The 115,343-nt window shown below is 70.1% G+C and carries 98 protein-coding genes, 1 other RNA gene, 1 pseudogene and 1 riboswitch (2 of these 101 cut by a window edge); of the genes and pseudogenes, 67 read left to right on the forward strand and 33 right to left on the reverse strand.

The window, feature by feature from the left end:
• Positions 1 to 475, forward strand: partial view of a hypothetical protein gene (locus G3I56_RS06380; protein WP_164407892.1) — the 3' portion only. Its footprint begins 146 nt before the window's first position; only the last 475 of its 621 coding nucleotides appear in the window; its start codon lies off the left edge, out of view; its stop codon occupies positions 473 to 475.
• 129 nt (positions 476 to 604) lie between these two features.
• Here G3I56_RS06380 and G3I56_RS06385 read toward each other — a convergent pair whose 3' ends face one another.
• Positions 605 to 796: a hypothetical protein gene (locus G3I56_RS06385; protein ID WP_164407893.1), complete on the reverse strand. Its 192-nt coding sequence runs from the start codon at positions 794 to 796 to the stop codon at positions 605 to 607.
• 283 nt (positions 797 to 1,079) lie between these two features.
• Here G3I56_RS06385 and ftsE point away from each other — a divergent pair, with 283 nt between their 5' ends.
• From ftsE to ssrA, 5 genes are all read left to right on the forward strand, one after another.
• Positions 1,080 to 1,769: a cell division ATP-binding protein FtsE gene (gene ftsE / locus G3I56_RS06390; RefSeq protein ID WP_164321062.1), complete on the forward strand. Its 690-nt coding sequence runs from the start codon at positions 1,080 to 1,082 to the stop codon at positions 1,767 to 1,769.
• A gap of 84 nt (positions 1,770 to 1,853) precedes the next feature.
• Positions 1,854 to 2,774 carry a permease-like cell division protein FtsX gene (gene ftsX, locus G3I56_RS06395; protein ID WP_164407894.1) on the forward strand — a complete coding sequence of 307 codons (921 nt, stop codon included), beginning with the start codon at positions 1,854 to 1,856 and terminating at the stop codon, positions 2,772 to 2,774.
• A 67-nt stretch (positions 2,775 to 2,841) separates the two neighbouring features.
• On the forward strand, positions 2,842 to 4,020 hold the full coding sequence (locus G3I56_RS06400; protein ID WP_164407895.1) for a S41 family peptidase: 1,179 nt from the start codon (positions 2,842 to 2,844) through the stop codon (positions 4,018 to 4,020).
• A 101-nt stretch (positions 4,021 to 4,121) separates the two neighbouring features.
• Entirely contained in the window at positions 4,122 to 4,604 is a 483-nt protein-coding gene (gene smpB / locus G3I56_RS06405) for an SsrA-binding protein SmpB (RefSeq protein ID WP_164407896.1), read from the forward strand.
• 158 nt (positions 4,605 to 4,762) lie between these two features.
• Positions 4,763 to 5,165: a transfer-messenger RNA gene (ssrA, locus tag G3I56_RS06410) on the forward strand.
• 69 nt (positions 5,166 to 5,234) lie between these two features.
• Here ssrA and G3I56_RS06415 read toward each other — a convergent pair.
• Positions 5,235 to 5,438: a DUF397 domain-containing protein gene (locus tag G3I56_RS06415; RefSeq protein WP_164407897.1), complete on the reverse strand. Its 204-nt coding sequence runs from the start codon at positions 5,436 to 5,438 to the stop codon at positions 5,235 to 5,237.
• A gap of 8 nt (positions 5,439 to 5,446) precedes the next feature.
• Positions 5,447 to 6,283 (reverse strand): helix-turn-helix transcriptional regulator, encoded by an 837-nt coding sequence (locus G3I56_RS06420; RefSeq protein ID WP_164407898.1) that lies wholly within the window; start codon positions 6,281 to 6,283, stop codon positions 5,447 to 5,449.
• A 223-nt stretch (positions 6,284 to 6,506) separates the two neighbouring features.
• On the opposite strand from G3I56_RS06420, the gene G3I56_RS06425 reads away from it, so the two are divergent.
• From G3I56_RS06425 to tsaE, 8 genes are all read left to right on the forward strand, one after another.
• On the forward strand, positions 6,507 to 6,947 hold the full coding sequence (locus G3I56_RS06425) for an ATP-binding protein (RefSeq protein WP_164407899.1): 441 nt from the start codon (positions 6,507 to 6,509) through the stop codon (positions 6,945 to 6,947).
• A complete protein-coding gene (locus G3I56_RS43630) occupies positions 6,923 to 7,387 on the forward strand; it encodes a hypothetical protein (protein ID WP_239134751.1) in 465 nt (154 codons plus the stop codon). Before G3I56_RS06425 ends, G3I56_RS43630 begins: the two co-directional genes overlap by 25 nt.
• A 19-nt stretch (positions 7,388 to 7,406) precedes the next feature.
• Positions 7,407 to 7,778 (forward strand): holo-ACP synthase, encoded by a 372-nt coding sequence (locus G3I56_RS06435; RefSeq protein WP_164407900.1) that lies wholly within the window; start codon positions 7,407 to 7,409, stop codon positions 7,776 to 7,778.
• Between the two features lie 57 nt (positions 7,779 to 7,835).
• Complete coding sequence (locus tag G3I56_RS06440; protein ID WP_164407901.1) at positions 7,836 to 9,281, forward strand: NAD(P)H-hydrate dehydratase; 1,446 nt, start codon at positions 7,836 to 7,838, stop codon at positions 9,279 to 9,281.
• A 209-nt stretch (positions 9,282 to 9,490) separates the two neighbouring features.
• Complete coding sequence (locus G3I56_RS06445) at positions 9,491 to 10,339, forward strand: L,D-transpeptidase (protein WP_164407902.1); 849 nt, start codon at positions 9,491 to 9,493, stop codon at positions 10,337 to 10,339.
• 43 nt (positions 10,340 to 10,382) lie between these two features.
• On the forward strand, positions 10,383 to 11,576 hold the full coding sequence (alr, locus tag G3I56_RS06450) for an alanine racemase (protein WP_164407903.1): 1,194 nt from the start codon (positions 10,383 to 10,385) through the stop codon (positions 11,574 to 11,576).
• A gap of 133 nt (positions 11,577 to 11,709) precedes the next feature.
• Positions 11,710 to 12,969, forward strand: a complete 1,260-nt coding sequence (locus tag G3I56_RS06455; RefSeq protein WP_164407904.1) for an alpha/beta hydrolase — start codon at positions 11,710 to 11,712, stop codon at positions 12,967 to 12,969.
• Entirely contained in the window at positions 12,932 to 13,504 is a 573-nt protein-coding gene (gene tsaE / locus G3I56_RS06460; RefSeq protein ID WP_164407905.1) for a tRNA (adenosine(37)-N6)-threonylcarbamoyltransferase complex ATPase subunit type 1 TsaE, read from the forward strand. The genes G3I56_RS06455 and tsaE overlap by 38 nt, the downstream gene beginning before the upstream one ends.
• Before the next feature lie 333 nt (positions 13,505 to 13,837).
• Here the strand turns inward: tsaE and G3I56_RS06465 are convergent, their stop codons facing one another.
• A complete protein-coding gene (locus G3I56_RS06465) occupies positions 13,838 to 14,392 on the reverse strand; it encodes a hypothetical protein (RefSeq protein ID WP_164407906.1) in 555 nt (184 codons plus the stop codon).
• A 110-nt stretch (positions 14,393 to 14,502) separates the two neighbouring features.
• On the opposite strand from G3I56_RS06465, the gene tsaB reads away from it, so the two are divergent.
• The 17 genes from tsaB to G3I56_RS06550 all read left to right on the forward strand — a co-directional run bounded on the left by tsaB (position 14,503) and on the right by G3I56_RS06550 (position 31,986).
• Positions 14,503 to 15,159, forward strand: coding sequence for a tRNA (adenosine(37)-N6)-threonylcarbamoyltransferase complex dimerization subunit type 1 TsaB (gene tsaB, locus G3I56_RS06470; RefSeq protein WP_164407907.1), 657 nt, complete (start codon positions 14,503 to 14,505; stop codon positions 15,157 to 15,159).
• Positions 15,156 to 15,749, forward strand: coding sequence for a GNAT family N-acetyltransferase (locus tag G3I56_RS06475; protein ID WP_164407908.1), 594 nt, complete (start codon positions 15,156 to 15,158; stop codon positions 15,747 to 15,749). The genes tsaB and G3I56_RS06475 overlap by 4 nt, the downstream gene beginning before the upstream one ends.
• Complete coding sequence (gene tsaD / locus G3I56_RS06480) at positions 15,742 to 16,842, forward strand: tRNA (adenosine(37)-N6)-threonylcarbamoyltransferase complex transferase subunit TsaD (protein WP_164407909.1); 1,101 nt, start codon at positions 15,742 to 15,744, stop codon at positions 16,840 to 16,842. The genes G3I56_RS06475 and tsaD overlap by 8 nt, the downstream gene beginning before the upstream one ends.
• On the forward strand, positions 16,839 to 17,093 hold the full coding sequence (locus G3I56_RS06485; protein WP_164407910.1) for a hypothetical protein: 255 nt from the start codon (positions 16,839 to 16,841) through the stop codon (positions 17,091 to 17,093). Before tsaD ends, G3I56_RS06485 begins: the two co-directional genes overlap by 4 nt.
• A gap of 201 nt (positions 17,094 to 17,294) precedes the next feature.
• Positions 17,295 to 17,582: a hypothetical protein gene (locus tag G3I56_RS06490; RefSeq protein WP_164407911.1), complete on the forward strand. Its 288-nt coding sequence runs from the start codon at positions 17,295 to 17,297 to the stop codon at positions 17,580 to 17,582.
• Positions 17,561 to 17,848, forward strand: a complete 288-nt coding sequence (locus G3I56_RS06495; protein WP_164407912.1) for a hypothetical protein — start codon at positions 17,561 to 17,563, stop codon at positions 17,846 to 17,848. The genes G3I56_RS06490 and G3I56_RS06495 overlap by 22 nt, the downstream gene beginning before the upstream one ends.
• Positions 17,849 to 17,883: 35 nt before the next feature.
• Entirely contained in the window at positions 17,884 to 18,081 is a 198-nt protein-coding gene (locus tag G3I56_RS06500) for a hypothetical protein (RefSeq protein ID WP_164407913.1), read from the forward strand.
• A gap of 197 nt (positions 18,082 to 18,278) precedes the next feature.
• Positions 18,279 to 19,298, forward strand: coding sequence for a phosphate ABC transporter permease subunit PstC (gene pstC / locus G3I56_RS06505; RefSeq protein ID WP_164407914.1), 1,020 nt, complete (start codon positions 18,279 to 18,281; stop codon positions 19,296 to 19,298).
• A 34-nt stretch (positions 19,299 to 19,332) separates the two neighbouring features.
• Positions 19,333 to 20,742 (forward strand): phosphate ABC transporter permease PstA, encoded by a 1,410-nt coding sequence (gene pstA, locus G3I56_RS06510; RefSeq protein WP_203689348.1) that lies wholly within the window; start codon positions 19,333 to 19,335, stop codon positions 20,740 to 20,742.
• Entirely contained in the window at positions 20,742 to 22,532 is a 1,791-nt protein-coding gene (locus tag G3I56_RS06515) for a substrate-binding domain-containing protein (protein WP_164407916.1), read from the forward strand. Before pstA ends, G3I56_RS06515 begins: the two co-directional genes overlap by 1 nt.
• An 8-nt stretch (positions 22,533 to 22,540) precedes the next feature.
• Positions 22,541 to 25,216 (forward strand): hypothetical protein, encoded by a 2,676-nt coding sequence (locus tag G3I56_RS06520; protein ID WP_164407917.1) that lies wholly within the window; start codon positions 22,541 to 22,543, stop codon positions 25,214 to 25,216.
• A gap of 161 nt (positions 25,217 to 25,377) precedes the next feature.
• Positions 25,378 to 27,360 carry an Ig-like domain repeat protein gene (locus G3I56_RS06525; protein ID WP_164407918.1) on the forward strand — a complete coding sequence of 661 codons (1,983 nt, stop codon included), beginning with the start codon at positions 25,378 to 25,380 and terminating at the stop codon, positions 27,358 to 27,360.
• A 122-nt stretch (positions 27,361 to 27,482) separates the two neighbouring features.
• Positions 27,483 to 28,409: a sortase gene (locus tag G3I56_RS06530; RefSeq protein WP_164407919.1), complete on the forward strand. Its 927-nt coding sequence runs from the start codon at positions 27,483 to 27,485 to the stop codon at positions 28,407 to 28,409.
• Between the two features lie 161 nt (positions 28,410 to 28,570).
• Positions 28,571 to 29,347, forward strand: a complete 777-nt coding sequence (pstB, locus tag G3I56_RS06535) for a phosphate ABC transporter ATP-binding protein PstB (RefSeq protein ID WP_164321173.1) — start codon at positions 28,571 to 28,573, stop codon at positions 29,345 to 29,347.
• 209 nt (positions 29,348 to 29,556) lie between these two features.
• Positions 29,557 to 30,060 (forward strand): SigE family RNA polymerase sigma factor, encoded by a 504-nt coding sequence (locus tag G3I56_RS06540; RefSeq protein ID WP_164407920.1) that lies wholly within the window; start codon positions 29,557 to 29,559, stop codon positions 30,058 to 30,060.
• A gap of 34 nt (positions 30,061 to 30,094) precedes the next feature.
• Complete coding sequence (locus tag G3I56_RS06545) at positions 30,095 to 31,075, forward strand: hypothetical protein (protein ID WP_164407921.1); 981 nt, start codon at positions 30,095 to 30,097, stop codon at positions 31,073 to 31,075.
• Positions 31,072 to 31,986: a DUF3152 domain-containing protein gene (locus G3I56_RS06550; RefSeq protein WP_164407922.1), complete on the forward strand. Its 915-nt coding sequence runs from the start codon at positions 31,072 to 31,074 to the stop codon at positions 31,984 to 31,986. The genes G3I56_RS06545 and G3I56_RS06550 overlap by 4 nt, the downstream gene beginning before the upstream one ends.
• Positions 31,987 to 32,029: 43 nt before the next feature.
• On the opposite strand, the gene G3I56_RS06555 is transcribed toward G3I56_RS06550, so the two are convergent.
• From G3I56_RS06555 to G3I56_RS06570, 4 genes are read right to left on the reverse strand one after another with little or no spacing between them, the layout of a single operon-like run.
• Positions 32,030 to 34,360, reverse strand: a complete 2,331-nt coding sequence (locus G3I56_RS06555) for a glycoside hydrolase family 3 N-terminal domain-containing protein (RefSeq protein ID WP_164407923.1) — start codon at positions 34,358 to 34,360, stop codon at positions 32,030 to 32,032.
• A gap of 59 nt (positions 34,361 to 34,419) precedes the next feature.
• A complete protein-coding gene (locus G3I56_RS06560) occupies positions 34,420 to 35,325 on the reverse strand; it encodes a carbohydrate ABC transporter permease (protein ID WP_164407924.1) in 906 nt (301 codons plus the stop codon).
• 4 nt (positions 35,326 to 35,329) lie between these two features.
• Positions 35,330 to 36,226 carry a sugar ABC transporter permease gene (locus tag G3I56_RS06565; protein ID WP_164407925.1) on the reverse strand — a complete coding sequence of 299 codons (897 nt, stop codon included), beginning with the start codon at positions 36,224 to 36,226 and terminating at the stop codon, positions 35,330 to 35,332.
• Positions 36,223 to 37,566, reverse strand: coding sequence for an extracellular solute-binding protein (locus G3I56_RS06570; RefSeq protein WP_164407926.1), 1,344 nt, complete (start codon positions 37,564 to 37,566; stop codon positions 36,223 to 36,225). Before G3I56_RS06570 ends, G3I56_RS06565 begins: the two co-directional genes overlap by 4 nt.
• A gap of 141 nt (positions 37,567 to 37,707) precedes the next feature.
• Between G3I56_RS06570 and G3I56_RS06575 the strand changes: the two genes are divergently transcribed.
• The 5 genes from G3I56_RS06575 to G3I56_RS06595 all read left to right on the forward strand — a co-directional run bounded on the left by G3I56_RS06575 (position 37,708) and on the right by G3I56_RS06595 (position 43,548).
• A complete protein-coding gene (locus tag G3I56_RS06575) occupies positions 37,708 to 38,760 on the forward strand; it encodes a LacI family DNA-binding transcriptional regulator (protein WP_164407927.1) in 1,053 nt (350 codons plus the stop codon).
• Between the two features lie 348 nt (positions 38,761 to 39,108).
• Positions 39,109 to 40,470 carry an endo-1,4-beta-xylanase gene (locus tag G3I56_RS06580; RefSeq protein WP_203689350.1) on the forward strand — a complete coding sequence of 454 codons (1,362 nt, stop codon included), beginning with the start codon at positions 39,109 to 39,111 and terminating at the stop codon, positions 40,468 to 40,470.
• A 116-nt stretch (positions 40,471 to 40,586) separates the two neighbouring features.
• Positions 40,587 to 41,672 carry an LCP family protein gene (locus G3I56_RS06585; protein ID WP_164407928.1) on the forward strand — a complete coding sequence of 362 codons (1,086 nt, stop codon included), beginning with the start codon at positions 40,587 to 40,589 and terminating at the stop codon, positions 41,670 to 41,672.
• Positions 41,673 to 41,829: 157 nt separating this feature from the next.
• Positions 41,830 to 42,186, forward strand: a complete 357-nt coding sequence (locus tag G3I56_RS06590) for a YciI family protein (protein WP_164407929.1) — start codon at positions 41,830 to 41,832, stop codon at positions 42,184 to 42,186.
• 72 nt (positions 42,187 to 42,258) lie between these two features.
• Positions 42,259 to 43,548, forward strand: a complete 1,290-nt coding sequence (locus G3I56_RS06595) for an RNA polymerase sigma factor (protein WP_164407930.1) — start codon at positions 42,259 to 42,261, stop codon at positions 43,546 to 43,548.
• A 76-nt stretch (positions 43,549 to 43,624) separates the two neighbouring features.
• On the opposite strand, the gene G3I56_RS06600 is transcribed toward G3I56_RS06595, so the two are convergent.
• Positions 43,625 to 44,830 carry a methyltransferase domain-containing protein gene (locus tag G3I56_RS06600; protein WP_164407931.1) on the reverse strand — a complete coding sequence of 402 codons (1,206 nt, stop codon included), beginning with the start codon at positions 44,828 to 44,830 and terminating at the stop codon, positions 43,625 to 43,627.
• Between the two features lie 126 nt (positions 44,831 to 44,956).
• On the opposite strand from G3I56_RS06600, the gene G3I56_RS06605 reads away from it, so the two are divergent.
• Positions 44,957 to 45,883 (forward strand): polysaccharide deacetylase family protein, encoded by a 927-nt coding sequence (locus G3I56_RS06605; RefSeq protein ID WP_164407932.1) that lies wholly within the window; start codon positions 44,957 to 44,959, stop codon positions 45,881 to 45,883.
• On the forward strand, positions 45,880 to 46,680 hold the full coding sequence (locus tag G3I56_RS06610; protein ID WP_164407933.1) for a polysaccharide deacetylase family protein: 801 nt from the start codon (positions 45,880 to 45,882) through the stop codon (positions 46,678 to 46,680). Before G3I56_RS06605 ends, G3I56_RS06610 begins: the two co-directional genes overlap by 4 nt.
• Positions 46,681 to 46,722: 42 nt before the next feature.
• Here G3I56_RS06610 and G3I56_RS06615 read toward each other — a convergent pair whose 3' ends face one another.
• Positions 46,723 to 47,391: a hypothetical protein gene (locus G3I56_RS06615; protein WP_164407934.1), complete on the reverse strand. Its 669-nt coding sequence runs from the start codon at positions 47,389 to 47,391 to the stop codon at positions 46,723 to 46,725.
• A gap of 255 nt (positions 47,392 to 47,646) precedes the next feature.
• Between G3I56_RS06615 and groES the strand changes: the two genes are divergently transcribed.
• Together groES and groL are read left to right on the forward strand one after the other, a co-directional pair.
• Entirely contained in the window at positions 47,647 to 47,955 is a 309-nt protein-coding gene (groES, locus tag G3I56_RS06620) for a co-chaperone GroES (protein WP_006377800.1), read from the forward strand.
• 121 nt (positions 47,956 to 48,076) lie between these two features.
• On the forward strand, positions 48,077 to 49,702 hold the full coding sequence (groL, locus tag G3I56_RS06625) for a chaperonin GroEL (RefSeq protein ID WP_164407935.1): 1,626 nt from the start codon (positions 48,077 to 48,079) through the stop codon (positions 49,700 to 49,702).
• Between the two features lie 126 nt (positions 49,703 to 49,828).
• On the opposite strand, the gene G3I56_RS06630 is transcribed toward groL, so the two are convergent.
• From G3I56_RS06630 to G3I56_RS06640, 3 genes are all read right to left on the reverse strand, one after another.
• Positions 49,829 to 50,536: an ester cyclase gene (locus G3I56_RS06630; protein WP_164407936.1), complete on the reverse strand. Its 708-nt coding sequence runs from the start codon at positions 50,534 to 50,536 to the stop codon at positions 49,829 to 49,831.
• Positions 50,537 to 50,629: 93 nt separating this feature from the next.
• Positions 50,630 to 51,403: an SDR family oxidoreductase gene (locus tag G3I56_RS06635; RefSeq protein ID WP_164407937.1), complete on the reverse strand. Its 774-nt coding sequence runs from the start codon at positions 51,401 to 51,403 to the stop codon at positions 50,630 to 50,632.
• 122 nt (positions 51,404 to 51,525) lie between these two features.
• The gene (locus G3I56_RS06640; protein ID WP_164408192.1) at positions 51,526 to 52,188 is read right to left on the reverse strand and encodes an MOSC domain-containing protein; all 663 of its coding nucleotides are present in this window, start codon (positions 52,186 to 52,188) and stop codon (positions 51,526 to 51,528) included.
• Between the two features lie 136 nt (positions 52,189 to 52,324).
• Between G3I56_RS06640 and G3I56_RS06645 the strand changes: the two genes are divergently transcribed.
• A complete protein-coding gene (locus G3I56_RS06645) occupies positions 52,325 to 53,224 on the forward strand; it encodes a LysR family transcriptional regulator (RefSeq protein WP_164407938.1) in 900 nt (299 codons plus the stop codon).
• Between the two features lie 30 nt (positions 53,225 to 53,254).
• Here the strand turns inward: G3I56_RS06645 and G3I56_RS06650 are convergent, their stop codons facing one another.
• A complete protein-coding gene (locus G3I56_RS06650; RefSeq protein WP_105972818.1) occupies positions 53,255 to 53,584 on the reverse strand; it encodes a WhiB family transcriptional regulator in 330 nt (109 codons plus the stop codon).
• 402 nt (positions 53,585 to 53,986) lie between these two features.
• Here G3I56_RS06650 and G3I56_RS06655 point away from each other — a divergent pair, with 402 nt between their 5' ends.
• The 4 genes from G3I56_RS06655 (at position 53,987) to G3I56_RS06670 (ending at position 58,351) form a co-directional block, all read left to right on the forward strand.
• A complete protein-coding gene (locus G3I56_RS06655; protein WP_003948568.1) occupies positions 53,987 to 54,598 on the forward strand; it encodes a response regulator transcription factor in 612 nt (203 codons plus the stop codon).
• A 256-nt stretch (positions 54,599 to 54,854) separates the two neighbouring features.
• On the forward strand, positions 54,855 to 55,442 hold the full coding sequence (locus G3I56_RS06660) for a sigma-70 family RNA polymerase sigma factor (protein WP_105972817.1): 588 nt from the start codon (positions 54,855 to 54,857) through the stop codon (positions 55,440 to 55,442).
• A 165-nt stretch (positions 55,443 to 55,607) separates the two neighbouring features.
• Entirely contained in the window at positions 55,608 to 57,110 is a 1,503-nt protein-coding gene (gene guaB / locus G3I56_RS06665; RefSeq protein ID WP_164407939.1) for an IMP dehydrogenase, read from the forward strand.
• Between the two features lie 116 nt (positions 57,111 to 57,226).
• Positions 57,227 to 58,351 (forward strand): GuaB3 family IMP dehydrogenase-related protein, encoded by a 1,125-nt coding sequence (locus G3I56_RS06670; RefSeq protein ID WP_164407940.1) that lies wholly within the window; start codon positions 57,227 to 57,229, stop codon positions 58,349 to 58,351.
• A 559-nt stretch (positions 58,352 to 58,910) separates the two neighbouring features.
• On the opposite strand, the gene G3I56_RS06675 is transcribed toward G3I56_RS06670, so the two are convergent.
• A complete protein-coding gene (locus G3I56_RS06675) occupies positions 58,911 to 60,119 on the reverse strand; it encodes a nucleotide sugar dehydrogenase (RefSeq protein ID WP_164407941.1) in 1,209 nt (402 codons plus the stop codon).
• Positions 60,120 to 60,414: 295 nt separating this feature from the next.
• On the opposite strand from G3I56_RS06675, the gene G3I56_RS06680 reads away from it, so the two are divergent.
• The 5 genes from G3I56_RS06680 to G3I56_RS06700 all read left to right on the forward strand — a co-directional run bounded on the left by G3I56_RS06680 (position 60,415) and on the right by G3I56_RS06700 (position 71,387).
• The gene (locus G3I56_RS06680) at positions 60,415 to 62,121 is read left to right on the forward strand and encodes a glycerol-3-phosphate dehydrogenase/oxidase (RefSeq protein WP_164322935.1); all 1,707 of its coding nucleotides are present in this window, start codon (positions 60,415 to 60,417) and stop codon (positions 62,119 to 62,121) included.
• A 379-nt stretch (positions 62,122 to 62,500) separates the two neighbouring features.
• Positions 62,501 to 64,687, forward strand: coding sequence for a serine/threonine-protein kinase (locus tag G3I56_RS06685; RefSeq protein ID WP_164408193.1), 2,187 nt, complete (start codon positions 62,501 to 62,503; stop codon positions 64,685 to 64,687).
• A 152-nt stretch (positions 64,688 to 64,839) separates the two neighbouring features.
• Positions 64,840 to 67,737, forward strand: coding sequence for a protein kinase (locus tag G3I56_RS06690; protein WP_164407942.1), 2,898 nt, complete (start codon positions 64,840 to 64,842; stop codon positions 67,735 to 67,737).
• A gap of 129 nt (positions 67,738 to 67,866) precedes the next feature.
• On the forward strand, positions 67,867 to 69,525 hold the full coding sequence (locus G3I56_RS06695; protein WP_164408194.1) for a serine/threonine-protein kinase: 1,659 nt from the start codon (positions 67,867 to 67,869) through the stop codon (positions 69,523 to 69,525).
• A 98-nt stretch (positions 69,526 to 69,623) separates the two neighbouring features.
• Positions 69,624 to 71,387: a serine/threonine-protein kinase gene (locus G3I56_RS06700; RefSeq protein ID WP_164407943.1), complete on the forward strand. Its 1,764-nt coding sequence runs from the start codon at positions 69,624 to 69,626 to the stop codon at positions 71,385 to 71,387.
• A gap of 43 nt (positions 71,388 to 71,430) precedes the next feature.
• Here the strand turns inward: G3I56_RS06700 and G3I56_RS06705 are convergent, their stop codons facing one another.
• Positions 71,431 to 72,396: a hypothetical protein gene (locus G3I56_RS06705; protein ID WP_164407944.1), complete on the reverse strand. Its 966-nt coding sequence runs from the start codon at positions 72,394 to 72,396 to the stop codon at positions 71,431 to 71,433.
• 219 nt (positions 72,397 to 72,615) lie between these two features.
• Between G3I56_RS06705 and G3I56_RS06710 the strand changes: the two genes are divergently transcribed.
• The 4 genes from G3I56_RS06710 to G3I56_RS06725 all read left to right on the forward strand — a co-directional run bounded on the left by G3I56_RS06710 (position 72,616) and on the right by G3I56_RS06725 (position 79,616).
• On the forward strand, positions 72,616 to 74,109 hold the full coding sequence (locus tag G3I56_RS06710) for a diacylglycerol kinase family protein (protein ID WP_164407945.1): 1,494 nt from the start codon (positions 72,616 to 72,618) through the stop codon (positions 74,107 to 74,109).
• Entirely contained in the window at positions 74,106 to 75,890 is a 1,785-nt protein-coding gene (locus tag G3I56_RS06715; protein ID WP_164407946.1) for a serine/threonine-protein kinase, read from the forward strand. The genes G3I56_RS06710 and G3I56_RS06715 overlap by 4 nt, the downstream gene beginning before the upstream one ends.
• Before the next feature lie 213 nt (positions 75,891 to 76,103).
• Positions 76,104 to 77,735 carry a succinic semialdehyde dehydrogenase gene (locus G3I56_RS06720; protein WP_164407947.1) on the forward strand — a complete coding sequence of 544 codons (1,632 nt, stop codon included), beginning with the start codon at positions 76,104 to 76,106 and terminating at the stop codon, positions 77,733 to 77,735.
• Positions 77,736 to 77,780: 45 nt separating this feature from the next.
• On the forward strand, positions 77,781 to 79,616 hold the full coding sequence (locus G3I56_RS06725) for a GMC family oxidoreductase (RefSeq protein WP_164407948.1): 1,836 nt from the start codon (positions 77,781 to 77,783) through the stop codon (positions 79,614 to 79,616).
• Between the two features lie 75 nt (positions 79,617 to 79,691).
• On the opposite strand, the gene G3I56_RS06730 is transcribed toward G3I56_RS06725, so the two are convergent.
• Entirely contained in the window at positions 79,692 to 80,723 is a 1,032-nt protein-coding gene (locus G3I56_RS06730) for an LAETG motif-containing sortase-dependent surface protein (protein WP_239134752.1), read from the reverse strand.
• Positions 80,724 to 80,889: 166 nt separating this feature from the next.
• Between G3I56_RS06730 and G3I56_RS06735 the strand changes: the two genes are divergently transcribed.
• Positions 80,890 to 82,089, forward strand: coding sequence for a hypothetical protein (locus G3I56_RS06735; protein WP_164407950.1), 1,200 nt, complete (start codon positions 80,890 to 80,892; stop codon positions 82,087 to 82,089).
• 567 nt (positions 82,090 to 82,656) lie between these two features.
• Here G3I56_RS06735 and G3I56_RS06740 read toward each other — a convergent pair.
• A pseudogene (locus tag G3I56_RS06740) lies at positions 82,657 to 82,929 on the reverse strand (chorismate mutase); the annotation flags it as partial.
• A gap of 399 nt (positions 82,930 to 83,328) precedes the next feature.
• Here G3I56_RS06740 and guaA point away from each other — a divergent pair.
• Positions 83,329 to 84,900: a glutamine-hydrolyzing GMP synthase gene (gene guaA, locus G3I56_RS06745; protein ID WP_164407952.1), complete on the forward strand. Its 1,572-nt coding sequence runs from the start codon at positions 83,329 to 83,331 to the stop codon at positions 84,898 to 84,900.
• Positions 84,901 to 84,921: 21 nt separating this feature from the next.
• Here guaA and G3I56_RS06750 read toward each other — a convergent pair whose 3' ends face one another.
• Positions 84,922 to 85,389: a pyridoxamine 5'-phosphate oxidase family protein gene (locus G3I56_RS06750; protein ID WP_164407953.1), complete on the reverse strand. Its 468-nt coding sequence runs from the start codon at positions 85,387 to 85,389 to the stop codon at positions 84,922 to 84,924.
• A gap of 197 nt (positions 85,390 to 85,586) precedes the next feature.
• On the opposite strand from G3I56_RS06750, the gene G3I56_RS06755 reads away from it, so the two are divergent.
• Complete coding sequence (locus G3I56_RS06755) at positions 85,587 to 86,381, forward strand: class II aldolase/adducin family protein (protein WP_164407954.1); 795 nt, start codon at positions 85,587 to 85,589, stop codon at positions 86,379 to 86,381.
• A 50-nt stretch (positions 86,382 to 86,431) separates the two neighbouring features.
• Here the strand turns inward: G3I56_RS06755 and G3I56_RS06760 are convergent, their stop codons facing one another.
• Positions 86,432 to 87,313, reverse strand: coding sequence for a DUF4429 domain-containing protein (locus tag G3I56_RS06760; protein WP_164407955.1), 882 nt, complete (start codon positions 87,311 to 87,313; stop codon positions 86,432 to 86,434).
• Between the two features lie 278 nt (positions 87,314 to 87,591).
• On the opposite strand from G3I56_RS06760, the gene G3I56_RS06765 reads away from it, so the two are divergent.
• Both G3I56_RS06765 and G3I56_RS06770 read left to right on the forward strand, forming a co-directional pair.
• Positions 87,592 to 88,869, forward strand: coding sequence for a hypothetical protein (locus G3I56_RS06765; protein ID WP_164407956.1), 1,278 nt, complete (start codon positions 87,592 to 87,594; stop codon positions 88,867 to 88,869).
• A gap of 378 nt (positions 88,870 to 89,247) precedes the next feature.
• Complete coding sequence (locus G3I56_RS06770; protein WP_164407957.1) at positions 89,248 to 89,784, forward strand: DoxX family membrane protein; 537 nt, start codon at positions 89,248 to 89,250, stop codon at positions 89,782 to 89,784.
• Between the two features lies 1 nt (position 89,785).
• Here G3I56_RS06770 and G3I56_RS06775 read toward each other — a convergent pair whose 3' ends face one another.
• From G3I56_RS06775 to G3I56_RS06795, 5 genes are all read right to left on the reverse strand, one after another.
• The gene (locus G3I56_RS06775; protein ID WP_164407958.1) at positions 89,786 to 90,376 is read right to left on the reverse strand and encodes a recombinase family protein; all 591 of its coding nucleotides are present in this window, start codon (positions 90,374 to 90,376) and stop codon (positions 89,786 to 89,788) included.
• A gap of 689 nt (positions 90,377 to 91,065) precedes the next feature.
• Positions 91,066 to 91,896: a helix-turn-helix transcriptional regulator gene (locus G3I56_RS06780; RefSeq protein ID WP_164407959.1), complete on the reverse strand. Its 831-nt coding sequence runs from the start codon at positions 91,894 to 91,896 to the stop codon at positions 91,066 to 91,068.
• A gap of 3 nt (positions 91,897 to 91,899) precedes the next feature.
• Positions 91,900 to 92,421, reverse strand: a complete 522-nt coding sequence (locus G3I56_RS06785) for a DUF6879 family protein (protein ID WP_164407960.1) — start codon at positions 92,419 to 92,421, stop codon at positions 91,900 to 91,902.
• Positions 92,405 to 92,614, reverse strand: coding sequence for a hypothetical protein (locus tag G3I56_RS06790; protein WP_164407961.1), 210 nt, complete (start codon positions 92,612 to 92,614; stop codon positions 92,405 to 92,407). The genes G3I56_RS06785 and G3I56_RS06790 overlap by 17 nt, the downstream gene beginning before the upstream one ends.
• A 331-nt stretch (positions 92,615 to 92,945) precedes the next feature.
• Entirely contained in the window at positions 92,946 to 94,493 is a 1,548-nt protein-coding gene (locus G3I56_RS06795) for a recombinase family protein (RefSeq protein ID WP_164407962.1), read from the reverse strand.
• Positions 94,494 to 94,495: 2 nt separating this feature from the next.
• On the opposite strand from G3I56_RS06795, the gene G3I56_RS06800 reads away from it, so the two are divergent.
• Entirely contained in the window at positions 94,496 to 94,639 is a 144-nt protein-coding gene (locus tag G3I56_RS06800) for a hypothetical protein (protein ID WP_164407859.1), read from the forward strand.
• Between the two features lie 73 nt (positions 94,640 to 94,712).
• Here the strand turns inward: G3I56_RS06800 and G3I56_RS06805 are convergent, their stop codons facing one another.
• Positions 94,713 to 94,985 carry a hypothetical protein gene (locus G3I56_RS06805; protein WP_164407963.1) on the reverse strand — a complete coding sequence of 91 codons (273 nt, stop codon included), beginning with the start codon at positions 94,983 to 94,985 and terminating at the stop codon, positions 94,713 to 94,715.
• Positions 94,972 to 96,501, reverse strand: coding sequence for a PspC domain-containing protein (locus G3I56_RS06810; RefSeq protein WP_164407964.1), 1,530 nt, complete (start codon positions 96,499 to 96,501; stop codon positions 94,972 to 94,974). The genes G3I56_RS06805 and G3I56_RS06810 overlap by 14 nt, the downstream gene beginning before the upstream one ends.
• Positions 96,502 to 96,680: 179 nt before the next feature.
• Between G3I56_RS06810 and G3I56_RS06815 the strand changes: the two genes are divergently transcribed.
• Both G3I56_RS06815 and G3I56_RS06820 read left to right on the forward strand, forming a co-directional pair.
• Complete coding sequence (locus G3I56_RS06815) at positions 96,681 to 97,973, forward strand: ATP-binding protein (protein ID WP_239134753.1); 1,293 nt, start codon at positions 96,681 to 96,683, stop codon at positions 97,971 to 97,973.
• Positions 97,970 to 98,782 (forward strand): response regulator transcription factor, encoded by an 813-nt coding sequence (locus G3I56_RS06820; protein ID WP_203689354.1) that lies wholly within the window; start codon positions 97,970 to 97,972, stop codon positions 98,780 to 98,782. Before G3I56_RS06815 ends, G3I56_RS06820 begins: the two co-directional genes overlap by 4 nt.
• 19 nt (positions 98,783 to 98,801) lie before the next feature.
• Here the strand turns inward: G3I56_RS06820 and G3I56_RS06825 are convergent, their stop codons facing one another.
• Positions 98,802 to 99,938, reverse strand: a complete 1,137-nt coding sequence (locus tag G3I56_RS06825) for a C40 family peptidase (protein ID WP_164407966.1) — start codon at positions 99,936 to 99,938, stop codon at positions 98,802 to 98,804.
• A gap of 476 nt (positions 99,939 to 100,414) precedes the next feature.
• On the opposite strand from G3I56_RS06825, the gene G3I56_RS06830 reads away from it, so the two are divergent.
• Positions 100,415 to 100,768, forward strand: a complete 354-nt coding sequence (locus tag G3I56_RS06830; protein WP_164407967.1) for a hypothetical protein — start codon at positions 100,415 to 100,417, stop codon at positions 100,766 to 100,768.
• Between the two features lie 43 nt (positions 100,769 to 100,811).
• Here G3I56_RS06830 and G3I56_RS06835 read toward each other — a convergent pair whose 3' ends face one another.
• Complete coding sequence (locus tag G3I56_RS06835; protein ID WP_164407968.1) at positions 100,812 to 101,996, reverse strand: C40 family peptidase; 1,185 nt, start codon at positions 101,994 to 101,996, stop codon at positions 100,812 to 100,814.
• 7 nt (positions 101,997 to 102,003) lie between these two features.
• Positions 102,004 to 102,177: riboswitch (cyclic di-AMP (ydaO/yuaA leader) on the reverse strand.
• Between the two features lie 294 nt (positions 102,178 to 102,471).
• Between G3I56_RS06835 and pcrA the strand changes: the two genes are divergently transcribed.
• Entirely contained in the window at positions 102,472 to 105,021 is a 2,550-nt protein-coding gene (gene pcrA, locus G3I56_RS06840) for a DNA helicase PcrA (protein ID WP_164407969.1), read from the forward strand.
• Positions 105,022 to 105,099: 78 nt separating this feature from the next.
• Here the strand turns inward: pcrA and G3I56_RS06845 are convergent, their stop codons facing one another.
• Both G3I56_RS06845 and G3I56_RS06850 read right to left on the reverse strand, forming a co-directional pair.
• A complete protein-coding gene (locus G3I56_RS06845) occupies positions 105,100 to 106,656 on the reverse strand; it encodes a M23 family metallopeptidase (RefSeq protein WP_343239882.1) in 1,557 nt (518 codons plus the stop codon).
• A gap of 231 nt (positions 106,657 to 106,887) precedes the next feature.
• Positions 106,888 to 107,790: an alpha/beta fold hydrolase gene (locus tag G3I56_RS06850; protein ID WP_164407971.1), complete on the reverse strand. Its 903-nt coding sequence runs from the start codon at positions 107,788 to 107,790 to the stop codon at positions 106,888 to 106,890.
• A gap of 401 nt (positions 107,791 to 108,191) precedes the next feature.
• On the opposite strand from G3I56_RS06850, the gene G3I56_RS06855 reads away from it, so the two are divergent.
• On the forward strand, positions 108,192 to 108,554 hold the full coding sequence (locus G3I56_RS06855; protein ID WP_164407972.1) for a cobalamin-dependent protein: 363 nt from the start codon (positions 108,192 to 108,194) through the stop codon (positions 108,552 to 108,554).
• A gap of 62 nt (positions 108,555 to 108,616) precedes the next feature.
• Here the strand turns inward: G3I56_RS06855 and G3I56_RS06860 are convergent, their stop codons facing one another.
• Complete coding sequence (locus G3I56_RS06860) at positions 108,617 to 110,254, reverse strand: DUF5691 domain-containing protein (RefSeq protein WP_164408196.1); 1,638 nt, start codon at positions 110,252 to 110,254, stop codon at positions 108,617 to 108,619.
• Positions 110,255 to 110,354: 100 nt separating this feature from the next.
• Positions 110,355 to 111,713 (reverse strand): SWIM zinc finger family protein, encoded by a 1,359-nt coding sequence (locus G3I56_RS06865; protein WP_164407973.1) that lies wholly within the window; start codon positions 111,711 to 111,713, stop codon positions 110,355 to 110,357.
• Between the two features lie 167 nt (positions 111,714 to 111,880).
• Here G3I56_RS06865 and G3I56_RS06870 point away from each other — a divergent pair, with 167 nt between their 5' ends.
• Positions 111,881 to 113,026: an AAA family ATPase gene (locus G3I56_RS06870; protein ID WP_164407974.1), complete on the forward strand. Its 1,146-nt coding sequence runs from the start codon at positions 111,881 to 111,883 to the stop codon at positions 113,024 to 113,026.
• A 141-nt stretch (positions 113,027 to 113,167) separates the two neighbouring features.
• Positions 113,168 to 115,343, forward strand: the 5' portion of a protein-coding gene (locus tag G3I56_RS06875) for a DUF5682 family protein (RefSeq protein WP_164407975.1). 434 nt of this gene lie beyond the right edge of the window; the window shows 2,176 of its 2,610 coding nt (coding positions 1-2,176); it begins with the start codon at positions 113,168 to 113,170; its stop codon lies off the right edge, out of view.

The following is a 115,343-nucleotide window of genomic DNA, read 5'->3' on the forward strand; positions in this document are numbered from 1 at the left end:
GGACGAGCCGACGGATCCCGTGACCGAGATCCCGACCGACCCGGCGCCCACCACGGCCGACCCCGAGACCTCGCAGCCCGAGGAGCCGGAGCCCACCGAGTCCGCCCCGGACACCTCGGAGCCCGAGGAGCCCTCCACCGAGCCGAGTGAGCCCACCGAGGAGGACCCGACCGCGACCCCGTCCGACGACTCGACGGGCGACGAAACGGGCACCGGCGGCGACGGCTCCGACGGCGGCAACAGCAACACCGACCCCGACGGCGGCTCCAACACCTCCGTCCAGGAAGAGGGCTCCTCGGCCCTCACCGACACGGGCTCGGACACCTCGGCCCAGGGTTCGGGCGACGAGCTCGCCGAGACCGGTGCCGCGGAGACGGGCTTCCTGATCATCGGCGCCGCCACCATGATCGCCGGTGGAATCGCCTTCCGCGTCCTCCCGCGCCTCGTGGGCGGCCGTGGCGGCGCAGCAGCCTGAGCAGTACCCGTAGTGCGCACTGCTACCCGTACTGCGAGCACTACGGGTAGCAGTGCGCACGCGTAAGGGCCCGGAGCTTCGTGCTCCGGGCCCTTACGCGTGTCGTGTGTTGCCAGGGCTGTGCTCGGGCTATGCGGTCTGGTGCGCCACCAGCGCCAGTGCCGCGATCAGCACCGCCAGCAGTGCGATCAGGGCCATCGGGTTGAGTCCGCCGAACTGACCGTCTTCCTGCAACCGCTGACGGCTGGCCCGGCAGACGCGACAGCGTCCCTCACTCACGGGCGCCGCGCAGTTCGCGCACACCAGTCGGTCGTACGTCATGCGCTTGCCCTCCTCGCGCCGCTTCTACGTTCACAACGCTTCCGGGGACGCAACCGTTCCCCACTCCACGCTCCACTGTGCCAGGTTCCGCGGATTTCGGCGCGGCTCGCCCTATTCTGCCCAGCGCTTCCCCGGGTCAGTCGAGGTCGGCCGAGTGTGTGAGACCGCTCACGGCCGGCATAAAAGGGCACAAGCCTTGTGCAAAGCACTCCCGTGACTGCGCTCCCGTGCTCGGTTCGCGTATGGTCACGGTCACCTGCCCCCGATGGTCCGTGGTGTATCCGTGATCCGATTCGACAGCGTCTCCAAGCTCTACCCCAAGCAGAGCCACCCCGCCCTCAGGGATGTCACCCTGGAGGTCGAGAAGGGTGAGTTCATCTTCCTCGTCGGGTCCTCCGGCTCCGGAAAGTCCACCTTCCTGCGACTGATCCTCCGCGAGGAGCGCGCCAGTCACGGCCAGGTGCACGTCCTGGGCAAGGACCTCGCGCGCCTCTCCAACTGGAAGGTGCCGCAGATGCGGCGCCAGCTGGGGACGGTGTTCCAGGACTTCCGGCTGCTGCCGAACAAGACGGTCGCCGAGAACGTCGCCTTCGCGCAGGAGGTCATCGGCAAGTCGAAGGGCGAGATCCGCAAGTCCGTGCCCCAGGTGCTCGACCTCGTCGGTCTGGGTGGCAAGGAGGAGCGGATGCCGGGTGAGCTGTCCGGTGGTGAGCAGCAGCGAGTCGCCATCGCGCGGGCCTTCGTTAACCGGCCCAAGCTGCTGATCGCCGACGAGCCGACCGGCAACCTCGACCCGCAGACCTCCGTCGGCATCATGAAGCTGCTCGACCGGATCAACCGGACGGGCACGACCGTGGTGATGGCGACGCACGACCAGAACATCGTCGACCAGATGCGCAAGCGCGTCATCGAGCTGGAGAAGGGTCGTCTCGTCCGCGACCAGGCGCGTGGCGTCTACGGCTACCAGCACTGACGGTCACGGTCACGGTCACTGTCGATCACTGGTGGTCAGTGACACAGACGGTCCTCGGAGTTCCCGGAAAGGCTTGAGCTCGCCATGCGCGCCCAGTTCGTACTGTCGGAGATCGGTGTCGGTCTCCGACGCAATCTGACGATGACGTTCGCCGTCATCATTTCCGTAGCCCTGTCGCTCGCCCTGTTCGGCGCGTCGCTCCTGATGGGCGACCAGGTCAGCTCGATGAAGGGCTACTGGTACGACAAGGTCAACGTCTCGGTGTTCCTCTGCAACAAGAGCGACGCCGAGTCCGACCCGAACTGTGCCAAGGGCGCGGTGACCACCGACCAGAAGAAGCAGATCCTCGCCGATCTGAAGAAGATGGACTCGGTCGTGCAGGCGGTCACGTACGAGTCCGCGGACGAGGCCTACAAGCACTACAAGGAGCAGTTCGGCGACTCCCCGCTGGCCAGTTCGCTCACCCCGGACCAGATGCAGGAGTCGTACCGGATCAAGCTCAAGGACCCGGAGAAGTACCAGGTCATCGCGACCGCGTTCGACGGGCGCGACGGGGTGCAGTCCGTGCAGGACCAGAAAGGCATCCTTGACAACCTCTTCGAGCTGCTGAACCTGATGAACCAGGCGGCGCTCTGGGTGATGGCGCTCATGCTGATCATCGCTCTTCTGCTGATCGTCAACACGGTGCGTGTCTCGGCGTTCAGCCGTCGGCGTGAGACGGGGATCATGCGGCTGGTCGGCGCGTCCGGCTTCTACATCCAGGCGCCGTTCATCATGGAGGCCGCCGTCGCCGGCGTGATCGGCGGTGGGCTGGCCTGCGTCTTCCTGGTCCTGGGCCGGTACTTCACCATCGACCACGGCATGGCCCTGTCCTCGAAACTCAACCTGATCACCTTCCTGGGCTGGGACGCCGTACTGACGAAGCTGCCGCTGATCCTCGCCACGAGCATGCTGATGCCCGCGTTGGCCGCGTTCTTCGCGTTGCGCAAGTACCTGAAGGTGTGACGCATGCCAAGGGGGCCGTTCGGACATCCGACCGTACGGCCCTTCGCCTTGTCCTAGACTCACCGGCATGTCGGGCCGCGACCTGTTCACACAGCCCCGCCGCGCAGGCCGCGGGGCGGCTCTGACGTTGCTCTTCGCCAGTGTCCTGGTCGCCGGCGCGGCCACCGGCTCACTCCCCGAGCCCACCGAACGGAAGTCCCCTCTCCCGGACACGGCCCGCTCCGCCGTCCCCGCCGGGCGCCATCAGGAGGTCGCCGCCGCTGCCGCCGAGGCCATGGCCGACGGAAAGTCCCCCATGGAAGCCGCCGAGCGCGCCGTCAGCCGCAGCGGGGACCGCTGGGGAGCGGTGTACTCCCCGGGGGACTACGAGGAGCTCGAGGAGGCCCTCGACGGTCGGTACACGGGCGTCGGGCTGTGGGCCCGGCGTGAGCGGGACGGCCGTATCGAGGTCACCAGGGTGCGCTCCGGGTCGCCCGCGGCCGTCGCCGGGATCCGCAGCGGAGACCGGTTGCGCAGTGTGGACGGCGAGGCGGTCGACGGACGGCCGGTCACCGAGGTCGTCTCCTTACTCCGCGGTGACGCGCAGGACGCCGCAGCCGGTACGACCGTCCGGCTCGGGCTGGAACGCGGCACGCGCGCGTGGAGCGAGACCGTACGCCGGGCTCAGCTCTCCACGGACTCCGCGACCGTCCGGCAGGTTGCCGCGAGCAAGGTCACCGTCATCCGGGTCGCCGCCTTCACCAAGGGGGTCGGCGACGTGGTGCGCGGCGCGGTACGGGCGGCCCCGGCCGGCGCCGGGATCATCCTCGACCTGCGCGGCAACTCCGGCGGGCTGGTCACCGAGGCCGTCACCGCCGCCTCCGCCTTCCTCGACGGCGGCCTCGTCGCCACGTACGACGTCAACGGCGAGCAGCGTGCCCTGCACGCCGATCCGGGCGGCGACACCACCAGGCCGCTGGTCGCGCTGGTCGACGGCGGCACGATGAGCGCGGCCGAGCTGCTCACCGGCGCCCTCCAGGACCGCGGCCGGGCGGTCGTCGTGGGCTCCAGGACCTTCGGCAAGGGCTCGGTGCAGATGCCGAGCCGGCTGCCCGACGGCTCCGTCGCCGAGCTGACCGTCGGCCACTACCGCACCCCGGCGGGGCGCAGCGTCGACGGCGTGGGCCTCACGCCCGACCTCGACGCCGACCAGGGAGCACTGGAGCAGGCGGAGACCGTGCTGAGCGGTCTGGGCGATCCTTCGTAGCTTGCTTATAGTCCGCTCGTGGTCCGCTGGTGGTCCCTGCCCGGTCCCCTTGGTAATCGACTTTCCCTCCAGCGCCCTCCTAGTGCGAAAATGGCGGGACTATGGCTAAGGAAACAGGGCGCAAGCTGGTCGCCCAGAACAAGAAGGCACGCCACGACTACGCCATCATCGACACCTACGAGGCCGGTCTGGTCCTCACCGGTACCGAGGTGAAGTCGCTGCGTCAGGGGCGTGCCTCGCTCGTCGACGGCTTCGTTCAGCTCGACGGGAACGAGGCGTGGCTGCACAACGTGCACGTGCCGGAGTACAGCCAGGGCACCTGGACCAACCACAGCGCCCGGCGCAAGCGGAAGCTGCTGCTGCACCGCGCGGAGATCGAGAAACTGGAGTTGAAGTCGCAGGAGTCGGGTCATGCGATCGTGCCCCTCGCCCTGTACTTCAAGGACGGCCGGGCGAAGGTCGAGATCGCGCTGGCCCGAGGCAAGAAGGAGTACGACAAGCGGCAGACGCTGCGGGAGAAGCAGGACCGTCGCGAGACGGACCGGGCGGTCTCGGCGGTGAAGCGCAAGCAGCAACACGCGTAGCCGCACCGCGCGGCGCCCCGGCCGGCGGCTCGACAGGCGGGCGGAATATTGGTGGCACGCGTGCGCGTTGGTCACGTACGATGGCAACTGCACCTCACCGAGGGTGCGCCACCCTCCCCGGAGGGACTCCTCTTCGGAGGGGATTGAAAAAACAACATGGGGATGATCGGTTTCGACAGCGGCTGTCGAAGCAGGTGAAGCGTGTCGAGGAAGCGGCCATGATCTCGTAAACCACAGGCCGAAAAAAATAATCGCCAATTCTAACAGCGATTCTTCCGCGCAGCAGTTCTCTCTCGCCGCCTGATTTCAGGTAGCGACGAGCCTGCTCCGCACTAATGGGAGTGTCAGCCCGGGAGTGTTCCCGACCCGGATCCTGGCATCAGCTAGGGGACTAAACCTTGATCCCGGTCACGGGGTGAAGAGGGAAATCTAACAGTGACTGGGCCCGTCGGCGACTTGTTCGCGTGATTGCCGGGGCCGAGAAAAGCACAGCGAACTGCACACGGAGAAGCCCTGATTCCGCACCGTTGGACGCGGGTTCGATTCCCGCCATCTCCACAATTCCCATGTTATGCAGTACCAGAGGCCCCGTCGCTTTCGAGCGGCGGGGCTTTTGGCGTGCCTGGGCGCCTACTGCGACCTGGGCGCGCTGCCGCGTGTCGGCGACTTGAGGGAGTCGATGAAAGGGGTGTAGGCGGAGGCCGGGAAGGTGAGGCTGCGGGTGGCTGGGGCCTTGGAGTCGCGGATGGCTGTGTGGGTGGGGGAGTTGGCTATTTCCACGCAGTTGTTGCCATCGTCGGGGCCTGAATAGGACGACTTCCGCCAGTTGTCCATGGGGTACCTCACAGCTCTTTCGTCAACCGGTTCATGAAGTCACGCGACCGTGAGGGGTCGAGCGATACGGCTTCCACCTTACGGAAGCGCGTTCGAAAGACGCTGAGCTGTCCTTCAGAGTCGATGAAGGCTGAGCCATGGGGTACGTCACGCACCACCGTGTCCAGTTTGGGTACGGAGCCACCCACGTACGTCATGGTGCTGGCGGCTCTGGCGAAGCCGTCCAGATCGAAGGGGATGACGCGTACGGTGACGTGGTCCGCTTCGGAGCGCTCCAGGAGTCTGGCGAGTTGAGCACGGGTAGCGGCACGGTCGCTGACCCTGATGCGTAGGGCCGACTCGTGGATCACCAGCTCGTACGGAATGGAGAGCTGCTGACGTCTCATTCGGTGGCTGACGCGCAACTCAAGTTCATCGTGCGTTAGTTCGGGAACGCGGCCGGAGAAAACGGCGCGAGCGTAGTCCTCGGTCTGCAACAGGCCGGGTACGTAGAGGACGGCTACCTCGTGCTGGAAAACGGCGTGGTGATCCAGCTCCGACAAGTCAAGGAAGGACGTGGGCAGCAGCCCCCGGTACTCCTCCCACCAACCGCGCGTTCGGTCGGTGGCCATCGCGACCAAGGCGTCGATGAACTCCTCGTCCATGCAGGCGTAGTGGGATGCGAGGCGGCGGAGTCGTTGCTCGCTCACGCCCGCGAGTCCGTTTTCGATGTGGCTCATCTGGACGCGATTCGCCCCCAGCAGTGCTGCCGCTTCGATGGCGGTGAGTCCTGCCCCCTCGCGGAGTCTGCGCAACTCGATTCCCAGGCGCAGTTGACGCGCGGTGGGTTCGCGCCTGAGGACCATCCATAGCTCCTTGCTCAACCTGCCTGCCGGTGCCGCTCATTCGGGGTCAGATTACGCGATCGGCTTGCTCGGGATTACAGGTTAGACGTACCGTCGGTGACGCGACGCACACCCTGCGGAACGCCGGGATCCCCGGAAGCGCACCACTCCGTCCTGCCACGACGGCTGCGGCATGCCACCACCCGCCCGACCGCAACCCCCACCACCGAACGGGAGTTGACGCATGCCCGAAATCGATGCCGAACCCGAGTTCACGTCCGACCCCGAGTCCTGGGAGTACTCCCTCTACATCCCCAACGACCCCCGAGCGGTCACCGTCAGCCGCCGCACCCTCCGCCTGATCCTGACCATGCACGGACTGATCGGCCTCGTCGACGTCGCCGAACTCCTCGCCGCCGAGCTCGTTTCGAACGCCGTACGGCATACCAAGGGGCCCGCAGCCCTACGTGTTCGCTGGTCGGCCGGCGTCCTGAGGATCGGGGCCTGGGACGCCGATCCTCGACCGCCGGAGCCGCCACAGGAGCTGAGCCAGCTCACCGACTCGGAGGACGGGCGCGGGCTCGGAATGGTGCGGGCTTGTTCCGATCTCTGGGGGTGGCAGCCGCTGTCCCGGTTCGGGAATCGCGGCAAATTCGTGTGGTGCGAGCTGCGGGCCGCCGCGTGATGCGCCCGGAACTGGATGAGGAAGTCTCCGGCATCGCCACGGGGCTTGTGGCGGCCATGGCTCTGGTGGGCCTCTCGCCCGAGAGGGCCATGGCTGAACTCCACCGCAGAATTGAGGAGATCCTCAAGCGGGACGGGTTGTCGCCCGGAGAGATCGCGTATCTGCGGGGAAAGATCGAGAACTGGCCGCCGGGATACGCCGAGCAGTGGGCCATCGGCTACGCGAACGGCCTGGCGAAGGGGAAGGCCAAGACGATTCTGACCGTGCTGGAAGTAAGGCGGCTCCCCGTCTCCGACGACATCCGCGACCGCGTCACCACCTGCGCCGACCTTGCTCGCCTCGACGACTGGCTCGACCGCGTCGGCACTGTGGAGCGCGCGGAGGACCTGTTCGCGGCGGACCCGGAGGTTGTGCCGGGTAGTGCTCCTGAACAGGGCTGACGGATCGTAGAGTGCCCGCATGAGCATCATCGGAGTCGGGATCGACGTCGCCGAGATCGAGCGGTTTCGGGCCTCGCTGGAGCGGACGCCCGCGTTGGCCCAACGGCTTTTCCTGGAGAGCGAGTTGCTGCTGCCCAGCGGTGAGCGGCGGGGTGTCGCGTCCCTCGCCGCCCGGTTCGCCGCGAAGGAGGCGATCGCCAAGGCGCTGGGTGCTCCGGCCGGGCTGCTCTGGACGGACGCCGAAGTCTGCGTCGAGGACAGTGGGCGGCCCTGGCTGCGCGTGACGGGGACCGTGGCCGCGCGTGCGGCGGAACTCGGGGTGCGGTCATGGCATGTGTCGCTCAGCCATGACGCGGGGGTGGCTTCGGCTGTGGTGATCGCGGAGGGGTAGGGCCCCAGCGGGTGGGCTTGGCGGGCCCGTCGGCCCGTCGTGCGGGAGACTCGGGGTATGCGAACTGCGTACGGCGTGGAGACGGTACGGGCGGCCGAGCGTGAGCTGATGGCGCGGGTGCCGGAGGGTGCGCTAATGCAGCGCGCGGCGGCCGGACTGGCCGTCGCCTGCGGTCAGTTGATGGGGCGGGTGTACGGCAGCCGGGTTGTTCTACTCATCGGCAGTGGGGACAACGGCGGCGACGCCCTGTACGCCGGGGCCCGGCTCGCCCGGCGCGGAGCCGGTGTCACGGCGGTGCTTCTCGCTCCGGAGCGCACGCATGCCGGAGGGCTCGCGGCCCTGCGGGGAGCCGGCGGGACAGTGATGGACGCCCGGGGTGACGGCGTCGAGAGGGCGATCAGGCGCGCCGACCTCGTCGTCGACGGCATCGTCGGGATCGGGGGGCGGGGTGGGCTGCGGGACGATGCCGTGGCGTTGGTCGAGGTGGTGCGGGAGGCGCGGGTCGCCGTGGTCGCCGTCGATCTGCCCAGCGGGGTCGACGCCGACAGCGGTGAGGTGCGGGGGGTGGCGGTGCGGGCCGATCTGACCGTGACCTTCGGGACCCACAAGCCGGGGCTGCTCATCGATCCCGCGCGGGAGTACGCCGGGACGGTGCGGCTCGTCGACATCGGGCTCGGGGAGGTGCTTCCCGAGCCGGCCGAGCTGGAGGCCTTGCAACACGCGGACGTCGCCCGGCTGTTGCCGGTGCCCGGCGTCGAGAGTGACAAGTACCGGAGAGGAGTCGTCGGGATCGCGGCCGGTTCGGCGCGGTATCCGGGGGCCGCTGTGCTGGCTGTCGCGGGGGCGCTGCGGGGTGGCGCCGGTGCCGTGCGGTACGTGGGGCCGGCGGCCGACGCGGTGATCGCCCGTTTTCCCGAGGTGCTCGTGTCCGACCAGGGGCCGCACAAGGCGGGGCGCGTGCAGGCGTGGGTCGTGGGGCCCGGGGCCGGGGACGACGCCGCGACGGTCGCCGAGGTGCTGGAGGCGGACGTACCCGTGCTGATCGACGCGGACGGGCTGCGGCTGGCGGACCGGGAGGCGGTGCGGGGGCGTACCGCGCCGACGCTGATGACTCCGCACGCCGGGGAGGCCGCCGCGCTGCTCGGCGTGGGGCGGGGAGAGGTGGAGGGGGCTCGGTTGTCGGCCGTGCGGGAACTCGCCGCCCGTTACGGGGCGACCGTGCTCCTCAAGGGCTCGACCACGCTGGTCGCCGACCCGGCAGGGGGTGCCGTACGGGTCAACGCGACCGGCACGGGGTGGCTTGCCACCGCCGGTAGCGGTGATGTGCTGTCGGGGCTGAGCGGGTCGTTGCTGGCGGCGGGGCTTTCGGCGCTGGACGCGGGGAGTGTGGGGGCGTATCTGCACGGACTGGCGGGGCGGCTGGCGTCGGAAGGAGCCCCGGTGGGGGCGCACGACGTGGCGGAGGGGGTGGGGCGGGCCTGGCGGGATGTTCGGGGTGGGTGAACCAGGGGTTGTTTCGCCCCCGCCGCCCTTACCCGTCCCATCCCTCCCCCAGTGGGGGGACCCCCACTGGGGGCTGCGCCCCCAGACCCCCGCTGTCGGCCTGAACGGCCTCGTCCTCAAACGCCGGACGGGCTGGATGGTGCGCACGGTCGGGTGACCCCGCCGCGCGGCTGAGCCCGGTGTCGTCAATCGCACGTTCTCCTGATCGCATGATCAGTCGACCGTTCGTGCTCCGAGGGCTCACCGTGCTGCTTGTCGCGGTGGCCGTGCTGCCGCCCGGTGGCCCTGCCTTCGCGGCCCCAGCGCCGCCCGCCCCCTCCCAGCCCTGGACCTTCGACACCCCGGACCAGGTGCTCGCGCCACGGGTGTACACGCCGACGAGGCAGGAGGACGCCGTCGCGCCTGCGGAGGCCGCGCAGGGGACGTACGACCTCATCGAGTACGTGCCCCTGCGTGACGCCGCTCGGAAAGTGGCCTGCTCCAAGCTGACCGGGCCCTATCAGCGGCAGGTCGAGTCCTGGCTGAGGCTGAAGGTGGACGGGAAGCAGTCCGCCACCGACTGCCGGGCCATCCGCGACTTTCAGCGCAAGTACAGGATCAAGCCGGACAGCGGATTCGCGGGGCCCGTCACCTGGTCCCGTATGCAGCTGCTTTCCGCCAGGAAGAATCCGAACGCCGCCGGTAAGTGTCCCGTGCGGACCTACCGCGTCGCCTGTGTCGATCTCGGGCGGCAGCTGACCTGGGTGCAGAAGGGGAAGAAGGTCGTCTACGGGCCCGTGCCCGTGCGGAGTGGACGGACGGCCTATCCGACGCGCGGCGGATGGCACAAGGTGTACTGGAAGCACAAGAACCACCACTCGACCCTCTACGACACCCCGATGCCCTACGCCCAGTTCTTCAGCGGTGGCCAGGCCTTCCACGCCGTCTACGGCAGCATTTACACCACCGTCGGCTCCATGGGCTGCGTCAATATGCGGCTCGCCGACGCCCGTACCCTCTGGGGCGTTCTGAGGACGGGCGACCGGGTGTACGTGTGGGGACGGCGGGCCGCGGGGTAGCCGCGGGTGGGCTACACGGTCCCTCTGAGACACTGGGGGCGCCATGAGTGAGACAGCAGCCCTGCCGGCCGCCGCTTTGCGAGCCCGCGCCGAGATCGACCTGGCCGCCCTGCGGGCCAACGTACGGACCCTGCGCGCCCGCGCGCGGGGCGCCGCCCTGATGGCTGTCGTCAAGTCGGACGCGTACGGCCACGGGGCGATCCGGTGTGCCCGGGCAGCCGTCGAGGCGGGCGCCGAGTGGCTCGGCACCGCCACCCCCGAGGAGGCGCTCGCCCTGCGGCGGCCGGGCTCGGGGATTCCCGCCCACGTACGGGTCATGTGCTGGCTCTGGACGCCCGGCGGGCCCTGGCAGGAGGCGATCGAGGCCGACATCGACGTGTCGGTGGGCGGGATGTGGGCCCTGCGGGAGGTCGTCGAGGCCGCCCGTGCCGCTCGGCGGCCCGCGCGCGTCCAGCTCAAGGCCGACACCGGGCTCGGGCGCGGTGGCTGTCAGCCGGGGGACGACTGGTGCGCGCTCGTCGCCGCCGCGCTGCGCGCCGAGCGCGACGGGCTGATCCGGGTGACCGGGCTGTGGTCCCATCTCGCCTGCGCCGACGAACCCGAACACTCCTCCGTCGACGCCCAACTCACGCGATTCCACGAGATGATCGCGTACGCCGAGCGGCACGGACTGCGGCCCGATGTGCGCCACCTCGCCAACTCGCCTGCCGTCCTCAGCCGTCCGGACACGCACTTCGACCTCGTACGGACGGGGGTGGCTGTATATGGGATCTCGCCGAGTCCTGAGATCGGCACCTCCGCCGACCTCGGCCTTCGGCCTGTGATGACGCTGGCCGCCTCGCTCGCGCTGGTCAAGCACGTACCGGGCGGGCACGGCGTCAGCTACGGGCACCACTACGTCACCCCCGGCGCCACCACCCTCGGCCTCGTCCCCGTCGGCTACGCGGACGGCATCCCGCGCCACGCCTCCGGCACCGGTCCCGTCCTGATCGGCGGGAAGTGGCGGACCGTGGCCGGGCGGGTCGCCATGGACCAGTTCGTCGTCGACCTTGGGGGCGACGAGCCCGAAGCGGGCGCGGAGGTCCTGCTCTTCGGGCCCGGTGACCGCGGCGAGCCCACCGCCGAGGACTGGGCACAGGCGGCCGGGACGATCGCGTACGAAATCGTCACCCGCATCGGAACCCGGGTGCCCCGCGTATACGTGAATGTGAATGAGGAAGAGGAACGAGAGGGGTAGCCGCCCGAAGGTTTCTTCGGTCGGGCGGCACGAGTAACCCCGGCGACTCCGGTAACCCTTCCGAGGTCGGCGAGCCCACCAACTTTTCAGCAGAACCGGCAACTTCAGCGGTAATTCCAGCAAGGAGCGGTACGTGAGCGAGAGCAGTGCGGAGGTCGTCGCGAGCGCCGCCACGGCGGTCGTGGCCTCCGCCGCGGGGGCGACGGGCGGAGGGTGGCGCCGGGCGACCGGTATCGCGGGTGTCGCCATAGGGGTGGTGGCCGCCGGTGCCGCCGCGGGGGTCGCCGTCGAGCGGCTCACCGTGGGGCGCGGTATCCGGGAGAGGGCGCGGATGGCGCTCGACTCGACGGGCCCGTACGGCGCGCTGCGCGGCACCCCGGGCAAGGCGTACGCCGACGACGGCACCGAGCTGTACTACGAGGTCGACGACGTCGACCCGACGGCCGCGCCGTCCCTCACCCCGCGCCGGCGGCGGCTCTTCGGGCGCAAGGCCCCGGCGCCCGTCACCGTCGTCTTTAGCCACGGCTACTGCCTCAGCCAGGACTCCTGGCACTTCCAGCGGGCCGCCCTGCGCGGTGTCGTCCGCAGCGTGTACTGGGACCAGCGCAGCCACGGTCGGTCCGGGCGCGGAGTCGCCCAGCACGAGGGTGTGGCCCTCTCCATCGACCAGCTCGGGCGGGACCTGAAAGCCGTCCTCGACGCCGCCGTGCCCGAGGGGCCGATCGTGCTCGTCGGGCACTCGATGGGCGGGATGACCGTCATGGCCTTCGCCGACCAGTTCCCGGACGTGGTCCGGGAGCGGGTCGTTGCGGTCGCCTTTGTCGGTACGTCGTCCGGGCGGCTCGGCGAGGTCAACTTCGGGCTGCCCGTCGCGGGCGTGAACGCGGTCCGGCGGGTGCTGCCCGGCGTACTGAAGGCGCTGGGGCAGCAGGCCGAGTGGGTGGAGCGGGGGCGGCGGGCCACCACCGATCTCTTCGCCGGCATCATCAAGCGGTACTCGTTCTCGTCGCGGGACGTCGATCCCGCGGTCGCCCGGTTCGCCGAGCGGATGATCGAGAGCACGCCCATCGATGTCGTCGCCGAGTTCTACCCGGCCTTCACCGAGCACGACAAGACCGAGGCCCTCGGCCACTTCAAGGATCTGCCCGTGCTGGTGCTGGCCGGGGTCGGCGACCTCGTCACGCCCAGCGAGCACAGCGAGGCCATCGCCGACCTGCTGCCTGACGCCGAACTGGTCCTCGTGCCGGACGCCGGGCACCTGGTGATGCTGGAGCACCCGGAGGCGGTCACCGACCGGCTCGCCGACCTGCTCACCCGCGCGGGTGCCGTGCCGGCAGGGGCTACCGTTTCCGGTTATGGAAGCACCAGCGACAGCGCACGACGACCCGGCTGAGTCCCCCGCGCGCCCCACGCCCTCCTCGTCCGCCGAGCTCACCGTCAACTCGCCCGAGGAGATGAGGGAGTTGGGCCGTCGGCTCGCCGAGCACCTGCGGGCCGGCGACCTCGTGATGCTCACCGGTGAGCTGGGCGCGGGCAAGACGACGCTGACGCGCGGGCTCGGTGAGGGACTCGGGGTCCGGGGCGCGGTCACCTCGCCCACCTTCGTGATCGCCCGCGTCCACCCCTCCCTCGGTGACGGCCCGCCGCTCGTCCACGTGGACGCGTACCGGCTGGGCGGCGGTCTCGACGACATGGAGGACCTCGACCTCGACGTCTCGCTGCCCGAGTCCGTCATCGTCGTGGAGTGGGGCGAGGGCAAGGTCGAGGAGCTGACCGACGACCGGCTCCATCTCCTCATCCACCGGGCCGTCGGTACTGTGCCTTCCCGGGGGACGACCCCCGGACCCCCGGACACGGACGAGGTGCGACACGTCACCCTCACGGGGGTGGGGGAGCGGTGGGCGACGGTTGACCTGAGTGTCGTGTGAACGTCGGCGTGAACGTCTGCGTGAATGTTCCGACAATCTGTCGGCAAGATGTTGCGTCGGGCGTCTCGCGCGTGGTCACATGGTACCCAGTCCGTGGTTAGGGTTACCTAACTACGCCGCCCCCGAGCTTCAGGAGGCGTCCATGTCGGCTACGGAGTGCACGAGCGCGAGTACAAGTACGAGTAGCAGCGCACCCATGCCGAAGCCGTACGCGGTCCCCGGGGTGTCCATGCGTGATCTGCTGGCGTCCTGTGCTGCCGCCCGCGCGGTCTCGACGCCTCCGCGCCCGTCCGAGGTGCCTGTCCGGCGGCAGCCGAAAGCCGCGTAGCGCGTTCAGCGGATCACGACGACCTTCTCGCCGATCGTCGCGAACTCCCACATCGCGTCCCCGTCCGGCCGGGTCTCCCGGATACCGCCCGTGCGTGCCTCCGGGTCCTGCTGCGGAGCCGAGCCGTCCACCGCCGCACTGAAGCCGATGCCCACGCCGTCCACGCCCGTGAACCGCACGACGTGCTCGATCGGGGTGCCGTCGGTTCCCGTGATCGAGTTCGAGCGGGACGTGACCAGATAGCTGCCCGGCGCCGGATCGACCGTCCCCGGTGCCACGGGGAACGAGCGGCGCACCCTGCCGTTGTCGCCGACCAGCCACACCCGGTCGTCGTCCAGGGAGTACACGACCCGCCTGCCCGCCCCGGACCCCGCCGGCAGAGCGCCAGGGTGCCGGGTGTCCCTGGGGACCTTCGAGGCCGTCACCGGCGCCGAGGGTGACACGGGCTCGGCGCCCGGGCGCAGCGGGGCGTTCGCCGAGGCCTGGTAGGCGAGGAAGCCGACCGTGACGAGGGCCGCCGCGGTGAGCCCGGCCACGAATCCCGAGCTGCTCCTGGTCACCAGTGCCCACCTCTTCGTCTCGTACGTCCCGTTTTGTGGCGACGGTAGCAGCAGCCGTACCGCCGACCGGAGCGGCCGTGCGCGGGGCGCGGGCGCCGTAGGCTGTTCGCGTGCTCTTGCTCGCTCTGGATACCGCCACCCCGGCCGTCACGGTCGCCCTGCACGACGGGACGGCCGTCGTCGCCGCGTCGAGCCAGGTCGACGCGCGACGGCACGGGGAACTGCTGCTGCCCGCCGTCGACCGCGTCCTCGCCGAGGCGGGCACGGGCCTCGACGCCGTCACCGGCGTCGTCGTCGGCATTGGTCCCGGCCCCTACACGGGGCTGCGCGTCGGCCTGATGACCGCCGACACCTTCGGATTCGCACTCGGTGTCCCCGTACACGGCGTCTGCACGCTGGACGGCCTCGCGTACGCCGCCGACCTCGAGGACGGCCCCTTCGTCGTGGCGACCGACGCCCGCCGCAAGGAGGTCTACTGGGCGCGCTACAGCGACTCCCGTACGAGGGTGACGGAGCCGTCCGTCGACCGGCCGGCGGACATCGCCGACCAGGTCGCGGGCCTGCCGGCCGTCGGCGCGGGAGCCCTGCTCTACCCGGACACCTTCCCGAGCGCGCACGCGCCCGAGCACGTCTCCGCGGCGGCCCTCGCCTCCCTGGCCGCCGAACGGCTGGCGGCGGGCGTCGAACTCCCGGCCGCCCGGCCCCTCTACCTGCGCCGACCCGACGCCCAGGTCCCCAAGAACTACAAGGTGGTCACCCCCAAGTGACGACTGCCGTGCTGCGCGAGATGCGCTGGTGGGACATCGAGCCCGTGCTGGAGCTGGAGAAGGACCTCTTCCCCGAGGACGCCTGGTCCCGGGGCATGTTCTGGTCGGACCTGGCCCACGCGCGGGGACCGCACGCGACCCGGCGTTACTTCGTCGCCGAGGACGAGCGTCCGGAGGGGGGCGGCAGACGGATCATCGGGTACGGGGGGCTCGCCGCCGCCGGTACCGAATCCGACAGCGACTCCGCCACGGGGGCCGACGTACAGACGATCGCCGTCGCCCGCGAGCACTGGGGCACCGGCCTCGGCGCCGTGCTGCTGACCGAGCTGCTGCGGGCGGCGACCGCGTTCGAGTGCACCGAGGTCATGCTGGAGTGCCGGGTGGACAACGTGCGCGCGCAGAAGCTGTACGAGAGGTTCGGCTTCGAGCCCATCGGTTTCCGGCGCGGCTACTACCAGCCGGGGAACGTCGACGCGCTGGTGATGCGGCTGCGCGACCCGTCGGCGTCGGTGCCTTCGACTTCCTCGACTTCCTCGGCCCCTTCAGTCCCTTCAACCCCTTCAGCGCAAGGAACCGAGAGCAATGGCTGACTCCAAGGACGTGCCGCTCGTCCTCGGCATCGAGACCTCCTGCGACGAGACCGGCGTCGGTGTCGTCCGGGGGACCACGCTCCTCGCGGACGCCATCGCGTCCAGCGTCGACGAGCACGCCCGGTTCGGGGGTGTCGTGCCCGAGGTGGCCTCGCGCGCGCACCTGGAGGCGATGGTGCCGACCATCGAGCGGGCGCTGAAGGAAGCGGGGGTGAGCCCGAAGGACCTCGACGGCATCGCCGTCACCGCCGGTCCCGGGCTCGCGGGCGCGCTGCTGGTCGGGGTCTCGGCGGCGAAGGCGTACGCGTATGCGCTGGGCAAGCCCCTGTACGGAGTGAACCATCTCGCCTCCCACATCTGTGTCGACCAGCTGGAGCACGGCCCGCTGCCCGAGCCGACGATGGCCCTGCTGGTCAGCGGCGGTCACTCCTCGCTCCTCCTCTCCTCGGACATCACCTCCGACGTACGGCCCCTGGGTGCGACCATCGACGACGCGGCCGGTGAGGCCTTCGACAAGATCGCGCGGGTGCTGAACCTGGGCTTCCCCGGCGGCCCGGTCATCGACCGGTACGCGCGCGAGGGCGATCCGAAGGCCATCGCGTTCCCGCGCGGGCTGACCGGGCCGCGCGACGCCGCGTACGACTTCTCCTTCTCCGGGCTCAAGACGGCCGTGGCCCGCTGGATCGAGGCGAAGCGGGCGGCTGGGGAGGAGGTGCCGGTGCGTGACGTGTCGGCCTCCTTCCAGGAGGCGGTGGTGGACGTGCTGACCCGCAAGGCGGTACGGGCCTGCAAGGACGAGGGCGTCGACCACCTGATGATCGGCGGGGGTGTCGCCGCCAACTCGCGGCTGCGGGCACTCGCCCAGGAGCGCTGCGAGGCGGCCGGTATCCAACTCCGGGTGCCCCGGCCCAAGTTGTGCACGGACAACGGTGCGATGGTGGCCGCCCTGGGCGCCGAGATGGTCGCCCGCAACCGGGCGCCCTCCGACTGGGACCTGTCGGCGGACTCCTCGCTGCCGGTGACCGACCCGCATGTGCCCGGCCACGCGCACGATCATTCGCATGCGGTGAGCGAGGGGAACCTGTACGCGTGACGGTCGCGTTGATGTGGGAGGCGCGGGCCGTCGAGGGGCGCGGGGGTGAACTCCTCGCCTGGGCACGGGCGCAGGAGCTGCCGACAGAACCCCTGCGCCGGGAGACACTCCGGGCTCCGCAGGACCGGGTCCTCGTCATCACTTGGTGGGACGCGGAGTTCGACGCTGACTTGCCCGAACTTCCGGAACCGGGGGCGGGGTTGGTGGTCAGGGCTGTGCACAGGTGGCGGTTCGAGGCGGTTGGCGAGTGATGTCCCCATCTCCCGTCAAGGATTAGGCAACTCCGGCTTTGCCCGAATCAGGGCCGACCTCCGGGATGGCAGGGACAAACAGGGCGTGCCGGTGGGCTGGTTGCCCCTGTCCGGTCATCCCCTTTGAGTTCGCTTTGGGTTCTCCAGGGACGCTGTTGAGGTGATCCTCGCCCGGGTCTGCCTCGACCCGGATGATCAAGCGTGACCATCGCGCCGGACTCCGTGCGCGGGCGCCTCGTCCACGCCCGTCGGACCAACCCCTGGGCGCTCCTCTGGGGGCGGCTCGTCCTCTGGGCTGCCTTGTCGGTCCTGGCCGGACTCACCCCGGTCGCCGTTCCTGGCGCACCCGTCTGGATCTGGCCGTTCACCCTGGTCGCCTGTCTCCTCATGGCCGGACGGACGATCGGCGTCATGCGGAGGAAGAAGCGCGACGGCAGTGGGAGTGAGAAGGGGAGGAGGGGAGATTTGTGGAAGTCGTCTCGCACGTGATCGGGTTCGCCCTCGCCGCGGTTCTCGTCGGGGGAGGCGTCCTTCAACTCCTGGGCCGTCGAATGCAGGCAGGCCTGCCGGAGAGCCGGCGCAGGAGGGGTGCGTGGTCGAACATTTTGTTCGGTGTCGCGATCGCCCTTTTCACCGCGGCGCGCATCCCTCGCAGCCACCGACTCCTGTGGGACGACCTGCTCCTCGGCCCGGCGTTCGTCTGTGTCCTGGTCGCGGCCCTGGTGTACGGGGGGCCCTGGCGGACCGACCGGTGACCGGCCCGGTGTTCCGCGGAGGCAGAGGTGTCTCCGTGCGTGGTGACCGAGTCGCCCTGATCGCCACTCTGATCGTCTTCGGCGCGCTCTCGGCCTGGCTGTTGCCCGACGGCTGGAGACTGGCCTCGCTGCCCCTCGCCCTGGTCTGCGCGACGACCGCCCAGCGGTACGTGGCCGGGCGCACGGCACCGCGAGGCACCGGGGGCGACGAAAAGGGGAGCGACCAACAGTGACATCCGCCCATGCCTTGAACGAGCCGTCCTGGTATGGCGGGCCGGTCTCCACAGCTGCCCCACCAGGTTGACATGGCTCGTTCACGCAACGTCCACATGTGACGCGTTCAGCCGTCAGGATCCGGCCATTGACTCTCCTCGCACGGTGCCTTCGGTGCCGTGTGGGGAGAGTCGTTTTCGTTTCCTGAGGGGCGTACGTGGTGTCCACGCAGGTGGGTTCCGGCAGACCGGAGTCCGACAGACCCGTGCCTCGGCGGTTGTCCGCCGCCAGGGGGTTCGGTGACCGGGTCTTCCGGATCCAGTTGACGGCCACGGGAGTTGTCGTCCTCGCCATCATGGCGGCCGTCGGGCTGTTCCTGTTGCTCAGGGCGGGGCAGGCACTGCACGCCCGGGGCCCGGCGTTTCTCACAACTGCCGCCTGGCAGCCGGACGTTCACAACTTCGGCATCGCCGCCGTACTCACCGGCACCCTGCTGATCGCCCTCGTCGCGGTGGCCATCTCCGTACCGCTGGCCGTCGGGACGGCGCTCTTCATCTCCGACGTGGCCCCGCGCGGGCTGCGCCGAACGCTGGTGAGCATGGTCGACCTGATGGCCGCCGTACCGTCGGTGGTGTACGGACTGTGGGGGCTGTTCTTCCTCCAGCAGCATGTGATCGGACTGTCGCGCTGGCTGTCCGACTGGCTCGGCTGGATACCGCTGTTCACGGTGGACGGCGTCCAGCCGGGCGATCCGCTCGCCTCCGACAGCGTGTACACCGCGTCCACCTTCGTCGCCGGGATCGTCGTCGCGCTCATGGTCGCGCCGATCCAGTGCTCGGTGATGCGCGAGGTCTTCTCCCAGGCCCCGGCGGGCGAGCGGGAGGGCGCCTACGCGCTCGGCGCCACCCGGTGGGGGATGATCCGCTCGGTCGTCCTGCCGTACGGCAAGGGCGGCATCATCGGCGGGACGATGCTGGGGCTCGGCCGGGCGCTCGGCGAGACCATCGCGGTCTACCTGATCATCTCGCCGGTCTTCACCATCCAGCCGCACATCCTGCAGACCGGCTCGAACTCGGTCTCCTCCCTGATCGCCCTGCACTACGGAGACTCCTCCGAGTTCGGGATGTCGGCGCTGATGGCGGCGGGCCTGGCGCTGTTCCTGCTCACCCTGGCGGTCAACTTCACCGCCTCCTCCGTCGCGGCCCGTTCCCGCTCCGGCGCCCAGAGCGAGGCCTGAGATGACCGTCGTAGCCGTACCTGTGGACGTACCCGTGACTGGGGCTGTGGCCGTGGAAGAGGCCCCCGTCGGGGGCGATGCCCTCACCGGAGGCGGTGCCCCGGTGGCCGTGCTGTCGCCCGAACAGCCCCGTCGTATCGGTGGTGTCAGTCGTTCCGCCGTGCTGTCGCTGGGCGGTGCCGCCGCCTCCGCGCTGTGCGTCACGATCCTGCTGTTCGGTGAACTCGCCCCGTTCTCCGGCACGTTGGGCTTCACCGTCACCGCCTATCTGGTCTTCCTCGGCGTCTACGCGGTGTTGACCGGGTTCGAGGAGGACGGACAGGCCGTACGCGACCGGGTGATGACGGTCGTGCTGTGGACGGCGGCCTCGCTGCTGTTCACCGCCCTCGCCCTCGTCGTCGGGTTCACCGCCTGGCGCGGCAAGGACGCCCTGCCGCACGGCAACTTCTTCACCCAGGACATGCAGGCGGCGGGCCCGCTCGACCCCCTGACCAACGGCGGTATCGCCCACGCGATGGTCGGCACGCTGATCATGATCGGCATCGCGCTGACGATCACCGTGCCGCTCGGACTGGCCTGTGCCGTCTACCTCAACCAGATCCCGGGGCGCTTCTCCCGCTTCGTCCGCACCATCGTCGAGGCGATGACCGCGCTGCCGTCGATCGTGGCCGGCCTGATGGTGTACGCGGTCTGGATCCTCGGCCTCGGCATGCAGAAGTCGGGCCTCGCGGCCGGGTTCGCGATCAGCGTGATGATGCTGCCGATCGTGATCCGGGCCTCGGACGTGGTGCTGCGGCTCGTACCGGGCACCCTCACCGAGGCCGCGGAGGCGCTCGGCGCGCCGCGCTGGCGCACGGTGTGGCACGTCGTCCTGCCCACCGCACGCTCCGGGCTCGCCACCGCAGTCATCCTCGGCACCGCGCGCGGTATCGGCGAGACCTCGCCCGTGCTGCTGACCGCCGGTTTCACGGCGGCGCTCAACGCCGACCCGACCGCCGGGCCGATGGTGTCCCTGCCGCTGGCCGTCTTCAACTTCGTCAAGTCGCCGCAGCCGGAGATGATCGCCCGCGGCTTCGGCGCGGCGGCCGTGCTCATGACCATGGTCCTGGTGCTGTTCGTGATCGCCCGGGTGATCGGCGGACGCGGCCCCGGCCACCAGACCCGCCGCCAGGCCCGCCGCACCGCCCGCGCCTCCCGCCGCGACGTCGCCCGCTTCGCTGAACTCCACACGCCTCAGCTGTCGCTGTTCGACACCTCCGCGGCCGAACCCGCGTCAGCCGCCGACGGCGAGGATGTCACACAGGGGCCACCCGCACCCGACCACGAGAGCAGTACGGGTGATGCGGGTGGGATCGACGGCCGGGCCGACGGCCGGGCGCCCACCCCTCGACCCGCACCCACTCCCGCACCCACCGCCGCACCGGCCCCCGGAGAGACCGACTGATGCCCAGCCACCTCACCACCGCTCTCCGGCGCCTGCACGCGCCGGCGACTCTCGCCGCCCTGCTCGGCGTGGTCGCCGTGCTGCTCGCCGGGCCGGCAGCCGCGCCCGCCGCGGCCGAGAGCTACACCCCGGTCGCCGGGGCCGGTTCGACCTGGGCGGAGAACGCCATCGAACAGTGGCGCAAGGCCGTCAACCAGTACGGCATGCGGATCAGTTACGCCGGCGGCGGCTCCTCCGACGGCCGCCGCCAGTTCCTCAGCGGCACGGTGGACTTCGCGGTCTCGGACATCCCGTTCCAGACCCGCCCGACCGACGGCTCGGCCGCCGAGCGCCCGTCCTCCGGCAGTTACGCCTACATGCCGATCGTGGCCGGCGGCACCTCCTTCATGTACCACCTGACGGTCAACGGCAGGAAGGTCACCAACCTCCGCCTCTCCGGGGACGTGGTCACCAAGATCTTCACCGGCGTCGTGAAGTACTGGGACGACCCGGTCGTCAAGGCCGACAATCCGGGGCTGCAGTTGCCGCACCGAGCCGTCGTGCCCGTCGTCCGCTCCGACGGTTCGGGCTCCACCGCCCAGTTCACCATGTGGATGGCCAACCAGCACGCGTCGCTGTGGAAGGCCTACTGCGCCCGCGTCGGCCGCTCCGGCGCCTGCGGGCAGACCTCGTACTACCCGACCGTCTCCGGCATGATCGCCCAGTCCGGCGACCCGGGCGTGGCGGGGTACGTCGCCCAGAACTACGGCGAGGGCGCGATCGGGTACGTCAACTACTCGTACGCCATCAACGAGGGCTATCCGGTCGCCAAGGTCCTCAACCACGCGGGCTACTACACCGAGCCGACCCCGAAGAACGTCGCCGTCTCGCTGCTCAAGGCGAAGATCAACACCAACAAGAACTCCGCCGACTACCTCACCCAGAAGCTCGAAGGCGTCTACAACGACGCCGACAAGCGCAACTACCCGCTGTCCAGCTACTCGTACATGATCCTGCCGCTGAAGGTGCAGGGCACCTTCACCAAGGACAAGGGCAAGACGCTCGGCGCGTTCTCCTACTACTTCATGTGCCAGGGCCAGCAACAGGCGCCCAAGCTCGGCTACTCGCCGCTGCCGATCAACCTGGTGCGGGCGGGCTTCGACCAGATCCGCCGGATCCCCGGTGTGAAGACGCAGAACATCAACATCAAGGGCTGCAACAACCCCACCTTCAGCGCCGACGGCCGCAACAGGCTTGCTGAGACGGCCCCTTACCCGGCCGCCTGCGACAAGAAGGGCGCCGCGCCCTGCACCACGGGCAGCGGCGGCGCCAAACCGGCCTCGGGGAGCGGTGGTTCGGGCGGTTCCGGAGGCTCCGGCGGTACGACGTCCGGGGGCACGACCGGCGGTACGGCGACCGGGGGCACCGCGTCCGGGGGGACCACCGGCGGCTCGGCGAGCGGCGGAGGCGCGGCGGCGAGCGGGGGCGCGGGCGGCGACGGGAAGTCGGCCGTCGACCCGGACACCGGGCAGGTGCTGTCCGCGAACTCCGGTGGTGGTACCGCCACCGGCACAGCCGGCGGAACCGCCGTCGACGGGACGATCGCCCTGGCCCAGCCGGTCGCGGTGGCCGGACGCGGCGGCTGGACCGGCACCCAGACCCTGATGCTCCTCGCGGCGCTGCTCATCCTCGGGCTCGTCCTGCTGCCGTCCGTCGTCGCACGGGCGCTCGGCGCTCGCGGCGGCAACGGCACCGGCACTGGTACCGGCACTGGCACCGGCGGCGACAGCACGGACGGGAACTCACGATGAAGACGGCCATGAGCACGAGCCGGATACGCCGGCTGCTGGTGCGCCTCACAGCAGGGGCTGCCGTCGGGGCCCTCGCCGGGCTCGCCGTCGCGCAGACCGCGCCGCCCGCGACAGCCGACGCGGGCAGCGACTCGGCCGTCACCGTCTCCGGGCGCGGCGAGTTCAAGGACATGCGGTTCACCGTCAGCCAGACCGAGCACCTCACCAGCCAGGCGGTCACCGTCTCCTGGACCGGCGGCACTCCGACCGCCCTCGCGGGCACCCTGTTCAACACCGACTTCGTGCAGATCATGCAGTGCTGGGGCGACGACGACGGCACGGTCGCCGCCAACCCGGGCCCGTCGCGCACCCAGTGCCAGTACGGCGCCTCCCCGACCACCGACCGGGGCAGCTGGCCCGGCAACGAGTACGACGACACCCGCAAGGTCTTCTACAGCGCCGACCCCACCAACTACGGCCAGGACGACCGCTACGGCGCCGGAAACGTGTCCGGCCTCGGCGAGGTGCCCTTCAAGTCCGTCGACGGCACGCTGATCACCTCCGGCACCCAGAACAACGCCCTGTTCAACCGCAACACCACCAACGAGGTCGACTTCGCCCGCACAGGCGCCGACGGCACCGGCCGGGAGTACGTCGAGGTGCAGACCGCCAACGAGGCCCCGCACCTGGGCTGCGGCACCCCCGTACGGCAGAACGGGACCGTGAAGCCCCGCTCCTGCTGGCTGGTCATCGTCCCGCAGGGCCATCTCGACCTGGACGGCAAGCCGTACGCCGACACCAGCCAGGTGAACGCCGGTTCGCCGGTCTCCGCGACCAACTGGAAGAACCGCGTGGCCGTCCGGCTCGGCTTCAACACGGTCGGCGCCAACTGCGCGCTGGGCTCCGACGAGCGCGCCACCTCGGGCAGCGAACTCGCCGCCGACGCCATGAGCAGCTGGCAGACCGCCCTCTGCCCGAGCGGCAAGGTGTACGGCTACACGGAACTCGGCGAGCCGGACACCCGCTCCGACCTCATCGCCGACGGCTCCTCGGGCCTGGCGTTCACCACCCGGGCCCTCGGCGCGGACGCGGGCACGACCGCACCGGCGGACCCCACCGTCTACGCGCCGACCACGCTCTCGGGCACCGTCATCGGCTTCACCGTCGAACGCAGACCCAAGGCAGGAGCCTCCGAGGCGGTCCGTAAGCTCGCCGGCACCAAGGTCGAGTCGCTCGACCTGACCCCCCGTCTGGTCGCCAAGCTGCTCACCGAGTCCTACCGCAACTCCCCCTGGGGAGCGGTCGTCGGCACCACCGCCGCGAAGGGCTACGGCTGGGCGACGAACAACCCGGCCGGACTGGCCAGCGACCCCGAGTTCATCGCGCTCAACCCGGAGTTCGCCGAACTGTCCGTCCCCGAGACCCCGGCCACCGACACCGACCTGCTCACCGCGCTGGGCCACAGCGACTCGGCACGCGCGGTCTGGCAGTGGATCGTCTCCGACAAGGAGGCGCGCAACTTCCTCGCGGGCGTCTCCGACGACTGGGGAATGAAGGTCAACCCGTCGTTCAGCACCAACGTGGACCTGAACCCGACCGGTTTCGCCTTCGACCCGGCCGACACCGACACCTACCCCAAGAGCGACCGCTGGTGCACGATCCCGCCGGGCACCGGCGCCACCGCACCCCAGTGCATGATCGACTTTCATCCGTACGTGACGGACATGCACGCCGGCGCTCTGCACACCCGGCGCGCCGACAGCCTCTGGAAGGCGATCTGGGACCCGCTGGCGAGCCCGCCCGCGTACAAGAACCCCGGCCCGCAGACGGTCGGTTCCCGGTTCGTGATCACGGTGACCGACGCGGCCTCCGCCGCCCGCTACGGGCTCCAGACCGCGCGGCTGCGCAATGCCGCCGGCACGTTCACGGCGCCGACCCCCGCGGCCCTCACCGCCGCCGCGGCGAGTGCGTCCGGCGCGAAGGCCCCGGAGATCGTCCCGGCCAAGGCGACCGCGAAGGGCGCGTACCCGCTCGCACAGCTCGTCTACGCGGCAGTGCGCCCGGCGAAGCTCGACCCCGCCGCCCGCAAGGACTACGCGACCCTGCTGACGTACGCGGCCGGCAAGGGCCAGATCAGCGGCGCAGACCCGGGCCGCCTCCCGGTCGGCTACGCCCCGCTGCCGAAGGCCCTGCGGGACAGGACGGTCAAGGCCGCCACCGCTCTCGCCCACTACACCGGCCCGTCCGCCGACCCCGGCGGTTCCTCTTCCTCCGGCGGCACGTCCGGCGGATCCAGCGGCGGGGGCACGTCCGGCGGCGGCTCCGGCACCTCCGGCGGCCTGGGCGGTTCGGGCGGCACACAGTCCGGGGCCGGGACCGGCGGTGACTCGACCGGCGGTGCCGCGTCCGGCGGCGGCGGTGCGAGCGCGTCGCCCAGCGACCGGCCCTCGTACGGCGGCGGCGAGGCCGTCGAGACCACCGCCCTCGGCACCACACCCGCCGACCCGGCGAACGCGCTGCGCTACGCCGTCCCGGTGGGCGCCGCGCTCGGCGCCGCGGCCGGAATCGGGGCGCCCTTCGCGGGCGGCGGCCGACTGCGGTTGCCGCTCCGGGTCCCGCTTCCCGGCGGTCGCACCGTGACTGTCATCCCCGAACTCACCCTGCCGGAGCGGCTGCGCAGGCTGCTGCCACCCGGCCGGGGCTGAGCCCCGGAGCCTCCGGCCCACCGGCCGGGGCTCCCCACAGACGGCCGCCCGCCCCGAATCGCAGTCGGGGCGGACAGCCCGTACCACCCTGCCATACCCGCAAGATCTGCAAGATCTGCCCGATCCATCGGTTCCACACGACGCACAACAGGAGAACCTCGATGCGCAGAACGCGCCTCACGGCGGCCATGGTCGCCGCCGCCGTGGTGTCCGGCACGCTGGCTCTCGCGAGCCCGGCGTCCGCCGACCCCACCCCCGCCGGAACGTTCCGCCAGCTCGTGGGCGTGGGTTCCGACACCACCCAGGACGTCCTGAACGCCCTCGCCGGTGACACCGTCAACGAGAACAGCTACGCCGGTACGGCCGTGAAGTCGGCGGCCGGCGCGGGCCTCGCCTCCTACGACGCGATCGGCTCCGCGACCATCCAGACCCGATCGGGCGGTCAGGTGTTCAGCCGGCCCAACGGCTCCGGCGCCGGCCGGACCGCGCTCAGTATGTCGCTGACGGGCGACCTGTACCCCAACGGGCAGGGCGTCGCCATCAAGGGCCAGGTCGACTTCGCCCGTTCCTCGGGCGGCCCGAGCGTCTCCGGCAACGCGCTCACCTACATCCCGTTCGCCCGGGACGCGGTCGGCGTCGCGGTCCGCGGCACCGGCCTCGACAGCCTGACGGTCGACCAACTGCACGACGTCTACGCGGCCGGCAGCGACCACAAGGTCAACGGCCAGACCGTGACGCCGGTCCTCCCGCAGAAGAACTCCGGCACCCGCAAGTTCTTCCTCGGGGTGATCGGCCTCGACGAGAACACGGTCGACCCGCACCTCACCACCGTCCAGGAGAACCAGGCCGACTCCGCGCTCACCGCGGACGGCACGCTCGTCCCGTTCTCCGTGGGCAGCTGGATCGCCCAGAACAACGGCATCGCCCCCAACCACGGCGAGACCGCGGTCGCCGCCGGCGCGCACCTGGCGAGCGTCACGCTGCCCGGCGACACCGGCGCCACCAGCCCGGTCACCACGGTCAACGGCAAGCTCTCCCCGGTCGGCGGCTACTACGAGAACGCCACCTTCGGCCGCGACGTCTACAACGTCGTCCCGACCCGGACGATCGACCCGAGCAGCATCTTCTTCGACAAGGACGTCTACGACGTCTTCGTCAGCAGCGGCACCCACGAGGCGGCCCTCGCCTCCGACGACGCCAAGGGTGTCATCGCCAAGTTCGGCTTCCTGAACGAGTCGTACAACGGCTCGGTCAACCTCGCCAAGCACGCCAAGGTCGGCGGCCTGGAGATCGGCGGCCTGGCAGTCGGTACGCCGGCCGCGCCCGCGCTGAAGACCACCCTCGGCGACGCGAGCGTCAAGCTGGCCTGGACCCCCGCGTTCCCCGCCCCGGCCCAGCCCGTCACCGACTACCGCGTGACGCTGAAGGGTGCCGACGGCGCGCTCGTGGCCACCAAGGACGTCCCGGCCACCACCACGTCGTTCACCTTCTCGGGCCTCGCCACCGGCACGTACACCGCCTCGGTCGCCGCCGCCAACGTGATCGGCACCGGCGGCGAGGCCTCCTGGACCGGCGCCGTCAAGTACGCCAGCACCACGAAGGCGACCACCGCCACGGCCGCGTACGGCGTCGCCCCGAAGGTCGCCGTCACCGTGACCGGCACCCACGGCGTGGTCCCCGCCGGCAAGGTCACCGTCAAGGAGGGCGCCACCACCCTCGGCACCGGCACCCTCAGCAGCGCAGGCAAGGTCACCGTCAGCCTGTCGAACCACCTCAAGGTGGCCACGCACACCCTGACCGTCTCCTACGCGGGCAGCGCCAAGCTCAACTCCTCCTCGGCGACCGTCTCCCTGAAGGTCACCAAGGCGACCCCGGCCGTCACCGCCACCGCCCCGGCCTCGGTCAGCCACACCGCCCGCGCCAAGGTCACCGTGAAGGTCACCGCGACCGGCACCACGCCCACCGGCACGGTCCGCGTATACGAGGGCTCCCGCATCATCGCCACCGGCACGCTGAGCGCCGGCAAGGTGACCGTCACCCTGCCGAAGCTGAGCAAGGGCAAGCACACGCTGCACGCCTTCTACGCCGGTTCGACGACGGTGAACTCGAAGAACGGCGCGAACTTCGTCGTCAAGTCCACCTGATCCCTGCCCCAACCTGCCCCACCGCGTCGGGGGGACCGCCGCCATGGTCCCCCCGACGCGTCCCTGAACCCCTGAGTCCCTGAACCCCCGATACCCCTGAACCGCGAAGGAGGCGGGCCGCCGTGACGGTCGCCGTACAGACCACGCTCGCACCGGCGACGGCACCGGCGGCGTCCGCGTCCCGGACACGCGTCGCGAGCGTCACCGTCGTGCGCCACCTCGCCCGGGGTGGCCTGCTCAGCCTCGCCGCCCTGCTGCTCGGCGTCACCGCACAGCTGCTGTTGCTCAGCGGCATCCAGCAACACAGCGCCCAGCAGGCCGCGTTCGACGCCCTGCGCGACCAACTCGCCCAGGGCACCGCCCCGGTGGCGCAGGTCGACCAGGAGGGCAGGCTGCTCGCACCGGGCACACCGGTCGCGCTGATCGACGTACCCGCCCTGCATCTGTCCCAGGTCGTCCTGGAGGGCACCGACTCCGCCGTGCTGACCGACGGCCCCGGTCACCGCCGGGACACCCCGATGCCCGGTCAGGCCGGCACCAGCGTGCTGATGGGCCGGGCCGCGGCCTACGGCGGCCCCTTCGGGCAGTTGGCCGACCTCGCCGCAGGAGACACCTTCACCGTCGTCACCGGCCAGGGCAAGGCGAAGTACCAGGTCACCGGCGTACGACGGGCCGGTGATCCGGCGCCCGCCGCCCTCGCCGCCGGGAAGGGGCGCCTGGTGCTGGTCACCGCGACCGGCCCGCGCTTCATGCCGGAGGGTGTCCTGCGCGTCGACGCCGACCTGGTGTCCGCGCCCGCCGAGACCCCGGCGGCAGTCATCCGCTCCGGCACCCTGCCGCAGGCCGAGGAGCCCCTCGCCCGGCCCTCCGGAGTGCCCTGGCCGCTGGTGATGTGGCTCCAGGCCCTGCTGCTCGCGGCGGTCGCCGCGGTGTGGACCTGGCACCGGTGGGGCCGGCACCAGACGTGGATCGTCTTCGCCCCGGTCGTCGCCGTCCTGGGCCTCCAGGTCGCCACCCGCGCCACCGAGCTGCTGCCGAACCTGCTGTGAGCCCCGACGCGACGCCTTCCGCGCCCCGACTTCTCCGACACGAGGTACCCGACGTGACCGACGCCCTGACCGAATCCCCGAGCGAATCCGTGACCGACACGATCGTCCTGCCCGCCGTGCCGACTCCGACTTCGGCTCCTGCGCCGACCGGTGCGGCCACCGTGCCCGCGACGCTCGAAGCCCGCGCCGTGGCGGCCTGGTTCGGCAGCCACCAGGTGCTCAGCCGGGTCTCCCTCACCATGCCCGCCGGTCAGGTCACCGCGCTCATCGGTCCCTCCGGCTGCGGCAAGTCGACGTTCCTGCGCACCCTCAACCGTATGCACGAGATGATCCCGTCGGCGGCGCTGGCGGGCGAGGTGCTCCTCGACGGCGAGGACATCTACGACCCGTCCTGGCGGCTGACCGACGCGCGGCGCCGGATCGGCATGGTCTTCCAGAAGCCGAACCCGTTCCCCGCCATGTCGATCTACGACAATGTGGTGGCGGGCCTGCGGCTGACCGGAACGCGCACCGGCCGCCGCGAGAAGGACGAGATCGTGGAGGAGTCGCTGACCCGGGCGGGCCTCTGGAAGGAGGTGCGCGACCGGCTCCGCCAGCCCGGCGGCGCGCTCTCCGGCGGTCAGCAGCAGCGTCTGTGCATCGCCCGCGCGCTGGCCGTACGCCCCCGCGTCCTCCTCATGGACGAACCCTGCTCGGCGCTCGACCCCACCTCCACCCGCCGCGTCGAGGAGACGATCCACGAACTCGCGGGCCAGGTGACCGTCGTGATCGTCACCCACAACATGCAGCAGGCAGCCCGCGTCTCCCAGCGGTGCGCGTTCTTCCTCGCCGAGCAGGGCACGCCCGGCGGCATCGTCGAACACGGCTCCACCGACGACGTGTTCGGCACGCCGCAGGACCAGCGCACGGCGGACTACGTGGCGGGCCGCTTCGGCTGAGCCCACGAGTGGGCCGACCACTTGGTCGATTTCCGGGCCCACGAGAAAATTTTCCGAACCCCTTTCAACCTTTCCGCCCCGAGCGCGCTCAAGAACAGGTGAGACACACACCTGTGAGACGTGTGAGGGGCGTGATGCGTATCAGGCAGGTGTGCCTCTACGGCATATGAGCTCAACAGCCATACGCGGGACGGGAAAAGGGAGAGTGGATGTCGGCGACGGTCCGGCAGCGGGACTTCGAGGAGTACGCGCGGGCAGGCCGGCAACGGCTGTACCGGACGGCGTATCTGCTCTGCGGCGACCGCGAACACGCCCGCGACCTGGTCCAGTCCACGCTGGCCCGGCTCTTCCAGCACTGGCACCGGGCGAGCCGGGCCGAGCACCTCGACGCCTACGCCCGAACCGTCCTGACCCGGCTGTTCCTGCACGAGCGCCGGCGCCGGCTGCGCGACCTGCTCGCCCACGCCCGCCCCGACCCCGCGCCCGCCGAGCCCAGACCCGAGCTGCGCGTCACCCTCATGGCCGCGCTCGGTCAACTCCCGCCCCGGGCAAGGACGATGGTCGTCCTGCGCTACTGGGAGGACCTGAGCGTGTCGGAGGTGGCCGCGCAGCTGCGGTGCAGCGAGTCCACCGTCAAGAGCCAGTGCTCCCGCTCCCTGACCCGGCTGCGCGCGGTGCTGGGCGAAGCCCATGTGTACACCGCCGAGTACTGACCCCCGTACGCCTCCAGCGCTGAGAGGAACATCCGTGTACGACACGCCACCCGGCCGCCCGGACCGGCCCGCGCCGGACGCCGGGCCCGACGACGAACTCGTCGGGGAGCTGCGGGAACTGATGGGGCGCGCCGCCGCCGGTCTCGCGCCGCTGCCCGATCTGACGGAGGAGGCGGTACGCCTCGGCAGGCGCCGCCGGGTCCGGGCACGGGCCGCCGTGGCAGGCGCGGTGACCGGGGTCCTCGTGATCGGGGGTATCGGCTCGGCCCTTCTCAGCGGTGCGCTGAGCGTGGGCGGAGGCCTGAGCGACCCCGCCTCCCCGTCCGCCGGTCCGGCGGTCGCACCGTCTGCCGCCGCTTCCTCGACGCCGTCGGCATGGGCCTCCCCGGTGCCCGAGGCGACGTCGGACGCCGCCCGCCGGGCGCGAACGGCCAAGGCGCTGACCCAGGTGCTGGGCAGCCTGATCGGGACCGTCTCCCCGGCAGAAGCAGGTCTCTTCGCCGGCCGGATCGACGGGCACACCTTCCCCGTGACGTTCCAGGTCAGGCCCGGGGTGGACGCCCTCGTCGAGTGCCCGGACCCGCCGGAGACGGCTGTGGTCTGCCGTACGGCGTGGCTGCCCGGCCGGATCGAGGCGCAGGTCGTCGTGGCGGGCGGCGATCTGTGGGGCGGCCGGTCCGTCAGCGTCAGCTACCTCTACGCGAGCCACACCGTGGTGCTGACCGTCGGCCCGGACACCGACGCCAAGGTCTCCCCACCCGTCAGCGCCGACCAGTTGCTGGCAGCGGCGGGCACTTCGGCTCTGCTGTCCCAGGCGAAGTACGAGATCCAGGCGGCGGAGTACGAAGCGGAGGACGCGGCAGGAGACGGGACGGACCCCACGGGCGAGCCCTCCCTCACCCCGCCCACCGCGCCCGATCCCGCCCCGACCGGGCTCTCCAGCGCCGAGCCCTCCTCGGTGACCGATTCGAGCAGTACCGACAGTACGAGCGAGACAGGCGGTTCCCCCCGATGAGTGAGCAACGACGTGCAGTGAACGGGTCGCGCCGACTGAGCGCGTTACGGCGGCGGCAAAGGCGCCGGAACCGTATCGGGGCGATCGGCGCCACGGTCTGTCTCGCCGCGCTCGGTACGGCGGCGGTGCCGGTACTCCTGCCCCGGCTGCTGCCGGACACCGCACCGCAGGCCCGTGCCCCGGAGGCGGTCCTGACACCGGCCGCACCCACCCCGGCCGCCGGGACGGACGGCACGAGCCCGCCCGCCGACGACTCCACCGCCGGGGGATCCCCCGAGGGCTCCGAATCACCCAAGTCCCCGGCCGGCGGCCGAACTTCCGGGTCCGGGAAGGGCTCCTCCGGGCAGCCCACGATCCCCGCGTCCGGCCCCGGAACCTTCAGGACGGCCCCGCTCACCGGCACCGGGCCGGCCTCCGGTACCCCCTTCCGCGTCCAGGTCGAGGACGGCGCAGGCGTCGACCCGGCGGACGCCGCCCGTCAGATCGCCGCCATCCTCGAAGACCAGCGGGGCTGGCGTCGGGCGGGCGCCAGCTTCCGCCAAGTCACCGGTGCGGAAGCGGAGTTGACGTTCCGTGTCGCCACCGCGAAGACCACGGACAAGCTGTGCAACGTTCGGCAGGCGGACCACATCGGGGAGGTCAACTGCCGTACGGGCGCCGACGTGGTGATCAACCTCAAGCGCTGGCAGCTGGGTTCCCCCGAGTTCGACGGGCCGCCGGTCGAGTACCGCGCCCTGATCGTCAACCACGAGGTCGGCCACTGGCTGGGCCGCGGGCATCTGACCTGCCCGGGGCCGGGACGCCCCGCGCCCGCGATGATGCAGCAGATCGACGGACTCAAGGGCTGCGTGTCGAACGCCTGGCCGTACGACACACAGGGCCGATACCTGAACGGCCCCGCCGTGCCCTGAGTCGGCGGGGCCGAGTCCGCGCTGGACGTACGGACTTACGGACCTATGGGCCTACGGAACCGACCTCCGTCTCGCACCGCAGCCGCCGATCCGCTCCCAACTCCCGGACCGCGCCCACCAGTCGCAGCCGCGCCGTATGGCGTACGTCCGCACTCGACGCCCCCAACCGCAGCTCCAGCACCCCCGGTTCGACGATCCGGCGCCCCGAGCGGTCGGTGAACGCCGACAGGTCCGCGTGGAAGCGGAACGTCACCCGGCTCGCGGCCCCCGGCGCCAACTCCAGCCGCTCGTAACCGATCAGGCGGACGTCCGGCCGGGTCACCGAGGCCACCGGGTCGTGCAGATACAGCTGCACGACCTCCGCCCCGGCCCGCGCACCCGTGTTGCGAACGGTCACCGACACCTCGTACGAACCGTCCGTCCCGATCTCCGCCGGGTCTCCCTCCGCCGGGCCCCCCTCCGCGAAGTCCTCCCAGGCGAAAGAGGTGTAGGAGAGCCCGTGCCCGAACGGGTACAGCGGTGTCGGGTCCAGGCTGCTCACCCCGCCCGCCAGCCCCAGCGGCGGCTGGAGATACGTCCACGGCTGGCCCCCCCGCTCCCTCGGCACACTCACCGGCAGCCGGCCCGACGGGGTGACGCGGCCCGACAGAACTCCCGCGACCGCCGGGCCGCCCTCCTCCCCGGGGAAGAACGCCTGCACGGTGGCCGCCAGCCGCCCGTGCCAACGCCCCAGCGCGTACGGGCGGCCGGTGAGCAGCACGAGCACCACCGGAACTCCCGTCGACACCAGCGCGTCCAGCAACTCGGCCTGTACCCCGGGCAGTTGCAGCTCCGACACATCGCAGCCCTCGCCCGACGTGCCCCTGCCGAACAGGCCCGCCCGGTCGCCCAGCACCGCCACGCACACATCCGCCTCGGCGGCCTTGGCCACGGCCTCCTCGAAGCCCGCGGTGTCCGGCTCCGAGGTGGCACAGCCCTCCGCGAACGTCACCTTGGCGTCCGGGAGTTCGACACGCAGGGAGTCCAGGAGCGTGGGGATGTCCACGCCCACCGGCGTCTGAGGATGGCTCGGCAGGACGTGCGACGGGAACGAGTAGCAGCCCAGCATCGCCAGCGCGTCCGCCGCCCTCGGTCCGACGACCGCGATCCGGGTGTCCGGGGCCAGCGGGAGCAGCCCGTCCGGGTTGTCCAGCAGCACCACCGACTCCTCCGCCAACCGGCGGGCCAGCGCGCGGTTTCCGGCCGAGTCCAGGTCGATCGGCCCGCCGTCCGGCTCCGGCCGCCAGTCCTCGTCCAGGAGACCCAGCTCGCACTTCTGCGTCAGGACGCGGCGCGCCGCCCGGTCCACCAGCGACTCCGGTACGTCTCCCGCCCGCACCGCCGTCACCAGCGCGTCGCCGTAACTCCCGATCGACGGCAGCTCGACATCGATGCCGGCCGCCAGGGCCAGATGGGCCGCCTCGGCCGGTGTCCCGGCGACCCGGTGCAGGGACTCCAGGAAGGCGATGCCGAAGTAGTCGGAGACCACCGTTCCGGTGAACCCCCATTCCTCGCGCAGGAGTTGGGTGAGGAGATGCGGGTCGGCGGAGGCCGGGACGCCGTCCGTCTCGTTGTAGGCCGCCATCACCGAACGCGCCCCGCCCTCACGCAGCGCCATCTCGAACGGGGGGAGTGTCACGTCCGCGAACTCCCGCACCCCCGCCCGTACCGGCGCCAGATTTCGGGCGCCGGCCGAGGACGCGTACCCCGCGAAGTGCTTCAGCGTGGCGATGATCCCCGCCGACTCCAGGCCCCGCACATACGCCGACCCGATCGTCCCCACCAGGTAGGGGTCCTCGCCGATCGTCTCCTCCACCCGGCCCCAGCGCGTATCCCGTACGACGTCCAGGACCGGGGCGAGGCCCTGGTGCACGCCGACGGAGGCGAGGTCCCGGCCGATACGGGCCGCCATCTCCTCCACCAGCTCGGGGTGGAAGGTGGCGCCCCAGGCCAGCGGAACCGGGTACGCCGTCGCGCGCCAGGCCGTGAAACCGGCCAGGCACTCCTCGTGGGCCAGTGCCGGGATGCCGAACCGGCCCGCCTCGGCGATCCGACGCTGGGCGCGGGCCAGTGCCTGCGCGCCCAGCGTCGGGTCCACGGGGGCCGTACCGAAGGGGCGCGTGAGCTGACCGAGGCCCAGGGTGATCAGCTCGTCCCACTGGTAGTCCGCGGTCAGGTCGTGCTGGTGCGGGGCGACCCCGTGACCGTCTGTCGAGGCGCCCACCCACAGGCCGTACAGCTGGGCGGTCTTCTCCTCCAGGGTCATCCGGGAGAGCAGGTCGTCGACGCGGGCGTCGGCGGCCAGGGCGCGGTCACGCCAGGGAGCCGTGGTCATGAAACTCCTGTCAGGGAAGGTGAGTTCACCGGCGTCTGATTCCGTCGGTTCCCGTCGGTTCACTTGCCGCCCACGCCCATCAGGCCGCCGATCAGAGCGCGCCGGGCCACCAGGTAGACGGCGAAGATCGGGATGCCGGAGAGGACGACGGACGCGAGCAGGGCGGGGATGTTCACGCCGAACTGGCTCACGAAGTTGAAGAGGCCGAGGGTCAGGACCCGGGGTTCGTCGGACTGGGTGAAGATCAGCGGGAAGAGGAAGCCGTTCCATGCCTGCAGGGAGGAGAAGATGACAACCGTGCTGATACCGCCCTTGGCCAGCGGGACGGCGAGCTGGAACAGCATCCGCTGCGGGGAGGCACCGTCCAGGGCCATCGCCTCGTACAGATCCTCCGAGACGTCCCGCAGGGTGCCCACGAGGACGAGTACCGAGACCGGCATGGCGAAGGCGGCCGTCGGCAGGATGACCGCCAACAGACTGTCGTACAGGTCGAGTTTGGCGATGAGCAGGTAGAGGGGCACGACCACGGCCTGGGCGGGGATCGCCACGCCCAGCAGGAAGAGGCGGAAGGCCAGGCCCGACCAGCGGTCGCGGGTGCGGACAGCGACGTACGCGAGGGGGACGCAGAGGCCGAGGACGATGGCCACGACCGCGACGGCCACGATCACGGTGTTGCTCAGCAGATGCCAGAAGCCCGAGTGGAGGACGGTGCTGTAGTTGTCGAGGGTCGGATCGGTCGGCGGCTTCAGGGGGTTGCCCGTGAGTGCCTTGTCGGCGCTGGTTAGCGAGGCCGACAGCATGGCGTAGATGGGGACGAGGACGATCACCAGCCAGACGAACGAGCCCAGGCCCGCCAGCGGGTTGGCACGCCTCGTCCAGTGCCTTCGACGGCGACGGCCGTCCGGCCGCGGTCGTTCCGGACGCTTGTCCGTCGTCGGGGGACGAGGAAGCGTGTCGTGTGACACTCAGTCACATCCCTTCGCGGGTACTGCGCATGCGGCCGAAGCCGGTCAGTCGCACAAGGAGCAGGGACAGTCCCGTGGCGGCCACGACCAGGGAGGACGCGATGGTGCTCGCGTAGCCGAAGTCGTAGCTCTTGAAGCCTGCCTCGTACATCAGGTAGGGCAGGATCGCCGTGTCGGTGCCCGGGCCGCCCTTGGTGAGGATCAGCACGGTCTCGAAGTACGTCAGCAGGCCGACGACCATCAGGACGGTGGACGTCGTGATGGTGTGCCGCAGCTGCGGGAGTGTGATCGAGAAGAACTGGCGGTAGCGGCCCGCGCCGTCAATCGCCGCCGCCTGGTAGAGCACCTCTGGTATCTGGCGGGCCCCGCCCTGGTAGATCAGTGTGTGGAAGGGGATGAACTGCCAGGCGCCGACGAAGACGATCGCGAAGAACGCGCCGCTTGAGGAGCCGAGGATGTTCGCCCGGATGACACCGAAGTTCGGGTCGAGCAGGGCGTAGAAGAGCAGTGCGATCGCCGTCGAGGAGAGCAGGAACGGGACGAAGAAGATCGCGGAGAGGATCGCCCGGTTGCGCTGACGGCCCGCCGCCCAGACGCCGAGCAGCAGCGAGACCACCGTCTGGAAGACCCAGCTCGCCGCCATAAGGAGCAGGGTGAGCGTGAGTGACTGCGTAAGCCGCGGATCGTCCAGCAGCTTCTGCCAGTTGGCGAGGCCCACGGGCTTGGGGTCGCCGAGGCCGTCCCACTTGGTGAAGGAGAGATAGAAGGCCAGGGCCATCGGGACGACCGCGAAGAAGGTGAAGAAGAGCACCGCGGGCAGCGCCCAGACGGCACCCGGCCGCCCGGCCCGCACCTTGCCCCGCGGAGCCTTCTCGCCCCCGGAAGTGACCGTTGAACTCACTTCAGCCCCTTGCAGGCCGACACGAACTCACCGGGCGCCGACTTGCCCGTGAACAGCTTGCCGATCTCCGTGTGCATCTTCGTGCCCAGCTCGTCGCCGAGCGCCTGGTCCCAGGAGAGCGTGAACGCGGGTGCCTGCTGGACCAGGTCGTACTGGAACTTGGCGTACTCGGGGTTGGGCGCGGAGGACAGCAGCGCCGCCGCGTTCGAGGTGGTCGGTACGTCGCCGAGGGCGACCAGGTCCTTCGCGTACGCCTCGGACGCGCAGTCCTTGAGGAACGCGATCGCCGCGTCCTTGTTCTGCGTACGGGGGTTGATGGACCAGTAGTTGGTGGGGTTGCCGACGACGTTGCGGACGTCGCCGGTGCCGTCCTCGATCTTCGGGAAGGCCGCCCAGCCCAGGTTCGACTTGGCGAAGTCGGGGAACTTGCCGAGCTGCGTCGAGTACTCCCACGAGCCCATCAGATGCATCGCCGCCTTGCCCTTGGCGAAGACGGCCGGGGCACCGCCGTTGACGTACGACACCGAGGTGAACTTGGAGCCGAAGGCGCCGTCGTCGACGAGTCCCTTCACCATCTCGGCGGCCTTCAGGACCGCCGGGTCGCCCCAGCCCTCCGCGTCGCCGTCCTGGATACGCCGGAAGACCTCGGGGCCGCCGATACGGTCCACCAGGTACTCCAGCCACATCAGTTCGGGCCAGAGGTCGGAGCCGCCGAGGGCGAACGGGGTGATGCCCGCCTTCTTCAGCTTGGTGTTGATGTCGAGCAACTGGTCCCAGGTGGTGGGCGGTTGGAGCTTCTGCTCGGCGAAGACGGTCTTGTTGTAGAAGAGGATCACCGGCTGCATACCGCGCATCGGTATGCCGTAGTGGCGGCCCTTGAGGTCCCCGGCGGCGAGTACGGAGGGCAGGAAGCCGCTCTTCAGCACCGGGTCGTTCTCGATGACGTCGGTCAGGTCGACGATCTTGTCGGCCTCCTGATACGCCTTGATGGAGCCGCCGCCCCAGTTGAAGAAGACGTCCGGGGCACTCGGCGACCCCATCGCCGTACGCAGCTTGGGCAGGTAGTCCGAGCCCGGGATCTTCTCCAGCTTGACCTTGCCCTTGGCCGTCTTGCTGGCGGCCGACTTGTTGAACCGTGCGACGGCCGCCGCCTGGACCTTCACGGCGTCGTCCCCGTACACGAATGCGGTGATCGTGTCCCCGCCCCCGCCCGAACCCTCACCCGAGCCGCAGGCGCTGAGGCCGGTGGTGAGCAGGGCGGAGGCTCCGGCACCGAGCACCCAGCGCCTGCTGAACGCCGTACCGGTGGACCCTGTGGACCGCCCTCTGTTCGACTCCATGACTGCACCTCTCGCGAATGTTCTGAACGAAACCTGAACGAGTCTCTGTACGAATCTTTCGGGTGGTACGTCGAATGTTCCGGAAATTTATGGGGGGACAGGGTCTTCGTCAAGAGGTCGCGCAGGGATACGATCGCGGCCATGAGACCCTCGAAACCCGTTGAAACGCAGACGACACCGCAGTCCACCCAGACCGCGACGCTCGCCGAGATCGCCCGCGAGGCAGGCGTCTCCGCTCCGACTGTTTCGAAGGTGCTCAACGGCCGCGCCGATGTCGCCCCCGGGACCCGGACCCGTGTCGAGGACCTGTTGCGGGCGTACGGCTACCGGCGCCGCCGCGCCGAGGCGACCCGCTCCCCGCTGATCGACCTGGTCTTCCACGAGCTGGAGAGCGCGTGGGCGATGGAGGTCATCCGGGGTGTGGAGAACGCGGCGCGGGAGGAGGGGCTGAGCGTCGTCCTCTCCGAGAGTGCGGGCCGCCTCACCCCGGGCCGCACCTGGGCCGACCAGGTCGCGGCCCGCCGTCCGCATGGCGTGATCCTCGTCCTGTCCGGCCTCGACGAGTCCCAGCGGGCGCTGCTGACCAGCCGCTCCATCCCGTTCGTGGTGATGGACCCGGCGGGCGACCCCGGCGACAACGTGCCCTCGGTCGGCGCGACCAACTGGCAGGGCGGCCTGGCGGCCACCCGGCACCTCGTCGAACTCGGCCACACCCGTATCGCGTCGATCAGCGGCCCCTCCCGGATGATGTGCAGCCGCGCCCGCGTCGACGGCTACCGCGCCGCGCTGGAGACGGCCGGCCTCCCGGTCGACCCCGCCCTGCTCAAGGTGGGCGACTTCCACCACGAGACGGGCTACCGCGCCGGCCTCGAACTCCTGCGCTCCCCGGACCGCCCGACCGCCGTCTTCGCCGGCAACGACCTCCAGGCCCTCGGCCTGTACGAGGCGGCCCGCGAACTCGGCCTGCGCATCCCGGAGGACCTGAGCGTCGTCGGCTTCGACGACCTGCCGATCGCCCGCCTGGTGGGCCCCCCGATGACGACCGTCCGCCAGCCCCTGATGGAAATGGCGGAAACGGCCGCCAAGCTGGTCCTGGACCTGGGCAAGGGAGACGGCACGTCAGGCGCGACAAGGGTGGAACTGGCAACAAGCCTGGTGGTACGCAACAGCACGGCGCCGCCGCCAACTGCCTAAGGGGGGCAGGACAACTCCCCAAGGGGTGCGGGACTGTACCGATTCGCGGCTCCGCCGCGTGGGCGCGACAGACCACGACGCACCCGCAGGGCGACCACGGGCCTTGTTGGGGGCGCGAGGCTGTATCGATTTGCGGCTCCGCCGCGTGGGCGCGACAAACCACGACGCACCCGCAGGCGACCACCGGCCCGATAAGGGGCGCGGGGAACTGCGCGACAAGCCACGACGCACCCGCAGCCGAATCACCAGCCCCCCAGTGCCCCAACTGTATTGACGAGTGACACAAGGCCCCCCAAACTGCACCGAAGTCAATCGGTTGAACAGCCGAAACTTTCGGAGGCACCCGCAATGAGCCCCTCCAGAACAGCATTACGCCCACGCCTGCTCGCCCTCCTCGCAGCCGCAGCAACCACCACCACGCTGCTCCTCGCCGGGACGGCAACCTCGGCGCACGCCGCAGACCCCCCACTGCGCGACCTCGCCACCACCAAGGGCAAAGTCATAGGCACGGCAGTCACCGGCTCCAAACTCACCGGAACCTACGGCGACCTGGCCGGCGCCCAGTTCAACTCGCTCACCCCCGGCAACGCCATGAAGTGGGAGTCCGTGGAGCCCAGCCGGGGCACGTACAACTGGACCGAGGCCGACCAGATCGTCGCCTTCGCCCAGGCCCACAACCAGCAGGTACGCGGCCACACCCTGGTCTGGCACAGCCAGAACCCGGGCTGGCTGGCCAACGGCACCTGGACACCGGCCCAGCTGAGCGCGATCCTCCAGGACCACATCACCACCGAAGTCACGCGCTACAAGGGCAAGTTGGCGGCCTGGGACGTGGTGAACGAGCCGTTCAACGAGGACGGCACCTACCGCTCGACGCTCTGGTCGAACAACCTCGGCACGGACTACATCGCGCAGTCCCTGACCTGGGCGCGGGCGGCCGACCCGGCGGCGAAGCTCTACATCAACGACTACAACGTCGAGGGCGTCAACGCGAAGAGCACGGCCCTGTACAACCTGGTCAAGTCCCTGAAGGAGCGCGGAGTTCCGATCGACGGAGTCGGACTCCAAGCCCATCTGATCCTCGGTCAGTACCCCGCGACCCTCCAGCAGAACATCCAGCGGTTCGCCGATCTGGGCGTCGACGTGGCGATCACGGAACTCGACATCCGTATGCAACTGCCCGCCACTGACGCCAAGTTGACTCAGCAGGCGGCCGACTACAAGGCCGTCATGGACGCCTGTGTGGCTGTGACCAGGTGCGCCGGCGTGACGGTCTGGGGCTTCACGGACTCCGACTCGTGGATCCCGGACGTGTTCGACGGCTACGGCGCGGCGACCCCGTACACGGAGAGCTTCACCCCGAAACCGGCGTACTACGCGATCGCCCGGTCGCTCGGCGGCACCCCGTCGACGGAGGGCTGCACGGCAACGTACAGCGTCCCGAACCAGTGGAACTCCGGGTTCACCGGGCAGGTGACGATCGCCTGTTCCGCGGGCCGGTCGCTGTCGTCGTGGAGGGTGAGCTGGACGTTTGGTGCCGGCCAGCAGGTCGCGCAGGCATGGAACGCCACCTGCACCCAGTCGGGGGCGGCGGCCAACTGCGTGAACGCCTCGTACAACGGGACGGTGCCGAGCGGCGGTTCGGTGAGTTTCGGATTCAACGGGACCTGGAACGGGAGCAACCCGCTACCGATAGTAACGCTGGGTTGACCCAGGCCGATCCAGGGCCAATCCAGGGCTGATATCGGCCTGAGAAGCGTGAGATTTTCCGAAGAATCCCGGGTCGGGGCCCCTGTGCGTAACAATTCGGACGTACGTTCTTCCGTGTGACGGGAGACGAGAGACAGACGTCGGATGATGACGGGGGCGCGGAGAGACAGCCGGGGACGCAGGTGGGCCGACGGTCGTCGCGCTGGATGAAGGCCGTCGGTTTCACGCTGGCCGGCACTCTGGTGATCGCAGCCGCGGGTGCGGGTTTTGCCTACTGGCACCTGAACCGCAACATCAAGAGCGTCGACATCAACAGCGCGCTCGGTGACAACCGCCCGGCCAAGACGCAGTCGCTGCCCTCGGCAGGCGCGTCCGCCTCGGCGTCACCGCTGCCGAGCGAGGCGCTGAACATCCTGGTCCTGGGGTCGGACTCGCGCAGCGGCAAGCGGAACCAGGCACTCGGCGGCGGCAGCAGCGAGGGCGCGCGGTCCGACACGGCGATGGTCGTCCACCTGGACGCGGGCCGTACGAAGGCGACGATCGTGAGCATCCCGCGCGACACGCTGGTCACGCGCCCGTCCTGCCCCCTGTCGGACGGGGGTTCGACAGCGGAGGCGCACGGCGTCATGTTCAATACGGCGTACTCGGTCGGCGGCCCGGTCTGCGCGGTCAAGACGGTGGAGTCGATGACGAACGTCCGCATGGACCACTACCTGGAGGTCGACTTCGCCGGCTTCGCGGACCTGGTGGACGCGCTGGGCGGCGTAACGGTCACCACGGACGAGGACATCGACGACGAAGACAGCCACCTCGACCTGAAGGCGGGCACGCACCACCTCGACGGCACCAAGGCCCTCGCGCTGGCCCGCACCCGGCACGGCATAGGCGACGGCAGCGACCTGGGCCGAATAGGCCTCCAGCAGACCCTGGTCAAGGCCCTCCTCCAGCAGATCTCCTCGACGAACCTGCTGACCAGCCCGGCCAGGCTGTACAAGGTCGCCGACGTGGCCACGGCCGGTCTGACCACGGACACCGGCCTGAACTCGCTCAGCGAGCTGATGAGCCTGGGTCAGAGCCTGCAGGGTCTGTCGGAGGACGAGCTGAAGACGGTGACGATGCCGGTGGTGCCGGCGCCGTCCAACGCCAACCGGGTGGTCGCCGAGGAACCGGAGGCGGCGGAGCTGTGGGCGACCTTGAGGTGACAGTCAGGCCGTGAGAGGGAAGCCTCTGAGCTGCGGAAACGCCCCGGGGGAAAAATTCCCGAAGAAATTTCCGCAGCCGTGTCGATCCGGGCCCGCCCCGTTCGACGCACAGGTGAGAGCCCGGAAAGGAACCGGGCCCCGCCCAAGGAGGAACCCCATGCCCCGCTATCTCTCCCTCGTACAGATCGACGAAGCCACCGTCCCCGCCGAGGGCCCCAGCCCGGAGCTGATGCAGCGCATGGGCGAGCTGATCGAGGAGGTCACCAAGGCCGGGGTGATGCTCGACACGGCCGGTCTCACCCCCGCCGCGCAGGGCACCCGCGTGCACTGGCAGGACGGAAAGATCTCGGTCACCGACGGCCCCTTCACCGAGTCCAAGGAGGTCGTCGGCGGCTACGCGATCATGCAGTGCAAGGACCGGGCAGAGGCCCTGGAGTGGACCAAGCGCTTCCTGAAGGTCCACGAGGAGCACTGGACGGTCACCTGCGAGGTGCGGGAGATCGCGGAGGGCTGAGCGAACCGCTCGTCACCGCTGCTCTCCCGGCTTCCTTGGCCGATCGCCGCCGACGGTGTCTGATGGTGGGCTGTGACCCAGCAGCCCACCTCCGACTCCGACTCCGACTCCGCGACCGAGCGATCCGTCGAGACGGTCTTCCGCCTCGAATTCCCCCGCATCATCGCGGCCGTCACGCGCACCGTCCGGGATATAGGCATCGCCGAGGAACTGGCCCAGGACGCCCTGGTCGCCGCCCTCGAACAGTGGCCCCGCGACGGCGTCCCCGACAACCCGGGCGCCTGGCTCATGGCCACCGCCAAGCACCGCGCCATCGACCTGGTCCGCCGCCGCGAGACGTACGCCGGCAAGCTGGCGGAGATCGGCCGGAGCCTGGAGACGACCGCCCCGCCGGTCGAGCCGTCCGCCCCCGACGACATCGACGACGACCTGCTCCGCCTCGTCTTCACCGCCTGCCACCCGGTGCTGTCCGCCGAGGCCCGCATCGCTCTCACCCTCCGCCTCCTCGGCGGCCTCACCACCCCCGAGATCGCCCGCGCCTTCCTGGTCCCCGAGGCGACGGTCGCCCAGCGCATCGTCCGCGCCAAACGAACCCTCGCGACGAAGAACGTCGCCTTCGAGGTCCCGTACGGCCCACAGCGCGAGGCCCGTCTCGGCTCGGTCCTGGAGGTCATCTACCTGATCTTCAACGAGGGGTACGCGGCCACAGCCGGCGACGACCTGATGCGCCCCGCCCTCTGCGAGGACGCCCTGCGGCTGGCCCGGGTGCTGTCTGGCCTGATGCCCAAGGAACCCGAAGTGCACGCGCTGACAGCCCTGTTGGAGCTTCAGGCGTCCCGTTCGGCGGCCCGCACGGGCCCGACCGGCGAACCGGTACTCCTCAAGGACCAGAACCGCTCCCGCTGGAACCGCATGCTGATCGCCCGCGGCTTCACGGCCCTGGCCCGTGCGGAAGCGGCCGGCGCCACCACAACCACGTCAGGCCCGGGCCCGTACGCCCTCCAGGCCACCATCGCCGCCTGCCACGCCCACGCCCACTCCTACGAAGACACGGACTGGCCCCGCATCGCCGCGCTGTACGCGGCCCTCGCCGTCCGATCCCCGTCCCCCGTGGTGGAGCTGAACCGAGCGGTGGCCGTCTCGATGGCCGAGGGCCCGGCCCCCGCCCTGCGCATCATCGACACCCTCACGACGGAACCGGCCCTGCGCGACTACCACTTGCTCCCCAGCGTGAGAGGCGACCTGCTCCTACGCCTGGGCCGCAGGACGGAGGCAAGAGCGGAATTCCTACGAGCAGCCGAACTAACCCAAAACGAACGCGAACGCCACTTGCTACGAGCCAGAGCTCAGAAGTGCCCCTGAAAAGCTGGGGCGCAGCCCCGCCTTTTCAGGGGCGCGGGGAACTGCGCGACAAGCCCCCACCGGGCCCGCAGACAAATCACTGCCCAACCCGCGGAGCGCTCCGCACGGGATGCCCAACAAGCATCGCCGGCGCCCCCGCCACCCGAGTAAGAAAAACCGTCGCCGAATTAGCCCCCCGAGGCTTCACCATCTTCCGGAGCTCCTCGGGCTCTACAGCCGACCCCCGCTTCTTCACGGTCAGCACTCCGACCCCCCGCTCCCGCAGCAATGCCTTCAACTTCTTCACCCCGAAAGGCAGTTGATCGGTGATCTCGTACGCGGAGGCATGCGGAGTAACCCGCAGCTCATCCGCCGTCACATAGGCGATCGTCTCGTCGACGAGCCCCCCACCGACCTCCTCGGCCATCTCAGCCACCAGATGCGCCCGAATGACGGCACCGTCGGGCTCGTACAAGTACCGCCCCATCGAACGCACTTGAGGATCCGGCAGCCCCCGCCCCACCAGAACACGCGGCCCGGGCAGCAGAGTTGCCCGCACGACCCCCGGCTCGGTCCCGAACCACAGCACCGCTTCCTTCACGTCCCCGCCGTCCGAGATCCACTCGGCCCCGGCGTCGGCGGGAATCGCCTCGTGCGGCACACCGGGGGCGATCTTCAGCGCGGCCAGCGGAGCCTTCCGCGCCGCCTCCACGGCCCACGACAACGGCGGTGAGTACGCCTCGGGATCGAAGATCCTCCCGCGCCCCCCGCGCCGCCCCGGATCGACGAACACGGCGTCGTACGAGGACGTATCGACGTCGGTGACATCCGCCTCCCGTACCTCCACCAGATCCCCGATGCCCAGCGCCTCGACGTTCGCGCGCGCGGCGGCGGCCGTGAGCGGATCCCGGTCCACGGCGAGGACACGGATCCCGGCCCGGGCGAGCGCGAGGGCATCGCCCCCGATCCCGCAGCACAGGTCGGCGACGGAGGTCACGCCCAACTCCCTGAACCGGCCCGCCCGGTACGCGGCCACGCTCGCCCGCGTCGACTGCTCGACCCCGTTCGGCGTGAAGAACATCCGCCCGGCGTCCTCGGCACCGAACTTCGCCACCGCCCGCTGCCGCAACCGTTCCTGCCCGAGGGCCGCCGAGACCAGTTCGGCGGGGTGCGCGCGGCGCAGCCGGGTGGCGACGGCCAGTTCACGGGCCGGCTCGGTACCGCGCACCTCGTCGAGAAGGGCGCGGCCCTCCGGGGTGAGGAGGGCGGCGAAGGCGGAGAGGGATGCGGCGAGGTCGTTCACCGGGTCATTGTGGGCCAGCCGGTGGACGGTGTGCCTCCGGCGGCGGTGTCGGCCACCTTCCTCGGTCCCGTCCTGGGAAGATCCGGCACCATGCGATCAGTAGGACAAAAATACAAAAACCGGTCAATGGTCCGTGCCGGGATCGCCGCGCTCACCGTGGCCGCCCTCGCCTCCGGCTGCGCGGAAAGCACCGCGGGAGGCGGCACGGAAGGTGGCACGGCAGGCGGCGCCCCGCCGAAGAACGTCCGCCCCGCCCCCGGCCAGGAACTGCGCCTGAACGCACCCCCGGCGCGGGCTCTCGACGCGTACGCCCAGAAGCTGCGCCGTGCCTACGCGGCCCGCGCGGCCACGGCCAAACGCTGGGGCCTGACCGAGCCCCCGCTGACCGCGCCCCCGCCTCCTGCCCGCAAACCACACCTCACCACCCGCAAGGGCTTCGAGGTGGACGACCACGAGGAACGCGGCCTGCCACCCGTCTTCACCACCATCCCGACCCGCGACAAAATCGTCTTCCTCACGATCGACGACGGCGCCGAGAAGGACCCGGCGTTCCTTCGCATGATGAGCGAACTGAGGATCCCGTACACCGCCTTCCTCAGCGACTACCTGGTCAAGGAGGACTACGGCTACTTCAGGAAGATGCGCGACCTGGGCGTCGTACTCAACAACCACACCCTCCGCCACCGTTACCTGCCCGCCCTCTCCTACGAACGCCAGAAGACCGAGATCTGCGGCATGCAGGACGTGATCAAGAAGCGGTACGGCACCCGCCCGACCCTCTTCCGGCCGCCCTACGGCAACTACAACGAGGACAGCCTGCGCGCCGCCAAGTCGTGCGGCGTGAAGCACGTACCCCTCTGGAACGAGGAGGTCTTCGCCGACCACTGGGACTACCGAGAGTGGGACCGGGACATCCACCCCGGCGACATCGTCCTCAGCCACTTCCGCGGCAAGGGCGACGGGAAGGGCACGATGCCCGACATGGTCCGCCGCTTCATGAAGCTCGTCACGGCCAAGGGGTACGCGGTGGCCCGTCTGGAGGACTACCTGTGACCGCGCGCCCACTGGCCGCCGCCGCACTCGCCGCCGCGCTCCTGGCGGCGACCGTCACCGGCTGCGCCCAGTCCGTGGACCCCATCGAACGACTCGGCAGAAAGGCGGCCCACGCGGCCCGGCAGGCGGCCCGCACGGACTCCCCGGCCGTCGACGCGCACGCGTACCGCCGCTGGGGCCTGTCGTCCCCCGTACCCCTGGCCCCGCCCCCGTCGCCCCGCCCCCGGATCCACGCGGCAGGCCCCGGCCTGCCCCCGGTCGTCGACCACGTCCCGACCCACGACAAGGTCGTCTTCCTCACCTACGACGACGGCGCCGAACGCGACCCCCGGTTCGTCGACCTGGTCCGCGAACTGCGCCTCCCGGTCAGCATGTTCCTCACGGACAGCGTCGTGGGCCCGGGCTACGCCCACTTCGCCCGCCTCCGCGAGGTCGGCGCGAACGTCCAGAACCACACCCTGGACCACCAGTCCCTCCAAGGCCTGCCGTACGCCGGCCAGCGCGCCGAGATCTGCGGCCAGCAGGACAAACTCCGGGAACGCTTCGGCCTCCGCCCCCGCCTCTTCCGCCCGCCCTACGGCACCTACGACACGACGACCCTCAGGGCGGCCGGGGACTGCGGGGTCTCGGCGGTGGTCCTGTGGACCGAGGGGGAGCGCCTCCGGGCGGGCGACATCCTCCTGGTGGGCCCGGACGACGACCTGGACGGCCCGCCACTGGTCGAGCGGACGGTGAGGCTGCTCCGCGAGATCCAGGAGAGAGGGCTGAGCGTGGGCCGCCTGGAGGACTACCTCTGATGTCCGGGGACGAGTCGGCCCAAGGGGTGGCCCAGGGGAGACCTACTGGCCGGTCGCCGGGGCGACGACCAACTCGGTCTCCGGGTCGTGGCCGGGGTCATGGCCCTGGTTTGTCTGCGGAGGGCCGGCGACGATCATGGTGGCCCGGGCCCACGGCTGTTCGCGCAGCATGAACGGCAGTTCCTCCAGCAGCCAGTTCGCCACGTGCTCCCGCTGCGCGGGGGAGTCACCGTCGCGGACGGCCGACAGGCGCTCCTGCTCGTCGAGGTCGCCCTGCATCCACACCGAGGCGTCCAGCCATGGGGAGAGCTCCTCGCGGATGATGCCCGTGCCCTCGACCCAGACGAAGTCGGCACCGGCGGGAACGGTGATCGATCTGGGCCGGTCGTGGGCGATCCAGGCGGCAGGGCGGAAGTCCACCGCCTCACCCCGGTGCAGGGGCCGCAGGATGTTCTCGACGAGCACGGCGCCCCAGTCGAAGCAGGCGTGGTTCCAGGCGATGTCGTCGGTGTGCACGACGGCGGAGCCGGGCGCCGCGCCGCGCAGCCGCTCGGCCAGGGTCGTCTTGCCGGCGCCTCCCCGGCCGTCGATCGCGATCACCCGAGGACGTCCGGTGACGCCGGGCGCCGCGTCGCACAGCTGCCGGACGGCCTCGAGCACGGCCACCGCGCGCCAGCCAACAGCCTCGGTCTCACCTGGACGTAGACGCATCGAATCCCTGCCTCCAAACCCTGGCCCCGACCCGCTTCACCGCGCCCCACGAGCACCGGAAACCACGCGCGACCGACGACAGGATTGGCACTCCGCTTGACCGAGTGCTAATCGCAGTCATAGTCTCAGGTCTGGCACTCCCCACTGGAGAGTGCCAATAGCGACGGGCAGGTCCGGCACCCGCGACGACGGATCCACCTGGTCGCCACCTCAGACAGTTAACCCCGTGAGATCTCCGAAGGGGGAGGTCGGATCGTGACGACCACCAGCTCCAAGGTTGCCATCAAGCCGCTCGAGGACCGCATTGTGGTCCAGCCGCTCGAAGCTGAGCAGACCACGGCCTCTGGCCTGGTCATCCCGGACACCGCCAAGGAGAAGCCCCAGGAGGGCGTCGTCCTGGCTGTTGGCCCGGGCCGCTTCGAGAACGGCGAGCGGCTTCCGCTCGACGTGAAGACCGGCGACATCGTGCTGTACAGCAAGTACGGCGGCACCGAGGTGAAGTACAACGGCGAGGAGTACCTCGTCCTCTCGGCTCGCGACGTGCTCGCGATCGTAGAGAAGTAATTCACCCGGTTTTACCAGCATTGCAGTGAACTGTGCCCCTGGCCCCCGCGACTCTCAACAAGCCGGGTGCTGGGGGCGCGGTTCGTTCACCCAAGTTTTCCGAGAGGGCTGAACCGCTCCTATGGCGAAGATCCTGAAGTTCGACGAGGACGCCCGTCGCGCCCTTGAGCGCGGCGTCAACAAGCTTGCCGACACTGTCAAGGTGACGATCGGCCCCCGGGGCCGCAACGTCGTCATCGACAAGAAGTTCGGCGCTCCCACCATCACCAACGACGGCGTCACCATCGCCCGCGAGGTCGAGCTCGACGACCCGTTCGAGAACCTCGGCGCCCAGCTGGTGAAGGAGGTGGCGACCAAGACCAACGACATCGCGGGTGACGGTACGACCACCGCCACCGTGCTGGCCCAGGCGCTCGTCCGCGAGGGCCTGAGGAACGTCGCCGCCGGCGCCTCCCCGGCCGCCCTGAAGAAGGGCATCGACGCGGCGGTCAAGGCTGTGTCCGAGGAACTCCTCGCGACCGCCCGCCCGATCGAGGAGAAGTCCGACATCGCCGCCGTGGCCGCGCTCTCCGCGCAGGACACGCAGGTCGGCGACCTCATCGCCGAGGCGATGGACAAGGTCGGCAAGGACGGTGTCATCACCGTCGAGGAGTCCAACACCTTCGGCCTGGAGCTGGAGTTCACCGAGGGCATGGCCTTCGACAAGGGCTACCTGTCCCCGTACATGGTGTCCGACCAGGAGCGTATGGAGGCCGTCCTCGACGACCCGTACATCCTGATCCACCAGGGCAAGATCGCCTCCATCCAGGACCTGCTGCCGCTGCTGGAGAAGGTCATCCAGACCAACTCCTCCAAGCCGCTGCTGATCATCGCCGAGGACGTCGAGGGCGAGGCCCTGTCGACCCTGGTCGTGAACAAGATCCGCGGCACCTTCAACGCGGTCGCGGTCAAGGCCCCCGGCTTCGGCGACCGCCGCAAGGCGATGCTCGGCGACATGGCCGCGCTCACCGGCGCCGAGGTCATCGCCGAGGAGGTCGGCCTCAAGCTCGACCAGGTCGGCCTCGACGTGCTGGGCACCGCCCGCCGCGTCACCATCTCGAAGGACGACACGGTCATCGTCGACGGCGGCGGCGACAGTGGCGCCGTGACCGGCCGCGTCAACCAGATCAAGGCCGAGATCGAGAACACCGACTCGGACTGGGACCGCGAGAAGCTCCAGGAGCGCCTCGCGAAGCTGGCCGGCGGCGTGTGCGTGATCAAGGTCGGCGCCGCCACCGAGGTGGAGCTGAAGGAGAAGAAGCACCGTCTCGAGGACGCCATCTCCGCGACCCGCGCCGCGGTCGAAGAGGGCATCGTCTCCGGTGGTGGCTCCGCGCTCGTCCACGCCGTGAAGATCCTCGAGGGCAACCTCGGCAAGACCGGCGACGAGGCGACGGGTGTCGCGGTCGTCCGCAAGGCCGCCGTCGAGCCGCTGCGCTGGATCGCCGAGAACGCCGGCCTGGAGGGTTACGTCATCACCGCCAAGGTCGCCGAGCTCGACAAGGGCCAGGGCTTCAACGCCGCGACCGGCGAGTACGGCGACCTGGTCAAGCAGGGCGTCATCGACCCGGTCAAGGTCACCCGCTCTGCCCTGGAGAACGCGGCCTCGATCGCCTCCCTCCTCCTCACGACCGAGACCCTGGTCGTCGAGAAGAAGGAAGAGGAAGAGCCGGCCGCCGGTGGACACGGCCACGGCCACTCCCACTGAGCAGGCAGCTCACGCAGCACGAAGAAACCCCCCGTTCCTGGCTGGAACGGGGGGTTTCTCCCTTCGCGGGCGGTCAGATGATCCCCTTACGCACGCACCCCAACGACTCTGCCCTTCTGCTCCTCGCTACTGCTCCAACGAGTCCAGCGCCCCGAGCTGTCCCATCAGCCCCAGCCGGTCGTACTCCCACCAGCCCTCGACGATCTTCCCGTCGGTGTCGAACCGGTGGATGGTGGTCCCGGTCATCGAGGCCTTCCTGCCACTGCTGGGAATCCCCATGAAGTCGCCCCGCTGGGTGCCGTTCCACGTCCAGCGGGTGCAGACCCGGTCGCCCTGGGCGATCTGGTCGTGCACGGTGAACGCGAAGTCGAAGCCCTCGCGCCACATCTGCATCTCGCGCCGGGCCGCGTCCAGCCCGACGACATCCTGCTCGTTGGACGGGTCGTGGTCGTGGTAGCTCTCCACGAACAGGTCGTTGAGCGGGGGCAGTTCACCATGCGTGGCGATCACCTCGAAGAACCGCCGCGCGGTGTCCGCGCACAACTGCTCGTCCCGCACCACGTCCAGATCCGTGAACGTCGGCATCTCGTCGCACAGGGCGGCCATCTCCCGCGAGATCCTGTCGGTCTCGGGAAGGTTCGAGTTCCGCATCGCCTCCTCGTACGACGGGAACTCCACGATCTCGATGAAGTGCGATGAGTCCGAGAGATCCTTGCCGACCAGCGTGTGCGTCGCGCTCCGCTTGCCCCTGGTCTGTTCGACCCAGGTGTCCATCAGCCGGTTCATCTCGTCGAACCGACTGGTCTTGCAGTCAATCAGCTGTACGAATGTCATGGCGCCGCCTCCGGCCCCCCTGCGTCCGGTACCTCTCTCCATACTCCCACCGGAGCAGCGACACCACCTCTTCCACCAAGACCGGTACAGGTCTCACTGAGGCCCGTACTTCCGCCCGGTCTTCGACGAGATCCCGCCCAGCAGTGCCCTGGGCGTCACCTTCACCACGCCCATCAGCGCCTTGTAACGCGGGTCCGGAATCGACAGGGACTTGCCCCGGGCCAGATCGGCGAGCGCCGACGCGACCAGCTTGTCCGCGTCCAGCCACATCCAGTTCGGGATGTTGTCGGTCCCCATCCCGGCGCGCTCATGGAACTCCGTACGCACGAAACCGGGAGCCAGCGCCATCAGCCGCACCCCGCTCCCCGCCAGGTCCTTCGCCGCGCCCTGCGTGAACTGCACGACCCAGGCCTTCGACGCCCCGTACGTACCGCGCGGTACGAAGGCGGCGACGGACGCTACATTGACGACACCCCCGCGCCCCCGCTCCCGCATGGCATCGGCCGCGGCACCGGTCAGCCGCAGCACCGCCTCGCAGTGCACCTTGAGCATCCTCAGTTCGTCCGCCATCGACACGTCGAGATAGCGGCCCTTGTTGCCGAAGCCGGCGTTGTTGACCAGCAGGTCGACGGGATTCTTGCGGTCACCGAGACGATCGGCCACCGCCTCGATGCCGGCGTCTGTCGCGAGGTCGGCGCTCAGCACCTCCGCCTCGATGCCGTGCCGGTCGTGCAGTTCGGTCGCCTGCTCACCGAGCCGCTTGGCGTCGCGCGCCACCAGGACGAGGTTGTGGCCGTCGGCAGCCAGCCGCCGCGCGAACGCGGCACCGATTCCCGCGGTCGATCCCGTAATCAGAGCCGTTGTCATGGCGCAAGATTAGTGACCCCGACTGTGCTCGTCCGCCCTCCTGCACGCTCCCTCCCGATCGTGAAGGCCCCGCGCGGGACCTTCACGCAATCCCTTGCCGGCAGCCGTGCCGCCGCCGCCCGTCAGCCGTACTTCTCCACATACTCGCGAACCGTCGCCGCCGCCTCCGAATGCAGCGCCGCACCGGCCGTGAGCAGCCGTGGCAACAATGCCCGCTCGGTCGTCAGCGCCCGGAAGTACAGGGCGACCGTCACGTCGTGGTCCGGCCGGTGCACGATGTCCACCGGGTCGCCCGCCCGTATCGCGCCCGGCTCGATCACCCGCAGATAGGCGCCCGGCGCACCCCGCTCCGTGAACCGCTTCACCCACCGTTTCTCACCCAGATGGCCCTGAAACGTCACGCAGGGGATACGCCCGCTGGTGACCTCGAGGACCACCTCGGACCCGATCCGCCAGCGCTCGCCGATCAGCGCGCCCGACACGTCAAGGCCCCGGGTGGTGACGTTCTCGCCGAACATCCCGTGGCGCAGCGGGCGGCCCAACTCGCGCTCCCACTCGTCGAGATCCTCGCGCGCGACCGCGTACACCGCCTGTTCGTCACCGCCGTGGTGCTGCTTCGAGCACACCGTGTCCCCGGCCAGACCGCTGCCGCCGATTCCCTTGGGCCCGGGCGCCGAGACCCGAACCGGCCCGTCCACCGGCCGCTTGTCGATACCGGTGCCCTGCGGATGATCCGTGTACGGCACGGACCGCCCACTACCCACGTTTACGGACAACACCTTCATCACAGCACTCGCCCCCGTAGTCGTCACTTCGACACCACATCCAGATTCATGCCTACGACCACACGCTAAGTCACTTCTCCCCAAAGTGTCGACGCATTATTCGCCAACATCCCCAAGTTTCACTTATGCTCGAAAAATGATCGAAGCCCGTCATCTCCGTGTCCTGCGTGCCGTGGCCACCACCGGCTCCTTCTCGGCGGCGGGCCGTGAACTGGGTTGCACCCAGCCCGCCGTGAGCCAGCAGATGAAAGCCCTGGAAGCCTCGGTCGGCACCCCGCTGCTCATCCGCAGCGGGCGCGAGATGCGACTGACCCAGGCGGGCGAGGCCCTGGTGCGACACGCGGCCGGCATCCTCTCGGGGCTCACGGCGGCGGAGGAGGAGGTCGCGGCGATCGCCGGTCTGCGGGCGGGCCGGGTCCGGCTGGTCTCCTTCCCCAGTGGCAGCTCCACCCTCGTCCCGACAGCCCTGGCCGCCCTGCGGGCCGCCCACCCCGGCACCCGGGTCTCCCTGGAGGAGGCCGAACCCCCGCACTCCGTCGAAATGTTGCGCCAGGGCGACTGCGACGTGGCCCTCGCCTTCCGGTACGAGGGCGCGGCCGGCGCCGGTGAGTGGGACGACCTGGTGGTCCGCCCCCTCCTCACCGACCGGCTCGTCGGCCTCGTACCCGAAGGTCACCGGCTGTCCCGCGCCGAGTCGGTCGCCCTCGGCGAACTCGCCACCGAGTCGTGGATCGCCGGCTGCCCGCGCTGCCGGGGTCAGCTCGTCGAGGCCTGCGAGAGCGCGGGCTTCACCCCTCGTATCGACTTCGCGACCGACGACTACCCCGCGGTGATCGGCCTGGTGGGCGCGGGTCTCGGCGTCGCGGTCCTGCCCCAGCTCGCCATCGAGTCCGTACGGCCGCGGGGCGCGCGCACGGTGGCGCTGGAGCCGGCGGTACGGCGGGAGATCGTCGCGCTGACCCTGCCCGACCTGGCGCAGGTGCCGGCGGTGGCGGCGACGCTGGATCAGCTGGCGGTGGCGGCGACGCGGGCCTGACGCGGGCCCGGCCCGGGAAGAAACGTTCCTTCAGTTGTTCGAACCGAGGTCCCCGCCACCGGCCGACGCCGACACCAGCCGGTTGCGCGCCCGTCCCATCAGCTCTTCGCGTTCGTCCTCGGTCAACCCGCCCCACACGCCGTAGGGCTCGCGCACCGCCAGTGCGTGCGCCGCGCACTGCGCGCGGACCGGGCATCTCATGCAGACCTCCTTGGCCGAGTTCTCGCGAGCGCTCCGTGCCGCACCGCGCTCTCCTTCCGGGTGGAAGAAGAGCGAGCTGTCGACCCCACGGCAGGCCGCGAGGAGCTGCCAGTCCCAGAGGTCCGCGTTCGGACCGGGAAGGCGGGAGAAATCTGCCATTGCGTGTCCCCTTGTTGCCGTTCTGGGCTGAGTTGGTGCCACTGACCGTACAACTACGATCTAAGGAGATGAAAATATGACTCATTGCGAATCTAGCCTCAGACACCAATAAAAGGGAAGAAAAACGGCTGAATGGGGCATAGGTTGTGTTGAAAGCTTGAGGGTCTGTCGCGCATGTCTGCACCGTGTGCGGGCCCTCACGTAGAGTGCCGAAGACGACACACGGCCCCGTAACTCTTTCGAGTGACCATCGTTGAGAGTGCGAGGCGGTTGGAGGGACAAGCGCTCGAACGGGCGGCAGTACCCACTGCCGGGAAATTCGGTCGAGCGTCAACCGCACAGGTGACGATATGTACCAGCCTGGAGGCTCAAGGTGACGCGCATCAGCTGCGGAGGGCGGCCATGACATCCGTCCTCGTCTGCGACGACTCCCCGCTTGCCCGAGAGGCGCTCCGCCGCGCGGTCGCGACCGTGCCCGGTGTCGAGCGCGTGACCACGGCGGCCAACGGCGAGGAAGTCCTCCGCCGCTGGGGTGCCGACCGTTCGGACCTGATTCTGATGGACGTACGCATGCCCGGTCTGGGCGGCGTCGAGACGGTCCGGCGGCTGTTGTCCGCCGACCCCGGAGCACGCATCATCATGCTCACCGTCGCCGAGGACCTGGACGGCGTGGCGCTCGCCGTCGCCGCCGGTGCCCGCGGCTATCTGCACAAGGACGCCTCGCGCGCCGAACTGCGGGCCACGGTGACGCAGGCACTGGCCGACCCGACCTGGCGGCTCGCGCCGCGCAGGCTGCGCTCGGCCGAGATGGGCGCCGCGCCCACGCTCACCGCGCGCGAGATCCAGGTCTTGGAAGGCATGAGCCACGGCCGGTCGAACGCGGAGATCGGACGCGAACTGTTCCTCTCCGAGGACACGGTGAAGACGCACGCCAGGCGCCTGTTCAAGAAGCTCGGCGCCTCGGACCGGGCGCACGCGGTGGCGCTCGGTTTCCGGTGGGGTCTGGTCCGTTAAGTGGACCTCACCGGGGGTGGAGAAGTCCCCGCCCACCGCAAGGTGGGCGGGGGTCGGAAAACGGCCCGCCGGGTGCCCGCTCCTCGTTTCGGCGCGGATGCCGCATCCTTGAGGTGTGGAGTTCCTCGGGGACAAGTCGGTCGAGCGGAAGGGGAGGGCGCAGGAGATGAGTTCCGGCGCACCTGCTCATAACGCTTCGGTGCACAACAACGGACGCGGTGCCACGGAGAGAGCGGCGCCAAGGCACCATGGTCCGATGCGTGACGACGAGGCGGCTTATGCCCATGGGGTGATTGGTGGTCTCGTCCACCGCGCCGTCGACGGGGACGAGCAGGCAACGCATGACCTGCTCGCCCATGTACACCCCCTCGCCCTGCGCTACTGCCGCACCCGGCTGTCCCGACTGCCGGGCGACGCGCGGCACTTCGTGGAGGACCTGGCGCAGGAGGTCTGCGTCGCCGTACTCCTCGCCCTGCCGCGCTACCGCGACACCGGACGTCCGTTCGAGGCGTTCGTCTTCGCGATCGCCGCGCACAAGGTCGCCGACCTCCAGCGCGCCGCGATGCGCCACCCGGGTTCGACGGCGGTCCCCTCGGACGAGATGCCGGAACGCCCGGACGACTCCCTGGGTCCGGAGGAACGTGCCCTCCTCAGCAGCGACGCCGAGTGGGCCAAGAAACTCATGGCCAACCTCCCCGAGAACCAGCGCGAACTGCTCCTGCTGCGCATCGCCGTGGGCCTCACCGCAGAGGAGACGGGCCAGATGTTGGGAATGTCACCCGGCGCGGTGCGCGTGGCCCAGCATCGCGCGCTGAGCAGACTCCGGGCGCTGGCGGAGCAGTAAGGGCCACGGCTTTCAGGCCCCCATTCCGCCATCCGGGTGAACAACGGGGCGCTCGACTCCGTACGAACATACGAAGCCCCGGAACAGCTCGCACCGTGGAATTCGGGACCCGTGCTTCCCGTTAGCATGGACATCCGCACCGATCAAGGCTTTGGGGAAGGTGTCATGACTGCGAACGTCGACGGAGTGCCCGCCAAATTTGCGACACTCGGGCTGACCTACGACGACGTGCTGCTGCTGCCGGGCGCGTCCGAAGTGCTGCCCAACGCTGTCGACACCTCGTCCCTCATCTCCCGCAACGTCCGCGTCAACATCCCGCTGCTCTCCGCGGCGATGGACAAGGTGACCGAGTCGCGTATGGCGATCGCCATGGCCCGGCAGGGCGGCGTGGGCGTGCTGCACCGCAACCTCTCCATCGAGGACCAGGTCAACCAGGTCGACCTCGTGAAGCGCTCCGAGTCCGGCATGGTCACCGACCCGATCACGGTGAACCCGGACGCGACGCTGGGTGAGGCCGACGCGCTGTGTGCCAAGTTCCGCATCAGCGGCGTCCCGGTGACGGACGGCAACGGCAAGCTCCTCGGCATCGTCACCAACCGCGACATGGCCTTCGAGACCGACCGCTCGCGTCAGGTCCGCGAGGTCATGACGCCGATGCCGCTGGTCACCGGCAAGGTCGGCATCTCCGGCACCGAGGCCATGGAACTGCTGCGCCGCCACAAGATCGAGAAGCTTCCCCTGGTCGACGACTCCGGTCTCCTCAAGGGCCTGATCACGGTCAAGGACTTCGTCAAGGCCGAGAAGTACCCGAGTGCCGCCAAGGACTCCGAGGGTCGGCTGCTGGTCGGCGCGGCCGTCGGTGCCAGCCCCGAGGCGCTCGAGCGCGCCCAGGCGCTCGCCGAGACGGGCGTGGACTTCCTGGTCGTCGACACCTCGCACGGGCACAACAGCAACGCCCTGAGCTGGATGTCGAAGATCAAGTCGAGCGTCCACGTCGACGTGATCGGCGGCAACGTGGCCACGCGTGACGGCGCCCAGGCCCTGATCGACGCGGGCGTCGACGGCATCAAGGTGGGCGTCGGCCCCGGCTCCATCTGCACCACCCGCGTGGTCGCCGGCATCGGCGTACCGCAGGTGACGGCCATCTACGAGGCGGCCCTCGCGGCCCGCGTCGCCGGTATCCCGGTGATCGGTGACGGTGGCCTGCAGTACTCCGGCGACATCGGCAAGGCGCTCGCCGCCGGCGCCGACTCCGTGATGCTCGGCAGCCTGCTGGCGGGCTGCGAGGAGTCCCCGGGCGAGCTGCAGTTCATCAACGGCAAGCAGTTCAAGTCGTACCGCGGCATGGGCTCGCTGGGCGCCATGCAGTCGCGCGGCCAGGGGAAGTCGTACTCCAAGGACCGCTACTTCCAGGCCGACGTCGGCTCCGACGACAAGCTCGTCCCCGAGGGCATCGAGGGCCAGGTGCCCTACCGCGGTCCGCTGGCCAACGTGCTGCACCAGCTCGTCGGCGGTCTGCGCCAGACGATGGGGTACGTGGGTGCCGCCACCGTCGGTGAGATGGAGACCAAGGGCCGCTTCGTCCGCATCACGTCGGCGGGGCTCAAGGAGAGCCACCCGCACGACATCCAGATGACGGTCGAGGCGCCCAACTACAGCCGCAAGTAGGCGCGAGCAGTAGCCGGACGTGCGAGGGGCGGTCCCGGAGGTACTCCGGGACCGCCTTCGTCGTGCCCGTCGGGGATACTGGGAGGCGCAGAACCAAGGATGGAAAGGCCACACACGTGACTGAGATCGAGATCGGGCGCGGCAAGCGCGGCCGTAGGGCGTACGCCTTCGACGACATCGCCGTCGTCCCGAGCCGTCGTACGCGCGACCCGAAGGAGGTCTCGATCGCCTGGCAGATCGACGCCTACCGCTTCGAGCTGCCCTTCCTGGCGGCACCCATGGACTCAATCGTCTCCCCGGCCACCGCGATCCGCATCGGCGAGCTGGGCGGCCTCGGCGTCCTGAACCTCGAAGGCCTCTGGACGCGGTACGAGGACCCGCAGCCGCTGCTCGACGAGATCGCCGAGCTGGACGTGGACACCGCGACGCGCCGCCTCCAGGAGATCTACGCGGCTCCCATCAAGGAGGAGCTGATCGGCGCGCGCATCAAGGAGGTGCGCGACTCGGGCGTGGTCACCGCGGCGGCGCTCTCCCCGCAGCGCACGGCCCAGTTCTCCAAGGCGGTCGTCGACGCGGGCGTGGACATCTTCGTCATCCGCGGTACGACGGTCTCCGCGGAGCACGTCTCCGGTGCCGCCGAACCGCTGAACCTGAAGCAGTTCATCTACGAACTGGACGTCCCGGTGATCGTCGGCGGCTGCGCCACGTACACCGCGGCCCTGCACCTGATGCGCACCGGTGCGGCCGGCGTGCTCGTCGGCTTCGGCGGCGGCGCCGCGCACACCACGCGCAACGTGCTCGGTATCCGAGTCCCGATGGCCACCTCGGTCGCCGATGTGGCCGCCGCCCGCCGCGACTACATGGACGAGTCCGGCGGCCGGTACGTGCACGTGATCGCGGACGGTGGCGTCGGCTGGTCCGGCGACCTCTCCAAGGCCATCGCCTGCGGCGCCGACGCCGTGATGATGGGTTCCCCGCTGGCCCGCGCCACGGACGCACCCGGCAAGGGCCACCACTGGGGCATGGAGGCCGTCAACGAGGAGCTGCCGCGCGGCAAGAAGGTCGACCTCGGCACGGTCGGCACGATCGAGGAGGTCCTCATGGGCCCCTCGCACATCCCCGACGGGTCGATGAACTTCTTCGGCGCCCTGCGCCGCGCCATGGCCACCACCGGCTACAGCGACCTCAAGGAGTTCCAGCGCGTCGAGGTGACGGTGGCGGACTCGACGCATATGCGATGAGGTGACATGACGCTGCGCTTGGCTTGAGCGCAGGGTGGGGCCCGGTTACCCGTGGGGGTGGCCGGGCCCTTTTGGCTGCCCGGAGCGGGGGCGCGTGGTGCGGGGCACGGGCGCGCGCTTGCGTTCGGGGCGGATACGGGCTGGTCAGGGGGGTCGCGGGCGGTAGCGTCCCTCTTGGCGACCTGCTGTCTGGGCCGCCCCCTTCCTAGGAGCGCGAATCCGGACCCCATGACCCGGGGGCCCGGCCCCGAGCTCCAGTTGGACCGTCCACCGGGCTACTGGGCGGCGTCATGGAAGGGGGCGCGCTCATGGGCCGTCACCGCAAACCCACCCGCTGGGATCGCATTCGGCTTCGGCTGGTGAAGTTCCGGAGGAGGTGCCTTTTGCGGACCTACGGTTGGTGAGCGGCCACCCCTATAGACACTAGGGGTGGACACTCGATCACCAACAGGAGCCTGCCGCAGTACCCGCTGCGGTGGGCTCCACCTGTTTCCACGCTACCGGCGCGGGGAGCCGCTCGCCACCATCCCTGGAGCCCGCCGCGTCCCACGCGCCCCCTTCACAAGCGATGCGCCGCCCCCGTAGGCGTAGCCCCCCGCGTGTCCAGCAGCAGCTGCGCCTTCACCGACAAGCCCTGGAGGTCGTACGTGCGGTGTTGCTGGAGGAGGATCGTCAGGTCGGCGTCGGCCGCCGCCTCGTAGAGGGAGTCCGCGCGCGGGAGAGGGCGGTCCAGGACACTCCAGGACGGGACGTGGGGGTCGTGGTAGCTGACTGAGGCGCCCAGTTCCATCAGGCGGATCGCGATCTCCTGGGCGGGGGAGCCCTGTTGGTCGGCGAGGTCGGGCTTGTAGGTGACGCCCAGGAGCAGTACGCGGGCGCCTCGGGCCGACTTGCCGTGCTCGTTCAGGAGCGTGGCCGCGCGCTGGATGACGTACTGGGGCATGTGGTTGTTGACCTGCTGGGCGAGTTCCACCATGCGCAGGGTGCGGCCGGTGTGGCCCCGCAGGTCCTGGGGAGTGGCGTGGCCGCCGACGCCGGGGCCCGGGCGGAAGGCCTGGAAGCCGAACGGCTTGGTCTCGGCGCAGCGGATGACGTCCCACAGGTCGACGCCCAGGTCGTGGCAGAGGACGGCCATCTCGTTGACGAGCGCGATGTTGACGTGCCGGAAGTTGGTCTCCAGGAGCTGCACGGTTTCCGCTTCCCGGGGTCCACGCGCGCGTACGACCTTGTCGGTGAGCCGGGCGTAGAAGGCGGCGGCCGATTCGGTGCAGGCGGGGGTGAGGCCGCCGATGACCTTCGGGGTGTTGGAGGGGGTGAAGTCGCGGTTGCCGGGGTCGACGCGGCTGGGGGAGTAGGCGAGGTGGAAGTCGCGGCCCGCCTGCAGTCCGGAGCCCTCTTCGAGGAGGGGGCGCAGGAACTCCTCCGTCGTGCCCGGCTGCACGGGCGACTCCAGGATCACCGTGGTGTGCGGGCGCAGGCGCGCGGCCAGGGTGCGGGCGGCGGCCTCCACCTGGCTGAGGTCGAGCGTGCCGTCGGCGCCGCGCGGGGTGGGGGCGCAGATGACGGCGGTGCGTACACGGCCGAGTTCGGCGGGGCCCGCGGCCGTCCGGAAGCCTCCGGAGAGCATCCGGCGCAGTTCGGCGGCGGTCAGGGAACCGGCTTCCGGGCCGGTTTTGTACCCGAGAGTGGGGATGCCGGCGGCGACGGCGGCCTGGGCCAGCGGCAGGCCGAGATGTCCGAGTCCGATGACGGCGAGATCTGCGGGCATGCGTGGGCCGTCCTTCCCAGTAGCCGAAGCGGGACAGGTGCGCAAGCCCTGTGGACAGAACGAGCGAGCGCAATGTCAGACTAGGAGTAAATATGACCGATATGCGTGATTGGGTGGGCGAGTTTCCACAGGTGTTTCTGTGTGGGTTGTCCACAGGCTGAGGGCGGGTGGTGGCCGAAGTCGGGCAACCCGGTCAGAATTCGGGCAGGGGAATCGGGCAGGTGCATCTGTACGGCGGGACACAGTCGGCCAGCCGTACAGAAGCGGCCGGCGCGACCGACAGCAGGAGGCAGCGATGAGGACAGCGGCACTGGGACCGGCGCAGCGTGCCGAGTCACTGGCAGCAATGGCCGAGCGTGAGCTGGACGTGCTGGTGGTGGGCGCGGGCGTGGTCGGTGCGGGCACCGCGCTCGACTCCGTGACCCGGGGCCTGTCCACGGGCCTGGTGGAGGCCCGTGACTGGGCGTCGGGCACGTCGAGCAGGTCCAGCAAGCTCATTCACGGCGGCCTGCGCTATCTGGAGATGCTCGACTTCGCCCTCGTGCGGGAGGCGTTGAAGGAACGAGGGCTGTTGCTGGAGCGGCTCGCTCCGCACCTGGTGAAGCCGGTGGCGTTCCTGTATCCGCTTCAGCACCAGGGCTGGGAGCGGCTGTACGCCGGGGCGGGCGTCGCGCTCTACGACGCCATGTCGATGGCCCGCGGGCACGGGCGGGGCCTGCCGCGGCACCGTCACCTGAGCCGCCGTCACGCCCTGCGTGTGGCGCCCGCCTTGAAGAAGGACGCGCTGGTCGGAGCGTTGCAGTACTACGACGCGCAGATGGACGACGCCCGCTTTGTGGCCACCCTGGTGCGCACGGCGGCGGCGTACGGCGCCAAAGTCGCCAACCGCGCGCGGGTGACCGGCTTCCTGCGCGAGGGGGAGCGGGTCGTGGGCGCCCGGGTGCAGGATGTCGAGGGCGGCGGGGAGTACGAGATCCGTGCCCGGCAGATCGTCAACGCCACCGGGGTGTGGACCGATGACACCCAGGGGATGGTCGGTGAGCGCGGCCAGTTCCACGTCCGGGCGTCCAAGGGCATCCATCTGGTCGTGCCCAAGGACCGGATCCACTCGACGACCGGACTGATCCTGCGCACCGAGAAGTCCGTGCTGTTCGTGATCCCCTGGGGCCGGCACTGGATCGTCGGGACGACGGACACCGACTGGGACCTCGACAAGGCCCACCCGGCCGCGTCCAGCGCCGACATCGACTATCTGCTGGAGCACGTGAACTCGGTGCTCGCGGTGCCCCTGACGAGGGACGACGTCCAGGGCGTGTACGCGGGCCTGCGGCCTCTGCTCGCCGGTGAGTCCGATGCCACCAGCAAGCTGTCGCGCGAGCACACCGTGGCGCACCCGGTGCCGGGCCTGGTGGTCGTGGCGGGCGGCAAGTACACGACGTACCGGGTGATGGCGAAGGACGCGGTCGACGCGGCGGTGCACGGGCTCGACCAGCGGGTCGCCGAGTGTGTGACGGAGGACGTGCCGCTGCTGGGCGCCGAGGGATACCGCGCGCTGTGGAACGCCCGGGCGCGGACGGCCGCGCGCACCGGCCTGCACGTGGTGCGCGTGGAACACCTGCTCAACCGGTACGGCTCACTGGCGCAGGAGGTCCTCGATCTGATCGCCGCGGACTCCTCGCTCGGCGAGCCGCTGCAGTCGGCGGAGGACTATCTGCGGGCAGAGGTCGTGTACGCGGCCTCGCACGAGGGGGCGCGGCATCTGGACGACGTGCTGACGCGGCGGACCCGGATCTCGATCGAGACGTTCGACCGGGGGACACGCAGTTCCCGTGAGGCGGCGGAGTTGATGGCGCCCGTCCTCGGCTGGGACAAGGACCAGATCGAGCGTGAGGTCGAGCACTACGACAAGCGGGTGGAGGCGGAGCGTGAGTCGCAGCGCCAGCCCGACGACCTGACGGCGGACGCCGCGCGGCTGGGTGCGCCGGACATCGTGCCGCTCTGACACCTCCACAACTCCCGGTCGCGAACCGTGGGTTTCGGACCGCGGCGGCTTCCCGGCCACATGTCTCGAACTCTTGATCGTCACTCGAACGAGTGTCGTGAGCTGGGATCTTTGCCCGGCACCCGTCCGTTCTACGGGGTGCGCGGGCAGAACTCGGCGGCGAACGGGGCCGGTTCGGGGCCGGGGTCCGCGCTCGCGTCCGTGTTCATTCGGGAAGGGGGGGAAGACAGTGACAGCAGGTCGGACGGCGGATCGCCTGCTTCACGCGGTCGCCCTTCCCACAGGCCGCCGTCCGTCCCGAAGGGCACCCGGGGCATCGGCCGGTTGTCGGGTGAGGGACAATGGAGGCTCTGTCAGGGCGGGTTGCATGAGGGGACGCATGTCGGAGGCGGAGCGGGCGGGAGCATCCCGTCAGGACAGGAGTGAGCGTCTCCTCGCCGGGCGGTACCGGCTGGGAGGAGTCCTCGGCCGCGGTGGCATGGGTACCGTCTGGCGGGCGGAGGACGAGACCCTCGGCCGGACGGTCGCCGTCAAGGAGCTGCGGTTCCCGGGCAGCATCGACGAGGAGGAGAAGCGGCGGCTGATCACGCGGACGCTGCGCGAGGCCAAGGCAATCGCACGGATCCGCAACAACAGCGCCGTGACCGTCTTCGACGTGGTCGAGGAGGACGACCGGCCGTGGATCGTGATGGAACTCGTCGAGGGCAAGTCGCTCGCCGAGGCCATCCGTGAGGACGGGCTGCTGGAGCCGCGGCGCGCCGCCGAGGTGGGCCTCGCGATTCTCGACGTGCTCAGGTCCGCGCACCGCGAGGGCATCCTGCACCGCGACGTGAAGCCGTCGAACGTGCTGATGTCCGAGGACGGCCGGGTCGTCCTCACCGACTTCGGTATCGCGCAGGTCGAGGGCGACCCGTCGATCACCTCGACCGGAATGCTCGTCGGCGCGCCCTCCTACATCTCGCCGGAGCGGGCCCGAGGCCACAAGCCCGGCCCGGCCGCCGACCTCTGGTCGCTCGGCGGCCTGCTGTACGCGTCGGTCGAGGGTGTGCCGCCGTACGACAAGGGTTCGGCCATAGCGACGCTGACCGCCGTGATGACGGAGCAGCTGGAGGAGCCGAAGAACGCGGGTCCGCTGAGGGACGTGATCTACGGGCTGCTCACCAAGGATCCCGCCAAGCGGCTCGACGACGCCGGTGCGCGCACGATGCTCAACGCGGTGATCCACGCGCCCCAGGCCAAACCGGCCGAGCCGGAGCCCCTGGACGCCACGAAGGTCGTGCCTTTGCCGGTCGTCCCCGGCAGCAACAAGCGGGCGGACAAGGCTGCGGAGAGCGGGAGTTCCTCCAACTCGGGCTCCGGGGGCAAGCGGGGCGAGGACGCCGGCGAGCGGTTCCGGGGTGCGTTCCGGTCTGTGAAGAAGGCGGCCGTCGCGGCGGGTGCCGGGGGGGGGGCGGCGGTTCGGACGAAGTCCGCCGACTCTGCTGACTCCGCCGTGGCTCCCGGGGCTTCCGGGGCCGGAAGGACGGCGGGGGCTGCGGTCTCCGAGACCGCGGTTTCCGGGAGTGTGGCTTCCGCCGGTGTGGCGGAAGGGGCTGCGAAGAGCGGCGGTGCGGGGGAACCCGGGAAGCCGGCCGGGGGCGCTGCTGAGGGAGCCGTTGTTCCCGGCGCTCGAGACGGTCAGGGTCGGGAGAGTGCGGCCCAGGGGGGTAACGCCGGTACCGCCGGCCGGAGTTCGGGGTGGCCCGTGGTGCCGCCGCCGGATCTGCCGCCCCGGTCGGTGCCCAGGGCGCCGCTCACCGATGTGGTGCCGAAGCGCACGCTGGTCATCATCGCGGTGGTCGTCGCGGTCATCGTGCTCGGCGTGGTGCTTGCCCTCGTACTCGGGGGCGACGGCTCCAGCGATGATTCCGCTGACGGGGCGAAGAGCGGTGGGGACAAGGTGACGTCCACGTCCTCCGCCTCCGCCGAGACCAAGGAGGATAAGGGCGACAAGGAGGACAAGGGCGAGGGCGCCCGTGCGGACGGCGGGCAGAGTGCCGACGCCTCGAAGAGCGCGGAGGCAGGGACCGGTGCGGGCGCCGGAACCGGCCCGGGGAACTCGGCCAGTGCGTCGGCGAGTGCGCCCGGTGGGTCCGCGGGTGTGTCGACGCACAAGAATGGGCAGGGGTTCTCCATCGGACTGCCCGCCGGATGGAAGTACGAGTCCACGGGGGCCGCGGGAGCCCGGTTCGCGGGGCCTGACGGGCAGAAGTTGCTCGTCGGGTGGACCACCACGCCCAAGAGTGATCCCGTGGCGGACTGGAAGAACCAAGAGCGGTACATGACGCGTTCGCAGTACGACCGGATCCGAATAGAGAAGGTGGACTACCGCGGCTGGAACACGGCCGACTGGGAGTTCACCTACACGGACGGCGGGACGAAGTACCGGTCGGTGGACCGAGGGTTCGTGGTCGACGACCAACTCGGATATGGGCTCATGTACACGGCGAAAGCGTCCAATTGGGACAGTGGGCTGCGCAAGGAGACATGGCGGACCTTCACGGAGACGTTCGAGCCGAAATCGTGATGCCCGCGCTTCCGAGTTGAGGCCGTCAGATCTGGAATCCCCTCTTTGCGAGTTGACTCCGGCACGTATCGTGAGTGGTTGCGGACCGTACGCATGCAGAACGGGACGTAAGGCGAACGGAATTGAGCAGCCGGACGGTCGGGGGAGGCATCGTGGAGGAATATGCGGGGCGGGTACTCGCCGACCGCTACCGCCTGCCGCTGCCGTCGTCCGATGAGTTCGAACAGCCCGAGACCCGGGCCTTCGACACGTACAGCGGGCAGGAAGTCCTGGTCAGACAGGTTCCGTTGCCCGAGGTCGTCGAGGCTGAGGTGCTCGACGCGGACGGGCTGCCGGACGGTTTCGTGGCGAGGGACGGGCGTCGGGCGCGAGGCACCACCGCGCGGTCCGCGGCCACCCGCCGACCCAGCGATCCGACCGTAAGGCGTGCCATCGAGGCCGCGCAGGCCGCCGCGTCCATCCCTGATCACCCACGGCTCGACCAGGTCTTCGACGTGTTCGCGCAGGGTGGCTCGCTGTGGATAGTGAGTGAACTGGTGCCGGCCAGGTCACTGGAGTCGCTGCTCGCCGAGAAGCCGCTGACGCCGTACCGCGCGGCCGAGGTCGCCGCCGACGTCCTCATGGCCCTGCGGGTGCTGCACGCCCACGGTTGGGTGCACCGCAACATCACCGAGCGCACGGTGCTCGTCTGCGACGACGGGCGCGTGATGCTCACCGGGCTGGCGGCCGGGGCGGCGGAAGAGGCGCTGTGCGGATACGACCCGGTACCCGGCCGGGATACGCCGGGGGCGGCAGGTGCTCCGGAGGACGCGAAGGTCGTAGGGGGCGCGGGCACGGCAGTTGGTGCCCTGGGGGTTGGTGGCGGTGCCGGTCATTCCGGTGGGGGCGGGGGTTACGGGGTTGTCGGGGGTACGTTCGCCGGGGATTCCGGGGCGGACCCTGAGGCTGCCCGGCGTGCCGCCATCGAGGCGCGGACCGGTTCGGGTTCGGCGGGCGGTCGTGGCGGGGTCGGTGGGTACGGGCAGTCGGCGGGTGGGCCGGGCGTGGCGAGGCCGCAGGGTTTGACCGGCGGTGGGGTCGGCGGTCCGGGTCATTCCGGCGGGGGTTACGGGGTCGCCGGGGGTACGTTCGCCGGGGATTCCGGGGCGGATCCCGAGGCTGCCCGGCGTGCCGCCATCGAGGCGCGGAGCGGTGGAGGGGTGCCCGGGGCCGGCGTCGAGGGGCGCGACTCAGGCTCCGCCGGGGGTGAGCAGCGGGCGTTGGAGACCGGCGGGGACATCCGGGCGGCGCGGGCCGGAGCGATCGCCGCGTATCGGGCGGGAGCGCGTGCCGCGGCCCGGGTTCAGGAAGCCGAGCAGAGCGGGCGCACCGCGTTGCCCGGCGCCCGGCCTTCGATCGAGGCGGCCGGTGACACCGGTGGCGGTGGAAGCGCGTACGGCACCGGTGTGGAGCGGGGTCCGGCCACTCCGCCGCCGGGGCAGATCGCCGACCCCTACGGCGTGCGCAACGCGACCGCCTGGAACGCTGCTCCTCCCGCCCCCGCGACCGGGGTTGCCGGGTACACCGGACAGGCGCGTACCGCACTATCCGCCGGAGGAAGCGGTGCCGCGACGAGCGGGATCGCCGACAGCATTCCGCAGCAGCAGCCCCGCCCGCTCACTCACGCCCACGCCTACCCCGAGGACCAGCCCCCGCCGGCCGACCGTGCCTCCGGCCAGCCGCCGGGCGGTTGGGACGACAGGGCCGTCGCCGATGCCCCCAGGCGTGGGCCCGCCACCGCGCTGGCCGCCGAGCGGGCGCGGCAGGCCCGGATGTCTGTCGTCGGGGCGGTGACCGAGCGTTGGGCACCCGAGCAGGCCGGGCCCGTGCACGAGAACTGGCAGCTGGCCGCGCCGATCGGTCCCGCGACCGACCTGTGGGCGCTCGGCGCGCTGCTCTTCAGGGCCGTGCAGGGGCATGCGCCCTACCCCGAGGAGTCGACGGCCGAGCTGGTGCAGCTGGTGTGTGCCGAGCCGCCCGCCTTCGCGGAGGAGTGCGGGCCGCTCAGGCCCGTCGTGGAGTCGCTGCTGCGCCAGGACCCCACCGAGCGGCTCGACTTCGAGGAGCTGAACGGCTGGCTGCGCTCACTCGTCCGGTCGGCCCCGGAGCCGGAGGCCGGTGCGCATGTCATCGCCGCGCCGCCCACCGATCCGCGCCGGCTGCCGATCGTGCGGCGCCGGGGCGAGCTGGTGCGCAGGCGCCGGGCAGGGCTGCCCGCGACCGGTCGGCACAAGCGGGCCAGGCAGGAGCAGCGGGCGCCACGCAAGCTGGGCCGCAACCTGCTCCTCCTGATACTGCTCGTGCTGGCCGCGGCGATCGCGTACGCCATGTTCTTCATGCCGAAGGCGGGCAGTGACGGAGCGCAGGACGGGGAGCGGACCGGTTCCGGCGGAGAGGTGAGCGCGGCGCCGGAGCAGTCGGCCGACACCCCGGACTCGAGCAGTGAACCGCGGCCCGAGCAGACCTCGCCCGGCGGTGGAAAGGACAACAGCGCCTCCCCGTCGGCCAATTCGTCCTCGTCCTCGTCCGAGACGCCGCCGGCCGACGGCCCCGATGCCGCCGCCGGCTTCACCGTGCGCACCGACCCTGCGGGCTTCCGCGTCGCCGTCGCCGACGGCTGGGACCGGGCGGGCAAGAACGGGCGCGGCCAAGTCGTGTACTCGCACGGCTCGTTCCAGCTCATCGTCGTACCGGGCCGGGACACCACCAAGGCGTACGGCGCGGATCCGATGGCGTACCAGCGGGAGCGGGAGTACGAGTTGCAGCCGTTCCGCGACTCGACCTGGGCCACGTCCAGCGGGATGCGGACCATCGAGGTGGGCGGACGGACCATGGCCGAGGGGCAGTTCACCTGGCAGAACAGCTCCGGCAGCGAGGTGTTCGTACGCAATCTCGCGATAGTCGTCGGTGGCCGGTACCACGTGGTCCAGGTGCGCGGGCCGGAGGCCGAGCGGGACGAGGTGACCCGTCTGTACGAGCAGGCGGCGGCGACCTATCAGCCCACCGGCTGACCTTGAGGTCCGGCCCGACGGGCAGAACCGTCACAGTGGTGTCCCCGTAGGGGCCCCTGCGGTTCCCTCAGATGTGGGCGCTCCTTAGTCTTGCCCCTGACAAGAACATTGCGGGGAAACGTGAATCAGATGCAGGGTCAGCTCCTCGCGGGCCGCTACCGGCTCGTCGACGTCATCGGCAGCGGTGGCATGGGGCGGGTGTGGCGTGCGCACGACGAGCTGCTGCACCGTGCGGTCGCCATCAAAGAGCTGACGGCCGCGCTGTACGTGTCCGAGAGCGAACAGGCCGTCCTGCTCGCCCGTACCCGGGCCGAGGCGCGCGCGGCGGCGCGGATCAACCACTCCGCCGTCGTCACCCTGCACGATGTGCTCGACCACGACGGCCGGCCGTGGATCGTGATGGAACTCGTCGAGGGCAACTCGCTGGCCGACGAGGTCAAGGAGGCCGGACGCGTCGAGCCGCGCGAGGCCGCCCGGATCGGCCTGTGGGTGCTGCGCGCGCTGACCGCCGCGCACGCCGCCGGCGTACTGCACCGCGACGTCAAACCCGGCAACGTCCTTCTCTCCCAGGACGGCCGCGTCCTGCTCACCGACTTCGGGATAGCCCAGGTCGAGGGGGACACGACCATCACCCGGACGGGAGAGATCGTCGGGTCGGTCGACTACCTCGCTCCGGAACGGCTGCGCGGCGAGGATCCCGGACCGTCCTCCGACCTGTGGGCGCTCGGCGCCACGCTGTACACGGCCGTCGAGGGCCGGTCACCGTTCCGCCGCACCTCCCCGCTGACCACCATGCAGGCGGTTGTCGAGGACGAGCCCGCCGAGGCTCGGTACGCCGGTCCACTCGGGCCTGTGATCACAGCCCTGCTCCTCAAGGATCCCGCCGTACGGCCCGGAGCGGCCGAGGCCGAGCAGATGCTCGCGGAGGCGGCGGAGGGGCGACGGCCCCGCGTGGCCCAGCAGTTCGTGCCGACACAGCACGTCGGGTCGGTGCGGGTACCCGCGGAGGGAGAGGTCGGGACCTTCCGGATAGGCGGGGCGCCAGCGCCAGCGTCAGCGGCAAGGGCAGTCGGTTCCGACACGCCGCAGCAGGGGGTTGTCGTCGGTCCTCCCGCCCCGGGCCGGCCGCGGCGCCGGGGTCGCACGATCGCCCTTGTCGCCGCGCTGGTCGTGCTCGTCGGCGGGGGCGGAGTGGTGGCGCTGCACCAGTGGAACCAGAGGGCGTGGGACGCCGGTTCCGCGTCCTCGGCCGCTCCGTCCGACAGCGCCTCTGCCTCTGCCTCCACGTCTGCCTCCGCCTCTGCCACTCCTTCCGCCTCTGCCCCCTCCGTGGTGAAGGGCTGGGTGCGGGTCGACGATCCGGCCGGTTTCAGCCTTCCGCTGCCCGAGGGGTGGACGCGGAAGGAGGAGAACGGGCAGATCGACTACTCGCCCGACGGCGGCGAGCACTTCCTGCGTATCGCCATCGACGAGTCCCCGGACTTTGACGACTCCTACCTCCACCAGCTCGACCTGGAACAGCAGCTCAAGCGGCTCAGCGAGTACCGGAGGGTGAGCCTGGAGTCGAACGTCTACCGCGACCGAAAGGGCGCGCTCTGGGACTTCACCTGGACCGCCCTGGCCAAGGACTCGGAGTTCCCGGGGCCCCGGCGGGCCATCGAGCAGGCGTATCTCGGCCGGGACGGAGCCGAGTACGTGATCTACATGTCCGCTCCGGCGGCCGACTGGGCGACCGCGAGGGAGCAGTTCACAGCGGTGCTGCGAGGGTGGCGGCCAGGCTCCGGCTGACTGCGCACCCGCGCCCTGCGGGCCTTGTACGGCGGTTGTCGGTCATCCGCTGTTCACCGTCCCGGAGTCCCGTTCTCCGGTGCGGCATGATGAGGCTCATGGGGACAGAGGGGGAGAGCTTCCGACTGATCGCCGGGCGGTACCGCCTGGAGGCGAGGCTCGGCCGGGGCGGTATGGGTGTCGTCTGGCGGGCGACCGACCAACTGCTCGAACGGCAGGTCGCGGTCAAGGAGCTGACGCCGGACACCTCCCTCGCGACGGACGAGGCCCGGCTGCGGCGCGACCGCACCCTGCGTGAGGCGCGCGCGGTCGCCCAGTTGCACCACCCGCACATCATCGTCGTGCACGACATCGTCGAGGACGACGAACGCCCTTACATCGTCATGGAGTTGATCGACGGCGGCTCGCTCGCCGACCGGATCTCCCAGCGCGGCCCCGTCGACGCCGACGAGGCCGCCCGGATCGGCATCGCCCTGCTCGGTGCCCTGGGCACGGCCCATGCCGCCGGTGTCCTGCACCGGGACGTCAAGCCCGCGAACGTGCTCCTCGAGGACGGCACCGACCGGATCGTCCTCACCGACTTCGGTATCGCCCAGGTCGCGGGCGCGACCACGCTCACCGAGAGCGGCTCGTTCGTCGGCTCGCCCGAGTACACCGCGCCCGAGCGGATGTCCGGGGTCAGGACCGGGCCGGAGTCCGACCTGTGGTCGCTCGGCGCGCTGCTCTGCACGGCCCTGAGCGGCGAATCACCCTTCCGCCGCGACTCGTTGGGCGGCATTCTGCACGCCGTCGTGATCGACGAGGTCCGGCCACCGGCGCAGGCCGCGCCGCTCCTGCCCGTCGTGCGGGGCCTCCTCGAACGCGATCCGGAGCGGCGCCTCGACGCGGTGGAGGCGGAACGGATGCTGCGGGCGTACCGGGCGACCGGGCGTACGCCGAGACTGTCGGCCGCGTACACGCCGGGCCGGCGGCAGACCCAGCGGCGCGAGGAATCCGGCGGCCGGGTGTCGACGCCGACGGTCTCTCTCCGTAAGCCTTCCTCCCGTACGGCCTCCTCCCGTACGTCGGAGCAGCCGCCGCGCCCCTCGGGACGGGCCGTGCTCATCGCCGCGGTGCTGGTCGCGGCGCTGGCCGGGGCGGGGGTGTCCGCGGCGGCACTGCTGATGAACTCGGGGGACGACGGGGACGGCACACCGAAGAACCCGGCGACAGCGGCGCAGACGGTGTCGGGAGCGACGGAGGTGTCCCCCAGCGGGACGGGGGTGGCGCCCGGTACGGCAGAGGGGTCGCCCGGTGCGACGGAGGGATCGCCGGGTACGGCAGAGGGGTCGCCCGGTGCGACGGAGGGATCGCCGGGTACGGCCGGGCCGTCCCCGTCGTCCTCGTCCCCTACCTCCCCGTCCCCTTCCTCTCCGACCGCTCCCTCCGGCTACCGCGTCGCCCACGACCCCCGCGGGTTCTCACTCGCGGTCCCGGACGGCTTCACGCGTTCCGAGCAGAAGGAGCGTGTCTTCTATCTGTCGCCGGGGGAGACCTTCCGCCTGGGGATCAAGGTTCTCGCCCCTCAACCGGGCGGCCCGCTCGCGGTGATGGAGCGGGCGGACGCCAACGGGGCCTCCGCCAACCCGGGTTACCGCGACGGGCGGGTCACCGAGACCTTGCACGCCCAACAGGCCGCCGCGCTGTGGGAGTTCACATGGGACGGCTTCAGCGCGGCCGAGGGGCCACGGCACACCTACGACCTGTGCTGGGAGGAGGGCGGGCGGACGTACGACGTGTGGGTGTCGGCGCCCGTCGGCAAGGTGCGGGAGGCGAAGGAGTATTTCGATGTCGCCCTGGACACCTTCGTCACGGGTGACTGACCGGAAAGCGACGGAAGCGGCGGATAGCTACCAGGCGGTCATCTCAGAAACGGGCAGCCGCCCTGACAAGTCCCCTTTTCCCGGTGCTGCCCACCCGTAGGGCGAACCCGCCGCCGGGACGGGAAACCGCCTTCGCGTGCCAAAGCCCGCTCCGGCGCCACCACTTGGCCGACCCCAGCCCCTTCGGTAGCTGCGGCAAAGGCAACACCCTTTCCCCGAGCCGGAGTTCGCCGCTCCACACACCCGGACCGAGCTCGGTGACGGGCACGGAGACGGTGAACTGCTCGCCGTGCGGGGGCCGTACGGCGGTGAAGACCGCGGTGGCGTCGCCCGGCTCCTTCTCGTTGCGCAGGTGCACGGTCAGCGCCCCGCGTGGGCACGCGCCGAGCGTGCAGCGGCCGGTGATCAGCAGCTCGGTGGGCCGGCCCGCGTGCCAGCGGATGCCCCCGAACGTGATCCGCTTCAGCACCGGGTGCTTCCGCTCGCCGAGGTCGATCGTGTAGTTGCCGTACGGGACGGTGGTGTAGAGGGTGACGGTACGCCGACCGCGTACGGTCTCCGTGATCCGTACGTCGGGACGGTCGGGCAGCCGGTCGGCCCGGCTGCTGCCTATGCGCACCTCACGCGTGAGCCCCTGGGCGCCGACGGCCAGGGAGATGTCCCACAGCCCGTCGTCGAGGGGCGATCCGCCGGCGACGGAGTCGATGTCGAAAGCGGCCTCGAACCCGGCCTTCTCGTACGAGTACCGCCCCTCGTCCTCTTCGCCCTCCTCGGCGCCGACGCACGGGGACGCTGTGTGGGTGACGGGCAGTCGGTACTCGGTTCCCGACTCCCGCTCACGCAGGACGAGTTCGGTGGTGACGTCGTACGTCTCGACCTGGTGCAGATACGCGTACCCGGCCAACCGCACCCGGGTGCCCCGCAGTTCGGCGCGCGAGACGTGATGACGTATCTCTGCCCCTATCTCTGTCTCCTGCTGTCTCAGAGAATTGGTTTCGGGCACGGTCATCGTCACGTTCTCCAAACAGTGCGAAGTGTGAAGTGCGAATGCGCGCGCCGATATCGGGTGTGCGTGGCGACTGGCTCGTGAAGATACCGTGACCTGATCGTGTCTTCAAGGTAAGAGCGTCGTGATCATCCTGCTCAGCGAGGTGAACCGGGTCACCCTTGAATCCGCTTTGTATCGGCCTGTGAGCAGGCTGAATACGAACTCTGCTAGAACGTCGACATGGACATCGGTACCGGCGTGGACAACGAGCTGTTCGGGCGTGCGCATGCCCGGCAGCGCTGGGCGGCGCGCGCTGCGCTCGGAGCCGCCGGGCTGGCCGTGCTGCTGCCGATCGGCTACGCGGGCATGGGCAGTCTGCTGCTCGCGGTGGTCGGCGTGGGCGGGGCCGTGCTCACCGCCTCCGGCCTGTGGTGGGCGCTCGCCCGGCGCGGCCTTGTGCGGGGCGTGGGGGCGGTGCTCGCCGTGGTCACCCCCATCGCTGTCGTAGTCCTCTTCGCCGCCGCCAACCTGCTGGGGCCGGCCATCGCCTCCCTCGGCCTGTGGGGCGCCGCCGTCTGGGCCGGGAAATTCGCGCTGAGCAGCACCAGGTCCCATGTCGTGCCGGTCCTCGAGTACGAGTCGCCCGCGCCTCTGCGGCCCTTCCTGCTCATGAACCCGCGTTCCGGTGACGGAAAGGTCGAGCGCTTCCGACTGCGCGAGAAGGCGGAACTGCTCGGTGCCCGTGTGTACCTGCTCGACACCGACAAGGCCGAGCCCGAGGACGTCGTCGCCCTGGCCCGGGAGGCGGTCGCGGCGGGCGCGGATCTCCTCGGCGTGGCCGGAGGCGACGGCACCCAGGCCCTCGTCGCGGGCGTCGCCGTCGAACACGGCCTGCCCTTCCTGGTCGTGTCCGCCGGTACGCGCAACCACTTCGCCATGGACCTCGGCCTCGACCGCGACGACCCGGCGACCTGCCTCGACGCCCTCACGGACGCGGGCGGGGTGGAGCTGAAGGTGGACCTGGGGTTCATCGACAGCGGCGCCGACAGCGCGGACTGCGGCGGTACGGCGGACAGCCGCCCCTTCGTCAACAACGCCTCCTTCGGCGCGTACGCCTCGATCGTGCAGAGCCCCGCCTACCGCGACGACAAGGTCGGCACCACGCTGGGGCTGCTGCCCGAGCTGCTCACGTTCGAACGCGGCCCGACGCTGACCGCCCGGGCCTACCCCCAGGGGCGGACGCAGCCGGGGGAGACGGTCATCCACGCGCCGCAGGCCGTGCTGGTCAGCAACAACCCTTACCGCATGGACGATCTCGCCGGCCTCGGCCGCCGCGAACGCCTGGACGCCGGTCTCCTCGGCGTGCTCGGCATCAAGGTCGAGGACGCGGCCCAGGCCGCCGAACTGCTGCTCGGCCGGTACGCCACCGGCATGACCGTCGTCACCGCCCACGAGGTCGTCGTCGACGCCGACCTGCCCGAGATCGAGGTGGGCCTCGACGGCGAGGCACTCGTCCTGCCCACCCCCGTTCGCTGTCGCGTCCAACCGCGCGCCCTGCGCGTCCGCGTCCCCCGCGACCGGCCCGGTGTGCCGGCCCCGACGCCCCCCATGGACTGGCGGCGGCTGCGCAAGCTGGCGGCGACGGTCGGACGTACGGCACTGCCCCGCCGTACGACGGACGCCCTGAACCGGCGTCGACAAGCGTCGGGCCCGCAGGGTAGGGATGGGACATGAGCAACGGCGGGGACGGCGGCGCGCACCAGGGTGGGGGGAACCGGAACGGGGGCGGCAAAGGTGACGAGGGGCGGCTGGTCGGTGGCCGGTACCGGCTGACCGAACGCATCGGCTCCGGCGGCATGGGCACCGTGTGGCGGGCCCAGGACGAACTCGTCGAGCGTGAGGTCGCCGTCAAGCAGCCGAGGCTGCCCGGGGACCCGCAGGACGCCGCCCACCAGCGGATCGCCCACCGTCTCCACCGGGAGGCGCGGGCCGCCGCGCGCGTCGACCATCCCTCGGCCGTCTCCGTCCACGATGTCGTCGTCGAGGACGGACTCCCCTGGATCGTCATGGAGTTGGTGCGCGGCGAGTCGCTGCACGAGGTGCTCCAGCGCGGCGCCCTCAAGCCCGCCGAGTCCGCGCGCATCGGCCTCGCGGTGGTCGGCGCGCTGCGCGCCGCGCACTCGGTCGGGATCGTCCACCGGGACGTGAAACCCGCCAACGTGCTGCTCGGGCAGCACGGCCGGGTCGTCCTCACCGACTTCGGCATCGCCCACATCATGGGCGAGGAATCCCTCACGATGAGCGGGGAGTTCGTCGGCTCCCTCGAGTTCATCGCACCCGAGCGCATGTCCGGCCGGGGCGCCGGACCGCCCTCCGACCTGTGGTCGCTCGGCGTACTCCTGTACGCGGCCGTCGAGGGCTGGTCCCCCTTCCGCCGTACGACCCTGGAGTCCACGCTCGCCGCGATTCTCGCCGCAGAACCGGTCAACCCCCAACAGGCGGGCCCGCTCGGCCCGTTGCTGGTACGGATGCTGGCGAAGGACCCCGCTGAGCGCCCCGACGCGGACGAGGTCAGCGCGGCCCTGGAAGCGGTCTCCAAGGGCTGGCCGCTCCCGAAGGCGCCGGAGCGCGTCGAGTTGACGAAGGCTCAGGAGCCCTCCGGGATAAGGGAGTTCGCGGACGACGCGGGCACGGTTCGACTGAAGGCCGAGGGCGAGACTCCCAAGTCCGCGCCGGTCTCCGGAGCCGTACCCGGATCAGGCTCCGGCTCCGAGACGGCCGTACCCGGCGCATCGGCACCCGAGGCCCCCGTACCGGTCCCTGTGCCCAGGCCTTCGCCCGAGACGCGCGCCGCCTCGCTGCCCGCCCCGAAGCCGGCGCGTCTCCGCCGTCCCCTGCGTGTGGCCCTCGCGGTCCTGGCCGGTGCCGTCGTGCTCGTGGCCGTGGGCATGGTGTTCGCGGGGACGGTCGTCGAGACCAGCGGTGAGGACACGGCGGTCGCGGTGGAGGAGCCGCGTGGCACCCCGGACGTCGAGCCTTCGGGGGTCCTCCCCACCCTCGACAACTGGTTGGCCAACGACGAGAAGGACCTGAAGGCGGTCCTCGCCCTGCCCCGCCAGTACGTCCGTTTCCACCAGCAGGGCGACGCCGCCGACCAGCCCCGGATGGCGATCTACGACAACGACGAGGCCATCCAGGTCCGCCTCACCCTGTGGGACAAGGCGCCCCGCTCGCCCCTGGGCCAGGCGAAGAAGGCGGCCGAGATCTGGTCGGGGTACGGCCAGTCGACCACCCGATACACCGACACGACCGTCGACGGCTACGAAGCCGTCCAGGCCGACACCGCGTACGACACCGAGGGCAGGCTCGTCCGGGTCATGCAGGTGGAGATCCTGGCCGACGACGGCAGGCTGTACGAGCTGCGCGTCGACATGCCCAAGGGGACGCCGGACGAGAAACGGGGGATGGACGTCTTCGAGGGGGCGCGCGACCGGCTCGAAATCGACAGGAAGTGACTCCCGGTCGGCCACCTGCCGAGAAAAAGTGACGCAGGCCGCTGTCCCTGGCTGCCTTCGGCCGAGCGCGCGACACTCAACGCCCTGATCAGCGGATTCGTTGCCAGTACTCACTGGCGGCATGCCGCCGAAGGGCGGCACCATGTGCGTACTCGGTGAATCCGGGTTACCCATGGGTACCCAAAGCCTCCGAGCCGTCATACCCTGCGGCTCATGACGGACTCGCAGGCCCCGGTAAAGCCCGGCACCGACGCCCCCACCGGTACGAACCCCCTGGCACCCGCGCCCACAGGCGCCCGCACCGCCGCCGACGTGGTCACCCCCGAGCTGGTCGCCCAGCTCACCAAGGGTGTCGTCGGCTCCGGTCGCACCGCCAACCACACCCCGTTCACCGGCGAGAAGCTGGCAGACCTGCCCGAGTCCACCCCCGAGGACGTGGAGAAGGCGTACGAGCGGGCCCGCGTCGCCCAGGCCGTCTGGGAGCAGACCCCGGTACGTCAGCGCGCGGCCGTACTGCTCCGCTTCCACGATCTGGTGCTGGCCCGGCAGGCCGAGGTGCTCGACCTCATCCAGCTGGAGACCGGCAAGGCCCGCCTGCACGCCCACGAGGAGGTCCAGGCCGTAGCCGTGGCCGCCCGCCACTACGGCCGCATGGCCCCCAAGTACCTCAAGCCGAAGCGGCACGCGGGCGCGATGCCCACCCTCACCAAGGTCACCGAACTGCGCCACCCGCGCGGGGTGGTCGGCCAGATCGCCCCCTGGAACTACCCGCTGGAGCTGTCGGTCGGCGACGCGATCCCGGCCTTCGTCGCGGGTAACGCGGTGGTGATGAAGCCGGACACGGAGACCTGTCTGACGGCCCTGTGGGCCCGGGACCTGCTCATCGAGGCCGGTCTGCCCGCCGATGTCTTCCAGGTCGTCCTCGGTGAGGGCCCGGTCATCGGCCCCGAGGTCGTCAGGCACGCCGACTACGTCTCCTTCACCGGCTCCACCCGCACCGGCCGCGAGGTCGCGCAGGGCGCCGCCGCGCGCCTGGTCGGCGTGTCGCTCGAACTCGGCGGCAAGAACGCCATGTTGGTCCTGGAGGACGCCGACATCGAGAAGGCGGCGGCGGGCGCGGTCCGGGCCTGCTTCTCCTCCGCCGGCCAACTCTGCATCTCCATCGAGCGGTTGTACGTCCACGAGTCGATCGCGGACGCGTTCGTCGAGCGCTTCGCGGCCCGTACGAAGGCGATGCGGCTCGGCAAGTCCCTGGCGTACGGCGCCGACATGGGCTCGCTGGTCGGCGAACGCCAGCTGGAGACGGTGACGAAGCACGTCGACGAGGCGGTCGCCAAGGGCGCGAAGGTCCTCGCGGGCGGCACGGCCCGCCCGGACATCGGCCCGTACTTCTACGAGCCGACCATCCTCGACGGCGTCGAGACGCCGATGGCCGTCTGCTCGGAGGAGACCTTCGGTCCGGTCGTCTCGATCTACCGCTTCAGGACGGACGACGAGGCGGTGGCCCTGGCCAACTCCACGCCGTACGGCCTGAACGCCTCGGTCTGGACGAAGAGCGCCACCCGTGGCCGCGCCGTCGCGGCCCGCGTGCGCTGCGGCACGGTCAACGTCAACGAGGGCTACGCGGCCGCGTACGGCAGCGTCCAGTCGCCCATGGGCGGCATGAAGGAATCCGGCCTCGGCCGCCGCCACGGCTCCGAGGGCATCCTCAAGTACACCGAGGCCCAGACGATCGCCCAGCAGCGTCTGCTGCCGCTGGCCCCGGCCCTGGGCATGGACGACGAGAAGTACGCGGAGTTCATGAGCAGGAGCCTGAGGGTGATGAAGGCGCTGCGGCTGCGGTAACACGACGGCTGCACAGGCAAGTTCTGTTCTCAACGAGGAGAGCAAGTGTCGTACGAAAGCGATCACGACTCCGGCTACGCCTATGACTACGACGTCCTCGTCGTCGGCTCGGGCTTCGGCGGTTCCGTCACCGCCCTGCGCCTGACCGAGAAGGGGTACCGGGTAGGCGTACTGGAGGCGGGCCGCCGCTTCACACGCGACACGCTCCCCAGGAACTCCTGGGACCTCAGGAACTACCTCTGGGCGCCCAGGCTCGGTATGTACGGCATCCAGCGCATCCATCTGCTGGGAAACGTGATGGTGTTGGCGGGCGCGGGTGTCGGCGGCGGTTCGCTGAACTACGCCAACACCCTCTACGTACCGCCGAAGCCGTTCTTCGAGGACCCCCAGTGGCGTGACATCACTGACTGGCAGGGGGAGCTCCGCCCCTACTACGACCAGGCCCGGCGCATGCTCGGCGTCCGGCTCAACCCGACGATGACCCCGTCCGACGTCCATCTCAAGGCCGCGGCCGAGCGGATGGGCGTCGGGGACACCTTCCATATGGCGCCGGTCGGTGTCTTCTTCGGGGACGGCGCGGACGGAGACGGAGGGGAGGGTGGGAAGGGCGCGGTGAAGGCGGCGCCGGGGGAGCAGGCCCCAGACCCCTACTTCGGCGGCGTCGGGCCCACGCGCAAGGCGTGCACCGAGTGCGGGGAGTGCATGACGGGCTGCCGGCACGGCGCGAAGAACACCCTCAACGAGAACTACCTCTACCTGGCCGAGAAGGCCGGTGCGGTCGTTCACGCGCTGACGACGGTGGTGTCCGTCACGGACGACTCACGCGGCGGCTACGCGGTCGCCACGCTTCCGACCGACAGGACCGACCGGAAGAAGAGCGGGGGGCGCACCCTCACGGCCCGCCGCGTGGTCCTCGCGGCCGGCACGTACGGCACCCAGACCCTGCTGCACCGGATGAAGGCGGGCGGTCAACTCCCCTACCTCTCAGGGCGGTTGGGGGAGCTGACCCGGACCAACTCGGAGGCGCTGGTCGGTGCCCAGACCGACGACCGCCGCTACCGCAGGGCGACCGGCGAGATGAAGGTCGACTTCACGCGTGGAGTCGCCATCACGTCCTCCATCCACCCCGACGAGAACACCCACGTCGAACCGGTCCGCTACGGCAAGGGCTCGAACTCGATGGGCGGTCTGTCGATCCTCCAAGTCCCGTACGCGGAAGGGTCGTCGAGGGCCCTGGGCTGGCTGGCGAACGCCGCCCGCCACCCCCTCCTGGTCCTCCGCTCGATCTCCAACCGCCACTGGTCGGAACGGACCATCATCGGCCTGGTGATGCAGTCCCTGGACAACTCCCTGACCACCTACCTGAAGCCGAAGGGCGCGGGCAAGGGCCTCCTGACCGCCCGTCAGGGCCATGGCTCCCCCAACCCCAAGCAGATCAGGGCGGCGACGGAGAGTGCGTCGGCGATCGCCGCGGAGATCAACGGCTTCGCCGGCAGCAACGTGGGCGAACTGATGGGCATGCCGCTTACCGCCCACTTCCTGGGCGGCTGTCCGATCGGTGACTCACGGGAGACGGGCGTGATCGACCCGTACCACCGCCTTTACGGCCACCCGGGCATCTCGGTGGTCGACGGCGCCGCGGTCTCCGCGAACCTGGGCGTCAACCCGTCCCTCACGATCACCGCCCAGGCCGAGCGCGCGATGTCGTACTGGCCGAACAACGGCGAGGCGGACCCGCGTCCGGCCCAGGGCGCCGCGTACGAGCGTCTGCAGCCGGTCGAGCCGAAGGCGCCGGCGGTCCCTGCGGAGGCGTTCGGCGCGCTGCGGCTGCCGTTCCTGGGGATGCCGACGGTAAGGCCCGCGAGCAAAGAACGTCAGTAACGAGGGAGCGCAAACAAAGAGAAGGACCCGCGCCCCCCTCCGAGCGCAGGTCCTTCTCTTGTTCTTGCCGGAGGCTTACGCCTCCGTGCCCGCCTTCCGGCGACGCATCGCGAACACCGCACCCGCACCGGCGACGACGGCGACACCGCCGACCAGGCCGATCATCGGCAGGGCGGAGCTGGAGCCGGTGTCGGCGAGGTTGCCGGTCGGCAGGTCGGAGACGCTGCCCTGGGGCTTGTGGACCGGGTCCTTGGAGCCGCTGTCGCCCGGCGTGGCCGTACCCGGGTCGGGGTTCGAGGAGCCGGCCTTCAGGACCTCGAAGTCGTACTGGGCCCAGCCCTCGGCGATGCAGTCCTGGCCGTCGACGTTGTCGATGTAGGCGCCGGAGCCGAAGGAGTAGGCGTCGCCCGCGGGGGCCTTCTTGTCGATGCTGACGCGCAGGTCGACGGACTCGCTGGCCCCGGCCTTCAGCTTGTCGACGTAGAAGAAGTAGTCGCCGGCCCAGTCGTCGTTGCCGATCCGGTCCCAGCTGCCGGTCTCCGGGTTCTTGAACTCCAGGTCGACGTACGGGCTCAGGAACTTCGCCTCCTCGAACTCGTAGTTCTCGACCTCGGCGTAGAAGGCGACACCCTTGATGTCGGCCTTCGAGTCATTGGTGACGACCAGCTCGAAGCCGTGGAAGCCGTCGCCCGCGACGATCTTGCCCGGCAGGCCCTTGATGTCGGCGGACACCTGGGCGTCGCTGTAGTCCTCGTCGAGGTCCTCGCAGAACGGGACGTCCGGGTCCGTCGGCGTCTCGCTCGGCTCGGCGGAGACCGAGGGGGAGGCGGAGGTCGATGAGGAGACGGACGCCGAGGGCGAGGCGGAGTCGCTCGTGCTCGCGCTCGGCGAGACGCTGGTCGACGACGCGTCGGACGGCAGGAGGGTCTCGCCGGGCGTCGGCGACGCGGTGTCGCTCGGGCTCTGCGAGGGAGACTCGGTGACGACCGTCTCGGTCGGGGTGGCAGAGGGCGACTCGTCGGCGAACGCGGCGGGCGCGGACAGCAGAGCCAGCGGGGCTATGACAGCTGTCGCCGCTGCGGCGGCCATGACACGGCGAAGCTTCATGAAGACCTCAATACCTCGGGACATCCAGGAGCGGGGCACGGGCGTGACCCCTGATTCTGAACATGTGACATGCGGTGGCTGTGAATGGTTGCTCTTCGCTCACAGAAAATTTATGTGCGCTGGATCACATGCGGATCGCTCGCCAGGACTTGGGCGTGGGCCTGTTGTGGATTTGCTTTCGGATCGCCTAGAACTATCCCCCGTGTCTGATAATCAGTCCGGCGGTAAGCCGTCCAAAGAGCCCGAGCCGTCGGTTCCCGACGACATATGGGAGAAGTTCACCCGCGACACCGAGCGGGACATCCGCGCCTCCGCGCAGAAGGAGCCGTCCGCGCGGGCACGGATGGTCGCTGAGCGGCTGCGGCAGCAGGATGCGCGCGGCGAACAGCCCGAGGGCTGGCGCACCGGCCCTGCGTGGCAGGAGATGGATGGCCGGGCGGCGAGGCGACGGCGCCGGTGGGCGCTGGTCGGCGTGCCGCTGGCGATCGCCGTGGCCGTGGTGGCCATGAAGCCGTCTCTGCTCCCGGGCGACCCCTTCGGCTCCGCCTCTTCGGGTGGAACCTCCGACGCCTCTCCGCTGCCCGAGGAGACGACCCCGCCGTCCGCGCCGCCGTCGGCGGTGGACCCTGATGTCCCGACCCTAGCCAGGCCGTTCGCCGGATCACCCGCCCAGCAGTACTCGAACGGCGCGGCCGGAATCGTCCTGCCGTCGGCCAAGGCGACGGGCTCGTTGTCGAAGGCCCAGGTGGAACGGGCGCTGCGGCAGACCAGGCAGCTTCTGATCGATGCGAACCTCGACCCGGCCACCCTGCGCGGCGAACGCCCCGAAGCCGTGTTCAAGGTGATCGAGCCCACCCAGAAGGACCTGCTCGGCGAGCTGAACACCGCCCTGCGCCGACCGGACGAGAAGCATGATCCGCTGTTGATGTTCAGCCGGTTCAACCCCGCCGAGGTGCGCCTGACCGGTCGGGTGGTCAAGACTCGCGGACGGATGACGTTCAAGGCGGGCAAGAGCGACACCGTCGTCGTGCACGCCGACTACACCTTCGTCTACCCGCTGGTGCACGCCGACGCGGGCGCGACCGAGGTGGCCCGCACGATCGTGCGCCGGGTCCTCGACATCGAGCTCTACGACCCGGCCAAGTACCAGGTCACCGCGGGGAAGATCAACGTCGCCCGCTACGAAAGCACGTTCGGCAACTCGGACTGCGAGGTGTCCGACGGCTATTTCCACCCGCACTTCGACTCGGACACCGCCACGACGGGTGCCGACCCCACCGGCCCGACCATCGACCCCTACGACCGCAGCGGTGACGCGGACGACGAAGTGGGCGACGGGACGTGCGGGACCGCCACGCGTACGTGAGTCCCGGGTGTTCGTGAGTCCCGTGCGCCGGACGGAGCGAAGGGCCCCGCGGGGCGGAGCCGCGGGGCCCTTCTCCGTCAGCACCGGCGTCAGGGCGGCGCCGGTGCCTGGGGGAAGCGGCGCCGGGGGGTTGCGCCGCATTGTTGGTCTGTACCCACGGTCGTGGTCCGGTTGCGCGGGGAACGCGTGCCCGGTCTGGACCAATGGCAGTCAGGGGTTGCAGGTCAATGGGCTTGCCTGCCAAGGGACTTGGGGTGGTTCTTGCATCGTGCTGGAAGGTCGTCGAGTACGCAACCTTTTGACCCGGGCTTGTACTTTTTGGCCCTTGCGCTGTGCCGACCGTGCTGTCCTGGCTGTGCTGTGTCGACCCTGTTCTGCCGGTCGGCCCCGGGCGTCCCCGGAGCCGGCCGTTCTCGGGGTGACCGGGCTGCTGTCCCCTGCAGTCCGGTCACAACCCTGGAGCCACGCGTGGTTTGTGCGGGCCCGCTCCTGGCTGGCGCGGACACCGGTACCAACGAAGAGGGCGTACGGCGGTCACGCGCCGGACGGGTGAGACGGCGCCCGAACTCAGATACGACCCCGGCACAGCTCCAGCAACGTCATCGCGAGCGAGGTGCCGGGCCTGCCCAGCGCCTCCCGGTAGCGGCTGAGGACCTCCAGCTCACGGGACAGGTTCACGCGCCGCCCGCCGGAGGTGATCCGGGCCTCCTGGATCACGGCGGACACGGCCATCCGCTCCTGGACGAGACCGATGATCCGGTCGTCGAGGGCGTCGACGCGTTCACGTGCGCCGGCGATCACTTGGGTGGCGTCGGCGGTGGCGTCGGTGGTGGTCATACGGAGCTCCTTGTCGGACGGGGTGGTGCGCCCCGGACCGGCAGGACCCGGAAAACGGCAGGCGCCCCGGGCCTTGTCGGCCCGGGGCGCCTGGGGAGTCGCTTGTCAGTTGCTCAAGCAGCACGACCATGGCAGCCGGTGGGCCGGTTGCCATAGGTAAAGAGGAAGGTCGGGTGCGTGAGCATGGCGCCAGTATGCACGGGAGCGGGAGCCTTTCCAATCCGAGGCGGCACTTTTCAGCGCCGGTGCGGGCATCTTCAGCCCGTCCGGCGATTGAGGACGAGGCCGTCCAGGCCGAAGCGGGGGTCCGGGGGCGGCAGCCCCCAGCGACGGGAAGGTGTCCAACCGCCACCCCGGTAGAATCGCCCCCACAGACCCCCGCCCAACCGCCGGAAGGCCCCCGTGTCAGCAGCGACCCCCGCCCCCGACACCGTCCTGGTCGTCGACTTCGGTGCGCAGTACGCCCAGCTCATCGCCCGCCGAGTCCGCGAGGCCCGGGTCTACAGCGAGATCGTGCCGAGCACCATGCCGGTCGAGGAGATTCTCGCCAAGAACCCCGCGGCGATCATCCTCTCCGGCGGCCCCTCGTCGGTGTACGCGGAGGGCGCCCCCAGCGTCGACCGCGCCCTCTTCGAGGCCGGCGTCCCCGTCTTCGGCATGTGCTACGGCTTCCAGCTGATGGCGACCGCCCTCGGCGGCACGGTCGACAACACGGGAGCCCGCGAGTACGGCCGTACACAACTGGCCGTCACCAAGCCGTCCTCCACCCTCTTCGAGGGCACCCCGGCGGACCAGGCGGTGTGGATGTCCCACGGCGACGCCTGCTCCGCCGCCCCCGAGGGCTTCTCGGTCACGGCGTCCACGGACGTCGTCCCGGTCGCCGCCTTCGAGAACGACGAGAAGAAGCTGTACGGGGTCCAGTACCACCCCGAGGTCATGCACTCCACGCACGGCCAGCAGGTCCTCGAACACTTCCTCTACCGGGGCGCGGGCCTGACCCCGTCCTGGACCACCGGCAACGTCATCGACGAGCAGGTGGCGCTGATCCGCGAACAGGTCGGCGACAAGCGCGCCGTCTGCGGCCTCTCCGGCGGCGTGGACTCGGCGGTCGCCGCAGCCCTCGTACAGAAGGCCATCGGCTCCCAGCTGACCTGCGTGTACGTCGACCACGGGCTGATGCGCAAGGGCGAGACCGAGCAGGTCGAGAAGGACTTCGTCGCCTCGACCGGCGTCACGCTGAAGGTCGTCGACGCCGAGGAGCGTTTCCTCAACGCGCTCGCCGGGGTCTCCGACCCCGAGGAGAAGCGGAAGATCATCGGGCGCGAGTTCATCCGTGTCTTCGAACAGGCGCAGGCTGAGATCATCGCTGACGAGGGTCCCGAGGTCGCCTTCCTGGTGCAGGGCACCCTCTACCCCGATGTGGTCGAGTCCGGTGGCGGTACCGGCACCGCCAACATCAAGTCCCACCACAACGTGGGCGGGCTGCCCGAGGACCTCGAGTTCGAGCTGATCGAGCCGCTGCGCCAGCTCTTCAAGGACGAGGTCCGGATGGTCGGCCAGGAGCTCGGCCTGCCGGAGGAGATCGTCCAGCGCCAGCCGTTCCCCGGCCCCGGCCTCGGCATCCGCATCGTCGGCGAGGTCACCAAGGACCGCCTCGACCTCCTCCGCGAGGCCGACGCGATCGCCCGCGAGGAACTCACGGCCGCCGGCCTCGACCGCGACATCTGGCAGTGCCCGGTGGTCCTCCTCGCGGACGTGCGCAGCGTCGGCGTCCAGGGCGACGGCCGTACGTACGGCCACCCGATCGTCCTGCGCCCGGTCTCCTCCGAGGACGCGATGACCGCGGACTGGTCCCGCCTCCCTTACGAGGTCCTGGCGAAGATCTCCACGCGCATCACGAACGAGGTCGCGGACGTCAACCGAGTCGTCCTCGACGTGACGAGCAAGCCGCCGGGCACCATCGAGTGGGAGTAGTCCCGCGGGCGGCCGTGCGTGTCACGTCCGCTTGAGGGTCCGCACCGGCTCGCCGGGCTGCCAGACCTGCACGACCAGGTACTTCTCGTCCTCGACGTACGTCCGCACGACCTCCGTCAGCTCGGTACGGAAGAGGTGGAACGGCTCCGGCGGTTCCACCTCCGCGGCGTACGCGGCCTTGGCGGCCGGGTCCTCGACCTCGTACGCCCGCCCGCTGATCCGCACATCACCGCCGCCCATGTCCGTCCCCGAGCCGGGATTCGCCTGGAGCGCGAAACGGGGATCGCGGCGCAGGTCCCGTGCCTTCAGCGAGTCCGGCATCATGGCGAGCCACAACTCGCCGTGCAGGAAGCGGACTTCGAGGCCGGAGGTGCGCGGGGAGCCGTCCCTGCGCAGGGTGGCGAGAGTGTGGTGCGTGAAGGCGCGGAAGCGCTCTTCGACGGTTGTGGCCAGCTCGGGTTCCGTGGTGGTGAATACTGCCCAGTTCATGGAACCGAGTCTGACGCGGATACCCGACATCCTTTGACGTGTATTCGCCGCCTCCCTGCTCCCTCTTGCCGGCGTCTCGTCGGTGTCTCGGGTCCCTGGCCCAGGTATCTGTTTCATCTCTTCGCAAACATCCCTGTTCTCCTGCGCGGACCGACGGTAACTTCCGCTCCGTAAAGGAACCCAGTGCTGGAGGACCTATGCACGGGCCCACTCCGCCCCTGCCGTTGCCCACCGACCAGCTGCAGTTCGCGATGCCCCCGATGTACGAGTCGCTCGACGACGAGCGAAGGCACCGCAAGGAACGGCTGGCCGGAGCGATCAGGCTGTTCGGACGGTTCGGCTTCGAGGACGGTGTCTCGGGGCACATCACGGCGCGCGACCCCGAGTACAGCAACTGCTTCTGGGTGAACCCGTTCGGGATCCCCTTCAAGCAGGTCACCGTGAGCGACCTCGTCATGGCCAACCAGGACGGCCAGGTCATCGAGGGCCGCTACCACATCAACCAGGCGGCCTTCACCGTGCACGCCCAGGTGCACGCCGCCCGCCCGGACGTCGTCGCCGTGGCCCACTGCCACTCCGTGCACGGCCGTGCCCTGTCCGCCCTCGGCGATCTCCTCGACCCGATCACCCAGGAGAGCTGCGCCTTCTACGAGGACCACGCGCTCTACGACGCGTACACGGGCGTCGCCGTGGACGCCGACGAGGGCCGGCGCATCGCGTCCGCGCTGGGCTCCCGCAAGGCCCTCGTGCTGCGCAACCACGGGCTGCTCACGGTGGGCGACTCCGTGGACGCGGCGGCCTGGTGGTTCCTGTCGATGGAACGGTCGAGCCAGGTCCAGCTGACGGCGCGGGCGGCGGGCCGACCCATCCTGATCGACCACAAACAGGCGGTCTCGACGCGGGAGCAGCTCGGCGGCGACCTGGTCGCGTGGATCAACTACCAGCCCCTGTGGCGGGACATCAGCAGGAGCGAGCCGGACCTGTTGGGTTAGCGGGCCTGGGGGAGCCGGCAGCCCCGAGCGGGCCGGAAACCCCGAGTGGGTCAGAAGCCCCGCAGGACGGTCGCCTTGGTGGTCGCGAACTCCTCGTCCGTGAGCACGCCCTCGCGGTGCAGCTCGCCCAACTCCCGGAGCCTGCGCAGGAGTACGTCGTGATGGTCGGACCGGGGCGGGATCTCGGGCGTGGGGCGGGGCCGCTCCACGTGGTCGACCGCTCGGGTGGAGGGGTGCGGCAGGCGGGCGGTGACCGCGGTCGCGACGAGTGCCGTGAGCAGGTCACGGCGGGTGCTCCCCCACAGGTCGAGGGCGTAGGGGTCCTTCTCGGGCGGCAGCTTGGAGAACACCGTCTCGCGGGTCACGAAGCGCATGAAGCCGTCCTGGTAGCCGGAGTTGGGCAGCCAGTCGACCTGGACGAGATCGTGGGTGGAGATGATGCGGGGGCCGGTGGCGCGCTTGATCCGGTCGGCGGTGTCGGCCCAGTCGATGCGGACCTGTGTACCGTCGAACGACACCATGCCGTCGCTGGACCGCACCGACACCGGCACGGGCGGGCCCGGGAGCAGATACGCCTTGGCCGGCTCCTCGGGAACCTGGTCGAGGAGCAGGGCGTGCCGGATCTCCTCGGCGACGTACTCGGCGACTCCGGACCGGTCGATGTCCACGATCAGCCGGTACGGGTCGGCGGCCTCCGGCAGCCGTCCGCCGGTCGCCTGGAGCAGCGGGTCGGCGCCCTCGCGGAGCCGGAGCCGCAACCGCCCACGTTTGCGTTCGGGTTCGTAGACGATGCCCGAGACGGCTTCCAGGGGCACGGCGACCTCGCCGTACGTCTGCCGGAACAGCGGCACGGAACGGTGGAGACCCGGCGTGATCCTGACCGTGCTGCCGTCGAAGGCCCAGGTTCCGTCGCGCTGGATGATCTCGGCCATACGCGAATTCTCGCAGCCGGGTCAACACGGAGGTCGTGGTTTCACTCGCCTTTTCCGCTGCCGGGGCCGACCTGCCGTACACGACGGGTGTTAGGTAGGGCACAATTCGCTCTCGTCGTGGGGGAGTTGCGCGAGCCAGGATTCGGGCTCCATAAGTCACGGTGTGCCCCGGTTTGATCCAGCATGGTTTCCGGTGTCGGTTCCGGTGGGTTTTCCGGTGTGTTGATGTCCTGGTTCGTGATGTGTCGTGTCGGGTGCGGGGAAGGCGGGCGGCGGGCGTGGCGTTGCAGGAGGCGAGGCAAGGTGTGCTGCCCGGGGAGCACGGGGGTGGCTGCGCCTGCGGGGACTGCCCGCACGGGGCGCGTACGGGACACCGGCGTGCGGTCGCCGAGTTCCTGCTCATGCGGGAGGGGTTCGCGGCCGGGCAGGGGCTGCCCGCCGCGGTGGCGCACTCGGCCTCGGCCTCCCGCCAGTGGGTCTCGGACGAACTGACCCAGTCCGCGGCGGTCGTCGCCGAGCGCGGCCGGGCCGAGGGCGAGGTGTGGCTCGCCCGGCTGTGGCGCCGCACGGCGTTCACGGTGTGGGTGCTGATCGGCGTCCTGCTGCTCGTCCAGGCGCTCACCGCGATCGGGGCGGGCTGGACCGCCGCCCGGACGGCCGGACTGGTGGCCGCCGTACTGGTCGGCGGCGCGCTGACCGCCGCGTCCTGGTTCCACCGGGCGCGGGGCGGGGCGCTGGCGCCCCTGATCGGCGAGGACAACCGCCTGTCCACCTCCCGAGTGGTGGCGGCGAGCTGGGTGCTGTTCCTGGCGTACGCCGTTCTCGTGCTGGTCGGCCGACTGGCCGCTGCCTCGGGCCACGAGGAGCGCGACGCGCTGATCGCCGGCCTCGACCTCGCCCGGGGCGCGGGCGTCGTGACCGTCCTCGCGGTGGTGTGCGCCATCGCGGTGCTCGTACGCAGGGTGGTCGGCCTGCGCGTCCTCGGCCAACGCCTGCAGAAGGTACGCGCGGACCGCCCCCGCGCGGCCGACCTCCTGACGGACGACGCGGGCCGCGGCACGTTCGCGGACATCCAGTACGTGATGATCGGCACGGTCGCTCTCCTGTTCGCGGTCGTACGGCTGGCCCGGCGCCCTGATCAGTTGCCGGACCTGCCGTGGGGGCTGGCGGTGGTGGTGCTGGTGTCGGCGGCGACCTACGTGGCCGGCAAGTACTCGGAGGGCGGCCGGCCGGTGATCCTGTCGGTCGTCCGGTCCCGGGAGGCGGGCGACCTGGACGGCCCGATCCGCACCGGCGACGACATCGAGATCCGCGGCGCCGGCTTCGTGCCCCCGGGCGCGGGCACCGCCGACCGGCTGTCCCGCATGGTCGTCCGCATCGGCCCGGTCCACGTCCATGTCCCCCTGGTTCCGGTGCCCGGCGGCTTCAGCAACCCCCGCGACGAGGTACTGACGGTGCCGGTACCGGCGGATGTGGAGCCCGGCCGGGTGGAGGTGCAGGTGGTGACCGCGGCGGGCGTGGAGACGAACCGGTGCGTGATCGATGTGACGGACTGATCGATATGACGGACTGAGGGGTCGGTTCGGGTGGGTCTGCCTCCGGTGGTGGGGTTTCGCATCGCGCGCCATGCCGTGGCGAAGCCGGGGCCGGGGCCGCGCCGGGGGTATCCGTCCTCGGACGGGCGTGAAATCGGATGGTCACCAACGCGCCGGTGCTGACACGCCGGTCGCTGCGGACGGAGCCTCCCGACACGTCCCCTGCCGTGGTACGGCGGCTGCGGCCGGGCGGGGGCTTGCGCCTCCCGGCTTGCCCGGCCACCGCTGCTTCCCAGCTGTAACCGGGAAAAATGCCGTGCCGGAGGTGAGCGAGGTCACGTTGTCGTGCGTATGGTCTGTTGAGGGGTCAACGTTGGCAGGCGAGAGGCGGCTAGGGCGATGGCTCACAGCACTCGAACGGACACGCACTCCCCTTATCTCGACGGCGACCGGGACTGGCGGAACACCGCCACTCGCTACGCCCTGCTGCCCCTGCGCGTCTTCCTTGGCGTCACCTTCATCTACGCCGGCCTGGACAAACTCACCGACAGTTCCTTCTTCGCCAGCTCCGGATCAGGCTCCGTCGGTGACCTGATGCGCTCGGTCCGCGACTCCTCCGCGATCCCGGCTCTGGTGGACCTCGCCCTCAAGAACCCTTCCGGCTTCGGCTACGCCATCGCCTTCGGTGAGCTGGCCGTCGGTATCGGCACACTGCTGGGGCTGCTGGCCCGGCTGGCGGCGGTCGGTGGCGCCCTGATCTCGCTCAGCCTCTGGCTGACCGTGAGCTGGGCCTCCGATCCGTACTACTACGGGAACGATCTGCCGTACCTGTTTTGCTGGGTACCTCTGATGCTGGCTGGGGCTTCCGTCTGGTCATTGGATGCCTGGTTCAGGGGTCGACGGCGGGGCCGGGGCCAGTCGGGGGCCTGGAGGTAAGTCAGAGCTTCTCCTGGTCGGGCAGGTGCCGGTACAGGGTCGCCCTGGACACTCCCAGAGCCTTCGCTATGGCGTTGACGCTCTCACCCTTGGCCTTCCTCGCCTTGGCCACGGTGAGGAGATCATCGTTGATGACTGTGGGGCGTCCTCCGGTGCGACCTTGCGCCTTGGCTGCTGCCAGCCCGGCCTTGGTCCTGTCCTTGATGAGGGAGCGCTCGAACTCCGCCATGGCGGCGATGATCCGGAAGAAGAGACGGCCGTCGGCGGACGTTGTGTCTACGGCGCTGAGAGCCCCTGTCAGCACCTTGAAGCCAACGCCACGGCCTCTCAGGCCGTCCACGATGCCCACAAGGTCGATGAGGGACCTGCCAAGCCTGTCGAGCTTCCAGACGACGAGAGTGTCTCCCGCCCTCAGGTAGTCGAGTACGGCTGTCAGTTCAGGGCGATCGGTGTTCTTGCCTGATGCCTTGTCTTCAAAGATCCGAGAGCATCCCGCCTCGGTGAGCGCATCTCCCTGAAGCTGTGCGTCCTGGTCGTCGGTTGAGACTCGGGCGTAGCCGATGAGGTGGCCGGTGGTGGTGTTCGTCGTCACACCTCGACTGTCTCATAACGCGTCTCAAAACATCAGCCACTTCGAATAGTTGTGAGACGACTTTTGGGCACCTCTGGGGGTCTCTGTGGCGCTCGTTGCCTCCGTCTCGTAAACCAAGGTTTCTGAGACACGACCCGGGGTGTCCGGCGGCGTGCACCGGGGGTAATGAGGGTGGAGTTACCTGGCGTGGACCGCAGGGGTAGGTTCCTTCGGCGCTGTACGGGTTTCAGGACTTGCCGCGTTTCGTGCATCGCGTGCACTGACAGGGAGGCCAAGCCGGGGTGATGAGGGGCTGAAGGTCGTCCGCCGTGGACACGGTTCGCTCAGGTTCCCAGGTCTTCCCTGAGTCGCGGGAGACCCGCATGGTCATCAAGGGGCGGTCGTCGAAGAGTCCAACCGCTTTCTCGGAGCTCATGAGTTGTGTGCCTCGGCGTGATGCTGGCGCAGCTTGACGTTCGCATCAGAGATGGCGCTGTAGTCGCTTCTCGACTGGGAATTCTTTCGACGTACGCAGATGTCGAGACAGACGCTGCATCCTGGTACCGCTCTTGGCTCTGGCGGCAGTTCGTTGAGCCCGTAGCCCTGAGGTTGCCGTGTCCTCGCCATCAGTCCTCCCCGGTTTCGTGACCCATCCATGGTCCACCGGTTGGCGAGCAACGCCGATCAATATTCCCGTTGCTGACTAAAGATCATCGATAGCGGTCTGCACACTGCTCAAGAAACTCCCTTGCTTCACCTCTGAATAGAGCGTGACGCTCGAACGAGGTAAAGACGGCAAGGTACTCATAGATGTCACGGGGATCACGAAAGACCATGCGGCCAGTGAAGTTCTCGACCGTGGCCAATCGGTCGTCATAGACGCTGAAGGTGTTCATCGGTCCGCGTGGTATCACCGTGCCCATCGGGATAACTCCCATGCGGATGTTGGGGAGGTGGGAGACTGACGTGAGGCGGTCAATCTGAACGGCCAGGGCGGAGTGAGGGACGACTGCCCACCTCACTGCCTGTTCCGTGAGGAGGAACGTGAACGTCTTCGTCGTGTCGTAGAGAACTGCCTGACGCTCCAGTTTCCTCGTGATGGTCTTGGAAGGGTCGCCCGGCGTGTGGCTCAGGCTGGCGCGGATGTACTCCGGTGTCGCCAACAGCCCTGTGATCATCGCTGGCAGAAAGTACCGCAGCTCTGTCGCTTCAGACTCCAGTGAGGCCAACTCCGTCTGACGCTTCTCCATCCCTCTGCGCCAGGAAGAGCGCTTGTCCTGCCACTCGGTGTTGGCGATCCGAGCAAGGGCGGTAACCTCTGTAACCAACTCAGGGGGAGCGTCCAGGGCGCGAAGGATTCGTTCGACGTCGACCAGCTTCGGTGTCTTCTTGCCGGTCTCGAACTTGCTGATCTGGCTCTGGGACATGTTGCAGCGCCTTGCGAGCCGATCTCCCGTGAGACCGGCTCGCTTACGCAACTCGCGGAGCTTTTCTGCCAGATCAGTCCTCGACTGCCCTAGCTGCTCGGGCTCGAACGTCACTCGTCACTCGGCTTCTTTCGCGTACTCGAAGAACGGTACGGAGTGGGCCAGAGCTATGCGCTTCCACTCCAGATACGGAGCGATGTCTCCAGTGAACAGTTCACGGTTGATCTGTGTCCCGTCTGGGCGGAAGTTGAGGCGCACCACTTGCGTCTCGTCGAACATCCACCAGTCGGTTCCCGAGAGCGGCAGGCCATAGTCATCGTCTGTGACATCGAGGATGCGCATATCCTCCCCAGCTTGGATGTTCCCGGGGATTCCCCAAGCGAATTGGTATCGCTGATAGTCCGTCAACGGTCGTCGTACGATCCGTACTCGCCCGATGCTCCGTCCCGATGCCGCGTAGCCGTGAACGCGCTCATGCCAGCGTGAGTTGTGATCGGCAGGCTTGGGTTCCCCCCGAAGGAACCGAGCAACGTTCTCGGTCTCCTTTGGCATGGTGTAGGTGGGCTGAGCCTCGAACCGCCATGCGTCACGTTCGTAGGCGTCGAATGTCCTGCGCCACTCGTCACCATCCAAGAGCACGTACGGCCTCCCTGAGCACTGCTTCGGGGATCTCTACCAGAGCCTCACCCCTGGGCGGCTGGAAGGCGCTGGACACGTCCCCCTGGACCACGATGGAGCCGCTTGCCGTGCGGTAGACGTTTGGGCAGTCGTCGTCATCGCAGTTGGGTCCGTCGAGCTTGCCGGTGAGACGGGTCAGTTCTTCACGCGCCATGGTGCCCCCTCGTCTGTGACCCCTGTTGGGGCTCTTGCTGATCGACGCTACGTAGGCTGTTGTTCCTCGTCCATGCCGGAACCGAACTATTCCCGATGCGGAATAAACGATCTTTGACCACGCTGCCCCTCGCCCTGTGTGGTCCCCCTGAGGGTGCTGTCGGCCGCGCGTGGTGTGGCCCTGCTCTCAGATGCTCAGGCTGCTGTCCCGGAGCTGAACAAAGGACGCGTACATTATTTATGTGGGGGGTTGTATATACCCCCCACGAAAAGAGCCTCCAGGAGTCACTGGTACTGGTGGGCATCCCCGCTCAAGAGGGATGCCCTCTGAGTCAGTGAATAGTGAATGGCTCACTTCGGTTTCCTAGGTCCACTTCTCCACCGAAGTCGGTGGTGTTGGAGACTCCCTTGGTGAGGGGATTTAGCCGGATGGTGATTCCTGCCTTCAACAGGTGACGTGTTCTCTCGACCTCATTTCCTTTGTTCCTCTCCCACATGTGACGGAAGGTCTCCCCGGTGTCCCGGTACTCGTATCTATCCGGCTTGTCTCCTTCGGCTGTCAGAGAGTCATGTTCCTCATAGAGGGCTGCAATCTCTTCCTCTGTGGCTTTCTTTGCGAATCCCGATGAGTTCTTGCCGCCGGGGCGGAGAGATCTCTGTAGTTCCGTTACATACTCTTCGATCTCCCGGAGTCTCTGAGAGTTGTTCGACCCCTTTACGTAGTGACGCTCGTGCATAGGGAAGTCCCCGATGGTTCCGAGGATCATCGTCTCGACAAGCTCCTCCACCTTCTCGGCGCGGAAGGCGTACCCCTTGCCGCAGGACTCCCGATTCGCTGCTTTATTGCATCGATACACCGGCTTGCCTTGCTGTCTCTCCGGGTTGAATAGATACAGGTTCTTGCCGCATCCGCCGCAGAGCACAACTCCGCGATAGGCGGTCGTGTTCTTGGTGGAGCGACGGGCGGCACCGGGGCGTCCGTTCATCTCATCTTGGAGCTTCGCCCATTCGTCGTCTGTGAGAATGGGGTCTGCCATCCGGATCTTCCCCTCGGAAGTGAGGATGGCTTGCGATACCCCGTACTTCTTTCCGGGAACCTTCACCTCCTCGCATTTCCAGCCGAGGATGGTTTCTGACCTCAGAATGTTAGTGATGGTGCGGCTCCGCCACACGGGCATAGACGTGCCGTTTTTCTTTCGGCGCTCGGACGTTCTCTCGCCCGCAGGAGAGGGAACCCCTCTGGTGGTGAAGTCGTCACAGATGGTCGAGTAAGGCTCCCCGTCCTCGACTACTCGTTTGTACATCTCCCGGATGGCTTGCTTTTGATTCTCCCGAACTCGAAGCCTCATCGCGCCATCGGTGTCACGGAAGGACTCGTAACCGTAGGGAGGGTTGCCCTTAGCCCAGACGTTCTTTGACTTGGCGTAGCTCTGGAACGACTTCACTCGCATGGAGATGTTCTGCGCTTCGGTCTCGGCGATAGCCGCGAACAGGTCGATGATGACGTGCCGGAATGGGCCGATCATGTCGAGCACAGGTTCTTTGACCGAAACCAAGGCCTTGCCGCCGTGTGCAGTCGCCCACTTGATCATGTCCTGCATGTCGACGACCTTGCGGACGAACCGGTCCATCTTCCAGAACAGCAACAGGTCGAACTCTGGCGCCCGGTTGTTCAGCCACTCCCCGAGTTCTGGTCTCTTGAAGGGGTGTGACTTGGTGGCGGAGATGTGAGCGTCTCTGGCTACGCCTACTACCTGCCAGCCGAGATGCTGCCTCTCGTTCACGTAGGCCGTGCAGTCCTGGAGCTGTCGTTTCAGCGAGGTGGATGCATCGGTCTCGTTGCTGATCCTGAGGGCGATCAGTACACGCACAGGCTTCATGGATGATGACCCTGCAACAGCAGTACGCAAGTGATCTCCCCTACCTGATGGCCTGGCTCCCCCTGGTCCTCGCCGGCGCGTCCGTCTTCTCCGTGGACGCCGCCCTACGGGCACGACGGCGGCAGCGGTCCGGGGGATATCGCTAGCAGGTGGTCAGGTGGTCAGGTGATGGGGAAGTCGGCGCGCGTGAGCGTGTCGGCGGGCGGCGGGCCGGTCGGTTCAGTTGGGTACCTTCGGTGGCCTTGTCGGTCCTGCCGTATCCGTCGCGTCGTCGGTGGGTGCCGCCGCGCGGCGAGACCTTGTGCGGCGGCGTATCGCCCCGGTCAGAAGGGCCACCACACCTGCCAGGGTCAGGCCGAACACCAGGAGTGGGATCACCGCGAACCAGGGTGTCTCCCAGGCGTCGCCCGCGTCGCCCACATAGGTGACGCCGGCGATGGTGACGAAGAGGCCGGCGATCAGCTTTCCGGGCTGCAACTCATGACGTAGCACGGGTCACCTCCGCCTGTCCCAGGCCGACTTCGAGGTCGATGTCGACCGTGCCCGCGTTGGCGCTCCCGCTCGTCGGCGACAGCGTGACCTGCTTGTGCTTACCCGGTGCCACGTCCACGTCCTGTCTGTCTTCGCCGGGCAACTGGATGTCACCTATGCCCACCTCGATGTCCGCCCGCACTGTGACGCCCTTCGGCACGATCACCTCGATCCGGCCCGCGCCCACCTCGACCGCCGTTGTCACCGTCTGCCCCTTGGTGAGGCGTAGCCCGGTCAGGTCCAGCGTGGCTACGCCCGTACCGAGGTCATACCTCGGTAGAACCTCTGCCACCGTGGTCGGCGCCCACTGCGTGCGCACCCAGTGGGTGCTGACGTCCTTGGGCAGGGCGGCCGAGCCCGCCAGCAGGGCCGCCGTGATGATCGCCAGGAAGATCGATCCCGCTCCGGTACGACCGAGGAACGCGCTGACCGCGATGCCGACGCCGAACACCGTGAGCGCGCAGGCCAGGCCGGTCTGCAAGCTGGTGGCGAGTGCCTCGTCGTCCCATTTCACGGCGGTACCGAGGAAACCGGCGAGGAGGGCGAGCAGAAGGATCCAGCCGCCGATCCAGCGTGGGCCGCGCGGCTTCGGCTGGCTGGGCCAGGAGGCCCGTATGCCCGGATGGAGTCCGCCGTAGTTGCCGTGGGTGATGTTGACCGCCGCCGAGATGTCCCGGTCGCGGGTGTCGTGGGGGCCCCACAGATAACCCGTACCGCCGACGTGGGTGCCGTCCTTGACGATGGGGTCGCGCCACCAGGACGGGTAGGCGGAGGGGACCGGGGGCGCCTGGGCCTCGGGTGGGGCGTCGGCGACGGCCTGGGCGGCCAGTGGGTCGGGGTCGGGGGCGCCGCGGTTGCGCGACCAGTAGCCGGCGCCCGCGAGGAGAATGGACAGTATGACGGCGAAGGAGAGCACCCCGCCGTTCTTCAACATCGTCAGGAACACACCGCAGCCGACCAGAGCGAAGAGCACGGCCGCCAGCGCCTGGCCGTCCACGCGTCCGGTGAGCAGTTTGCGGACCTCGTTCTCCTCCTCGTCGTCGTACGGCACGATCAGCCAGGCGAAGCCGTAGAAGATGAGGCCGATACCGCCGGTCGCGGAGAGCACCGCGAGCGTGATCCGGAAGATCACCGGGTCCATGTCGCACGTCCGCCCGAGCCCCGCGCACACGCCGCCCAGCATCTTCTGACGTCGGTCGCGCCGGAACCTGGCCGGCAACTGCTCGTCGGCGCTGGCAGCCGTGGCAGCCGTGGGGGATGCCGCAGAGGTGTGGGAACTCGCGTGCGCTTCCGCGCCCGCACCTGAACCCCTGTCCGCTCGTGCGCCCGTGTCCGGGTGCTCGGGCGCGCGCGGTTCCCCTTTCTCCGTGGGCGGGGTCGCCGCGGCGGGTGCGGCATCCTGCGGCCCGGCGCCCGGGGTGGGGCGCGGGCCGGAGCCGGGTCCCGGACCCGTCGCGGCGTGTGCGTGATCTGTCATGCGTCCATGGTGGCGCCTGAGACGGCCCGGCGGCAGCCGGAATGACCCTGGGTGAACCCTGATATCGGCCCTGAGAGAGGGCGGGGGAAACGTTCGAGGGAAGGGAGGCTCGAAGATCAGGGGAGTCTCGGGGGCCGACCCTGATGCCCGGGCCCGCCGGGCGTGTGAACATCGATGGCATGCCGGATGCCGCAGCGTTGCCACTCGTCGAACCGCGGCCCCCGCGCAAGCTCTACCGCAGCAGCGACGGACGCTGGCTCGGAGGCGTGGCGCGAGGGCTCGCAGGGCACCTCGGGCTGCCCGTGATCTGGCTGCGCCTCATGTTCGTCGGCTTGTTCATGGCGGACGGACTTGGTGCGCTGCTGTACGCGGCCTTCTGGTTCTTCGTCCCGCTCGGTGTCGGCGGCGTCGAGGCCCAGCGGCCCCCGTCCCTCGTCAGCACCGAGACCTCGCTCGACGGCCGCCGCAGACTCGTCGCCCGCAAGCCGGACAAGGGGCAGATCGTCGCCCTGCTCCTCATGGTCGTCGTGGCCATGGTGTTCGTCGGCAATGTGAATCTCGGCGGAGGCGCCAAGGCCTATCTGTTCCCGACCGTGCTCGTCGCCGCCGGCGTCGCCCTGGTCTGGCGCCAGGCGGACAACTCGCGGCGGGCCCGCTGGATGGAGGTCGGTGGCCGTCGGCGCACGCTCACCCTCGTCCGAGCCGCGGCCGGCGTCATGCTGGTCACGGCGGGCGTGTCCGGCGTCTTCGTCCTGCAGGGCTCCGCCGCCCACCTCGGCTCGGTACTGCAGGCAGCGCTCGCGGTGCTGGTCGGGACGGCGCTGCTGGCCGGTCCGTATCTCGTCCGTATGACCCAGGACCTCTCCGAGGAGCGCCTGATGCGCATTCGCGCCCAGGAGCGCGCGGAGGTCGCCGCCCATGTGCACGACTCGGTGCTGCACACCCTGACCCTGATCCAGCGCAACGCGGAGAGCGCGAACGAGGTGCGCCGCCTGGCCCGCGCACAGGAGCGCGAACTGCGCAACTGGCTCTACAAACCGGCGGGCACCGGAAAGGAAGAGGACGACGAACCCGGCACCCTCGCCGAAGCTGTGCGGCGCAGCGCGGCCGAGGTCGAGGACAAACACGGTGTCCCCATAGAGGTGGTGGTCGTCGGTGACTGCCCGCTCGACGACAGAACCGGCGCACAGATGCAGGCCGCGAGGGAAGCGATGGTGAACGCCGCCAAGTACGGTGGCGAGGGCGGCGCGGTGCAGGTCTACGCCGAGGTCGAGGGCAGGACGGTCTTCGTGTCCGTCCGGGACCGCGGCCCCGGCTTCGACCTCGACTCCATACCCGTCGACCGCATGGGCGTCAGAGAATCGATCATCGGCCGTATGGAGCGTCACGGTGGTACGGCGCGACTGCGCGCGGTACCGAGCGGCGGCACGGAGGTCGAGCTGGAGATGGAGAGGGCGGAGAGCACGTCATGAGCGAGGCGCACGGGGACAACAGGCAGACCGGTTCGGCCGGTTCGGCGGAGTCGGGCGAGCCGACGGCACCTGCCGAGCCGACGGCGGATGCCGTGGCCGGACAGGTCGGCGAGTCCGCCGCCGTCGGCGGCAGTGGTGACGCGGTCGGGCGGCGGGTGCGTGTGGTGCTCGTCGACGACCACCGTATGTTCCGTACGGGTGTTCAGGCCGAGATCGGGGAGACCGAGCGGACCGGCGTCGAGGTGATCGGCGAGGCCGCCGACGTCGACCAGGCGGTCACCGTCATCACCGCCACCCGGCCCGAGGTGGTCCTCCTCGACGTCCATCTGCCGGGCGGTGGCGGTGTCGAAGTGCTGCGCCGCTGTGCCCCGTTGATGGCCGACGCGACCCAGCCGGTCCGTTTCCTCGCGCTGTCCGTCTCGGATGCCGCGGAGGACGTCATCGGCGTGATCCGCGGCGGCGCGCGGGGATACGTCACGAAGACGATTACCGGCACGGACCTCGTCGACTCGATCTTCCGCGTCCAGGACGGCGACGCGGTGTTCTCGCCGCGCCTCGCCGGGTTCGTCCTGGACGCGTTCGCGTCCACCGACGCTCCGCCGGTGGACGAGGACCTCGACCGTCTCACCCAGCGCGAGCGAGAGGTACTGCGGCTGATCGCCAGGGGCTACGCGTACAAGGAGATCGCCAAGCAGCTCTTCATCTCCGTGAAGACGGTGGAGTCGCATGTGTCGGCAGTGCTCAGGAAGCTCCAGTTGTCGAACCGGCACGAATTGACGCGGTGGGCCACGGCACGGCGTCTCGTCTAGGCCAAGGCCGGGCCCTGCCTCACACCACCCTCGTGGCTCCCGCGAACGGCATCTCGTCCAGAGGTGCCACCCGTACCGGCGCCGACGGGTTCGGGGCGTGGATCATCTGGCCACGGCCCACATAGATGCCCACATGACTGATGCCCGAGTAGAAGAACACCAGGTCGCCAGGGAGGAGTTCGGACTGTGAGACACGCCGGCCGGCGTTGATCTGGGCGTAGGTGGTGCGGGGCACGGAGATGCCCGCGGAGCGGTACGCGGCCTGGATGAGGCCCGAGCAGTCGAAGGCGTCCGGCCCGGTGGCGCCCCAGACATAGGGGCTGCCGAGCTTCTGGTAGGCGTAGGAAACAGCCGCGGCCGCACGCGAGTTGGGTGCTTCGGCCACTCCGGAAGCCCGGGACGTCCCGGAAGCGCCGGACGCCCCAGTGGCTCCAGTTGTCCCTGGCGCCCCCAGGCCCTCCCGGGCACCCGCCGACGACCGTGAGGCGTGCTCTCCGCCCCAGCCGCCGTCGCCACTGGCGCCCTCCGCCGTGAGCCGGGCGCGTTCCTCCGTGCTGAGGCGGGACAGCAGTCGGCGGGCCTCACCCAGCTTTCCCGTCACGGTCTTCTTGTGGTGGTTCAGCTCGGCCTGGCGGGCCTTGAGGGAGGTCAGTTCGACGTGGGCGGCCCCGCGGAGCTGCTCGATCTCCCGCAGTTGCTCGCGCACCCGGGCCACGTTCGACGCCTGTCTGCTGCCCGCCCGTTCGGCGAACGCGGCGCCGTCCAGATAGCCGTCGGGGTCCTCGGAGAGGGCGAGTTGCAGCGAGGGGTCGAGCCCGCCGGAGCGGTACTGTGCCGCGGCCATCGAACCCAGCGCCTCCCGAGCCGAGTTGAGCCGTTCCTCCTTGCGCGCCGCCTCGTCCCGCAGGGTGCCCAGCCGCCGCTCCGCCCGATCGGCCTTCTCCTTCGAACCGTTGTACTTCTCGGTGGCGACCTCCGCCTCCTCGTACAGCTTGTGCACCTTGGCCTCGACCTGCGCGGAGGTCAGCTGTGGCTCGGCGTACCCGATGCCGTCGAAGCCCGTCGCCGTCGCCGCGCCCGCGAGGGCGATCGTCGCGGCGGTGCGGGCCGTATTGCCGTTGAGCGAGCGCTGTCGGGGCTTGCGGTGCGCTGCCACCGGGGTGTCACGTCCTTTCGTACGACCGCCACTGCGGTCACCGCCGGACGGCTGCCTGGGAAGCGGACCCAGGAGGGCGGTTGCGCGTCCGGCGGCGGCTCGCACAGGGGGAGCGGTCCGCCGCCGGACTTTCTCGGCGGTGGTGTCCGACTGCCGCCCCTGGCCCGGGCGGCGGTGGGGAGCCGGGCACCTGGTGGAGGACGCTAAACCTGAGTGGGGCGCGGGGGTAACGCCATGTACGGAACTGGCTTCAGTCGATCACCGGGTGACCGCATGCGACCGTGATCCAGTTCCGGCGCCGCCGACTTCACGCAGACGGCTGACCGATGCGGAGGTTCACGGGGCACGTGGGGGTGACACGGTGCTATGGGGTGCATATATGCGAGGTCTCCGGGCGCCGTGGCTACGCCTCGCGAACGCCGTACGCCTGGCCCGGTGTCGTACGGCGTGGGCGCCGCTGGCTAGGCTCCGGGCTCATGGACGTACTCATCCATCTCTTCGTCGGCCTGCACATCATCGGCATCGCCTCGCTCCTGGGCGGGTTTCTCACCCAGTTGAAGGCGCTGGGGCAGGGCGTGGCCCGCTTCGTGCCCGCGATGCTGCACGGCGCCTTCACCATGCTGGTCACCGGTGTCGCCCTGGTGGGTCTCAACCAGGCCGACGACCAGCCGGTCAACAACATCAAGATCGCTGTGAAGCTGGCCCTGCTGATCGTGATCCTCGGCCTCGTCTACGTGAAGCGGGACGACGAGACCGTGGACAAGCGGCTGTTCGGGCTGGTCGGCCTGTTCACCACAGCGAACATCTTCATCGCCGTGCTCTGGACCTGACCTGACCTGGCCTGAACAGACCGGACCTCCCGTCCGCTGTGCGTCAGGCCGGGCGCACCACGCTGTGGATCGTCGACTCGCCGTCGTAGAAAATCGATTCCTCACGGACGTACGCACCCGGCTTCGGGGCGTGGATCATCATGCCGTTGCCGATGTACAGGCCGACGTGGCTGATGTCGTCGCAGAAGAAGACCAGGTCACCCGGCTGGATGTCGGAGAAGGAGACCGTCGTGCCCGCGTTCACCTGGTCGTAGGTGGTGCGCGGGAGGGTGACTCCGGCAGCCCTCCAGGCGGCCTGGGTGAGGCTCGAGCAGTCGTACGAGTCCGGACCCGTCGCACCCCAGACGTACGGCTTGCCGACCTGTGCGCGCGCGAAGGCCAGGGTTTTCTCGGCCTTGGTGGCGTACGAGGAGTCGGGGATCGTCGTCGACATGTCCGGGGCGGTGCTGCCCATCGACTGCTGCGCAGCCGCTGCCGCTGCTTCATTTCGGCGCTGTTGCTCCGCCGCCGTCTGTTGCTGCTCGGCGAGTTCCTGCGCCTGGCGGCGAGCCCGCGCCTGCTTCTCCCGTTCGATCGCCGCGAGCCGCAGCTTCTCCTCGGCGGTGAGGCGGGAGAGCAGCCGGCGGGCCTGCACCAGCTTCGTCTGGACGGCGGTCTTGGTCGTCTGCAGCTCGTCCTGGGACTCGGTGAGCGACTCGAGGGCCGCAGCGGCCTTCTGGCGCTTCCGCGTCGTCTCGGCCTGCTGGGTGACGTAGTCATCGGCCGCGTCCTTCTGGCGGGCGGTCGGACGGCCCATCAGCTGGTTCTGGTCGAGGTAGTCCTGCGGGTCGTCCGCGAGCAGGAAGGTCGCCGTACGGTACTGGGCGGTGGCGACGGAACCCAGTTCCGCGCGCGCGTCGTTGACCTTCTGGGTGCGGTGGGCCACGTCGTCCATCAGGGCGTCGACGCGCGCCTGCTGCTTGGTGGCCTTCTCCTTGGCGGCGTTGTACACGTCGGCGGCCGACTCGGCCTTGTGGTAGAGGTCGTCGTCCTCCGCCTCGACCTCCTCCATGCTCGGCCGGTCGTCGGCCGAGGGCGCCGGGGGCGTGCTGGGCTCCGCGGGCGCGGCGTTGGCGGTCTGCGTCAGCAGGGCTACGGAGGCGGTCAGGGCCGCCGTGGCGAAGGCTGGGGTTTGTATGCCTGCTACGCGCGTTCCCGTAGGACGCGACTTGCGGTGCGACGACGCCAAGGGAGGCGACTCCTTCCACGTTCCGCCTACCGGGTTAGCTGTCGGGTTCGGGCGGGTAGTTCGGAAGGATTGCCCTACGGTCCTTGCCCTGGACGGCAGTCGGACCGATTCACCCCAAGTGCTCGGTGGGTCCCCGGCTCCTGCCGCAGGGCGGCACGATCGGACTCGGCGGAGGCCGCGCGGCCCGGCGATGTTCGCCGGTGGGGGTCGTGCGGCCTTACGGCACGCTAACCAACAGGTGTGGTTCCTGTGAAGGTTGGTGACCGTTATGTCCGATACGTTTTTGTGACCTTGGTCCTAAACATGGCTCACTGTGATCAATCAGAAATGGTCTGTGGCAGTAGCCGGTGAATTGCGGAGTTGGCCCTGTTTCGGAACCGCTGTCCGGACAGGCCCGGTCGTCCGGCGCGGATACCGGGGGATGTTTTCGGGGTGGGGGCGGGCTGTCAGTGGGGAGGCCTAGACTCGGAGAGCGATGAGCAGCCTCTTTGACGACAGCTTCCTGGCGGACCTCCAGGGCCCTCGGGCCCGCGAGGAGGAACCCCCGCCGCCGCCCGAGGACGAGCATGTGCCGGAGCCCGTTCCGGACGACCTGTTCGGCGGGAAGTTCGACGCGCCGCCGGACAGGGACGCGTACTACCGCGACGGCGCCCCCCGCCCGGTGGTCGACCCGGCCGCGCTCCTGGACGGGCTGAACGAGAACCAGCGCGCGGCCGTCGTGCACGCCGACACCCCTCTGCTCATCGTGGCGGGCGCCGGCTCCGGCAAGACACGTGTGCTCACGCACCGCATCGCGTATCTGCTCGGCGAGCGGGGCGTCCACCCCGGCCAGATCCTCGCGATCACCTTCACCAACAAGGCCGCCGGCGAGATGAAGGAGCGCGTCGAACACCTCGTCGGCCCGCGCGCGAACGCCATGTGGGTGATGACGTTCCACAGCGCGTGCGTGCGGATTCTCCGGCGGGAGAGCAAGAGGCTCGGCTTCACCTCCTCCTTCTCCATCTACGACGCCGCCGACAGCAAGCGGCTGATGGCGCTCGTCTGCCGCGATCTGGATCTGGACCCCAAGCGTTTCCCGCCCAAGTCCTTCAGCGCGAAGATCTCCAACCTGAAGAACGAGCTGATCGACGAGGAGGACTTCGCCGCCCAGGCGAGCGACGGTTTCGAGAAGACCCTCGCCCAGGCGTACGCGATGTACCAGTCGCGGCTGCGTGAGGCCAACGCGCTCGACTTCGACGACCTGATCATGACGACGGTCAACCTGCTGCGCGCCTTCCCGGACGTCGCCGAGCACTACCGCCGCCGCTTCCGGCACGTCCTCGTCGACGAGTACCAGGACACCAACCACGCCCAGTACGCGCTCGTACGGGAACTCGTCGGCACCGCCGAGCACACCGGCGACGACGCCGACGTACCGCCGAGCGAGCACGACCTGCCGCCCGCCGAGCTGTGCGTGGTGGGTGACGCCGACCAGTCGATCTACGCTTTCCGGGGCGCGACGATCCGCAACATCCTCCAGTTCGAGGAGGACTACGCGGACGCGACGACGATCATGCTCGAACAGAACTACCGCTCCACGCAGACGATCCTGAGCGCCGCCAACGCGGTCATCGAGCGCAACGAGTCGCGCCGCCCCAAGAACCTGTGGACCAACGCGGGCGAGGGCGCGCGCATCACCGGCTATGTCGCCGACACGGAGCACGACGAGGCGCAGTTCGTCGCCGAGGAGATAGACCGGCTGACGGACGCGGGCGACGCGAAGGCGGGAGACGTCGCCGTCTTCTACCGGACGAACGCCCAGTCCCGTGTCTTCGAGGAGATCTTCATCCGCGTCGGCCTGCCCTACAAGGTCGTCGGCGGCGTCCGCTTCTACGAGCGCAGGGAGGTCCGGGACGTCCTGGCCTACCTGCGCGTCCTCGCCAACCCGGAGGACTCGGTGCCGCTGCGCCGCATCCTCAACGTCCCCAAGCGCGGCATCGGCGACCGCGCGGAGGCGATGATCGACGCGCTGTCCCAGCGCGAGAAGATCAGCTTCCCGCAGGCGCTGAAGCGCGTGGACGAGGCGTACGGAATGGCCTCGCGGTCGACCAACGCGGTCAAGCGGTTCAACACGCTGATGGAGGACCTGAGGACGATCGTGGAGTCGGGCGCCGGCCCGGCGACCGTACTGGAAGCCGTCCTCGAACGCACGGGCTACCTCGCCGAGTTGCAGGCGTCGACCGACCCGCAGGACGAGACCCGGATCGAGAACCTCCAGGAACTCGCCGCGGTCGCCCTGGAGTTCGAGCAGGAATCAGCGGCGGCTGGGGAAGCAGGCGAGGCGGACCAGGACCAGCCCGTGGACGGCGAACCGCCGGCCCCGGCCGGGCTCGCCGCGTTCCTGGAGCGGGTCGCGCTGGTCGCCGACTCGGACCAGATCCCCGACGAGGACGACGACGGCTCCGGCGTCATCACCCTGATGACCCTGCACACCGCCAAGGGCCTTGAGTTTCCCGTGGTGTTCCTGACCGGCATGGAGGACGGCGTCTTCCCGCACATGCGTGCCCTCGGCCAGGCCAAGGAACTTGAGGAGGAGCGGCGGCTCGCGTACGTCGGCATCACGCGCGCGCGTGAACGGCTGTACCTGACGCGCTCGTCACTGCGCAGCGCGTGGGGGCAGCCGTCGTACAACCCGCCCTCGCGTTTCCTGGAGGAGATCCCGGCGGCCCATCTGGAGTGGAAGCGCACGGGCGCGATGGCTCCGGCCACGTCCTCGGGCCCGGCCTCCGGGGTGACGTCCTCGCTGTCGTCCTCGCGCTCGCGCTCCGCGGCCTCGGGCGCGGCCGGCTTCGCCACACGCCGGGGCGGTGTCGAGAAGCCGGTCGTCGCGCTGGCGGTGGGGGACAGGGTCACGCACGACCAGTTCGGGCTGGGCACCGTGGTGGGTGTCAACGGCACGGGCTCGAACGCCGAGGCGACGGTCGACTTCGGCGAGGCCAAGCCGAAGCGGCTGCTGCTGCGGTACGCGCCGGTGGAGAAGTTGTGACGGGGCACCCGGGCATCGTCGAGATGCCCGGGTCACGCCGGTAACCAGGCAGGGGAAAGGGACCGGACCGGACAGGAACTACGTCGGGTCGAGGCCGTGGCTGCGCAGCCACGGGAGCGGGTCGATCGCCGAGCCGCCTGCGGGCCGTACCTCGAAGTGCAGGTGCGGGCCGGTCGAGTTGCCGGAGTTCCCGGAGTACGCGATGGGATCGCCGGCCTTGACCGTCGTACCGGACGGGACCTGGTAGGTGGAGAGGTGGCAGTACCACGTCTCCGTGCCGTCCTTGTCGGTCAGGATCATCATGTTGCCGTAGGCGCTGTTCCACTGCGTCCGTACGGTGCCGTCGGTCGCGGCCATCACCGTCGTGCCGTACGAGACGGGGAAGTCGATCCCGGTGTGCACGGACATCCAGTTGATGCCGGCCTGGCCGAAGTAGGCGCTGAGGCCGCGCTGTTGGACCGGGAGGGCGTACTTCGGGCGCAGTCGCTCCTTGCGGGCGGCTTCCGCCGCCGCCGCCTTCTTGTCGGCGAGCTGCTGGGCCTTGAGGTCGATACGTTCCTGCGTACGGCTGGCCCGGTCGGCGAAGTCGTCGGCGCCCGCGGAGAGGCTCTCCAGCTGGGAGTCCAGCTTGTTGTTCGCGGTGGACGGCTTCACGGCGACACCGTCCGGCGCCGATGCCGTCGTGTTCTGCTCGCTGTCACCGCTCATCCCGCCCACGGAGGCGGCGGCGATACCCGCGACCCCCATCACGCAGGCGGACGGAACGGCGATGGTCAGCAGGGCGGAACGTTTGGCCGGGGGTCGACGCCGGGACCGGCCCGCGTTGCGTGCAGCCGTACGGGACGCCGCGCGCCCGGCTCCGGGCAGCACGCCCGGGGCCTCTTCCTGGCCGTCGAGAAGCGAAGCCTCGGCGGGCAGCTCGCCGTCGGCGAAGGGATCCGACTCGTCGTCGGCGAGGGCGTGCCGGTCGTACTCCGCTGCGTCCACCATGTCCGTGACCTGCTCGAACATCGTGGTGGCCTGCTGGTCGTACTCGTGCTCATGCGCGTGGTCGTACTCGGTGGACGGGGCCGACGTGCTGTCGTCCGGGCCGCTGTCCGAGTTCCACTGGGTGGCGTCGTACACACCGGAGTCGAAGGCCTGCGTGCCCCATTCCCAGTGCTGGGTCTGGTCGGCCGGGCCGGCCTGCTCGGGCTGGAGCCAGGCGTTCGCATCCCAGTTGCCGCTGGTGTCGCCGCCCGGAGGCGTCGTCTGTGCGGGGATGCCGGCGAGCTGCTCGTAGCCGGGCGCCCAGGTGGTGGTGTCGTACGCCCCGGTGTCGTGGGCGGCGTGGTGCTGGGCCGCGTACGGGTCGTAGTTCAGGGTCTGGTGACTGCCGGTGGACCACTGGGAGTTGTCGTACGAACCGGTGGTGTCCCCGCCCGGCATGTTGCCGAAGAGAGGGTCGGTTTCGAAATTACCGGTGCCGGTACCCGTGCCCATGCCCGCCTCGAAACCGTTGGCGAAGGTGGGGTCGTGCGTGGTGAAGTCACCGAAAGGGACTTCCTGTGTGCCGTACGACGCGTAATGAGCCGTCGCGGCATCGGAAGCCGGAGCCGGGGTGGTCATGGTCCCCGACGGGTGACGTTCGTTCACCAACTTCTCTTTCGCCTCGACGACAAGGGCTGGCAGAGCAGTGCGGCGACTGTACCCGGCGGTACGCGGGCACGACAATCTTCCGCAGGTTTCGTGCTTGGGGGAAACGGGCATTCGGCCGTGTTTCGGGGGACTGCGGGCATGGGTTTGGCCTGGCGTTCGAAGATTGTTCGAATCTCGGAGGCTGTTCGGCGGTCCTGAACCGCCTGTGGGTGGCGTTCGGAGCCGCTTTCACGCCACAGTCAGTCCGCCGGCTTGGGCCTGGTCGGTCCGAGCCACGGCGGTGAGGGAGTGGTCGCTCTCGTCCAGGGCCTGCCGTATCCCGGTTGCGACGGCGGGGTGCACGGGCAGGGCGAGGTGGCCGATGCCGGTGACCTGCACGTTCTGCGCCAACAGGTCCGGGTGATCGACGCAGGCCGTCTCCGGCGGGTCCATCACGTGGTCCAGATCGCTCCAGAAGCTGACGAAGCGCGTACGGCAGTCCGGCGCGGGCAGGCGCAGTTCCTCGATGACCTCCGAGCCGGGGCGCATCTGGCGGACGATCGGGTGCGCGTCGGCCAGCGGGACGACCCGGGTGCCGGAGTGCGGCGTACCGAGGGTGACAAGCGTACGGACGCGGAGGTCACCGCCGAGGCGCTGCACGTAGTAGCGCGCGATCAGGCCGCCCAGGCTGTGCCCGACGATGTCCACCCGCGGCTGGCCCGTGCGCCTGCATATCTCCTCTATGTGCCGGCCGAGCAGCTCGGCCGCGGTGCGGATGTCGCAGGTCAGCGGGGAGTAGTTGAGCGACTCGATCTGCTGTCGGCCGTGCTGGGCGAGGGAGCGGCGCAGCAGGACGAAGACGGAGCGGTTGTCGATGAAGCCGTGGAGGAGGACGACAGGGGGTTTCGGCTCCGTCGGCAGGCGGGTGAGGGAGGCGGCGGTGGTGCGGTCTCCGGGGAGCGCAGAGGGGTCGGGGGTCGTCGGCCGGCGTTCCTGGACGATGCCCGACGGATAGAGGAGCAGATGTCCCGCCAGGATCGCGATCTCCAGGGCGGTCGCCTTGAGCAGCGCAGCGGAGAGTCCCGTCAGACTGCTCGGCAGGACGCGCCGGCAGAGTGGAAGCAGGGGCAGTGCTGCCCGGATGACCTTCATGGCCGACCTCCTGTCGGCACACGGGAGGACTTCTCTGTCCCCCATGTGCCCTCGTGGGGGGTCGCGACGAGGGCGGCCGGTGGTGGCGTCGGTGGTGGTGCACGAGTGAGGCGTGCGGCGTGTGTGACGCCAAGGGGTGGCGAAGCTCCTTGCCGGATGGCGACGAAGCTCCCCGCTGTCGTGCCCTTACTGCCCTTCGTGCCATCTCCGACGCACCGCACCCCCACGGCGCGCGGCTCGCGACGCGGTGGTGCGACGACCTCGATGTGACTCCCCTCGCGCCGGTCCCACCGGTGCGCGGTGAACGTGTCCCATCATGTGATTTCCCCCTCGGAATCCGTCGCGAAACTGCCGGTTACGGGATGCTGGACATAACGTTCGTTCACTTCATGGAGGCAGCGATGGGTGTGGCAGCCGGTCCGATCCGCGTGGTGGTGGCGAAGCCGGGGCTCGACGGGGACGACCGCGAGGCCGAGATGATCGCCCGGGCGCTGCGGGACGCCGGTATGGAGGTCATCTACACCGGCCTCCACCAGACCCCCGAGCAGATCGTCGGCACCGCGATCCAGGAGGACGCCGACGCGATCGGGCTCTCCACCCCCTCGGGCGCCCACAACACGCTCTTCGCGGCTGTGGTCGACCTCCTGCGGGAGCACGACGCGGCGGACATCAAGGTGTTCGGCGGTGAGATCGCCTCTGGGGCGACCACGGCTTCGGTCGTGGAGTGGGTGCGGCTGAACGTACGGGAGTCGGCGGGGGCGTAGTGCGTACTGGCGTAGGGCCTGGGGTGCGGGTGGTTCTCGGTCGTGCCTCAGGCTTCTCCCACCTACCCGCCCGTTGTCAGTTCCTCCGCCATGGCCGCGCGCAGGCGCAGCGTGCCCACGAGGCGCTGGAAGGCCTCCGCCCAGTAGCTTCCGGCGCCCGGTGACGCATCCTCCCCTTCGTCGGGTACTGCCAGCAAGCCGTCGAGGCGGCCGGCCTCGGAGGGGTCCAGGCAGCGTTCCGCGAGCCCCATCACTCCGCTGAAGCTCCACGGGTAACTCCCCGCGTCCCGGGCGATATTGAGCGCGTCGACCACTGCCCGCCCGAGCGGCGGAGCCCACGGCACCGCGCACACCCCGAGCAGTTGGAAGGCCTCGGACAGCCCATGCGTCGCGATGAACTCCGCCACCCAGTCGGCCCGTTCGGCGGAGCTCAGCGTGGCGAGGAGCTTCGCCCGCTCCGCCAGGGACACCGCCCCGGGCCCGCCGGCCTCGGGTGTCGAGGGTGTGCCGAGGAGCGCCCGGGACCAGTCGGCGTTCCGCTGTCGCACCGCCGCCCGGCACCACGCGGCGTGCAGCTCGCCCCGCCAGTCGTCGGCCACCGGCAGCGCCACGATCTCCTCGGGCGTACGTCCACCGAGCCGCCCCGGCCACGAGCCGAGCGGGGCGGCCTCCACCAACTGGCCGAGCCACCAAGACCGTTCACCGCGTCCCGCCGGGGCTTTGGCCACGACGCCGTCGCGCTCCATGCCCGCGTCGCACTCGTGCGGCGCCTCGACGACGAGCGAGGGCTCGCCCCTTGTACCGCCGCCCTCGCCGTCGGCGCTGTCCGTGTGGTCGAGCGCCACGCACGCTCCCGCGCGGACCGCCATCCGTGCGGCGAGTGCCGAATCCGGCAGCGCGGACAGCAACTCCGCCGCTGTCGCCCGGACGTTGCGGCTACGGTCGGCCAACGCCCGCTCCAGGAACGGCTCGTCCTCGGCGTGCAGTCCCGCGCGAAGCGAGTCGAGGAACATCAGCCGGTCCTCGGCGCGTTCCGTCAGCCAGGTCGTCTCCAGCAACTCCCGGGCGGCGGCGGGCTCCCGCGCGCGTATCGCCGCGAGGAGGGAGACGCGTTCGGCGAACAGACCTTCCTGCCACAGGATTTGGATCCGCTCCGTCTCCTCGGCCCCGGGCAGGGCCGTGCCTCCGCCCGGGGTCGAGCGCAGGGCGAACCGCCAGTCCGGGTTCAGCCGGGCGAGCCACAGCGCGCGCGGTCCCGCGAACGCCAGCGCCGCCGGACGCAGATCCGTACGTCCCCTGGCCGCGTCGAGCAGCGCGGGCAGCACCTGTGCAGGGGCCGCGAAACCATGCGTGTTCGCCGCCGTGAGCCACTGGGGCAGCAGCTCCATCAGATCCGGCGCCGTGCCCCTGCGACCGCTGCCGCCGGGGGTGCCGGGCCGGTCGGCCAGCAGGAGCGACAACCGGCGGGCCGCCGCCGGGGGCAGCGGCGGGCGCGGGTCCGCCGCGGCGGGCTCCGGCCGCGTAGCCGCCGGGGCCGGCTGCAGACCTGCCCGCCGCCGTACGGTCTCCACGGCCGCCGCGTCGAGCAGCGCGCCCGGCGCCTGCCTGCCCGGCGGGCAGCCCGGGGGCGTACGTCGCTCGGTACCGAGCAGCGCCGCGGTGACCAGCTCCTCCCAGGCATCGGCGGCCGACGAGCCCATGGGGACGGATGCCCTGCTGCCGTTCACAAGATTCCCTTTCGTCGTCGAGTCATCAAGTCAGCTAGTTGTGGCGCCGTCAGTCGCGGCGCGTCGAGCCGCCTCAGCACAGCGGGACCGCCTGTCCCGCCGCCCCCTCCGGCCAGGCCGTCAGAGGAGTGAACCCCCGATGACCGCACTCACCGAAGACCGTGACGGGGGCCCCGCCCGAGAGCGCGACGAGGCGCCACAGGCCCGGGTGTGCGACGGCGGACGGGGCCACGGGCAGCGCCAAGTCGGTTTCGGCGTCCGCCAGTTGCCAGGAGCCGCCGTCCGGCACGGGTATGACCCGGTCCAGCGTCACCGGGAAGGAGTCCAGCCAGGGGTCGTCCTGGAGCGCCTCTCCGTAGCGCTCCGCCGCGCGCGTGGTCGTCGTTCCCGGCGGCCGTAGCTCCGTCGGCGCGGGCGAGGTGAACCGCTCGCCCAGGGCCGCCCGCAACTGCCCGGCGCCGGGATACGTGGACACCTCGGCCTCGAATGTCAGGCCGACCGGCAGCGCCAGTTCGGGGGCGCGACCGGCCGCTCCGTACGAGAGCAGGAGGACGGCACGGCCCGACTCCGCGCCGTGCAGCCAGATCCTGCGGGTCGTCAGACGGGCGTCCGCCGTCTCATATTGGGCGAGGACCAGCCACTGGTCGCGCACCGGAGGGCCGTCCGCCGAGCCGGGCAGGCCGATCCGTGACCGCACCGTCGCCGCCAGACCGTCCGGCAGCTCGTCCCGGCGCAGCCAGCCCCGGTCGAGGAGGTGGAGCAGCGCGCACTCCTCCAGCAGCCGCACCGGCCAGCCCGGACCGGACGCCGGTATGGCCCCCAACTCCCTTACCCGTGCGGCCAGTCCGGGGGCCTGGGCGTCGACCATCCGGGCCGCGGTCTCCTCCCACAGCCCGTACCCCGCCTGTTCCGCGGTGGCCAGGCCGCCGCGGAGCAGGTCGGCGAGGCGCTGCTCCAGTTCTGTCGCCCCCGCCGTGATCCGCTCGGCGCGGCGCTCCGCCCTGCGCCGCGCGGCCTCCGGATCACCGGACCCTGACGGGGAACCGGCCGAGTCCGCCGCTCGTTTCTCCTCCGCGCGCTTCCGCCGCCCCGCCAGCCACTCCTCCGCCCAGCCCGGGGCCTCCCCTCGCGGCACCGCGCCGTCCTCGCCCGCCCAGAGCAGCAGCAGCCCTAGCGCGTGCTTGCAGGGGAACTTGCGGCTCGGACAACTGCACTTGTACGCGGGCCCGGTGGCGTCCGCGATGTCGACGACCGTCTGATACGGCTTGCTGCCACTGCCCTTGCACAGTCCCCACACCGTCCCCTCGTCAGAACTGCCGGCCTCCGACCACGGCCCGGCCGCGCCGAGTTTGCTTCCCGCTTTGCGTGACGAGACGTCAGGCGCCAGTGCCAGCACCTGATCCGCCGTCCAGCGCACCCCCTGCTGAGTCATGACACCGAAGGTAGATCCCGGCACTGACAATCGGTCCTCGCTGCGATCTCCACTCAGCGCTAGAAACGGCATTTTCGCAGGTCAGAACGCATTGTCAGTGGCGTGGTGCAGTGTGGACACCAGATCCGAACGGGCCAAGACCGGCCGAGCTGGAGGGGGACCGAGCCATGCCTGTTTCCGCTGAACCGACATCCGTCGACCCGCGTCACGAGCAGTCCGCGCACGCGAACGGCACGGAGGAACTGCGCCCGCACGCCGAGGACGCCTTCGCCGCCGAGCTCGCGGCGCTGGCCGCGCAGGACGACCGCCCGCGCCCGGCCCGCTGGAAACTGTCGCCGTGGGCCGTCGCGACCTACCTGCAGGGCGGCACCCTGCCCGACGGCACGGTGATCACACCGAAGTACGTGGGCCCGCGCCGCATCGTCGAGGTCGCCGTCACGACCCTGGCGACCGACCGTGCCCTGTTGCTGCTCGGCGTGCCCGGTACGGCGAAGACCTGGGTGTCCGAACACCTGGCGGCGGCGGTCAGCGGCGACTCGACGCTGCTGGTCCAGGGCACGGCCGGCACGCCGGAGGAGGCGATCCGGTACGGCTGGAACTACGCGCGGCTGCTCGCGCACGGCCCGAGCCGCGAGGCCCTCGTGCCCAGCCCCGTCATGCGGGCGATGGCGGAGGGGATGACGGCCCGGGTAGAGGAGCTGACCCGTATCCCGGCCGACGTACAGGACACGCTGATCACGATCCTGTCGGAAAAGAACCTGCCGATACCGGAGTTGGGGCAGGAGGTGCAGGCGGTACGCGGGTTCAACCTGATCGCGACGGCCAACGACCGTGACCGTGGGGTCAACGAGCTGTCGAGCGCCCTGCGCCGCCGCTTCAACACCGTGGTGCTGCCGCTGCCGGAGAGCGCCGATGCCGAGGTCGACATCGTCTCGCGCCGGGTCGACCAGATCGGCCGCTCACTCGACCTGCCGGCCGTACCGGACGGCGTCGACGAGATCCGTCGCGTCGTGACCGTCTTCCGTGAACTGCGCGACGGGGTCACGTCCGACGGCCGGACGAAGCTGAAGTCGCCCAGCGGCACGCTGTCCACCGCCGAGGCGATCTCGGTCGTCACCAGCGGCCTGGCCCTGGCGGCCCACTTCGGCGACGGCGTTCTGCGGGCCTCCGACGTCGCAGCGGGCATCCTCGGCGCCGTCGTCCGCGATCCGGCGGCCGACCGGGTCGTCTGGCAGGAGTACCTGGAGGCGGTGGTCCGCGAACGCGACGGCTGGAAGGACTTCTACCGCGCGTGCCGGGAGGTGAGCGCGTGAGCCGGGCTGTGGTTGCGGGCGCGGATGGACGGGGGCGGGTGTACGGGATGTCGGTGGGAGGCGGTTCGGTGTCCGTGCGGGTCGGTGGCGTGAGCGAAGCGGTCGGTGACGACGACTCGTCGTGGAACAGGAGGGGGCGGTGTGAGGGACATTGAGGCCGGAGCTGGGCCGTTGCTGCTCGGTGTGCGGCACCACGGGCCCGGGTCGGCGCGGGCGGTGCGGGCAGCGTTGGAGGCGGCGCGGCCGGCGGTCGTACTGATCGAGGGGCCGCCCGAGGCCGACGCCCTGATCCCGCTGGCCGCCGACGAGGACATGCGTCCGCCGGTCGCCCTGCTGGCCCACGCCGTGGACGAACCGGGCCGCTCGGCCTTCTGGCCGCTGGCCGAGTTCTCCCCGGAGTGGGTGGCGATCCGCTGGGCTCTCGAACACGGGGTCCCGGCCCGCTTCATCGACCTCCCGGCCACGCACACGCTGGCCTGGGAGAACGAGAACGAGAACGAGGGCGAGGGCCAGGGCGAGGGAAGCGACGGCCGTTCGCCGGAACCGGATGCGGACACCGCCCGCGATGCCGATCACGCTGGTCATGCCGATCTGCGGGTCGATCCGCTCGCCGTCCTCGCGCGGACCGGTGGTTACGACGATCCGGAGCGCTGGTGGGAGGACGTCGTCGAGCACCGGGGGACGGGGGAGGGCGACGCGTTCGCGCCCTTCGAGGTGCTCGAAGAGGCGATGGGCGCGCTGCGCGAGGTGTACGGAACCGGGGGCCATGACCGGGATCCGGTGCGGGAGGCGTACATGCGGCTCCAAGTGCGTTCGGCGCAGCGGGAGTTCGGGGACGGGGCGGTGGCCGTGGTGTGCGGGGCATGGCATGTGCCCGCGCTGCGGCAGAAGACCGCCGTCGCCGCCGACCGGGCGCTGCTGAAAGGGCTGCCGAAGGTCAAGGTGGATGTGACCTGGGTGCCGTGGACGCATCGCAGGCTCGCACGGGCCAGCGGTTACGGGGCGGGCATCGACTCGCCCGGCTGGTACGGCCATCTGTTCGGCGCGCGGGACCGGCCGGTCGAGCGGTGGATGACCAAGGTGGCCGGGCTGCTGCGCGACGAGGACAGGATGGTCTCCTCGGCGCACGTCATCGAGGCGGTGCGGCTGGCGGAGACGCTCGCCGCGATGCGGGGCCGCCCGCTGCCGGGGCTCACCGAGACGACCGACGCGGTGCGGGCGGTGATGTGTGAGGGCTCGGACGTCCCGCTGGCCCTGGTGCAGGACCGGCTCGTCGTCGGGGACGTGCTCGGGGAGGTGCCTCAGGCGGCGCCCGCTGTGCCGTTGCAGCGGGACCTGACGCGGCTTCAGCGTCGGTTGCGGCTCAAACCGGAGGCGCTGGAAAGGGAGTTGGAGCTCGACCTGCGCAAGGACACCGACGCCGAACGCAGTCGGTTGCTGCACCGCCTGCGGCTGCTCGGGATCGGCTGGGGCGAGCCGGCGGCGTCGCGCGGCAGTACCGGCACCTTCCGGGAGACGTGGCGGCTGCGGTGGGAGCCGGAGCTGGCGGTACGGGTCGCCGAGGCCGGTGTGTGGGGGACGACCGTGCTCTCGGCGGCGACCGCCAGGGCGGAGGCCGACGCCGTCGGCGCGGGCTCGCTGGCCGACGTGACCGCACTCGCCGAGCGTTGTCTGCTCGCCGAACTGGCCGACGCGCTCCCCGTGGTGATGCGCGTCCTCGCCGACCGCGCGGCCCTGGACGCCGACGTGGGTCACCTGGCCCAGGCTCTGCCGGCGCTGGTCCGGTCCCTGCGCTACGGCGACGTACGCGGCACGGACACCCGGGCGCTGGCCGGGGTCGCGGCGGGTCTCGCCGAGCGTGTCTTCGTCGGCCTGCCCCCGGCCTGCGCCGCGCTCGACACGGAGGCCGCCGAGGAGATGCGGCGCCATGTGGACGCGGTGCACGGGGCGGTGGGACTGCTCGGGGAAGCCTCGGGCACGAACGCGGCTCTGGCGGAAGACCCGGCAGATACTGCGGCTGCAGGGGAGTCTCCGGGCGTCGTCTCCGAGGGCGTGGCTGCGGAGAGCCCCGCGAGGGCCTCTGAGCCCGAGGACGCTCCTGCGAGTGGCACCTCTGCCTCCTCATCCCCGAGCGCTTCCCCGGGCGCTCCTGCGGGCGCCGCCGAGGATGTCCCCGCGCCGGGACAGCACAGCAAGCTGCGGCGCCGTTGGCACTCCGTGCTTCGGGTGTTGTCCGCGCGGGACAGCGTGGCCGGAGTCGTGCGGGGGCGGGCCGCGCGGCTGCTGCTGGACGACGGGGAACTGGCGCAGGACGAGG

Source organism: Streptomyces sp. SID12488 (assembly GCF_010548275.1).
Taxonomy (GTDB): Bacteria; Actinomycetota; Actinomycetes; order Streptomycetales; family Streptomycetaceae; genus Streptomyces.

Bases quoted from the DNA above. Each gene is read 5' to 3' on its own strand.
- G3I56_RS06590 (WP_164407929.1), top strand. From the start codon at position 41,830: ATGCCCCGCTATCTCTCCCTCGTACAGATCGACGAAGCCACCGTCCCC.
- G3I56_RS06525 (WP_164407918.1), top strand. From the start codon at position 25,378: ATGCGCAGAACGCGCCTCACGGCGGCCATGGTCGCCGCCGCCGTGGTG.
- G3I56_RS06810 (WP_164407964.1), bottom strand. From the start codon at position 96,501: ATGACAGATCACGCACACGCCGCGACGGGTCCGGGACCCGGCTCCGGC.
- pcrA (WP_164407969.1), top strand. From the start codon at position 102,472: ATGAGCAGCCTCTTTGACGACAGCTTCCTGGCGGACCTCCAGGGCCCT.
- G3I56_RS06440 (WP_164407901.1), top strand. From the start codon at position 7,836: ATGCGAACTGCGTACGGCGTGGAGACGGTACGGGCGGCCGAGCGTGAG.
- G3I56_RS06790 (WP_164407961.1), bottom strand. From the start codon at position 92,614: ATGGCGCGTGAAGAACTGACCCGTCTCACCGGCAAGCTCGACGGACCC.
- G3I56_RS06420 (WP_164407898.1), bottom strand. From the start codon at position 6,283: ATGGTCCTCAGGCGCGAACCCACCGCGCGTCAACTGCGCCTGGGAATC.
- G3I56_RS06570 (WP_164407926.1), bottom strand. From the start codon at position 37,566: ATGGAGTCGAACAGAGGGCGGTCCACAGGGTCCACCGGTACGGCGTTC.
- G3I56_RS06645 (WP_164407938.1), top strand. From the start codon at position 52,325: ATGATCGAAGCCCGTCATCTCCGTGTCCTGCGTGCCGTGGCCACCACC.
- G3I56_RS06415 (WP_164407897.1), bottom strand. From the start codon at position 5,438: ATGGACAACTGGCGGAAGTCGTCCTATTCAGGCCCCGACGATGGCAAC.
- G3I56_RS06425 (WP_164407899.1), top strand. From the start codon at position 6,507: ATGCCCGAAATCGATGCCGAACCCGAGTTCACGTCCGACCCCGAGTCC.
- G3I56_RS06435 (WP_164407900.1), top strand. From the start codon at position 7,407: ATGAGCATCATCGGAGTCGGGATCGACGTCGCCGAGATCGAGCGGTTT.
- G3I56_RS06770 (WP_164407957.1), top strand. From the start codon at position 89,248: ATGGCTCACAGCACTCGAACGGACACGCACTCCCCTTATCTCGACGGC.
- groL (WP_164407935.1), top strand. From the start codon at position 48,077: ATGGCGAAGATCCTGAAGTTCGACGAGGACGCCCGTCGCGCCCTTGAG.
- G3I56_RS06870 (WP_164407974.1), top strand. From the start codon at position 111,881: ATGCCTGTTTCCGCTGAACCGACATCCGTCGACCCGCGTCACGAGCAG.
- G3I56_RS06865 (WP_164407973.1), bottom strand. From the start codon at position 111,713: ATGACTCAGCAGGGGGTGCGCTGGACGGCGGATCAGGTGCTGGCACTG.
- G3I56_RS06730 (WP_239134752.1), bottom strand. From the start codon at position 80,723: ATGAAGCTTCGCCGTGTCATGGCCGCCGCAGCGGCGACAGCTGTCATA.
- G3I56_RS06850 (WP_164407971.1), bottom strand. From the start codon at position 107,790: ATGAAGGTCATCCGGGCAGCACTGCCCCTGCTTCCACTCTGCCGGCGC.
- G3I56_RS06855 (WP_164407972.1), top strand. From the start codon at position 108,192: ATGGGTGTGGCAGCCGGTCCGATCCGCGTGGTGGTGGCGAAGCCGGGG.
- G3I56_RS06650 (WP_105972818.1), bottom strand. From the start codon at position 53,584: ATGGCAGATTTCTCCCGCCTTCCCGGTCCGAACGCGGACCTCTGGGAC.
- G3I56_RS06515 (WP_164407916.1), top strand. From the start codon at position 20,742: ATGCCCAGCCACCTCACCACCGCTCTCCGGCGCCTGCACGCGCCGGCG.
- G3I56_RS06860 (WP_164408196.1), bottom strand. From the start codon at position 110,254: ATGGGCTCGTCGGCCGCCGATGCCTGGGAGGAGCTGGTCACCGCGGCG.
- G3I56_RS06640 (WP_164408192.1), bottom strand. From the start codon at position 52,188: ATGAAGGTGTTGTCCGTAAACGTGGGTAGTGGGCGGTCCGTGCCGTAC.
- guaB (WP_164407939.1), top strand. From the start codon at position 55,608: ATGACTGCGAACGTCGACGGAGTGCCCGCCAAATTTGCGACACTCGGG.
- G3I56_RS06700 (WP_164407943.1), top strand. From the start codon at position 69,624: ATGGGGACAGAGGGGGAGAGCTTCCGACTGATCGCCGGGCGGTACCGC.
- G3I56_RS06715 (WP_164407946.1), top strand. From the start codon at position 74,106: ATGAGCAACGGCGGGGACGGCGGCGCGCACCAGGGTGGGGGGAACCGG.
- G3I56_RS06675 (WP_164407941.1), bottom strand. From the start codon at position 60,119: ATGCCCGCAGATCTCGCCGTCATCGGACTCGGACATCTCGGCCTGCCG.
- G3I56_RS06655 (WP_003948568.1), top strand. From the start codon at position 53,987: ATGACATCCGTCCTCGTCTGCGACGACTCCCCGCTTGCCCGAGAGGCG.
- G3I56_RS06540 (WP_164407920.1), top strand. From the start codon at position 29,557: ATGTCGGCGACGGTCCGGCAGCGGGACTTCGAGGAGTACGCGCGGGCA.
- G3I56_RS06615 (WP_164407934.1), bottom strand. From the start codon at position 47,391: ATGCGTCTACGTCCAGGTGAGACCGAGGCTGTTGGCTGGCGCGCGGTG.
- G3I56_RS06705 (WP_164407944.1), bottom strand. From the start codon at position 72,396: ATGACCGTGCCCGAAACCAATTCTCTGAGACAGCAGGAGACAGAGATA.
- G3I56_RS06800 (WP_164407859.1), top strand. From the start codon at position 94,496: ATGATGACCCTGCAACAGCAGTACGCAAGTGATCTCCCCTACCTGATG.
- G3I56_RS06385 (WP_164407893.1), bottom strand. From the start codon at position 796: ATGACGTACGACCGACTGGTGTGCGCGAACTGCGCGGCGCCCGTGAGT.
- G3I56_RS06680 (WP_164322935.1), top strand. From the start codon at position 60,415: ATGAGGACAGCGGCACTGGGACCGGCGCAGCGTGCCGAGTCACTGGCA.
- G3I56_RS06400 (WP_164407895.1), top strand. From the start codon at position 2,842: ATGTCGGGCCGCGACCTGTTCACACAGCCCCGCCGCGCAGGCCGCGGG.
- G3I56_RS06580 (WP_203689350.1), top strand. From the start codon at position 39,109: ATGAGCCCCTCCAGAACAGCATTACGCCCACGCCTGCTCGCCCTCCTC.
- G3I56_RS06795 (WP_164407962.1), bottom strand. From the start codon at position 94,493: ATGAAGCCTGTGCGTGTACTGATCGCCCTCAGGATCAGCAACGAGACC.
- G3I56_RS06820 (WP_203689354.1), top strand. From the start codon at position 97,970: ATGAGCGAGGCGCACGGGGACAACAGGCAGACCGGTTCGGCCGGTTCG.
- G3I56_RS06760 (WP_164407955.1), bottom strand. From the start codon at position 87,313: ATGGCCGAGATCATCCAGCGCGACGGAACCTGGGCCTTCGACGGCAGC.
- tsaD (WP_164407909.1), top strand. From the start codon at position 15,742: ATGGCTGACTCCAAGGACGTGCCGCTCGTCCTCGGCATCGAGACCTCC.
- tsaE (WP_164407905.1), top strand. From the start codon at position 12,932: ATGGAAGCACCAGCGACAGCGCACGACGACCCGGCTGAGTCCCCCGCG.
- smpB (WP_164407896.1), top strand. From the start codon at position 4,122: ATGGCTAAGGAAACAGGGCGCAAGCTGGTCGCCCAGAACAAGAAGGCA.
- G3I56_RS06605 (WP_164407932.1), top strand. From the start codon at position 44,957: ATGGTCCGTGCCGGGATCGCCGCGCTCACCGTGGCCGCCCTCGCCTCC.
- G3I56_RS06660 (WP_105972817.1), top strand. From the start codon at position 54,855: ATGCGTGACGACGAGGCGGCTTATGCCCATGGGGTGATTGGTGGTCTC.
- G3I56_RS06830 (WP_164407967.1), top strand. From the start codon at position 100,415: ATGGACGTACTCATCCATCTCTTCGTCGGCCTGCACATCATCGGCATC.
- G3I56_RS06575 (WP_164407927.1), top strand. From the start codon at position 37,708: ATGAGACCCTCGAAACCCGTTGAAACGCAGACGACACCGCAGTCCACC.
- G3I56_RS06685 (WP_164408193.1), top strand. From the start codon at position 62,501: ATGTCGGAGGCGGAGCGGGCGGGAGCATCCCGTCAGGACAGGAGTGAG.
- G3I56_RS06635 (WP_164407937.1), bottom strand. From the start codon at position 51,403: ATGACAACGGCTCTGATTACGGGATCGACCGCGGGAATCGGTGCCGCG.
- alr (WP_164407903.1), top strand. From the start codon at position 10,383: ATGAGTGAGACAGCAGCCCTGCCGGCCGCCGCTTTGCGAGCCCGCGCC.
- G3I56_RS06555 (WP_164407923.1), bottom strand. From the start codon at position 34,360: ATGACCACGGCTCCCTGGCGTGACCGCGCCCTGGCCGCCGACGCCCGC.
- G3I56_RS06755 (WP_164407954.1), top strand. From the start codon at position 85,587: ATGCACGGGCCCACTCCGCCCCTGCCGTTGCCCACCGACCAGCTGCAG.
- G3I56_RS06720 (WP_164407947.1), top strand. From the start codon at position 76,104: ATGACGGACTCGCAGGCCCCGGTAAAGCCCGGCACCGACGCCCCCACC.
- G3I56_RS06710 (WP_164407945.1), top strand. From the start codon at position 72,616: ATGGACATCGGTACCGGCGTGGACAACGAGCTGTTCGGGCGTGCGCAT.
- G3I56_RS06550 (WP_164407922.1), top strand. From the start codon at position 31,072: ATGAGTGAGCAACGACGTGCAGTGAACGGGTCGCGCCGACTGAGCGCG.
- G3I56_RS06630 (WP_164407936.1), bottom strand. From the start codon at position 50,536: ATGACATTCGTACAGCTGATTGACTGCAAGACCAGTCGGTTCGACGAG.
- G3I56_RS06445 (WP_164407902.1), top strand. From the start codon at position 9,491: ATGATCAGTCGACCGTTCGTGCTCCGAGGGCTCACCGTGCTGCTTGTC.
- G3I56_RS06520 (WP_164407917.1), top strand. From the start codon at position 22,541: ATGAGCACGAGCCGGATACGCCGGCTGCTGGTGCGCCTCACAGCAGGG.
- ftsX (WP_164407894.1), top strand. From the start codon at position 1,854: ATGCGCGCCCAGTTCGTACTGTCGGAGATCGGTGTCGGTCTCCGACGC.
- G3I56_RS06750 (WP_164407953.1), bottom strand. From the start codon at position 85,389: ATGAACTGGGCAGTATTCACCACCACGGAACCCGAGCTGGCCACAACC.
- G3I56_RS06815 (WP_239134753.1), top strand. From the start codon at position 96,681: ATGCCGGATGCCGCAGCGTTGCCACTCGTCGAACCGCGGCCCCCGCGC.
- G3I56_RS06695 (WP_164408194.1), top strand. From the start codon at position 67,867: ATGCAGGGTCAGCTCCTCGCGGGCCGCTACCGGCTCGTCGACGTCATC.